The following is a 111,229-nucleotide window of genomic DNA, read 5'->3' on the forward strand; positions in this document are numbered from 1 at the left end:
TCCCAGATGCCGTGGTCCGGCTCGTCCCAGCGCCGGGTGACCGCCTCGGCCATCGCCCGCACCATCTGCCAGTCCTGGTCACGCAGCTCCCCGCGCGCCTCGGCCAGGGTGACCACCAGCTCCACCACCGGCCCGAACACGTCCAGCTGCACCTGGTGGTTCGCCAGGTTGCCGACGCGCACCGGCCGCGAACCCGCGAACCCGGGCAGCGACTCGATCACCGCTTCGGCGCCGATCACGCTGCCGGACAGCGTGTACAGCGGGTGCAGCCGTTCCGGACCGGCCAGCGTGGCCAGCACCCCGTGCAGCCAGCGCAGGTAGCCGTCGGCCTCGTCCAGCGAACCGAGGGTGACCAGCTCCCGCACGGTCATCGCGGCGTCGCGGATCCAGCAGTAGCGGTAGTCCCAGTTCCGGACGCCGCCGATCTCCTCCGGCAGCGAGGTGGTCGCCGCGGCGAGCACGCCGCCGGTGTCGGTGTTGCACAGCCCCCGCAGGGTCAGCGCCGAGCGCGACACCAGTTCCGGCTGCACGGTCGGCACCTTCAGCGTGGCGGCCCAGTCGCTCCAGTACGCCCCCGCCCGGGCCCGGCGGTCTATCTCGGACAGTTCGTGCGCGCCGAGATCCGTGGTGCCGCAACGGAGTTCCAGGACGACCGGGCGTTCCGGCTTCGGCTCCACCAACGCGACAGCGGTGTCGTGCATGCCGTCGGAGTTGATTTCCCAGCGAACACCCGGCGCGCGCAGCACGATCGGCTCCGAGGTGCCCAGCACCCGCAGGCCGTCCTCCTCGGTGACCAGCCGCACCGGCACACCGCCGAACTCCGGCCGCGGCGCGAAGACCACCTGGGCCGCGGCCTCGCCGGAGATGACCCGGACGATGTCGGTGCGGTGCGGCGGGCTGTCCGGCTCGAGGTAGTCGGTGACCAGCAGCCGCGACCAGCGCGTCTCCACGGTCATCGTGTTCGGCAGGTACCGCTGGCCCAGCGGCAGGCCGTTGCGGTGCGGCTTGATCGAGAAGTGCCCGGCACCCGGGCCGCCGAGCAGGTCGGCGAAGACCGCGGGCGCGTCCGGACCCGGGTGGCACAGCCAGGTCAGCTTGGCGTCCGGGGTCAGCAGCGCGACCGAGCGCTCACTGGCCAGCATGGAGATCCGCTCGATCGGCGGCGCCTGCTCGCCGTAGAGCCAGTGCCGCCGCTCCTCGAGCAGGAAGGCGAGCACGGTGGCCACGTCGACGGTGTCCGGAACCCGGTAGGCGGCAAGGCTTTCCCCGTCACCGACCTTGACCCCGAGGTCGGGGCCGGAAAGCCGGGCGAAGGCCTTCTCGTCGGTGACGTCGTCGCCGAGGAACACCGCGGCGGTGGCGTTGACCTGGTGACGCAGGGTGTCCAGTGCGCGGCCCTTGTCCGTCTGCACCACGGCCAGTTCGACCACCTCCTTGCCGTCGGTGGTGGTCACCCCCTGCCAGGTGCATGGTCCATTGTGGACAGCGGCGAGCACGCGGCGGCCGGCGTCGTACTCGGCGCGGCGCACGTGCACGGCGATGCTCGCGGGTTTCACCTCTAGGGAAACACCTGGAACATCGAGCACCAGCTTCTCGAGTTCGGCCTCGAGCTTGCGGTGCAGCTCGCGGGCCTTCGCGTCGAGCGCGTGCACGAAGCCGATGTCGAACTCGGAGCCGTGGCTGCCCACCAGGTGGACTTCGGCCGGGAGCCGGGAAAGCGTGGCGAGATCGCGCAGCGCGCGGCCGGAGATGACCGCGGTGGTGGTTTCGTGCAGGCCGGCAAGTGATCGCAGGGCACCGACCGATTCCGGAAGGGGGCGGGCCTCGTCCGGGTTGGACGTGATCGGAGCCAGCGTGCCGTCGTAGTCGCAGGCGACCAGCAAGCGCGGCGTCCGCGCGATCTGCACGATCGCACGCCGCAGCTCGGCGGGCAGGGCCTCGGCGGTCAACACTCCTCCTAGGAGCAGGTACGTGGGGTATGGGAGTTGGGCGAGTTCAGGCGGAGGGCTCGGACCCGAGTGCTTCCAGGAACGAGCGTGCCCAGCGGTCGACGTCGTGGGTGAGGACCTGACGTCGAAGCGCGCGCATCCTCCGTCTTCCCTCGGCCGGGTCGAGCGTAATGGCAGCCGCCAAAGCGCTCTTAACCCCGTCGAGATCGTGGGGGTTGACCAGGAAGGCACTGCTCAACTCGGCCGCCGCGCCGGCGAACTCGGAGAGCACCAGCGTGCCCCCGAGGTCGTGGCGGCAGGCCACGTACTCCTTGCAGACCAGGTTCATGCCGTCGCGCAACGGGGTCACCACCATCACGTCGGCGGCGGAGAAGAACGCCGCCAGCTCCGTCCGGTCGACGGACTGGTGCAGGTAGTGCACGACCGGGTGACCGACGCGGGCGAACTCGCCGTTGATCCGGCCGACCATCTGCTCGATCTCGCCGCGCATGCGCTGGTAGTGCTCGACCCGCTCGCGGCTCGGCGTGGCGAGCTGGATGAACGCCACGTCCTCCGGTTTGACGCGGTCTTCCTGCAGCAACTCGTGGAAGGCCTGCAGGCGCAGGTCGATGCCCTTGGTGTAGTCGAGGCGGTCGACGCCGAGCAGCACGGTCTTGGGGTTGCCGAGGTCGCGGCGGATCTCCGCGGCGCGGTCGGCCACCTTCTTCGTGCGCGCCAGGGTGTCCAGCCCGGCCGCGTCGATCGAGATCGGGAACGCGCCCACGCGCACGGTCCGGTCGCCGACCTGGACCACACCGGGCCGTGACCGCACGCCGACCGCACCACGGCTGGGCTCCAGGCCGATCAGCTGGCGGGCGAGCCACAGGAAGTTCTGCGCGCCACCCGGCCGGTGGAAGCCGACGAGGTCGGCGCCGATCAGGCCGCGCACGATCTCCGCGCGCCACGGCAACTGCATGAACAGCTCGACCGGCGGGAACGGGATGTGCAGGAAGAAGCCGATCCGCAGGTCGGGCCGCAGCTCGCGGAGCATGCTCGGCACCAGCTGGAGCTGGTAGTCCTGCACCCAGACCACGGCGCCTTCGCCCGCCACCTTCGCGCTGGCCTCGGCGAAGCGCCGGTTGACCTTGACGTAGCTGTCCCACCAGGCGCGGTCGAACACCGGCCGCTCCACCACGTCGTGGTAGAGCGGCCACAGGGTGGCGTTCGAGAAGCCCTCGTAGTAGTCGGTCACCTCTTCGGAACTGAGCGTGACCGGGTGGAGCACCAAGCCGTCGTCGGAGAACTCGTCGACTTCCACGTCCGGCACGCCGGGCCAGCCCACCCAGGCCCCCTTGCGGGAGCGGAGGAAGGGCTCGAGCGCGGACACGAGCCCACCGGGGCTCGCGGTCCAGCGCTGGGTCCCGTCGGCGGAGCGGTCGAGGTCCACCGGCAACCGGTTGGCCACCACGACGAATTCGGCGGCCGTGCTGACAGGCTCGGTCATGGGTCGCAGACTATCGCGCCCCGCCCGGGGGCAGCTGACCAAAGGAGGTGAGACTTGTCCCGGAGGATCACCCGGCTCGCGGTTCCGGCTACTCCACGCGGCCGGTCTTGGGCCGCAGCGGGCCCGCCATCCGGGGGCCTGCCAGCTTGCGTTCGAGCCTGCCGAGGCTGGTGCGCACCGGCTGCGCGAAGTACTCGCCGAGCACCACGCCCGCGGCCAGCGCCAGCCCGACCGCCACCGCGGTCATCAGCGTGCCCAGCTCACCGCCCGGTTCGACGCCCATCTCGTACAGCCCGCGGTAGGTCGACAGCCCCGGCAGCAGCGGGGTGATCCCGGAGACCGCGATGACCAGCGGCGTTTCCCGCAGGCGCCGCGCCAGCACGCCGCCGGAGAACCCGACCAGCGTGGCGGCGACCGCGGAGGCGGTGATCTGGTCCGCGCCGAGCAGGCCGAGCACGCCGTAGCCGACGCTGCCGACCGCGCCCGCCGCGGCGGCGATCAGCAGGGACCGCAGCCTGGCGTAGCTGGCCAGCGCGAAGCACAGGGCCGCGCCCGCGCCGGCGACCACCATGATCGGCAGGTCCAGCGCGGTGTTGCTGTAGACGGCAGGCGGGGGCGTCTTCTGCACGATCGCGAACAGCGGCGCGGTGTTCAGCGCCAGCACCACGCCGGTGATCAGCCCGGCGGACATCATCGCGACCTCGGTGGTGCGCCCGGCCGCGGTGACGTTGTAGCCGGTGATCGCGTCCTGCACCGCGGAGACCGTGCTCAGCCCGGACAACAGCACGGTGATCGCGGCGGCGACCACGATGGTCGGTCTCTCGATGGGCAGCAGGTTGGTGTTGACCACCAGCACCGCGGCCAGCGTCGCGATGAAGCCGCCGACCACCTGCTGGAAGAAGAACGGCAGCGCGTACCGGTTGAGCACGCGGCCGACGCGGTCGATCACCGCGCTGATCACGAAGGCGATCAGCGCGGTCGCCCAGTCGCCGCCGATCAGCAGCGAGATGAACGCGGCCATGGCACCCCAGGCCAGGGTGGACACCCAGCGGCGGTACGGGTGCGGCCTGCTGGTGATCAGCTGCAGCTCGGCGTAGGCGTCCTCGGCGCTGACGTGGCCGCGGGTGACCCGCTGGACCAGGCTCTCGGTGTCGGTGAGGCGGCTGTAGTCCAGGCCGCGGGCGCGCACCACGCGCAGCGCGGTCACCGGGGAGCGCTCGGAACCGCGGTGGCAGGTCACCGTGATCGAGGTGAAGATGACGTCGACCTCGCAGTGCGGCAGGCCGAGCGCCGAGGTCAGCGCCAGGATGGTCGCGGTGACGTCGGAGGCGCCGGCGCCGCTGGACATCTGCACCTCGCCGATGCGCAGGGCGAGGTCGATCACGAAGTTGACGGTGGAGTCGTCCGGCAGCGCGGGACCGATGGCGGTCTTCTGCGAGGCCGCGGGCTGCTCGCCGGTGTCGGCTTCGAGGATCTGCCAAGCGCGGCTGCGTGGTTCGGAACCGCTGTCGCGACGGCGGCGGCGGGTTCTCGGCGGCCGCTCGTTCGCCGGCGCTTCGAGGATCTGCCAACCGCGTTTGCGATCGGCTGCCCGGCCACGCTGGTTGATCTTCATCTACCCGTCCACCTCCCTGGTCATTCCCGGGGACCATCGACGCTCGGCCTCCGACCGTTGCATGATCGGAACCGTGGCGTCCACCACGTTCCGGCCCAGGGTTACCGATCACCCGGTCCGGGTAATCCAGAAAGATCAACGCGACCGGGTGAAGGAGTGGTGGATGGGTCTCCACGGCGAGGAACTGACGTTCGGCGTCGAGGAGGAGTTCTTCCTGGTCGACGCCTCGGGGCAGCTGGTACCGCGCGGGCCGGAGCTGGTCTTCGGAACCGAGGAGCGCGGGGGTGAACTGCAGCAGGAGCTGATCAGATCCCAGGTGGAGACGGCGACCGACGTGTGCCGCACCGCCGACGAGGTCCTCGGGCACCTCACCCGGATGCGAGCGGACCTCGCCGCGAGCGCCGCCGAGCGCGGCCTGCGACTGCTGCCGAGCGGCACGCCGCTGCTACCGGAGTCGTCGCACGAAATCACCCAGAAGGAGCGCTACCGGCGGATGGCCGACCGGTTCGGCGCGATCGCCCGCTCGAGCGCCACCTGCGGCTGCCACGTGCACGTCGAGGTGGCCGACCGGGAGACCGCGGTGCGGGTCAGCAACCACACCCGCGCCTGGCTGCCCGTGTTGCTGACGCTCACCGCGAACTCGCCGTTCTCCGGCGCCGAGGTCACCGGGTACCGGAGCTGGCGGCACGTGCTGTGGTCGCGCTGGCCGTCGGCCGGACCGCCGCCCATGTTCGTCTCGCTGGAGCACTACGAGAACAGCGTCGCCGCGATGCTGCGCAGCGGCGCGATGATGGACCGGGCGATGCTGTACTGGGACGTCCGGCTGTCCGACAACCAGCCCACGCTGGAGTTCCGGATCTGCGACGTGGCGGCGACGCCCGAGGAGGCGACGCTGGCCGCGGTGCTGATCCGCGGGCTGGTGAACGTGGCGCTGCGGGACGTCGCCGACGCCCGCACCCCGGTGAACGTGCCCGACGAGGTGCTGCGCGCGAACCTCTGGCGGGCGGCGCGGGACGGGCTGAGCGGTTCCTGCCTGCACCCGGAGAGCGGCGAGCTGGTGCCGGTGTGGGCCGTGCTGGACGAACTGATGGTCGGCCTGCGGGACGCGCTGCGGACGACCGGGGACCTGGAGTTCGCCGAAGAGATGCTCGCCCGCCTGCGCTCCACCGGCGGCGGAGCGGACCGGCAACTGGCCGCGTACCGCACCCGGAACCGCGTGACGGATGTCGTGGACGAGCTGTGCGTGTGACATCTATATACTGCCGAGCACAGGCCGACATAGCTCAGTTGGTAGAGCAGCTGTCTTGTAAACAGCAGGTCAGGGGTTCGAGTCCCCTTGTCGGCTCTGCATTGTCTGCCCCGCCTCCGGCGGGGCGGCGAGGTCGCTTTTGAGCCGTTCACTGGACTGGGGCGCGCCGTGCCGCTGGGGCGGCCCGACGCGCCCCAGTCCGGTGAACGGCGCGACCTCGCGGCGTGGATCGAGGCTCGGTTGGTGGGCCGGCGAGCCTCGATCCGGTGAACGGCGCGAACTTGCGGTGTGGGCGAGGCTCGGTTGGTGGGCCAGCGAGCCTCGATCCGGTGGACGGCGTGAACTTGCGGGTGGGTCAGGGGCGGTGGGTGAGCAGGCCGCGCAGGTCGTCCAGGTCGCCGAGGACGAGCGGGTGTTCGCCGGTGCGGATCAGGTCGCCGGGCAGGGTGCTCAGCGTGGTGCTGACCGAGGACGAGAGGGTCGCAGCGCCGTGCTCGACGTTGCCGTCGACGACCTCGGCGGTGGTCTGGGCGCCGTGCAGCACCCCCTCGCCGAGCGGGGTCAGCGGGGGCTCCTCGGCACCGGCGGGCAGGGTGGCGCCGAGTGCGGTACCGGCGATCACGAGCGGCAGCGCCAGGCGGGCGGCCAGCCGGAACTTGTTCACGAAGTTCTCCTTCAACGGTGACGCGATGTGCGGGGTGCGTCCACTGTGGTCGCCGGAGGTCGTCGCGGCCAGCGCTGCCACACGATGAGGGCGTTCTTTAGCCCAGCAGGGTGTTCAGGTCTGTGGTATTCAGCTCGACACCCAGTGAGCGCAGCACCCCGTCCAGGTCGGCCGGAGGCACCGGCTCCTTCGTGACCTCACCGTTCGCGTGCTCGGTGGTCAGCTCGTCCCCGACCAGCCGCTTGCTGAGGCGGTCGCCGCGCGTCATCACCACGAGCTGCCCGGTGAACGGCGACTTCGGGTGCGTGGAGACGTAGTGGTGGGCCACCTCGTAGTCGATCTGGTGCTGCGGCAGGTCGTCGGTGGCGTGCAGCGGCACCCACTCGCCGTGCTCGTGCCGCCACAAAGTCCATAGTGGACCTTCGCGGGTGATCCGGTGGAGCCAGCCGTTCTGCTCCCGCTCCAGGCCGTCGACCAGGGGCATCGCGGTGACCAGCCCGGTGCCGAAGCCGACGTCGACGAGGTGGTCGACGCCGGCGATCCGCACGATGACCACCATGTGCGTGCGCGCGCTCGGCTTTTCCGGGTTCACCCGCGCCATCCGGCGGCGCACGTCGAACCCGAGCGATTCCAGCGCGGCGGCGAACAGGAGGCTGTGCTCGAAGCAGTACCCCCCGCGACGGCGGTGCACCATCTTGTCGGCGATCACCTTCAGCTTCAGCCCCGGGTGCGGGCCGAGCAGCACGTCGATGTTCTCGAACGGGATCGACCGCACGTGCGCCTCGTGCAACGACCGCAGGGCCGCGGCCGACGGGCTCACCTTCTCGTGCCCGATCCGCGCCAGGTAGGCGTCGAGGTCCAGGTCCGCTATCTGCCACTCACTCATCGTCTCTCCATCCCCGGGGTGCGTTGCCGCCTCGATGCTGCAACCTCCACCCCACTGGAGGTCTAGGCGCTGTCCGGTGAGTCAAGGTCGCGCTCTCCGCGCCCAGGCGGCCCCTGGCGGCACGGGCGAGTACGGCCGAGTACGGCCAGTACGAGGCCGAATCGCCCGCACCGCCAGGAACCACCTGGATCACGAAGCCCATCGACCAGACCCACCGGACAGCGCCTAGAGCCGAACCGCCGTCCCGCTGACCGAGATGCCGCCGGTGGCCGGGATGTCGACCAGCAGGCGGCTGGGGCGGTCCATGTCCTCGCCCTGGTGAATGGTGAGACGGCCGGTCGTGCCCAGTTCGCGCAGGTAGGCGCCGAACGCGGCGGCCGCGGCGCCGGTCGCGGGGTCCTCGTGGACGCCGCCGGGCGGGAACGGGTTGCGCGAGTGGAAACCGTCCGGGCCTGCCCAGACCAGCTGCACGGTGGTCCAGTCCTCCCGGGCCATGAGGGCGCCGAGCGCGTCGAAGTCGTAGTCCAGCTCGGCCAGGCGTTCACGGGACCCCGCGGCGAGCACGAGGTGGTTCGCGCCGGCGAAGGCGACGCGCGGGGGCAGCGCCGGGTCGAGGTCGGCGGCGTCCCAGCGCAGCGCGGCGAGAGCCTCGTCGACCAGCGAAGGAGCCGCGTCACGCACGGAGGGCGCCACGCTGGTGAGCGTCGCGAGCAACTGACCGTCCTCGTGCCGAGTTCGCACGACGACCTCGCCCGCCTGCGTTCGCAGCGCCAGCGTGCCGACACCGGAGCGTTCGGCGTGCGCCACCGCCGTCGCGATGGTGGCGTGCCCGCAGAACGGGACCTCGGCCAGCGGGCTGAAGTAGCGGATGCGGTTGTCCGGCAACAGGAACGCGGTCTCCGAGTACCCCAGGTCGGCGGCGATCGCCAGCATCCGCGCCTCGTCCAGGCCGGTGGCGTCCAGCACCACACCGGCCGGGTTGCCGCCTTCCCCGTCGACGTCGAAGGCCGTGTACCGCTCGATGTTCGTCATGCGTCCAGCTTGCGGCCGCACCTGCCATCATGTCCAACGATCAGTTTCGATGCCGACGATCGGGGATGCCGATGGATACCCGCCTGCTGCGCAGCTACCTCGCCGTGGTCCGCACCGGCAACATCACCGCGGCTGCCGGCGAGCTGACCTTCGCCCAGTCCACGGTCACCGCCCACGTCCAGGCGCTGGAGCGGCTGGCGGGCACCCGGTTGCTCGACCGGCACACCGCCGGGGTCGCGCCCACGCACGCCGGTACCCGCCTCGCCGAGCACGCCCGGCAGTTGCTCGACCTCGAAGACCGGATGTTCGCCGAGGTCGCCGATCGGCGACCCGCCGGGCCGGTGCGGCTGTACGCACCCGAGTCCGTCTGCGCCTACCGGCTGCCGTCCGTGCTGCGTGAGATCACCCGGCGCCTGCCCGAGGTGCGGCTCACGCTGGTGCCCGCGCCCACCCGTGCGGCCGTGCGGGCGCTGGGGGAGCGGCAGGCCGATCTCGCGCTGGCGCTGGAGCCGTCCATCCGGTACTCCACAGTGGACAGCGTGGACCTGGGCAGGCAGCGCCTCTCACTGGTCGCACCACCGGACACGCCGTTGCCGCGGACCCGCGCGATCACCGCCGCCGAACTGACCGAAGCCGGCGTGCTCCTGCTCGAACGCGGTTGCGGCTACAACGACGAGCTGGCCGAGATGGTCGCCGACACCCCGCCGCGGTACGGCGGGGTCGAGGTGGTCAAGCGGTGCGTGGAAGCCGGGCTCGGGCTGGCGCTGCTGCCCACGGTCACGGTGGCACCGGAGCTGGAGGCCGGGCGGCTCGTCGAGCTGCGGTCGCCGCCGATCGCGCGCTACCACCTGTGGCTGCTCCGAGGGCGTGAGCAGTGGGCGTCCCCCGCGGTGGAGGCGGTGGCTGAGTTGCTCACCACACTATGCACCTAGTTGCACTGCACCTAGTTGCCTATTAGCCTCCGGAACCATGGCCCTCGAACACGCGATCCTGGTTTCGCTGACCGAGCGGGACGGCTCCGGCTACGAGCTGGCCCGCCGGTTCGACCGGTCCATCGGCTTCTTCTGGGGCGCCACCCACCAGCAGATCTACCGCGTGCTCAAGCGCATGACCGAGGCGGGCTGGCTGTCGAACGAACTGGTCGCGCAGGACGGGCGGCCGGACAAGAAGGTCTACCGCGTCAGCGAGGACGGCCACGCCGAGCTGCGGCGATGGCTGGGCGAGCCGAACGAGCCCGCGATCCTGCGCGACGAACTCGCGGTGAAGGTGCGTGGCGCGAGCCTGGGCGACGCCGCCGTCGTGCTGGCCGAGGTGCGCCGCCACCGGGATCGGCACGCCGAGCGCCTCGACGTCTACCGCGAGATCGAGAAGCGCGATTTCCCGGACCCGCGCGGGCTCAGCGGACAGGACCTCCACCAGTACCTCGTGCTGCGCGGGGGTGTGCGCGCCGAGCAGTCGTTCGTCGAATGGTGCGACGAGGTCGCGGAAGCACTGGAAAGGGATGGCCGATGACCGAGTACCCGAACCTGCTCGCTCCGCTCGACCTCGGGTTCACCACGCTGCGCAACCGCGTGGTGATGGGCTCGATGCACACCGGGCTCGAGGACCGCGCCCGTGACGTGGACAAGCTCGCCGAATACTTCGCCGAACGCGCCCGTGGTGGCGTCGGCCTGATGATCACCGGCGGTTACGCGCCCAACCGCGAAGGCTGGCTGCTGCCGTTCGCGTCCAAGCTGACCACGCGTGCCGAAGCGAAGCGGCACCGCCGCGTCACCGGCGCGGTGCACGAGGCGGGCGGCAAGATCGCCCTGCAGATCCTGCACGCGGGCCGGTACGCCTACCACCCGCTGAGCGTGTCGGCGTCCGCGATCAAGGCGCCGATCAACCCGTTCCGCCCGCGTGCCCTGTCCGATCGCGGGGTCCGGCGCCAGATCGACGACTTCGCCCGCTGTGCCGCGCTGGCCCGCGAAGCCGGGTACGACGGCGTCGAGATCATGGGCTCCGAGGGCTACTTCATCAACCAGTTCCTCGCCCCGCGCACCAACAAGCGCACCGATCGCTGGGGCGGCTCGACGGAGAACCGGCAGCGGCTCGCGGTGGAGATCGTGCGCCGCGTGCGGGCGGCCGTCGGGCCCGACTTCATCATCGTCTACCGGCTGTCCATGGCCGAATTCGTCGAGGACGGGCAGACCTGGGACGAGATCGTCGCGCTGGGCAAGGCCGTCGAGGCGGCCGGGGCGACCATCATCAACACCGGCATCGGCTGGCACGAGGCCCGCGTGCCGACCATCGTCACCTCGGTGCCGCGCGCCGCGTTCACCGAGGTCACGGCGAAGTTCAAGCCGCACGTGGACATCCCGGTGGTCACCTCGAACCGGATCAACATGCCGCAGGTGGCCGAAGAGGTGCTCGCCCGCGGTGGCGCGGACCTGGTGTCGATGGCTCGGCCGCTGCTGGCCGATCCGGAGTGGGTGCGCAAGGCCGAAGCCGGGCTGAGCGACGAGATCAACACGTGCATCGCCTGCAACCAGGCCTGCCTGGACCACGCCTTCGTGCACAAGAAGGTCTCGTGCATGGTCAACCCGCGTGCCGGGCGCGAGACCGAACTGGTGCTGCTGCCCGCGCGGCGGAGCAAGCACGTGGCGGTGGTCGGCGCCGGTCCCGCCGGGCTGTCCGCCGCGGTGAACCTGGGGCAGCGCGGGCACCAGGTGGAGCTGTTCGAAGCCGAGGCCGAGATCGGCGGGCAGTTCGGCATCGCCCGGCGCATCCCCGGCAAGGAGGAGTTCGCCGAGACGATCCGGTACTACCGGCGTCAGCTCGACCTGGCGGGGGTCAAGCTGCGGCTGAACACCCGGGCCACCGCCGCCGAGCTGACCGGGTTCGACGAGGTGGTGCTGGCCACCGGCGTGACCCCGCGCGTGCCGGCCATCCCCGGGATCGGCCACCCGAAGGTACTGTCCTATGTGGACGTCGTGCGGCACGGGAAGCCGGTGGGGGACAAGGTCGCGGTGATCGGGGCCGGGGGCATCGGCGTGGACGTCAGCGAGTTCCTGACGCACACCTCGTCACCGGCGCTGAACCTGGCGGAGTGGCAGGCGGAGTGGGGCGTGGCCGGCGGCGCGCTGGCCGAGGCGCGTCCGGAACCGTCGCCGCGCAAGGTGTACCTGTTGCAGCGCAAGGACGAGCGCATCGGCAAGGGGCTCGGCAAGACCAGCGGCTGGGTGCACCGCGCGGCGTTGAAGAACAAGGGCGTGGAGCAGCTGCCCGGGGTCAACTACGAGCGCATCGACGACGACGGCCTGCACATCAGCTTCGGGCCCCGGCACGAGCGACCGCGGGTGCTCGACGTGGACACCGTGGTCGTCTGCGCCGGGCAGGAGCCGGTGCGGGAGCTGGCCGGGCAGCTGGACGGCGTGCCCGTGCACCTGATCGGGGGAGCCGAGGTGGCCGCGGAACTGGACGCCAAACGGGCCATCGACCAGGGCACGCGCCTGGCCGCGGTGATCTGACCCGCGCGTCGGTACCGCTCGGACGGGTTCCGGCCGCATACTCCGTTCGTGATGAGGTCGCGGTGGGTGTTGCTGGTGTTGCTGGCGTTCGTCTCGGCGTGTGCTCCCCCGGTGGAGCCCGCGCCCGCCGGGCCGGGGGTGGACGCGGGACCACCGCGGCAGCTGCTCGGCCAGCTGGTGATCGGCGAACGCGGGAGCATGGACGGCTACGACCGCGAGCAGTACCCGCACTGGTCCGCGCACGACGGCAACTGCAACACCCGTGAGCTGGTGCTCAAACGCGACGGCGAGAACGTGCAGGCCGGTCCCGACTGCGCGCCCGACTCCGGCAAGTGGGTCAGCCCGTACGACGGCGAGACCTGGACCAAGGCGTCCGATGTGGACATCGACCACATGGTGCCGCTCGGGCACAGCTGGGTCAGCGGCGCGCGGTCGTGGACCGAACAGCGGCGGGAGGAGTTCGCCAACGACATGGACCGCCCGCAGCTGATCACCGTCACCGACAACGTCAACCAGCAGAAGAGCGACAAGGCGCCCGACGAGTGGAAGCCGCCGCTGGTCTCCTACTGGTGCACCTACGCCGGTGACTGGATCGAGGTCAAGCACCACTACGGGCTGACGGTCACCGAGCGGGAGAAGACGGCGCTGTCGGAGATGCTGAACCGGTGCTGAACTCCCGCGCGCGGTGGGCGAGCAGCGTGCCGCCCGCCATCGCCGCGGGCAGCACCACGATGCCCGCGAGCGGGATCAGGCACAGCAGGTAGGTGGGCGTCGCGAAACCGAGCGTCATCGCGCGCCTGCCGCCGAGCGTCCGGCGCCGCACCTTGAGGTTCAGCCCGCGGCGGGAGAACGGGATCGCGGTCAGCTCGAGCGCCAGCAGCCAGGCGCCGACCAGCGCGGCGACCACCGGCACCACGGTCTGCCCGAGCACCGGGATGAACCCGGCCACGAACAGCGGGATGCCGAACAGGATCGCGAGCAGCACCAGCAGCAGGGTGTCGCGCAGGCCGAGCCACGCGGACCGCGCCCAGCCGACCTGCTGCGTGCCGGGTACGCCGCCGAGTTCGTGGTCTTCGACGTGCTCGGCGATGGCCTCGTAGAACGGGCCGCCGAGGATCAGCGTCAGCCCGGAGAACAGCAGCAGCGAGATCGCCACCGCGGCGACCACGATGGACATCCCGGCGGCCACGCGGAGCACGGTCTGCCAGGTCTGCGACCAGTCGTCGGCGAACGGGGTGGCCCAGGTGATCAGGTCGTCCGCGTTCAGCGCGAGCGCGAGGATGCCGCCGAAGAGCAGCAGGCTGGTCAGCAACGCCGGGATCGCCCCCAGCAGGAACAGCTTGCCGTTGCTGAAGACGAGGCCGAACCCCCTGGCCAGCAGCCCGGCACCGGTACCGAAGTCACGCAGCGTTTTACCCACCGCGCGAGCTTAGTGGTCCACGCGCGGTGGCCGGGGGCGGCTGACCCCGGGGAGTGCCATGAGTGGGGCATTACTTGCATTGAACGCTAGTAATGCCCCACTCATAGCGTTTCCACCTCGTGGGCTCAGATGCCTGAGTGTGGGGTTCGAGTGTCTGAGTGTGGGGTTCGGGTGCCTGAACGTGGGGTTCGGGTGCGGGAGAGTGGGGCTCGCTGGGCGGCGGGCTTGGTTACTGGTGGGTGCGGCGGCGTCGGTATTCGCCGGGGGGTAGGCCGGTGGCGTCTCGGAACAGCCGGGTGAAGTGCGCCGCGTTGACGAAGCCGCAGCGGGCGGCGATCTGCGCGATCGACTCCCCGCGGTGCGCCGGGTCGTCGAGCAGTTCCCGCGCCCGCTCCATGCGCGAGTGCCGGATGAACTCGGCGATGCCGCCGCCCTCGCCGGTGTCCTCGAACAACTGGTAGAGCCGTCGCCGGGAGACCGCGTGCGCGCTGGCGACCGAGGTCACCGACAGCCCGGGGTCGGCCAGGTGCTGCCGGATGAACCGCTCGACCTCCTGCCGCCGAGTGGAGCCGGTCCTGGCGCTGCCGCCGCGCGGGCCGACCGAGCGCAGCAGCAACTCGGCGAGCCCGGCCAGGTAGTGGTCGAAGCCCGCCGCGTCGATCTCGCCGGACGGTTCGTCGGCCGGGTGCTCCGGCAGGGTGTTGACCACCAGCCGCGTGAGGAGCTCGCCGACCGGCAGCGGGCGGAACAGCAGTTCCTCCACCGCCCGGTGCGGCAGGTGCACCGCGGCCGCGTCCACCCGGACAGCCCACCACTCGTTGGGTCCGTTGTGGACGATGGAGTGGGCGACCGAGGAGGTGCTCACCATCAGCTGCCCGGCGGGCACGATCAGCCGCCGCCGGTTGACCAGCACGGTGCGCTCGGCGGTGGCGCACAGCGTGAACAGCAGCCACTCGCCGTCCTCGTCGTCCGGGTTGACGTGCCAGATGCAGCGGTCGAGGTCGTAGGCGCCCGACCCGATCGCCGCGCTCAGGCCGGCCCGCACCCTCATCCGGGCCGAACTGGGCTTGAGCCCCCACAGCACGCCCTCCACCCGGGCCCGGCCGATCAGCAGGGCGGCGACCTGTTCCACGTCGCCGTCCACCGGTCCCTTGGCGGAGTTGAACTCCAGTGCGTACACCGCGCTGAGCGGCGCGCCCTGCCCGGAAGAGGGGTGCGTCATCACCCACCTCCCTTCCCCACCGCCATTATGCGTCCACATGGGCCGGTACCGCCCGATGTGGACGGATGGACAAACATTCCGTACCGATGGACAAAGGGCTTCCGGTGGCTGCGCAGATCCGCAATAGCGGCGCACAACTGGGCAAAGGAATCCGGTAAGCGGGCTGTCTAGAGTGGCGGGAACTCGCCGGAGATTTTCTCCGCGCCGCCGCCGAGGAGGAACACCATGTCGTACGTCACCGAGGGGCAGCAGGTGGGCGGAAGCGTCGAAAGGTCGCTGCACCTGCGATCTTTCCCGGCTTTCGACGAACGTCCGGCGCCGCGGCCGGAGGTGCCCGCGGCCGTCGTGGTCAGTCCGGTCCCGTTGATCCGCGAAGGAATGGCCAGGGCGCTGGAACGAATTTTCGGGCGCGTGGTCGTGCATTCCGCTACCGATCTCGAAGTCGCCACCCGTTTGGCCCAGCGTATTGGTGACGGACTGTTCTGGGTGCACGAAAAGGCTTATCCGCACCTCGGTTTCGTGCAGGTCTTCGCCCGCCGCCGGTCCACCCGCGGCATCGTGGTGATGCTCGATCCGGGCGGCGACCGGCCGGTCCCGGTGCGGGTCAGCGAGGCCGTGCGAGCCGGTGCCACGGTGGTGCTGGACAGCGCGAGCCCGGCCGACGTGCTGGCCACCGGCCTCCGGCGGGCGGTGCACGGGCAGAACTACCTCTCGCCGCGCCTGCGTCCCGGCTTCACCGACGCCACGGCGACGCCGTCCGCCCAGCCGCACGTGAGCCCGCTCACCGTGCGCGAGTCACAACTGCTGCGGTTGATGGCCGAGGGCTTGGACAACCGGACCATCGGGGAGACGCTGAACATCTCCGTGGAAACCGTGCGGACCCACGTGAAGTCCATCCTGAAGAAGCTGGTGGCCCGCAACCGGTGCGACGCCGTCGGGCGCGCGTTCCGGCTCGGGATCGTGGAACCGGACGCACTGCCGCCGGTCCGGTTCAGCGCCTGACGGGGCCGCTCACCCGCCGCGGAATTCGCTCGGCCTGGCGCCGAAGGTCCGGGTGAAGACGCGGCTGAAATGGGCGTGGCTGGTGAATCCGGCCTGACGGGCGATCGCGCCGATGGTTTCGTTCGTCCGGCGGGGGTCCGCCAGCATTTCCTTCGCCCGGACGAGGCGGCGTCGCCGGACGTACCCGGCGACCCCGTCCTCGTCTTCGAAGATCTGGTACAGCGCGCTGCGCGAGATGTGGTGGGCGGCGGCGATCGAGTCGACGTCCAGGCTGGGGTCGTCGAGCCGCTGCTGGATGTACTCGCGGATCTGCTGCTTGCGGACCTGCTTCGGCTCGTGGCCGGTGGCCCGGCCGAGCTGGGAGCGCACCACCAGGTCGGCCAGTCCGGTCAGGTAGTTCTCCGCGCCGAGCACGTCCAGCTCGCCGGATTCGGCCAGGCTGTCGGCGGCGGTGGTCAGCAGCGTGCGCAGAGCGGGCGGCAGCGCGGTCGGCCGCCGGCGCAAGCGATCCAGGTCGCGACGGGACACGGTGAGCCGGTCGGCCGCCACCCAGAGGCCGGTGGCCAGGCCGCGGGCGCGGCTGAGCGCCCGCAGTGGCCCCGGCGCGGCGATCAGCAGCTCGCCGGGAGCGTGCATGATCTCCCGGCCGCCGGTGGTGACCCACCACGGCGAGTGCTCCAGCACGTAGAAGCCGACGAACTCCTCGGACTCCTCGACGGACACCCGCACCGGCGGCAGGTCGGCCTGGGTGATCTTGCCGGTCGGCGAGCTGACCAGGGTCAGCCGCGCCTCGCGGTCGGCCTGGTCGCGGGTGGCAGGCTCGATGGTGGCCAGGCCCGCGGTGGACAACCGCAGCGAGGCCTCGAACTCCGGCCAGGCCACACCCTCGGGCGCCGAGGACAGGCGGCACCGGTGCACCTTCGACATCCCGTACCACCTGTGCATCGGCACCTCCGCCCGCCGCTTCCCGGGAAACGATTCCCGAGCCAGGCGTGCCCCCGAGCGCGCCTGGTCCGGTACGTCTGTGACGTCCGGACCAGGCACTCATCACGCGGATTCGCTGTGATGCACGTCACATGTTCACGAGGAGCAGGTGTTCAGCATGGTCTGCAGCGCCGACTTCTCCGAAGACTGCGCCCGCAGGCCCCAGTAGTGCTTCGAGCGGATCCACATCTTGGCGTAGGTGCACCGGTACGACGACACCGACGGCTGCCAGGACGCCGGGTCCTGATCGCCCTTGGCCTGGTTGACGTTGTCGGTCACCGCGATCAGCTGCGGGCGGCTGAGGTCGTTGGCGAACTGCTGGCGCTTGCTGGTGGTCCACGAGTTCGCCCCGGAGCGCCACGCCTCGGCCAGCGGCACGATGTGGTCGATGTCCACATCGGCCGCGTTCGTCCAGGTCGCGCCGTCATAGGGGCTGTACCAGCTGCCGGAGACCGCCGCGCAGGCCGAGTCCTGCACCACGTTCTGACCGTCCCTCTTGAGCACCGTCTCGCGGGTGTTGCAGCTGCCGGACACGGTGGACCAGTGCGGGAACAGGTCGCGCGAATAACCGCTCAGGCTGCCTTCGGTGGCGACGGTGAGCGAGTTCAGCTCGGACTGCGCGGTGGCCTTGCTCGGGATGTTCGGCGGGGTGGCCGCGGCGGGCGTGGCGAGCGTCACGGTCATGGCGGTCGCGGCCAGTGCGGCGGCGACGGCCGAAGCGGTCCATCGGGTCACGGTTCCTCCAGGTGGGGACGGGGATGAACCCTGTGACCGTGGCTGAGCCGAGTTGCACCGCGGTCGCCGGTGCGTAACCGATTCGCGACGGTTGGTGGAAACTTTCCGCATGGATGAAGCCGGGCGATCGGAACGATCCGGGCAGGCGGCTCGTTCCCCGCGCATGTGTCGGGCGAAGGTGGAACTGCCGGTACCGGTCCACGGTCTGGTGGTGGTCGCCGGGATCCCGGGAGCGGGCAAGAGCACGCTGCTCGCCCGCGCGGACAACGAGGCCGGCGCCAAGCTGCTCGACTCCGACCAGGTGCGTGCCTGGTTCAGCCGCGTGCTGCCGCCATGGGTGCGCTATCGCTGGTACCGGCCGCTGGTGCACCTCGGGCACCGTTCGCGGATCCTGTTGTTCTCGCTGCGCCGCGGCCGGGCCGTGGTGGCCCACGAGCCCGCGACCAGGGCGAGCACCCGGCTGATGCTGATCGTGATGGCCCTGCTGGCCGGGCGGAGTCGCCACCTGCTGTGGGTGCACACCACGCCGGGTGAGGCCGCGGCGGGTCAGCGGGCGCGGGGGCGGGTGCTCGCGGAACGGTCGTTCACGCGGCACGTGCGACGCGCGGCGAAGGTCGAACGCGCACTCGCGGATGGGTGTCCCCCGCGTGGGTGGCACACGGTCGAAGTGCTGGAACGACCGCCACTGGACACGTCGATCGTGCTGCGTTCTCGCTGATCAGAAGAGTTGTCCACAGGTGTTGTCCACATGTGGGTGAAGAGGGGATCACCCCCGGTCACCAGCCGCTGGTGGCCGATCGGCGTCCGCCTTCGCCCTGCGCCAGCGCCTCGGTCAGCTCGTCCCTGGCGCGGAACACACGGGACCGGATGGTGCCGACCGCGCACTCGCAGATCTCCGCGGCTTCGGCGTAGGACAGGCCGGTGATCTGGGTGAGCACGAACGCCTCGCGCCGGTCGTCGTCGAGCTGGCCGATCAGCTGCTGGAGCACCACGAGCCTGCCGTGGTCCGGCGCCTTCGCCTGCTCGGCCTCGGCCATCCAGTCCTCGACCGGCGTGGTGCGCGGACGGCGGCGGTTGCCACGCAGGTGGTCGGCGGCGACGCGCTTGGCGATGGCCAGCAACCACATCCGGGCGGGGGAGCGCCCGGCGAACCGGGGCAGCGCGGCGAAGGCACGCAGGTAGGTCTCCTGCACCAGGTCCTCGGCGGCGCCGGGGTCGGACAGGTAGCTCAGCAGGCGGTGCAGCTGGTGCCGGGTGGCGGCGACGAACTGCTCCGCGGCGCGCCGATCGCCGCCGGCCGCGCGGAACGCGTGGCGGGTGATCTCGTCGTCATCCACAAGGGATCACCCTAAGCGGTGGTCCGACCACGACGCCATGACCGCCTCGGGATGCGGGAACTTTTGTCTCGGCGCCGACGACTGGACAACCATGGAGTGTTCGACCGTTCGCGAGGGGATTTCGGCGACGCTGGACGGTGAGGATCCGGGCGTGCCGATGGCCGAGCTGGAGGCGCACGTCGACGGCTGCGCCGACTGCGCCGCCTGGCGGGAGGCGGCGGCCGGGATCACCCGGCTGGCCCGGCTGGCGCCGGTGGGCGACCCGCCGGTGGTGCCGGACCGGGTGTACGCCAGGGTCAGCGCGAAACCGGGGGTCGACCGGCTGCGGTGGGCGCTGGTGCTGGTCGCGGTGTGCCAGTTTTCGGTGGTGGTCTCGCAGTTGCTGGGACCGATGCCGGGGCTGACCGGGGACGCGCACGGCGGGCACCTGCAGCACGAGACGGCGGCGTTCAACTTCGCCATCGCGATCGGGCTGCTGTTCGTGGCCGCGCGGCCGTACCGGGCGCGGACGCAGTTGCCGCTGCTGCTCAGCTTCGCCGGGGTGCTGCTGTTCCTGTCCACTGTGGACGTACTGGGTGGCGAGGTCGGCTGGTACCGGCTGAGCGGGCACGTGCCGCTGCTGATCGGCGTGCTGTGCACCGTCCTGCTCGGCTTCGGCCGGTGGCGGGCGCCGGAACCCGGCAGCCACGTGCGGGAGGACGCGGACACCTTCACCGCCACGGCCGACGCCGAGCCCTCGCGGGCGCGGCGCCGCACCCGGTCCGACCGCCACCAGCCGCCGGCGGCGAAGCGGGTCGCTTAGTTTTTGTGGGCGCCGGAGAGGGCGCGGACCACGGCGATGCACTGGTCCTCGACGTAGTCCAAGCCGCCTTCTTCGGCGATCCGGCGTGCTTCGGGGGAGAAGATGTCCTGCTGGAGCCACACCGCCTTGGCGCCGATGGCCACCGCCTGCCGCGCGATCCCCGGCGCTTCGGCGGCCGGGCGGAACACGTTGACGATGTCGATCGGTTCGGGGATGTCGCTCAATGAGCGGTAGGCGGGCTCGCCGAGCAGCCGATCGGCGCTCGGGTGCACGCCGATCACCCGGAATCCGGCCGCCTGCATCGCCGCGGGTACCGAATGCGCGGCCTTCATCGGATCGGTGCTCAGCCCGACCACGGCGATCGTCCGGTGCTCGGTGAGCAGGCGCTCGGCCAATTCGATCATGTTTCGCCTCCTGCGGGATTCAACGAATTCCGGTCACCCTTGATTCCGCGACGCGAAATCGATGCGCGCATTCGGCGGCGCCGGGCGTAAAATCGGCGCCGGCGAAGGAGGCGTCATGAAGACGGTCACCCGGAAGCACCAGGGGATGCGGTCATGACGGGCGGAGCCCGGCGGTTCGGCCGCCGGTGCCGGCATGACTACGAAGTCGCGGAATCGCACCACGCCCCGGAACAGCACGCGGTGCCGCGCCAGCAGCAGGGGGCGGAACAGCCAAGGCGAGCGGAAAACTCGGCAACGGGGGAACGGGGTTCGGACCGGCCACGGCGGTGATCGGCACGGAAGGGTGTGGCTTCAGGGGGTTCGCGGGACCGTGCGGCGGATCCACAGCAGGCCCAGTACCGGCAGCACCAAGGGGATGAACAGGTAGCCCTTCCCGTAGGCCGACCACACCGTGGCGTGCGGGAAGGCCTCCGGGTCCAGGAGGCTGAAGGTGCCGATGGCCAGCACACCCACCAGTTCGAACAGGCACGAGGCGGTGGCCAGGGTGCGCCCGCCGCGGCCACCGCCGGCCAGGCCGAAGGTGGCGAAGATGTACACCACGGCAGCCACCGCGGACAGGGAGTAGGCGAGCGGGGCCTCGTCGAAGCGGGTGAGGATCTGGACCACCGAGCGCGAGGTCGCGCCGATGGCGAAGATGGCGTACAGCGCCACCAGCACCCGGCCGGGGCCGCTGCGGGTGGTGGGTTTCGTTTCAGGCACCGCGCAACTCCCAGATCTGCTGCATCCGCACGATCATCACCGGCAACGCCAGGCAGGCCACGAGCAGCACCCCGGTACCCCACCGGGTGCGCTCGGCCATCGACCACAGCACCGCGATCGGCAGGATCACCAGGATGCCGATCAGGTAGGCGAGGAACTCCGGTCCGTCGACCGGCCGGTCGGTGTTCGCGAAGTTGACGATCCCGGCGACGGTCTGCACCAGCAGCGCCACCTCGATCACCGCGAGCGCGCCGTACAGCGGCCGGTTCGGCGGACGGTTCCGCAGGACGTGCACCAGTGCCCACACCGCACCCACCAGGGTCGCGATGATCAGGGCGGTCGCGAGGCCATCGATCATGATTTCACCGGGTCCAGCCTAGCTAGCCCAGATCCGCGTCGACGAAGCACCAGCGCCAGCTCTCGCCGGGCTCGAAGCTGCGCATCACCGGGTGCCGGGTGTCGTGGAAGTGCGCGCTCGCGTGCCGTTCCGGGGACGAGTCGCAGCAGCCGACGTGCCCGCAGGTCAGGCACAGGCGCAGGTGCACCCACGACGTGCCGTCGCGCAGGCACTCGGCGCAGCCGTCCGGGGTCTCCGGTTCGGTGTCGGCGGGGGCTTTGGCCAGGTGCTTGCAGCTGCCCGCGGTCGCGGCGGGGGTGCTCAGCTCGCGTTCGTCGTCCAAGTCGATTTCCTCGGGTTCGGTGAGCATGGACTCCTCGATGTCGAGGGCCTCCAGCACGCGGCGCAGCACCTCGTCGTCGATGCGGCCGGTCTTGCGCGTGTCGAGCAGGACGGTGCGTTCGGCCTCGAGCATTTCGCGGCGCAGTCGCGTGTAGACGTCGCTCGGGGTCTCGTTCAGCTCGCTCTGGCGGCCGAGCTGCTCCCACGCCGCGTCCGACCGGTGGTTCACCCGGTCGCGCAGCCGGTCGACAACTTCCTGGGGATCCTCCGGGCGGCGCACCCGCTCCAGTTCGTCCAGCGCGGCGCGGGTCATGTCGTGCAGCAGCGCCGCCTCCTGGAGCGCGTCCTCGGCGGGGTCGGGCGGCGGCAGGCCGAGCCGGCGGACCAGCCTCGGCAGCGTCATGCCCTGCAGCAGCAGCGTGCCCGCCACTACCACGAACGCCGCGAGCACCAGCACCGACCGGTGCGGGGTGTCGGCGGGCAGCACGAACGCGGCGGCCAGGGTGACCACCCCGCGCATGCCCGCCCAGGAGATCACCGCCGAGTACGACCACGGCCACGCTTTTCCCCGCAGGAGCCTGCGGATCGTGCCGATGCCGAACATCCAGGCGATCCGGGTGAGCACGGTGGCCGCCAGCACCGCCGCGCAGACGCCGATGAGCGAGCCGATGCCCAGCTCCGAGCGGCCCGCCTCCTCCAGGATCCGGCGCAGTTGCAGGCCGATCAGCAGGAAGACCAGGTTCTCCAGCAGGAACTGGATGGTGCGCCAGTTCAGCCGGTTGGCCAGCCGGGACGAGCCGGAGAGCATGCGCGGCTCGTGGTTGCCCAGCATCAGCCCGGCGATCACCACGGCCAGCACGCCGGAGCCGTGGATCTCCTCGGCGGCCAGGTACGCGGCGAACGGGACCACCAGCGAGGTCGCGGTGTCCAGCACGGGATCTTCCATCCGCGCGCGCAGCAGGTAGGCGATCTTCCCGCCGACCAGGCCGACCAGGATGCCGCCGCCCGCGGCGAGCAGGAAGTCCCCGCCGACCTCGAGCAGGGACACCGAACCGGCGATGGCCGCGATCGCGGTGCGCAGCGCGACCAGCGCCGACGCGTCGTTGAGCAGGCTCTCGCCTTCGAGGATGCGCACGATCCGGCGCGGCATGCCGACCCGGCGGGCGACGGCCGTGGCGGCCACCGCGTCCGGCGGCGCCACCACCGCGCCGAGCGCCAGCCCGGCGGCGAGCGGCAGGCCGGGGATGACCAGCCAGGTGACCAGGCCGACGCCGATCGTGGTGAACGCGACCAGGCCGACCGAGAGCAGGCCGATCGGCCCGCGGTTGCGGCGGATGTCGACCAGGGAGGTGCGGATCGCGGTGGCGTAGAGCAGGGGTGGCAGCAGGCCGAGGAGGACCACCTCGGGGTGCAGTTCGTAGTCGGGCACGCCGGGCACGAACGAGGCAGCGACCCCGGCGAGCACCAGGCACAGCGGCTCGGACCAGTCGAACCGGCGCGCGATCGCCGTGACCACCAGCACACCCACGACGAGCCCGACGATCTGAGCGGCAATCTCCACGAGCTACATCATCACCCCCGCCTCGACGGCCCGCCGACCGCCCTCGATTGCTATGAGTGGGGCATTACTTGCAATCAACGCAAGTAATGCCCCACTCATAGCAATCAACCGGGGGGTTAGGGCTGGCGTAGGCCGGTGAAGGCGATTTTGCAGAGGGCGTCCGCGAGTTCCTGGGCCGAGGCGCCGCCGCGCGGGCGGTACCACTCGATCAGGGAGTTGACCATGCCGAACAGCAATCGGCTGGTGACCGCCGGGTCCACGTCGGGCCGTACGTCGCCTTCCGCTTCGGCGGCCTTCACCAGGTCCGTCACGATCCGGTCGAACTCGCGCCGTCGAGCCAGCGCGGCCCGCTCCACCTTCGTGTTGCCACGCACCCGCAGCAGCAACGTGACGAACGGCAGCCGGTCCACCAGTACCTCGACGCTGCCGCGCACCAGCCGCTCCAGCCGGTCGATCGCCGGGCCGTCCGCGTCGGCGACCTCGTCGGCCACGGCGAACAGCCCGTCGAGCGCGCGGTCCACGGCGAGCCGGAGCATTTCCTCCTTGCTCGGCACGTGGTGGTAGATCGCCGACTTCGTGATGCCCAGCTTCTTGGACAGGTCCTCCATGCTGGTGCCGTCGTACCCGCGCTCGTTGAACAGCTTCACCGCGACGGTCAGCAGCGACTCCAGGTCGTACCCCGGCCTGCCCCGCCGCGCGGGTTTCGCCGCCGTCATGCCCGCTCTCGCCGGTCGAGCACGCGCCGCATCTTGCCCATCGAGCGTTCCAGGGTGTCCGGGTCGACCACCGACACGTCCACGGTCACGCCGACCCGGTCCTTCACCTCGCGCACCAGTTCCGCCGCCGCGGCGGCGCGCTGCGCGGCGGTCGCGTCCTCGCGGGCCTCGACGTGGACGGTCAGGTGGTCCATCCGCTCCGGCCGGGTCAGCACCAGCTGGAAGTGCGGTGCCAGTGCCTCGGTGCGCAGCACGATCTCCTCGATCTGGGTGGGGAACAGGTTGACCCCACGCAGGATGATCAGGTCATCGGTGCGCCCGGTGACCTTCTCCATCCGCCGGAACTCCGGCCGCGCGGTACCCGGCAGCAGCCGGGTCAGGTCACGCGTGCGGTACCGGATGATCGGCAGCGCCTCCTTGGTCAGCGAGGTGAACAGCAATTCGCCGATCTCGCCCTCGCCCAGCACCTGCTCGTCGATCGGGTCGATCACCTCGGGGTAGAAGTGGTCCTCCCAGATGTGCAGCCCGTCCTTGGTTTCCACGCACTCCTGGGCCACCCCGGGACCCATCACCTCGGACAGCCCGTAGATGTCGACCGCGTCGATGCCCATGCGGTCTTCGATCTCCGCGCGCATCTGCTCGGTCCACGGCTCGGCGCCGAAGATGCCCACCTTCAGCGAGGTGGACCGCGGGTCGATGCCCTGGCGGTCGAACTCGTCGAGCAGGGTGAGCAGGTAGGTCGGCGTGACCATGATGACGTCCGGCTCGAAGTCGACGATCAGCTGCACCTGGCGCGCGGTCATGCCGCCGGACGCCGGGATCACCGTGCAGCCCAGCTTCTCCGCGCCGTAGTGCGCGCCGAGGCCGCCGGTGAACAGGCCGTAGCCGTAGGCCACGTGCACCTTGTGCCCCGGCCGTCCGCCCGCCGCCTCGATCGAGCGCGCCATCACCGTGGCCCAGGTGTCGAGGTCGCGTTCGGTGTAGCCGACCACGGTGGGCTTGCCGGTGGTGCCGCTGGAGGCGTGGATCCGGCGGACCTGGTCCTGCGGCACGGCGAACATGCCGAACGGGTAGTTGTCGCGCAGGTCGTGCTTGGTGGTGAAGGGGAACTTCGCCAGGTCGGCCAGCGACCGGCAGTCCGACGGCTTCACCCCGGCCTCGTCGAACTTCCTGGTGTAGAGCGGCACGTTGCGGTAGGCGTGCTCGAGTGTCCACTGCAGACGTTCCAGTTGGACGGCCTGGAGCTCGGTTCTGTTCACGACTTGTCCTTCGGTCCGATCACGCGGCTGCGGCCGCGGAACTCCGCGATCACCGCGCCGTCCGCCCGGCGCACGGTCACGTCGTAGATCCCGTTGCGCCCGTAGCGGGTGCGCTCGGCCGCGGTCGCGGTGAGTTCGTCACCGAGCCGGGCCGGAGCCACGAAGTCGATCTCCGCGCCGGCCGCCACGGTCACCGGGCCATGGCTGTTGCAGGCGCAGGCGAAGGTGGTGTCGGCGAGCAGGAAGAGGTAGCCGCCGTGGGCGAGGTCGTGCCCGTTGACCATCGACGAGCTGACCTTCATCCGTGCGACGGCCCGCCCACCGGCGGCCTCGACGAGTTCGATGCCCAGCGCCCTGGACGCCTCGTCGGCCTCGAACATGCGCTGGGCGGCGTTGGTATCCATCGGCGCTCCACTCTTGCTAACTGACCGAATGGACGGTTAATAATGTTTCCGGTCGAATGCGGTGTCAAGTGTGGAGGTGCGCGTGGAAGCGATCGGGGTGATCGGCGGTGGCCGGATGGGGGCCGGGATCGCGCAGGTCTTCGCCGCGACGGGGGCGCGGGTGGTGGTCGTCGAAGGCGACGCCTCGGCCGCCGACGCCGCGCGGGAGCGCGTGCTGACCGGCCTGCGGCGGGCGGCCGAGCGCGGGAAGCTCGACGGCACCCCGGAAGAGGTCATCGAACGGGTGAGCGTGTGCACCGCGATCGACGAGCTGCCCTCTGACGCCGCGCTGGTCGTCGAGGCCGTGCCGGAGGTGGCCAAGCTGAAGGTCGACGTGCTGACCGCCGCGGAGCGGGCCGTCGGCGAAGGCACCGTGCTGGCCACCAACACGAGTTCGCTGTCGATCACCGAACTGGCCGCCGCGCTGGCGAAGCCGGACCGGTTCCTCGGCATGCACTTCTTCAACCCGGTGCCCGCCTCCAAGCTGGTCGAGGTGGTGCTCGGGCCGGAAACCGCGGCCTCGGTGCGCGACCAGGTGCTGAACTGGGTGGGCGTGCTCGGCAAGAGCGAGGTCGTGGTCCGGGATTCGCCGGGCTTCGCCACCAGCAGGCTCGGCGTGATGCTCGGCCTCGAAGCCATCCGCATGCTGGAGGAGGGCGTGGCCGACGCCGAGTCGATCGACCGCGCGATGGAACTGGGCTACCGCCACCCGATGGGTCCGCTGCGCTCCACCGACCTGGTCGGCCTCGACGTGCGCCTGGCCATCGCCGAGTACCTGGCGAGCACCCTCGGCGACCGCTTCGAGCCGCCGCGGCTGCTGCGGGAAAAAGTCGAAAAGGGCGAGCTGGGCCGCAAGACGGGCAAGGGTTTCCACGACTGGAGCTGAGCCATGCCGGATGTCTTCGATCCGACGGTCTTCGCCGGCGGCCTGCCGCACGAGGCCTTCCGGGAGCTGCGGGACACCGCGCCGGTCGCCTGGCAGGAGGAGCGGGAGGTGCTGGGCTGGCCCGCCGGGCCCGGCTACTGGGCGGTGACCCGGCACGCGGACGTCAAGCACGTGCTCCGCACGCCCGAGGACTTCTCGTCCTGGCTCGGTGCCACGCAGATCCGCGACCCCGAGCCGGACGACCTGGCGTTCATCCGCCGGGCGATCCTCAACATGGACGCGCCGGAGCACAACCGGCTGCGCAAGGTCGTCGCCGCGGTGTTCACCCGGAAGCGGCTCGAACGCTCGGCCGAGCGGATCGCCGAACGCGCGCGGCGGCTGATCGGCGCGGTGGCGGATCGTGGCGAATGCGACCTGCCGGTCGACGTGACCGACGACTTCCCGCTGCTCAACCTGGCCGACCTGCTCGGCGTGCCCGCCGAGGACCGCGAACTGCTGCTGCACTGGACCAACCGGGTGATCGGCTACCAGGATCCGGAGCACGCCGAGGTGATCCTCGGTGACGACGGCAAGCCGCTCAACCCGCGGTCTCCGGCGTTGCTCGCGGACATGTTCGCCTACGCGCGCCAACTCGCCGACCGCAAGCGCGCCGAACCGGGCGACGACCTGATGACCGCGCTCGTCCGCGCCGAACTCGATGGCGCCGAGCTGGACATGTTCTTCTTCCTCGTGGTGATCGCGGGCAACGACACCGTGCGCAGCGCGCTGCCCGGTGGCGTGCACGCCCTGGTCGAGCACCCCGAGCAGTACGCCCGCCTGCGCGAGCACCCGGAACTGCTGCCGTCCGCGATCGAGGAGATGCTGCGCTGGCACCCGCCCGTGCTCAGCTTCCGGCGCACCGCGACCAGGGACGTCGAACTCGCCGGTCAGCTCATCCGCGCCGGCGACAAGGTCGTCGTCTACCACGCGTCCGCGCACTTCGACGAGCGCGCGTTCCCGGACCCGTTCGAGTTCGACATCACCCGTGAGCCGAACGACCACCTGGCCTTCGGGCAGGGCCCGCACGTGTGCCTCGGCGCCCACTTCGGGCGATTGCAGATGCGGATCTTCTTCGCCGAGTTCCTGCGCGCGCTGCCGCAGGTCCGGCCGGCCGGGGAGGTCCGGTACCTGACGTCGAACTTCATCAACGGCGTGCTGCACCTGCCGCTCGCCTGGGGCGGATAGCTGGTGTTCACCAGCTCGCCCGGTTACAGTACTTACTGAACGTACGGTTGGTAATTCCGGGAGGTCGGACTCGATGGCAGTGCTCCGCAGCTACGTCTCGGGTGGGTGGCAGACACCGGACGCGGAAGGTGTCCCGCTGCACGACGCGGTCACCGGGGAAGAGGTCACCCGGATCTCCTCGGCCGGGATCGACATGGGCGCCGCGCTGGAGCACGGCCGCCGCGTCGGCGGCCCCGCCCTGCGTGAGCTGACCTTCCACCAGCGCGCGAACCTGCTCAAAGCGCTCGGCTTGCACCTGCGCGAGCACCGCGACGAGTTGTACGCGCTGTCGGCGCGCACCGGTGCCACGCTCGGCGACTCGAAGTTCGACATCGACGGCGGCATGGGCGTGCTGCTGAGCTACGCCAGCAAGGCCAAGCGCGAACTGCCCAACGACACCGTCTACGTCGACGGCGCGGTCGAGCCGCTGAGCAAGGGCGGCACCTTCGCCGGCCAGCACATCTGCACGCCGATGCGCGGTGTCGCGGTGCAGATCAACGCCTTCAACTTCCCGGTCTGGGGTCCGCTGGAGAAGTTCGCGCCCGCCTTCATCGCGGGAGTGCCGAGCCTGGTCAAGCCGGCCAGCCAGACCGCGTACCTGACCGCCCGCCTGGTCGAGCTGATCATCGAGTCCGGGCTGCTGCCCGAGGGCGCGCTGCAGTTCGTCGCGGGCAGCGCCGGTGACCTGCTCGACCACGTCGCCGGGCAGGACCTGGTCTCGTTCACCGGTTCCGCGTCGACCGCGCAGCACCTGCGCGCGCACCCGGCGGTGGTGCGGCACTCCGTGCGGTTCACCGCCGAGGCCGACTCGCTGAACCTGTCCGTGCTCGGCCCGGACGCCAAGCCCGGCACCACCGAGTTCGACCTGTACGTCAAGCAGCTGGTCACCGAGATGACGGTCAAGGCTGGCCAGAAGTGCACCGCGATCCGGCGCGCGTTCGTGCCGGCCGAGCTGATCGACGACGTCGCGCAGGCGGCGAGCGAGCGCCTGGCGAAGGTGACCGTCGGGAACCCGACCAGCGAAGGCGTCCGGATGGGTGCGCTGGCCAGCCTGGAGCAGCGCGAGGAAGTCCGCCGCTCGCTCAAGTCGCTGCTCGACGCCGGTCGCATCGTCTTCGGTGACCCGGAGCGCGTGGACGTGGTGGACGCCGACGCCGAGCGCGGCGCGTTCATCTCGCCGGTCCTCCTGCGTGCCGACGACGCCGACCGCGCCGAGCCGCACGAGGTCGAGGCGTTCGGGCCGGTGTCCACGCTGATCCCGTTCACCTCGGTCGACCAGCTCATCGACCTGGCCGCCCGTGGCCAGGGCAGCCTGGCCGGATCGGTGGTGACCGGCGACACGGCGTTCGCGCGGGAGGTCGTCCTCGGGGTCGCGCCGTGGCACGGCCGCGTGCTGGTGCTCGACGCCGACGACGCGAAGGAGTCCACCGGCCATGGCTCGCCGATGCCGCAGCTGGTGCACGGCGGCCCGGGTCGCGCGGGCGGCGGAGAGGAGATGGGCGGTATGCGCGGCGTGCTGCACCACATGCAGCGCACGGCCGTGCAGGGCAGCCCGAAGGTGCTGGCCGCGGTGACCAACCGGTGGGTGGAGGGTGCCGACCGGAGCGCCACCGAGACGCACCCGTTCCGGAAGTCGCTGGCGGAGCTGAAGATCGGCGACTCCGTGACGGCGGGCCCGCGCACGGTGACGCTGGAGGACATCGAGCACTTCGCCGAATTCACCGGGGACACCTTCTACGCGCACATGGACGAGGAGGCCGCGAAGGCGAACCCGTTCTTCGGCGGCCGGGTCGCCCACGGGTACCTGATCGTGTCGTTCGCCGCGGGGTTGTTCGTTTCCCCGGAGCCCGGTCCGGTGCTGGCGAACTACGGCCTGGAAAACCTCCGCTTCCTGACGCCGGTGTTCCCCGGTGACGAGCTGACCGTGACGCTGACGGCGAAGCAGATCACCCCGCGGGAGAACGCCGAGTACGGCGAAGTGCGGTGGGACGCCGACGTGACCAAACAGGACGGTGCGTCGGTGGCGAAGTACGACGTGCTCACGCTGGTGGAGAAGGAGGCGAAATGACCGCGGTCGCCGAACTGTCCGAAGAGGACCTGCAAGCGCACTTCGAGCGGACCATCGCGCGCGACCAGCGGATCGAGCCGCGCGACTGGATGCCCGAGGCGTACCGGAAGACGATGATCCGGCAGATCGCCCAGCACGCGCACTCCGAGATCATCGGCATGCAGCCGGAGGGCAACTGGATCACCCGGGCGCCGTCGCTGCGCCGCAAGGCGATCCTGCTGGCCAAGGTGCAGGACGAGGCCGGGCACGGGCTGTACCTGTACTCGGCGTCGACCACGCTCGGCGCCGACCGCGCGGACCTGACCGACAAGCTGATCAACGGCAGGCAGAAGTACTCCTCGATCTTCAACTACCCGACGCTGACCTTCGCCGACGTCGGCGTGATCGGCTGGCTGGTCGACGGCGCGGCGATCTGCAACCAGGTCCCGCTGTGCCGCAGTTCCTACGGGCCGTACGCGCGCGCGATGATCCGGATCTGCAAGGAGGAGTCGTTCCACCAGCGGCAGGGGTACGAGCTGCTGATGACGATGATGCGGGGTACCCACGCGCAGCGCGAGATGGTGCAGGACGCGGTGGACCGCTGGTGGTGGCCGTCGCTGATGATGTTCGGCCCGCCGGACGCCGAGTCGCCGAACACCGCGCAGTCGATGGCCTGGAAGATCAAGCGCCACACCAACGACGAGCTGCGCCAGCGGTTCGTGGACATGTCGGTGCCGCAGGCCGAGGCGCTCGGGGTCACCTTCCCCGACCCGGACCTGAAGTGGAACGCCGAGCGCGGGCACTACGACTTCGGCGAGATCGACTGGTCCGAGCTGAAGCGGGTGATTTCGGGTGACGGCCCGTGCAACGCCGAGCGGATCGAGCGGCGGCGCAAGGCGCAGGACGAAGGCGCGTGGGTGCGTGAGGCAGCCGCCGCACACGCGGCCAAGAAGGGGGCGTCGGCATGAAGCACGACTGGCCGTTGTACGAGGTTTTCGTGCGGGGCAAGCGCGGGCTGAACCACGTGCACGTGGGCTCGCTGCACGCCGCGGACGACGAGATGGCCGTGCGGCACGCGCGTGACCTGTACACCCGGCGCAACGAGGGTGTGAGCATCTGGGTGGTCAAGGCCGCCGCCATCACCGCGTCCAGCCCGGACGAGAAGGACCCGTTCTTCGCGCCCAGCGGCGACAAGGTGTACCGGCACCCGACCTTCTACGACATTCCCGACAACGTCCCCCACATGTGAGTGCTGTGACTCTGCTCGGGGGACGCCCCCGGACCCCCGCAAAGAGGTGAAGGATGTCCTTTGACAACGCGTACGAGGCCCTGAGCGAAGGCACCGACGACTCCCGCTGGGCGTTCGGCACCGGCTTCGACGACCCGCTGTCCGGTGTGGACACCACGGTGCCGTCCGGAGTGGACGCCGCCGAGCTGGCCGCCTACTGCCTGATGCTCGGTGACGACGCGCTGATCATGTCGCACCGGCTGCAGGAGTGGTGCACGAACGCACCCGAGCTGGAGGACGAGGTCGCGCTCGCGAACATCGGTCTCGACCTGCTCGGCCAGGCCCGGCTGCTGCTGGCCCGCGCGGGCAAGGCCGACGGCACCGGCCGCGGTGAGGACGAGCTGGCGTTCCTGCGCGACAGCGGCGAGTTCCGCAACGTGCGCCTGGTCGAACTGTCCAATGGGGACTTCGCCTTCTCCGTCGCCCGGCTGCTGGTGTTCAGCACCTGGCGGCTGGCGCGGTTCCAGCGGCTCACCTCGTCGGCGGACCAGGTGCTCGCGGCGATCGCGGCCAAGGGCGTCAAGGAACTGGTCTACCACCGCGACTACGCGGCACAGTGGACGGTCCGGCTCGGCGACGGGACCGAGCTGTCGCACGAAAAGATGCAGGCCGGGCTCGACGCGGTGTGGTCGTACACCGCGGAACTGTTCCAGGGTACGGATGCCGAGCTGCGCGCCGAATTCGACGACGTGCTCGCGCAGGTGCTTTCCGCGGCCACGCTGCGACTTCCGTCCGCTTCGCCGGTCGCCGGGAGCGGTGGCCGCCAAGGCAGGCACACCGATGAGCTGGACTCGCTGCTCGCCGAGATGCAGAGCGTGGCCCGCGCGCACCCCGGAGCGACGTGGTGAGCGCGCACGCCGTGGCCGAGACGGTCACCGATCCCGAGCTGCCGATGGTGACCCTGGCGGAGCTGGGCGTACTGCGTGAGGTGTCCGAAGAGGACGGACGGGTGACGGTGGCGATCACGCCCACCTACACCGGCTGCCCGGCCATGGACACCATGCGCGACGACCTGGAGCACGCGCTGCGGCACGCCGGGTACCGCGAGGTCGAGGTCCGCACGGTGCTGCACCCGGCGTGGACCACCGACTGGATCAGCGAATCCGGGCGCCGCAAGCTCGCGGAGGCCGGGATCGCCCCGCCGGGCACCGCGCCGAAGCGGCCGTCCGGCCCGATCCCGCTGACCCTGAGCGCCCCACCGTCGCGGACCACCTGCCCGCGCTGCGGTTCCGCGGACACCGAACGGCTGTCGGAGTTCAGCGGCACGGCCTGCAAGGCGCTGAACCGGTGCCGCGCCTGCGCCGAGCCCTTCGAGCACTTCAAGGAGATCTGAGTGACGACGACGAGGACCCGCCGGCGCTCGGAGTTCCACCCGCTGCGGGTGGCCGGGGTGGAGCGCCTGTGCGACGACGCCGTGGCCGTCACCTTCGACGTCCCCCCGGAACTGGCCGAGGAGTACGCGTTCCTCCCCGGTCAGTCGATGACCCTGCGACGGGTGGTCGGGGATCGGGAGGAGCGCCGGTCCTATTCGATCTGCGCGCCCGCCGGCGCGGGGCCGCGGATCGGGGTGCGCGAGGTGCCGGGCGGCATGTTCTCCAGTTGGCTGGTGCACGAGGTGGCCGCCGGGGACGTCGTCGAGGTGCTGCCGCCGACCGGCAACTTCACCCCGGATCTGGACCAGGCCGCGCACCACGTGCTGGTCGCGGCCGGTTCGGGCATCACCCCCATCCTGTCCATCGTGTCCTCGGTGCTGGCCGACCCGGGGTCCTCGGCGACGCTGCTCTACGGCAATCGCCGCACTGACACGGTGATGTTCGCCGACGAGCTGGCCGACCTGAAGGACCGCTACCGCGAACGCCTGGAACTGGTGCACGTGCTGTCCAGGGAACCGCGGGAGGCGGAGCTGTTCAGCGGGCGGCTGGACGGCGAGAAGCTCAGCGAGCTGATCGACCGGCTGATGATCGCCGAGCGGGTGGACCACTGGTGGCTGTGCGGGCCGTATGGCATGGTCACCGACGCGCAGGACGTGCTGGAGCGCCGCGGTGTGCCGCGGGAACGCGTGCACCAGGAACTGTTCTACGTGGACGACCTGCCGCCCGCGCCCGTCCGGCACCCGGACGCGCGCATCGAAGGCCCGAGCAGCGACGTGACCATCGTGCTGGACGGCCGGGCCACCACCGTGCCGCTGTCCCGCGAAGAGTCCATCCTGGACGGTGCGCAGCGGCTGCGGCCCGATCTGCCGTTCGCCTGCAAGGGCGGGGTGTGCGGCACCTGCCGGGCGAAGGTGACCGACGGGAAGGCCGACATGCGGCGCAACTTCGCCCTCGAGCAGTCCGAAGTGGACGCGGGCTTCGTGCTCACCTGCCAGAGCTTCCCGTCGGCCGACCGGCTAACCGTGGACTTCGACTCGTGACAGGCTGACCTGGCGCAGCAGCACCGCGACCAGCGCGGCGGCGACGAGCAGCACACCGGCCCCGATCAGCATGGTGACGTTCATGCCGTCGGTGAACGCTTCGTGGGCACCGCGCAGGAAGCCGGGAGCCACCTCGGGCGGCAGGTTCGCGGCGACCGCGACCGCGCCGCCGAGGGTGTCGCGCGCGGCTTCGGCGGCCTCGGCGGGCAGCCCGGCCGGCACGTCGACGGCCGACCGGTAGACCGCCGCGCCGATCGTGCCCAGCACCGCCATGCCCAGCGCACCACCGAATTCGGTGCTGGTCTCGGACAACGCCGAGGCCGCGCCCGCGCGCTCCGGCGGCGCGGTGGCCAGCACCACCTCGGTGGCCAGCACGGTTACGATCCCCATGCCCAGCGTCATCAGCCCGCCCCCGGCGAGCAGCAGGGCCAGCCCGCTGTCCGGCGTGGAGAAGCTGAAGACCACATACCCCGCCGCGCTGATCGCCAGGCCGCCGCCCATCAGGGAGGCCGGGCGGACCTTCGTCGCCAGCGTGCCGCCGAGCGCCAGCCCGGCGAACATGCCGATCATCGTCGGCAGTGTCCACAGTGCTGCCGCGAGCGGGCTGTACCCGAGCACCGACTGCAGGTACTGGGAGCTGAAGAAGGCCAGGCCCATCATCGCGAACTGGGTCACCGTGGTGGTGGCGATGGCCGTGCTGAACCGGCGGCCGGCGAACAGGTTCAGGTCGATCAGCGGGTCTTCCTGCGAGCGTTGCCGCTGGACGAACAGCACGCCGAGAGCGAGCCCGGCGATCAGCGCGGCGATCGCCCGCCAGTCGCTCGCCCCCGCGGCCAGTTCCTTGATCCCCCAGATGATCGGCAGCACCGCGGCGAGCGAGAGACCCGCGCTGAGCAGGTCGAACCGGCCCGGCCGCGGATCGGTGAACTCGGGCAGCAGCAGCGGCGCGAGCACCAGCATCACCACCATCACCGGCACGTTGATCAGGAACACCGAGCCCCACCAGAAGTGTTCGAGCAGCACCCCGCCGACGATCGGGCCGATCATCACGCCACCGCCGAACCCGCCGGTCCAGATGCCGATCGCGGTCCGGCGCTGGTCGGGATCGGTGAACATGTTCCGGATCAGCGCCAGGGTGGACGGCGCCAGCGTCGCCCCCGCGACACCGAGCAGCGCGCGGCTGGCGATCAGCAGTTCGGGGCTGGTGGAGTAGGCGGCGGCCACCGACGCCAGGCCGAACAGGGCCGCGCCGCCGAGCAGCAGCTTGCGGCGGCCGATCCGGTCGCCGAGCGAACCCATGGTGATCAGCATCCCGGCCAGCAGGAAACCGTAGATGTCGATGATCCACAGCAGCTGCGTGCTGCTGGGGGTGAGGTCCTCGCTGAGGAACGGGATCGCGTAGAGCAGCACGCTCATGTCCATCGACACGAGCAGGCAGGCCAGTACGAGCACGGCGAGGCCGAACCAGTCCTTGCGGCTGGCTTTGGCGGTCATGGTGATTCCCCTCGGAATACGGTGTACGCGGAGATCGTGCGTACAAGATACGCATGCCGTAATCGGGCGCACAAGCAGCATATATGCTGGTCAAATCGTCACGCGACCATTTCGTCACGGACGCCGTGGTAGCATTTCGTCACAAAAATGGGGCGTGTGGAAATGAGCTGTGTGGAATGCGGTGAGCCGCTCGAGGTGCCCGCGCGGGGCCGCCGGCCGCGGTACTGCTCGCGGTCCTGCCAGGCGAAGGCCTACCGCGCGCGGGTGGCCGCCGGGGCGACGGTGGCCCGGACGGCGGACCCGGACCGGGCGCTGACGATCGAGGCGATCGTCCAGGCGGCGATCGAGGTGGCCGACGCCGAAGGCGCGAGCGCGCTGTCGATGCGCCGGATCGCCGCCGAACTCGGCGCGGGCACGATGTCGCTCTACCGGTACGTGCCGGGCAAGGACGAACTGCTCTCGCTCATGGTCGAAGAGGTGATCGCCCGGCAGTCGCCGCGCTCGCCGGGGCTGACCGGCTGGCGGGAGCGGATGACCGCGGTCGCACGCTACGACTGGGAGCTGTACCAGCGGCACCCGTGGGTGCTGCCGTTCGTCACCACCCCGCGCACGGTGCTGCTGCCCAACATGACCGAAGAGGTGGAGTGGGCGCTCGCCTCGTTCGACGGGCTCGGCCTGTCCGCGGTGATGAAGTTCCAGCTGGTGCTGACGGTGAACCACTACACCAGCGGGATCGGCCTGCTGATGGCCAACGACTGGGAGGCCCGGCGGGCGTCCGGGGTGGACATCGAGCAGTGGTGGGAGACCACCGGCCGCGACCTCGCCGGCAACGTGGTGGCCGAGGACCACCCCAGGCTGAGCGAGCTGATGTCGGAGCAGTCCGAGGTGACCCTGTTCGACGAGACATTCGAATTCGGGCTGGCCAGGGTGCTCGACGGGATCGCGCTGCTGCTCGACCGGTGATGACGAACATCATCCGTGGTAGTCCACATCGTCACCTGGTGATCCTCTCCCATTCGCGAAATGCTCGACCCGTCAAACGGGAAAAGGAGCAAATCGGTGCGGAAACTCATTTCGGCTGCCGTTGTGTCCATCGCCGCGGCCGGTGGCCTCGGCCTCGCCGCGATGCCGGCTTCGGCCGGTGTCCTGGCGGGTAGCTGCAGCTCGGGCAACTTCTGTCTGTTCGAGAACAACGACTACAACAACGGCAACACGAACCACTGGCTCGACCTCAGAAGCGATGACTGGGACCTGCGCAACAACTACTGGGTCGGGTCCAACGACAGCATCGACAACGAGACCAGCTCGGTGAAGAACCGCCGTGGCTGCCAGGTGCGGTTGTGGCAGCACGTGGGCGGCACGGGCGCGCACACGCGGATCGAGAACAACCAGGACGACGGCTTCCTGTCGAACAACGCCGTCGGGGACAACCGGCTCAGCGCGGTCGACATCTGCGCGCCGGACCTGTAACCAGCCGATTCGTGGGTGCGCCGGGCCCCCGGTGCACCCACGACCGCTTCCGCGGAGGGAGTCGTTGTGCGTGCCCGGATCGCCCCTGTGCTGCTCGGCCTGCTGGCCCTCGCCGGTTGCGCCGGGGAGGAACCACCACCGCCGCTGCCCGCCGAGGCGTTGCCGGTGAGCGGTTTCGTGCTGCCCTTCGACGAATACCAGCTGGCCACGCCGGATCGGGTCACCGTGGAAAAAGCGCGATCGACGCTGGCTGAAACGTGCATGCGCGCGCGTGGGCACGAGGTGGACATTCCGGAGATCAGCGGTTCGAACGCGGCCGCCGGAACGGAAAACAGTCGCCGATACGGTTTGGTGGACGAATCGGTGGCGACGCGCTTCGGTTACCATTTTCCGAGTGACCAGGCGACCGAAAACCGGTCGCTGCGGCAGCAGGAATGGGAAGCCGGGCTGAGTAAGGAAATACGCACGCTGCTCGACGGGGAAAACGGTTGCTCGGACGAAGCCCAGCGTGAACTGCGCAAGGACGCCCCGGCCGCCGACACCGGCTGGCTGACCGATCAGGACTTCAGCGCGCTGGAGGCGTCCGCCGAGCTCGAACCCGTTGCCGCCGCACGGGAAGGCTGGCGCACCTGCATGGCAGGGCACGGCTTCGCCTACGCGACCCCGGAAGACGCGATCGCCGACGCGAAGTGGCAGCTGGATTCCCCGGCGCCCTCGCCGGAGGAGGTGCGGACCGCGCAGGCGGACGTGGGCTGCAAGCAGTCCACCGGGCTGGCGCGGATCTGGCACGAGGCCGAAACCGGGCTGCAACGGCAGGTGATCGAGCGGGAGCGGACGCGGTTCGACGAAATCAAAACGGCCAACCAGGCGAGGGTGGCCAACGCCCACCGCGTGCTCGGGAGCTGATCCGGGCTCCCAGCGAGATCGGTGAGGCGGCAGAATCAGCCCATGGATCCTGCGGTGGTGGCACTGGACATCGGCGGCACGGCGATCAAAGCCGCGTTGCTCGACCGTGACCTGACCGAGCTGGCGGTGCTGCGGCAGCCGACCGCGCGAGCGCTCGGCGGGCACACCACCGCGGCGGCGGTCGCCGAGCAGGTGGTGGCGATCACCGCGGAACTGACCGGCGGACGCGCGCCCGCAGGCGTCGGTGTGGTGGTGCCGGGCATCGTCGACGGCGGGGTGGCGCACTACTCGTCCAACCTCGGCTGGCGCGACGTGCCGTTCGAAGCGATCCTCGCCGAACGGCTCGGGGTGCCGGTGGCCTTCGACCACGACGTGCGCGCGGGCGGGCTCGCCGAAGCGACCGCCGGCGCCGCGCGTGGGGTGGTCAACTGCGCGTTCTTGCCGGTGGGCACCGGGATCGCGGTCGCGATCATGATCGACGGGAAGCCGTACGCGGCAGGCGGGTACGCGGGGGAGATCGGGCACGCCGACGTCGGCCACGGCCTGCCGTGCCCGTGCGGTGCGGTCGGGTGCCTGGAGGCGGTCGCGTCGGCCTCGGCGATCGGACGGCGGTACGCCGAGCGGACCGGGCGCCCGGACGAAGGCGCGCGGGTGGTGGTCGACGCGGCACGCGCCGGTGACCCCGACGCGAAGGCGATCTTCGACGAGGCCGTCGACGCGCTGGCCCGCGGGCTGCGCCTGCTCACCACGGTGGTCGCCCCGGAGGTGGTCGTGCTCGGGGGCGGGCTGTTCAGCGCGGGGGAGTTCCTGGTGGAGCCGGTGCGCCGCGCGCTGGCCGGGTACCTGACCTTCCAGCGGCCGCCCGAACTGCGGGTGGCCGAACTCGGGGATCGCGCCGGTTGCCTCGGCGCGGGGCTGCTCGCCTGGCAGGTGACCGATGCCGCTCGTCTCGGCGCGTGAAATCCTGCGGCCCGGCCGGGTCGCGTTCGACGTCATCCAGCTGGAGCAGCTGACCGCGGTGATCGACGGCGCGCAGGCGGTGCGCTCGCCGGTCCTGCTGCAGATCAGCCGGGCCGCGGTGCGCTACCACGGCGCGCTGGCGCCGATCGCCGCCGCCGCACTGGCCGCGGCGAAGTCGGCGACCGTCCCGGTGGCGCTGCACTTCGACCACGTGGACTCGCTCTCGCGCATGACCGAGGTGGTGGAACTGGGCTTCGGCTCGGTGTTGTTCCGGGTGTCCACTTCGGACTTGGCGGTGACGCGGGAGGTGGTGGAATACTGCCACCGCAACGGGGTCTGGGTGGAAGCGGGCCTGGGCGGCCGGGTCGACCCGGCGAACGCCGGCGAGTTCGCCGCGGCGACCGGGGTGGACACGCTGGCTGTGGGGGCGCGGGACGGCATGCCTGATCTGGATTTGATCTCGCGCTTGCGCCGGCGGACTGGTGTGCCGTTGGCGCTGGCGGACTGTCCGGTTGGTACTGATGGGGAGCTGGTTGCCGCTGTGCAGGCGGGGATCATGCGGTTGACTTGTGCCGATTTGGTGCGGCGGGTGTTCGCTGATGGGGTGATGGAATACCGGCACCGGAACCCGGCGGTGCATGATCCGTGTGCTTATCTGGCTGCGGGGCGGGATCGGTTGGCTGCTGAGGTCAGTCGGATACTGGAGTTGCATACGGGTTCTTGAGGGGTCTTCGCCGTGTTTTTGGCTGGGGACCGGGGCGGGATGGGGAGTGTGGGCGGTGCTGGCTCCCGTCGCCGGGTCACGTTTGGTGCCGGGGTTTGTGTGGTGCTGGGTCGTTTGTGGCCGGGGCGCGGGTGTGGTGTCGGGTGCCGTGTGTGGCCGGGGCGCGTTGGTGCCGGGTGGTGCCGTGAATGTGGCATTCACGGCGAAAAGTGCCGTGAATGTGGCATTCACGGCACCGGGAGGGCCTGGCGATGTCACGAATGTGGCTTTCGGGGCGGAATCGGCCCCCAAAGCCACATTCGTGACACTGGTCATGAGCAGACGGCGCCTTGGGCGGCTGAGCCCACTAGGCGTGCGTATTTCCCGAGAACCCCGGTTCGTCGGCTGGTGGGGGGCGTCCAGCCTTCTCGGCGTCGCGCGAGTTCTTCGGGGCTCACCCGCAGGTCCAGCGTTCGGGTGGTCAGGTCCAGCACGATCGGGTCCCCGTCGGCGACGAAAGCGATCGGGCCGCCGTGCGCGGCCTCCGGTGCCACGTGGCCGACGCACAATCCCGTGGTACCACCGGAAAAACGTCCATCGGTGAGCAGCAGGACGTCCTTGCCCAAGCCTGCGCCCTTGATCGCGCCGGTGACCGCCAGCATCTCGCGCATGCCCGGGCCCCCGCGCGGGCCTTCGTACCGGATCACCACCACGTCACCGGCTTGCAGCGTGGGCAGTGCGTCCATCGCTGCCTTCTCGCCGTCGAAAACCCTTGCGGTGCCTTCGAAGAGCGTCGAGTCGAAGCCTGCGCTCTTCACCACGGAACCTTCCGGCGCCAGGCTGCCGTGCAGGATGGTCAGGCCGCCGGTCGGGTGGATCGGGTTGGACAGCTTGCGCACCACCTCGCCGTCCAGTTCCGGCGGAGCCAATTCTTCCAGGTTCTCCGCGAGCGTCTTCCCGGTCACGGTGAGGCAGTCGCCGTGCAGGAGGCCCGCGTCCAGCAGTGCCTTCATCACCACGGGCACCCCGCCGACCCGGTCGACCGCGGTCATCACGTGCCGCCCGAACGGTTTCACGTCGGCCAGGTGCGGGACCCGGTCGCCGATGCGGGTGAAGTCGTCCAGCGTCAGCTCGACCTCCGCCTCGTGCGCGATGGCCAGCAGGTGCAGTACGGCGTTCGTCGACCCGCCGAGCGCCATCACCACGGCGATCGCGTTCTCGAACGCCTCGCGGGTGAGGATCTGCCGCGCGGTGATGCCCGCGGCGAGCAAGCCGACCACGGCCTCGCCGCTTTCGCGCGCGAACCGGTCGCGGCGGCGGTCCACCGACGGCGGGCTGGCCGAGCCCGGCAGCGACATGCCCAGCGCCTCGGCCGCGCAGGCCATCGTGTTCGCCGTGTACATCCCGCCGCACGCGCCCTCGCCCGGGCAGATGGCGCGCTCGATCTTGTCGACCTCTTCGCGGGTGATCAGCCCGCGCGCGCACGCGCCGACCGCCTCGAAGGCGTCGATGATGGTGACCTCCCGACCGTCCACCGTGCCCGGCAGGGTCGAGCCCGCGTAGAGGAAGACGGCGGCCACGTCGAGCCGCGCGGCGGCCATCAGCATGCCCGGCAGGCTCTTGTCGCACCCGGCCAGCAGAATCGCGCCGTCCAGCCGCTCGGCCTGCATCACCGTCTCCACCGAGTCCGCGATCACCTCACGGGACACCAGCGAGAAGTGCATTCCCTCGTGCCCCATGGAAATCCCGTCGGACACCGAGATGGTGCCGAACTCCATCGGGAAGCCGCCGCCGGCGTGCACGCCCTGCTTGCTCGCCTGCGCCAGCCGCTGCAGCGACAGGTTGCACGGGGTGATTTCGTTCCACGAGGACGCGATGCCGATCTGCGGTTTCGCGAAGTCGTCGTCCCCCATGCCGACGGCGCGGAGCATGCCGCGCGCCGCCGCTCGTTCCATTCCATCGGTGACGTCCCGGCTGCGTGGTTTCAGATCGGCCATCGGGCCATTCTGTCCGGCACACGAGCCCGGCGCGAGTCCGTGTGTGCGCTGGGCCGTTGCGGGTACCAAGGACAGCAGGTCGAGCCGGTGCCCGGGCGCTCGCTTGGCCGAGGCCCCGCAGGTTGTGCAGTCCAGCCTGCGGGGTCGCCGTTTGACAGGTTGTATGCCATGCGGGCTATATTCCTTGAGTGGCAACTACGTTCGAAGTGCTGGCCGAGCCCCGCCGCCGGGAGATCCTCGACCTGCTCCGCGCCGGGGAACGACCGGTCGGGGAACTGGTCGACCGGTTGACGCTCACCCAGCCCACGGTGTCGAAGCACCTGAAGGTGCTGCGCGAAGCCGGACTCGTCGAAGTCCGCCAGGACGCGCAGCGACGGTGGTACCGGCTGTGCCCCGAGCCGCTCGCCGAGATCGACGCGTGGCTCGCGCCGTACCGCGCGCTCTGGAATTCGCGCCTGGACGCGCTCGAACGCCACCTCGAAACCATGCCCGATGAGGAGGACCCGTCATGAATCCGGCCGTGTTGAGCGCGATCGGCGACAAGCCGGTACTGCGGTTCGAGCGCGAACTAGCGCACCCGCCGGCCAAGGTGTGGCGCGCGATCACCGAACCCGCCGAAATGGCGCGGTGGTTCCCGGCGTTGATCGCCGCCGAGCTGAAACCGGGCGCGAAGATGGAGTTCACCTTCCCCGGCGAGGACGAGCCGAGTTACGGCGAGATCCTCGAATACGACTCACCCAGGGTGTACGCCTTCCGCTGGAACGCCGACGTGCTGCGGTTCGAGATCCTGCCCGCGGAATCCGGCTGCGTGCTGGTGTTCACGCACACCATGGCCGAAGGCGCGCGGTTCACCGCGCACCGCACCGCGGCGGGCTGGGACACCTGCCTCGCGGCGCTCTCCGCGCAACTGGACGGGCGTACCGAGGAACCGCTCGACCACCGTCCGCTCATGGTGTCCTACCTGCGTGAATACGAGGTCGCGCGCGGCGAGGTCACCGAGGACGGAGTGGTGTTCCGGCTCGACGTGGTGTGGCGGGCGTTCGACACCGTGTGGGCCGCGCTCTCCGAGGGGAAACCGGTTGAGCTCGGGCAGGAGCCGCCGCTACCGTTCACCATCGGCCCGGTGCCGGCCGGTGAGGTGACCGCGGTGTGCGCGCCGCAGGACCTGACCTACCGGTGGCTCCACGACGGCGAGCCGGCCGGGCTGGTGCGCTGGCGCCTCGTCCACGATCCCGAACTCGCCACCCACGTGGAGCTGACCCAGACGATCCCGGCGAAATTGTCGGGGGTGCGCGCTACGGTACTCGCCGCCTGGCAGATCCGGCTCGAGCAGTTGTTCACCGAGCTGGTCCTCGGGGACCGGCCAGCTTGGCCCGAGCAGCGCTTCGCAGAACTAGTCCAGCGGTACCGGTGATCAAACTTTGGGGGTTTCATGGATTTGGCGATCGAGGCCAGTGGCCTGGTCAAGACGTTCGGCAAGACGAGAGCGGTGGACGGGGTCGACCTCGCCGTCCCGCAGGGGCGGGTTTACGGCTTCCTCGGGCCGAACGGCGCAGGCAAGACCACGACCATCCGCATGCTCGCCACCCTGCTGCGCCCGGACGGGGGATCGGCGCGCGTGTTCGGGCACGACCTGGCCACCGAGGCCGACGCGGTGCGCAAGCGGGTCAGCCTGACCGGCCAGTTCGCCTCGGTCGACGAGGACCTCAGCGGCATGGAGAACCTGGTGCTGCTGGCCCGGTTGCTCGGGTTCTCGCGGGCCGCTTCGAAGCGGCGGGCGACCGAACTGCTCGAGGCGTTCGGGCTCGATGAGGCCGCCGAGCGGCTGGTGAAGACGTACTCCGGCGGCATGCGTCGGCGGATCGACATCGCCGCCAGCATCGTCGTCGCGCCGGACCTGATGTTCCTCGACGAGCCGACCACCGGCCTCGATCCCCGCAGCCGCAACCAGGTCTGGGACATCGTGCGCGCGCTGGTCGCCGGCGGCACCACGGTTCTGCTGACCACGCAGTACCTGGAGGAGGCCGATCAACTGGCCGACCGGATCGCGGTGATCGACCGCGGGAAGATCATCGCCGAAGGCACTTCGGGGCAGCTCAAGGCTTCGGTCGGCACGGGTGCCCTGCACGTCCGGGTGGCCGAGCCGGAAATGCGCGAGGAGGCCGGTCGCGTGCTCTCGCGGGTGCTCGACGTGCCGATCGAGCACGATTCCGATCCGGTGGCGCTGACAGTGCGTGTACCCGAGCCGGACAAGGTGGCCGCGGCGCTGGCCGAACTGCCCGCCGCCGGGGTGAAGGTGGCCGCCTATTCGCTCGGGCAGCCGAGCCTGGACGAGGTCTTCCTGGCGCTCACCGGGCACACCGCCGAAAAGACCGAAGAAGAGCTCGAGGGGAGCGTGGCATGACCACCACATCAGCGCAGGCCACGTCCGCCCAGGTCGTCGACGACGGGCTGCTCAAGGCACTGGCCACCCGCGAACGGCCGCCGAAGCCGAGCGCGCTGTCCACCTCGTTCACCTTCGGCTGGCGCGCGCTGCTGAAGATCAAGCACGTGCCGGACCAATTGTTCGACGTGACCGCGTTCCCGATCATGATGACGTTGATGTTCACCTACCTGTTCGGGGGTGCGCTGGCCGGTTCCACCGAGAACTACCTGCAGTTCTTCCTGCCGGGCATCCTGGTGCAGAGCGTCGTGATGATCACCATGTACACCGGCGTCGGCATCAACGAGGACATCTCGAAGGGCATCTTCGACCGGTTCCGCTCGCTGCCGATCTGGCGGCCGTCGGTGATCGTGGGCGCGTTGTTCGGCGACGCCGTGCGGTACCTCCTCGGTGCGACGATCACCATCCTTTTGGGACTGTTGCTGGGTTTCCGGCCCGGCGGTGGGTTCGTCGGGGTGCTGGCCGGGGTGGCCATGCTGCTGGTGTTCTCGTTCAGCCTGTCCTGGGTGTGGACCATGTTCGGGCTGAAGTTGTCGACGTCGAAGTCGGTGATGGGCTGGAGCATGATGGTGCTGATGCCGCTGACCTTCGGCAGCAACATCTACGTCGACCCGGCCACCATGCCGTCGTGGCTGCGCACGGTGGTCGAGGTGAACCCGGTGACGCACCTGGTCAGCTCGGTGCGCGGACTGATGCACGGCACGGTCGTGGGTTCGGAACTGCTGTGGGTCTTCGGTTCGTGTGCCGTGTTGATCGCCGTGTTCGGCCCCATCACGATGCGTCTGTACGGTCGCCAACGCTGACATTTCCCGAGGCCCCCGCGACTCCTGTGCTCTTGTCCCTTGTCGCGGGGGCCTCTTCAGCCCTACCCTCGGCGCTAGAGCGATCTATCAAGTCCGGGAGGCGACGATGGATGATCGGGGATTGCGAATCCTGCGCTGGGTGCTGGCGGGGAGCCTGCTCACCACGGGCCTGCACTACGCGCACAACACGATCCGAGCGGAGGACTACCCGCCGGTCGAAGGCCTGAGCCTGCCCGCCACCCAATTCCTGGTCGGCGGCGGCTGGTTCGTCTTCGCCGCCTTCGCCGCCCTGGGCTACTCGGCCTACACCCGCCGCCGCTACTGGGCCGCGAACGCCTACCTGCTGGTCTTCTCGCTGTCGGGCGTGGCGAGCCTGGGCCACTTCCTCTTCGGGGTGCCGGACATCCCCGCCTTCTGGTTCGCCACCATCTTCACGGACCTGCTGTCCTCGCTGGTCCTATGGACTTTCATCACCTGGACCGCCATCCGCATCCGCACCACCCACGCCGAACCCCAACCCGCCTGACCCCCTGCGTGCAGATTTTGCCCACCCGAGCGCGGACCTCGACTACCCGAATGTCGAACTCGCCCGCCTGAATGCAGCACTCGCCTGCGGGAACGCGAAACTCGGCTGCTGGAGTGTCGAGTTCGGCTACCCGAGCGTGGAGTTCGCCTGTCTGAATGCAGGACTTGCCTGCCTGAGTGTGGAGTTCGCCTGCCTGAGTGCGGGACTCGGTTGCGTGAGCGCAGGTTTCGCCTGCGGGAACGTGAAACTCGGCTGCCTGAGTGTGGGGTTCGGTTGCTCGGGTGTGGAACTCACCTGTTCGAACGTGGGACTCGCCTGGTCGACCGCGAGCCCGCCCCGGTGCGGCGGCCCATCGTGGCGCGATCATCGGCTGCCCGAGGTCCGCCGGGTGCTGCCCGAGTGTGGAACTCGGGTACCTGAACGTGGGGTTCGGCTGCCCGAGCGTGGAGTTCGCCTGCCTGAGTGCGGGACTCGGTTGCGTGAGCGCAGGTTTCGCCTGCGGGAACGTGGAACTCGGCTGCCCGAGTGTGGGGTTCGGCTGCCCGAGCGTGGGACTTGCCCGGCCGTCCGCGAGCCCGTCCGTTGCGGCGGCCCATCGTGGCGTGATCATCGGCTGCCCGAGGCTCGCCGGGTGTTGCCCGAGTGTGGGACTCGGGTGTCTGAACGTGGGGTTCGGCTTCCTGAGTGTGGAGTTCAGCTTCCTGAATGTGGGTCTCGCTTGCCCGGCGGTCCGAATGTCGAACTCGGGTGCGGGGACGTGGGTTAGGTGTTGTGGGTTCGCAGGGTGCGCATGGCGTCGGCCAGGGAGGTGGAGGCGTCGGTGCCCAGCGGGGCCAGGACGATTTTGCGCAGGATTTCGGCGCATGCCCGCCGTGCTTCCAGTGCCACGGACAGGCCGTGGTCGGTGAGCACGGCGTAGGTGACCCGCCGGTCGTCCGGGGAGGGGACGCGGCAGATCAGGTCCGCGGCCACCAGGCGGTCCGCCACCTTCGTGAAGCCGCCGCTCGAGAGGGCGGCTTCGCCGGCCAGGCGGGTCATCGGCATGCGGTTGTCCGGCGAGCGCACCAGCCGCAGCAGGATGTCGAACGAGGCGGGCGCCAGGCCGAAGCGGTCGGCGATCTCGCCCATCAGTTTGTTCTGCGTGGCCAGGTAGCCCTCGATCACCAGGCCCCACCAGGTCACGATCTCGTCGTCGTCGGTACACGGATCCGGTCGCGTCACGAGCGCGAGTGTACCTCAAATCTCTCGCCGGAATATATCTTGCACGCGAGAGGTTATCGGGTTAGCTTGAGAACACCCCCGCTTCCCGAGGAGTAGCGATGTCCATCAAGACCAGCGGCCTCCACCACGTGACGGCCATCGGTGGCGACCCCCAGCGCAACGCCGACTTCTACCTCCGCACGCTCGGCCTGCGGCTGGTGAAGACGACGGTCAACTTCGACGACCCCGGCACCTACCACCTCTACTACGGCGACCAGTCCGGCAAGCCCGGCACGCTGATGACCTTCTTCCCGTGGAAGGACGCGCCCAGCGGGCGCCACGGCACCGGCCAGGCGACCACCACCTCCTTCTCCGTGCCGGAGAACTCGATCGGCTGGTGGAAGCAGCACCTCGAGGCCACCGGCCTGCGCACCAGCCGGGTGACCAACCGCGACAACGAGGACACGCTCTCCTTCGCCGACCCCGACGGGCTCAAGCTCGCGCTGGTCGCGCACCCGCAGGGCGACCCCCGCGACCCGTGGGACACCCCGCTCGTGCCCGCGCAGCACGCCATCCGCGGTCTGCACTCGGTCACCCTCTCGGTGTCCGAAGAGGACGCGACGGCGGGCATGCTGACCGACGGCATCGGCCTGAGCTTCGTCGAGCAGGACGGCAACCGGTTCCGCTTCGCCGCCGGTGAGGGCGGTCCCGGCGCGCTGGTCGACGTGCTGGTCACCCCGGACGCGCCGCGCGGCCTGGTCGCCTCCGGCGCCGTGCACCACGTGGCGTGGCGGGTGCCCGACGAGCAGACCCAGGTGGCCTGGCGCGAGGAACTGGTCGACCGCGGGGTGAACGTCACCTCCATCCTGGACCGCCAGTACTTCCGCTCGATCTACTTCCGCGAGCCCGGCGGCACGCTGCTGGAAATGGCCACCGACGAGCCCGGCTTCGCGATCGACGAGCCGCTGCTCGAACTGGGCCGCGCGCTGAAGCTGCCGCCGTGGCTGGAGCCGACCCGCGAGCAGATCGAGGCCTCGCTGCCGAAGCTGGAGCTGCCCGCCGAGAACGACATGGAGCGGAAATGACCGACCTCGCACTCGAGCACAAGTTCGTCGAAGGCGACCCGTCGGCGCCCGTGCTGCTCCTGCTGCACGGCACCGGCGGCGGCCCGGACGACCTGGTCGGCCTGGCCGGGGAGCTGAACCCGGGGGCGTCGCTGCTGGCGCCCGCCGGGCCGGTCTCCGAGCAGGGCGCCGCGAGGTGGTTCCGCCGCCTGAGTGAGGGCGTGTTCGACACCGAGGACGTCGTCTTCCGCGCGAACCAGCTGGCCGATTTCGTGCAGGAGGCGCGGGCGCTGTACGGCCTGCGGGACCGGCGGCTGGTCGCGGTCGGCTTCTCGAACGGTGCCAACATCGCGGCCGCGACCGTGCTGCTCCGCCCGGACGCGCTGACCGAGGCGATGCTGTTCGCCGCGATGTCACCGGTGCCGGACCCGCCCGCGCACGACCTGCGGCGCACCCGGGTCTTCCTGTCCAACGGCGAACGCGACCCGATGGCCCCGCTGGCTTCGACCGGGCAGTACGTGGAGTTCCTGCGCGAGCGGTCGGCCGAGATCACCGAGCACCGGCACGCCGGCGGGCACCAGATCACCCTCGACGGCTTGGCCGCCGCGAAGGCCTGGCTCGTGGTGTGATGGAAGCGACGGGCGTCCGTTCGGCCTACCGAACCTACTGACAAGTAGTATCCGGGGCGTCAGGAGGGGAGGGGCACCGTGGGTGCTCAGGAGAACTTCGCCGAGCGTGCGGGCAGGCTGGCGAGCATCGCCGCCCGCGCCGGCTACACGCTCGGCAAGCGCCTGCCCGGTGCCGACGCCGCCGAACGCGGCCTGCGCTCCCTCGAACGGCTCGCGCTGACCGAGCTGCGCAAGCGGCTGGAAGAGGTCGACGACCCGTACCTGGCCGCGCTGAGCGCCGCTTCGGCGATGAACGTCGGCAACGGACGGCACATCCGGCAACCGCTGACCGGTGAGATCCGCGGCACGGTGGTGGTGATGCCGTCCTCGGACACCGTCGAGCCCCTGCGCGCGGCGATGGCCGAGCTGCTGAACCGGTCCATCGGCTTCGGTCGCGAGCGCTCCCGCGAGTACCTGTACGCGATCATCCTGCGCCAGCTCACGCCGGACGAAGCACGGATCCTCTCGGCGCTGTCCGACGGCGCGCCGTTCCCGCTGATCGACGTCACCGAGCGCACGAGCCTCGGTGGCGCGGGGCGCGTCGTGCTGCGCAACGCCTCCACCGTGGGCAAGGCGGCCGGGGTGACCCTGCTCGACCACGTCCCCAGCTACGTCACCCGCTTGCTCGGCCTCGGCCTGGCGGAGCTGGACGAGGAAGTGCCGGAACTCGAGACCCAGTACGAAATCCTGATGACCGACGACCTGGTGCGAGCCGCGGAGAGCTCGGTCAAACGGGTGAAGTTCGTTCGCCGGACCGTGCACGTTTCGCGACTCGGCAAACAGTTCTGGGCTGCCTGCGATCCGGCCCGGAGCTGAGCATTGTCCCAGGTGGACGCCCGTGTGATCATGAGCCATGGGCGGCATCGTGGAGGACTTCGCACGCAACTGGCCGCTCTACTGCTCCATCCCGCTGATCGCCGCGCTGATCGGGTACACCACCAAGCTGGTGGCCATCCGGATGATGTTCCAGCCCCTGGAATTCGTTGGTGTCAAACCGTTCTTCGGCTGGCAGGGCGTGGTGCCCAAGCGCGCGGCCCGGATGGCGGGCATCGCCTGCGACACGATGACCCAGCAGCTGATCAAGCCGAGCGACGTGCTGAACCGGCTCGATCCCGGCCGCATCGCCAAGGAGATCGAAAAGCCGCTGCTGGCCGGCATCGAAGAGATCGTGCGCGTGGTGGCCGCCGAATACCAGCCGGGGCTGTGGGAATCGCTGCCGTCGCGGGTGCAGCGCCTGGTGATCAGCCGCGTGCAGGCGGAGTCCCCGCGCATGGTCGCCTCCCTGATGGACGGGGTCAAGCAGGACGTGGACAGCGTCTTCGACCTCAAGGACATGGTGGTCACCAGCCTGGTCAAGGACAAGCGGCTGCTCAACCGCATCTTCCAGGAGGCCGGTGACCAGGAGTTCAAGTTCATCGCCCGTTCCGGCATCTTCTTCGGCGGCGCCATCGGGGTGGTCCAGATGGTGGTCTGGATCCTGTTCAAGGTGCCGCTGATCATGCCGCTGTTCGGCCTGTTCACCGGCTGGTTCACCGACTGGCTGGCGCTGAAGATGATCTTCTACCCGAAGCAGCCGAAGCGGTACCTGGGCTTGTTCGAGTGGCAGGGCCTGTTCCTCAAGCGGCGTGCCGAGGTCTCGGAGTCCTACGGCGCGTTGATCGCCAAGGAGATCATCACCCCGCACAACGTGATCGAAGCGGTGCTGCGCGGACCCGCGTCGGACAAGGTGCTCGCGCTGGTCCAGCGGCAGGTGGACGCGGAACTGGCCAAGCACACCAGCCTGGCGCGGCCGCTGGTGGTGCTGGCCGTGGGCAGCAAGCGGTACCAGGCGATGAAGCTGCGGATCTCCGAGCTGATCATGGCGCGGCTGCCGGAAACGATGACCTACGTCGAGGACTACGCCGAAGACGCGATGGACATCCGGAACCTGCTGATCACGAAGATGAAGGAGCTGAGCCCGGAGGAGTTCGAGGGCCTGCTCCGCCCGGCGTTCCAGCAGGACGAATGGATCCTGATCGCCACCGGCGCGGTGCTCGGCTTCGCCGTCGGCGAAGCGCAGGTCCTGCTATTGGAGCACTTCTCCGCCTGATACCTTTTCCTGGTGTCGAACTCGAGTTCGAATGAAATGGCGGACGCGGTCGCGCGTTCGTGGCCGGAAACCCGCGCCGGCGACGAGCTGACCCTGCTCTGGGGCTTCCTCGACTTCCTGCGCGCGACGGCGGTCAACAAGGTCGCCGGGCTGAGCCGGGCCGAGGCCGTGGGGACGCCCTTCCCGGCGTCGCCGGAGATGAACGCGCTCGGCGTGCTGCGGCACCTCACCGCGGTCGAGCGGTGGTGGCTGACCATCGTCGGCGGCGGGAGCGACCTGCCGGACCTCTGGGGTGACACCGCCGACCACGACCACCTGTTCCGCCTCGGCAAGGAGCACTCGCCGGCCGAGGTGGTGGCCCTCTACCAGCGGGAATGGCGGATTTCGCGTGAGGCGCTGGCCGGGCTGGCAGCCGGTGACCCGGTCCGCCGCGCGGAGGAGGACAAGACCGTGCGGTGGGTCCTGACCCACCTGGTCCAGGAGACCGCCCGGCACGTCGGGCACCTCGATGTGCTGCGTGAATTCGCCGACGGCGAGGTCGGCGAGTAGGCCGCTCCCGCTGGGAAAAGTACCGGAGTACCCAGCGTATGCTTAGGCCAAACGTGCGCTTCGGGTCGCGTCTCGTGAGCGCTGCCACTACCGTGGCCAAAGTGAAACCGCTTCGTCACGAAGCGGTGTCGGCAGGCTGCGGCATTGTAGTCCAGCGAAACCGGCGATCCTACGTTACTGTTGCCATACTCACAGGGTTTTCTGCGTCTGCGCAGGTAGCGCGGGTGGACTAGTCCGTTCGGGCTGATGCCCCTTTGCGATTCTGTTAAGTTCGTTCGACATGTCCGGAAAGCACTTGATCGAATCCCCGACCAAGGCAGACGGTGCCGAACTCTGGCGAATCGCGCGCGATTCGCAGAAGCTTGATCTGAACTCGGCGTACGCCTATCTGCTGTGGTGCCGCGATTTCGCGGACACCTCCGTCGTCGCGCGCGACGACGGTGCCGCGGTGGGGTTCGTGATCGCCTACCGCAAGCCGTCCGATCCCGAGACGGCGCTGGTCTGGCAGGTCGCCGTCGACGCGTCCCAACGCGGAAAAGGGCTGGCCGGAGCGCTGCTCGACGCGTTGTTCGACCGGCTGGTCGGGCAGGGCGTGCGCTACCTCGAGACCACCATCACCCCGGACAACCAGGCGTCCATCAAGCTCTTCGAGTCCTTCGCGAAGCGCTGGGAAGCGGATCTGGAAAGCGCAGAACTGTTCGCTTCCGCCGATTTCCCGGACGACGACGGTGCGCACGAGCCAGAGGACCTTTATCGAATCGGGCCGCTGGCGCGCAAGTGATTCGCACATGGCCAATGGGGAAAATCCACAGGGACGGACGGAACTGCCGATGAACATGGAAATCTTCTCGAAACTCGAATCCGAGGTGCGCAGTTACAGCCGCGGCTGGCCGGTGGTCTTCGACCGGGCGCAGGGCAGCAAGCTCTTCGACGAGACCGGCAAGGAGTACCTCGACTTCTTCGCCGGCGCCGGCGCGCTGAACTACGGCCACAACAACCCGGCGCTCAAGCAGGCGCTGCTGGACTACATCGCGCGCGACGGCGTGACCCACGCGCTGGACATGTTCACCGTGGCCAAGCGCGACTTCCTGCAGACCCTGCAGGACAACATCCTGCTGCCGCGGGAGCTGGACTACAAGGTGGTCTTCCCCGGTCCCGGTGGCGCGAACGCCGTCGAAGCCGCGCTCAAGCTGGCCCGCAAGGTGACCGGCAAGGAGTCGGTCATCAACTTCACCAACGCCTTCCACGGCATGACCCTGGGCGCGCTGTCGGTGACCGGCAACTCGATGAAGCGCGGCGGTGCCGGTATCCCGCTGGTGCACGCCACCCCGATGCCGTACGACCGGTACTTCGACGGCGCCTACCCGGACTTCCTGTACTTCGAGCGGCTGCTCAAGGACTCCGGCAGCGGCCTGAACGAGCCCGCCGCGGTGATCGTCGAGGCGCTGCAGGGCGAGGGCGGCATCAACGCGGCCCGGCTGGAGTGGCTCAAGGGCCTGTCCGACCTGTGCGAACGGCACAACATCCTGCTCATCCTCGACGACGTGCAGATGGGCTGTGGCCGCACCGGCCCGTTCTTCAGCTTCGAGGACGCCGGCATCAAGCCGGACATCGTCTGCCTGTCGAAGTCGATCGGCGGCTACGGCCTGCCGCTCGCGCTGACGCTGATCAAGCCGGAACTCGACGTGTGGGAGCCCGGCGAGCACAACGGCACCTTCCGCGGCATCAACCCCGCGTTCGTCACCGCGGCCGAGGCGCTGCGCGTGTACTGGAGCGACGACAAGCTCGAGCGGTCGACCCGGGCCAAGGGTGAGCGCATCGCGTCGGTCTTCGACGAGATCGTGCAGACCTACCCCGAGGCCAAACTGGTCGCCAAGGGCCGTGGCCTGGCGCGTGGCCTGGAATTCCAAAGTGGAGAACTGGCCAACTCGGTGTGCGCGGAGGCCTTCGAGCGTGGTCTGCTGATGGAGACCTCCGGACCCGACGGCGAGGTGATGAAGCTGCTGCCGCCGCTGACCCTCAACGACGCCGAGCTGGAACAGGGACTGGAGCTCATCGGCGAGTCCATCCGCGCCGTGCTGACCAAGTAGGAAAGTGAAGGAGACACGACCTTGATCGTCCGCACCCTCGACGAGATCACCGACACCGACGCCGACATCAAGACGCCGAACTGGCGCAGCAAGCGCATCATCCTGGCGAAGGAGAAGGTCGGCTTCTCGGTGCACGAGACCACGCTCTACGCGGGCACGGTCAACGACTTCTGGTACGCCAACCACATCGAGGCCGTGTTCGTCTACGAGGGCGAAGGCGAAGTGGTCAACAAGGCCACCGGCGAGCGCCACGAGCTCAAGCCGGGGTCGCTGTACCTGCTCAACGACCACGACAAGCACCAGGTGCTGCCGAAGACCGACATGAAGACGGTGTGCGTGTTCAACCCGCCGGTCACCGGCCGCGAGGTCCACGACGAAAACGGTGTGTATCCGCTGGTGACCGAGGAATCCTGAGCGAAGAGCACTATTCGAGGAGGCGAGTAGCTTGACTCTGATGGACACCCGGATCGGGGACGCCTACCCGACCCGACTCCCGGCTGGGGAGTCCGGGGCGATCGACCGCCTGGACCCCACGGTGTGGGGCAGCGAAGCCGACGGTCCGATCGACGCCGCCACCTTGGCCTCGCACGACGCCAAGGGGTACTCGATGGTGGAGGGCCTGCTCTCCCCCGCCGAGGTGCAGACCTACTGGCAGGAACTCGTCCGGCTGTCCGGGGACGAGGTGCTGAAGGCCGACGATCGGGTGGTCACCGAGAAGTCCAGCGGCGAGGTCCGCTCGATCTTCGAGGTGCACAAGATCAGCGAGCTGATCGCCGAGCTGGTCCGGGATCCCCGCGTGCTCGACCGCGCGCGGCAGATCCTGGGGTCCGACGTGTACGTCCATCAGAGCCGGGTCAACTACATGCCCGGGTTCCGCGGGAACGGGTTCTACTGGCACTCCGACTTCGAGACCTGGCACGCCGAGGACGGCATGCCGGTGCCGAGGGCGGTCAGCTGTTCCATCGCGCTCACCGACAACTACCCGTTCAACGGCGGGCTGATGGTGATGCCGGGTTCGCAGCGCACGTTCGTGCAGTGCGCGGGCGAGACCCCGGAGGACAACTACAAGTCCTCGCTCAAGGAGCAGAAGGTCGGGGTTCCCTCGGAGCACGAGATCGCCAAGCTCGCCGCCGAGCACGGCATCGAGCAGTTCACCGGGCACGCGGGCTCGGCGCTGTGGTTCGACTCGAACATCATGCACGGGTCGGGGAACAACATCACCCCGTACCCGCGCTCGAACATCTTCCTGGTGTTCAACAGCGTGGACAACGCGGTGGTGGATCCGTTCGCGGCGGGAAAGCCGCGCCCGGAGTTCATCGCCGCCCGCGATTTCACGCCGGTCCGGCGCTGAATCGCGGCGGGCTGCGAGGGGTGGCTCTTCAGTAACCCTTCGCAGCCTGTTACGTTGTCTCCGTCACGGTTCGCCGGTGATGCGGCGGTTACTCCTCGCTCGGGGTGAGCCCACCCGCACCGGCACGTGGCAGTCGGCAACACCGCCCTGCACCATCAGATCGGGACTGATGGTGCAGGGCGATGTTGTTTTCCGCTCCGTTGTTCCAGCCCCGCCTTCCGCCGGGTTTGCGAGTAACGTCTTGTCCTGCTCGTCCACGACGCAGGGGAGGCGTAGTGAGCGAAGGGGATTTCGCGTCCCGGCAAGCCTGGTTCCAGCTGCTCGGACCGGTGCAACTGCTCGCCGGTTCGCGGCCGGTGCCCGTCGGCGGTCCGGGGGTGCGCGGGCTGCTGGCGCTACTGGCCTTGCGTGCCAACAAAGTCGTTCCACTGGACGACATCATCGACGCGCTCTGGGGTCATGATCCACCGGCGACCGCGCGGACCATCGTGCACGGCAACGTCTCGCACCTGCGCCGCGTGCTGCGGTCCATCCAGGGTGACGGCGGTGACGGCGCGCAGATCCACACCCGTCCGCCCGGCTACCAGTTGACCGTCGACCCGTCGCAGATCGACGTCCACCGCGCGCGGGCGCTGCTCGAATACGCCACCGCCGCCGGGGCGGAGCGCCGCGCGTCCGTGCTCGCCGAGGCGCTCGCGCTGTGGAAAGGTCCCGTGCTGTCCGGTGTGCCGGATTCGGTGCACGCGCCCGAATTGGAGGACCTGCGCCTCGCGGTCCACGGCGCCCGCGTCGACGCCGACCTCGAACTCGGGCGGCACGCCGAGCTGATCTCCGAGCTGACCACCATGGTGCGCGAGAACCCGTTGGCGGAGCGCACGATCGGCCAGCTGATGCGGGCGCTCTACCACGCCGGGCGCCGGGCCGACGCGCTCGCGGTGTACCGCCGCGCGGCCCGGCACGTGGTCGGCACGCTCGGCATCGACCCCGGCGCTGAGCTGCGCGAACTGCACGACCGCATCCTGCGCGACGACCTCACCGACCCGGCGACGTCGAAGGAACCACCGCCCCGGCTGGTCCGCGTCACCCCGGCCCAGCTGCCCGCCGCGATCCCCCGGTTCGCCGGCCGGGAAGGGGAACTGGCCTGGTTGGACGGTCTGACCGAGCAGGCGCGCCACGGCGTGAGCGTGGTCGGCGTGGTGACCGGGGCGCCCGGCGTCGGCAAGAGCACGCTGGCGATCTCGTGGGCGCACCGCAACGCGGAGAACTTCCCGGACGGCGTCCTGTTCGCGTCCCTGCGCGGGTTCGACCCGGCGCACCCGCCGCTCGAGCCGGGCGACGTGTCCACCCAGTTCCTGCTGGGCCTCGGCGTGCGGCCCGCCGAACTCCCGGAGAAGGCGCACGAACGGATCGCGCTGTACCGCTCGCTGCTGTCCGACGCGAGCGTGCTCGTGGTGCTCGACGACGCGCGCTCGGCCGAGCAGGTGCGCCCGCTGCTGCCGCCCGCGCCCGGCTCGGTGGCCGTGGTGACCAGCCGCGCCCGCCTGGACGGGCTGGTGATCGCCAACGCGGCCCGCATCCGGACGCTGGAGACCATGCCACCCGCCGACGCCGTGCGGTTGATCGAGGAGGTGGCGGGGCCGGGCGACTACGACAAGCTGGCCGAACTGTGCGGGTACCTGCCGCTGGCCCTGCGCGTGGCCGGCGCCCGGCTGGCCGCAAGTCCACAGTGGACTGTCGACGACCTGGTGGCGGAGCTGGCCGACGAGCGCACCCGGCTGACCGCGCTGGACGTCGCCGGGGCGGACGTGGCCCAGGCGAGCGTGCGGGTCGCGCTGGACGTGTCCCACCGCGGGCTGCCGGAGGCGGTCGGCGCGTTGTTCCGCCTGCTCGGCGCGTTCACCGGGGCGACGATCGGCCCGCACCTGGCCGCGGCGATCGGCGGCACGGCGGTGCCCGAGGCACGACGGCGGCTGCGCACGCTCGCGGCGTACCACCTGCTCACCGAGGTCGGCCGCGACGTGTTCGCGCCGCACGACCTGATCCGCCTCTACCTGCGTGATCTCGCCGAGGTGGAGCTGGCCGCCACCGAACGCGAGGCCGTGCTGCGGCGGTCGGTGCGGTACTACCAGGCGGCGGCCGACCGGGCGCGGCGGCGGCTGCTGCGGATCGTGGACCCGCTCGACTTCACCACCTCGCTGCCGGAAGAGGCGTCGCCCGCGCTGTCCGGTTTCGACGACGCGCTCGACTGGTTCGCGCTGGAATGGCCGAACCTGCTGGAGACCTGCGAAGCCGCCTACCGCGCCGGCCGGTTCGAGGACGCCTGGTGGCTCGCGCGCGTGGTCCACACCTACCGCGTGGTGCGGCCGTTGCGCGACGAGTGGACCGGCCTGGTCGAACTGGGGCTGGCGGCGGCGAAGGCGTCCGGGAATCCGCTCGCGCACTGCTGGATGCTGATCTCGCGGTGCGCCATCGCGCTCACCTTCGGCGTCGACGGCGGCGGGCTGGCCGACGCGGAACACGCGCTGGAACTGGCCGTCGAAGTCGGGGACAAGCGGCTGCTGGTCTCGGCGAACATCCACGTGGGCGCGGCGTTGAGCAGTTCGCGACGGTACGACGAGGCTATCGAGCGGCTGCGCCAGGCGATCGACGAGACCGAGCGCACCGGTGATCTCGCGCTGCGCGGGCAGGCGCTGAACAACTGCGCGGAGGCGGAAAAGCTGTCCGGCCGGTACGCCGAGGCGATCGAGCACCAGCTCGGTTCGCTGGCGATCGACCGCGAACTCGGCGACGACAGTTACGCAGTGGTATCGCTGAACAACCTGGCGGAGCTGTACCTGAGCACCGGCGAATTGGGCCAGGCGGAACGCTGTGCGCGTCAGGCAATCGACCTGACCACTAGTCGCGGATTCGTGTTGCAGGAAGGCGTTTCGCGAGCGGCATTGGGGCGCGTGCTGCGGGCTCGCGGTGACCGGTCCCAGGCCTTCGACCAGCTCAAACTCGCCGAAGAACGGTTCCGGGACGCGGGTGCGCCGTGGCCGGGCGAACTCGGTGACGAACTGGCAGCAGTGACGGAATAGCGGTAAGTCACCATCCCTGTCCGGTGAGCGGAAGATTCTCGCGGACAGGTGAAATATCTACTTAGTGAACTCTTAGCAGCGTGTCGACGCTCACGCGTAGTGTTCGAAACGCGGTGATCGTCCGGCGGCCGGGGAGGGCCGAGGGGCCGGCGATCACCGCGGCTTCCGCGGCGTGGTGGGACGCGCGGGAGCCATCGCGCCGGACCGGCCAGGGGGAGGGTCCGGCGTGCACCGGCCGGCCGGCGCGCCGAGGGGGAGCGCCGGCCGGCCGTCACGCGTGCAGCGTGGGCCGGTAGACCAACTCCTGGATGCGACCGTCGAGCGTGCGGCTCTCGAGCAGTTCGAGGTCGAAGTCCGCCGCGCCTCGGAAGATCGGGTCCGTCCCGGTTCGCCCGGTGAGCGCCGGGAAGATCGTCACCTGCACGCGGTCGACCAGCCCGGCGGCCATCAGCGCCCAGTTCAGCGACAGGCTGCCGTGCGAACGCAACGGCACCTCGGACTCCTCCTTGAGCCGGGTGACGATGTCGACGGCGTCGCCCCGCACGATGGTCGCGTCCGGCCAGCCGAAGGTGTCTTCCAAGGTGCTCGACACGACCGTGGCAGGCAGGTCCCGCATCCGGGCCACCCACGGGTCGCGGACGTCGTCACCTTCGGCGCTCGAGGCCACCATCCGCGCGTGCGCACGGAACGTGGTGGCCCCGAAGACCATCCGCTGCTCCTCGCGGTACAAGCCGAGGCGGTGTTCGAGCAGCTCGGGGCCCTGCTTGCCCCAGTAGCCGCCCCAGTCGCCGTTGCTGTCGCAGGAGCCGAAGCCGTCGAGGCTGGAGAAAATGTCGAAGGTGTAGGTCGCGGTCATGGTGCGCTCCTGGGGGTGCGGTCGGTGGGCCTCTCACCTTGGCTACGAACGGGAGCGCGCCCGTTCGACACCACACCGCACTCAGAAGAGGCTGGTTTCCGGGGTGATCTCGAGCAGCTCGTAGACCGGTCGGCCGCGGCGGCCGTCGATGGTCGTGGTGCGCACGACCCGCAGCCGCGCGGTGACCGGGCGGTCCAGGTTCAGCTTGATCTCGTCCAGCAGGTCCGGCGCCACCGCGCCCTGGACCGTGCCGCCGGATTCCCGCTCCAGGTAGAAGATCCGCCGCCGCGTGCGCACGCCGTCGAGCCTGCCGGAGACCGTCTCGTACCCGACCTCCTCGCGCGACTCCCGCAGGCTGCCGCGCAGCACGCGCGCCTGCTCGGTGGTCATGCTGCGCGCCACGTCCTCACCGGCCGTGGTGGTCAGCTGCATGCCGATGCCCGCGTTCTTGGTGACCGCCGCGACGATGTCGCTGACCGCGTTGCGCACGGTGTCGCGCTGCAGCAGCACCGCGTCCAGCGCGCCGTCGTCGGAACCGTTGGCGGGCAGGAAGTCGCACAGTTCCTTGACCGCGCGCTCGGACAGCGTCTCGATGCCGTCGTGGATCAGCGCGTCGGCGGGTTCCGGTTCGGGGAAGCCGAAGAACAGCGTGTTGCCCGCCTGCCCGCGCTGGATCAGCGGCGCCTTCTCGCGGTCGGCGGGCTGCACGTAGGTGATCTCGCTCTGCGGATCGCGGATGATCCGGCCGATCTTCGCCGTCGCGTCCTGCAGGGCGCGGCCGATGTCGGAAAAGGTGTAGGCGTCCTGCTGCGAGGACCCGAGCACCGACACGCGCAGCAGCGGTGACCGGGAGGTCCGCTCGAACTTCGCGTGCGCCGCCATCGCCGACGCACGGGCGAGGTCGTCGAGCCAGGTGCCGCCGGGGATGTCCTCGGCCAGCTCGCGGAACTTGTTCACCAGCGCACCTCCGCGTACCCCTTGACGAGACCCTCGATCGGGCCGTACGGGCCGCGCACCGAGGACCACGTCTGCGCCCAGACCTCTTCGTGGCCGGGGACGCAGAGGTAGCCGTCGAGCAGGCCGCCGACCGGTTGTACCTGATCGAGGTACATGGCGGGCTGGCCGATGATCGCGCCGCGCAGGGTGACCATCCCGTAGAGCGCGGCGCGGGCGGCGCCGTCGAGCTTCTTCAGGCTTCCCCACTCGTCCGGGATGAGCACCACGTCGACGGTGCCCGGCGGTTCGTTGGACCACAACGCGAGCCCGCCGTCGACCCAGGCGCGGCCGGACGGGATGACCCGGCAGACGACGCCGAGATAGCTGCTCAGCGCGCTGAACAGGATCTCGCGCTCGTTCTGGTAGGGCGCGTCGCAGACCAGGCGCTCGTAGATATCGGCCAGATCCGCCGGATGCGCGCCGGGTGGGAGCACCCCGTCCGCGGTCCAGTGCGGCAGCGGCATCGACCCTCCTCGAATGGACAGCCGAAATTACCAGTCGCGCCGACGCGGCTCCGCAGGCGGCCAGTCCTCGTCGGTCGGCCAGGCCGGTTGGGCGTTCTCCACCGGCCAGTCGACTTGGTGCCGGCTCTGACTTTGGCTCTGGGCTGGGCTCTGGCTTGGGCTTCGGTGGGCGCCGGGATAGCGGTGACCGTCCTCGTCATCGCCGGGGTAACCGTTGGCGGCGTGCTGCCCGCCGGGATAGGGCGCGTCGGCAGGTTCGTCGTCCGGGTAGCCGGTGTCGGCGGATTCTCCGCTGGGATAGCCGTTGGCGGCGGACGGCTCACCGGGGTAGCCGTGGTCGGCTGGGGTGCCGCCGGGATAGCTGTGGTCGGCTGGGGCTTCGCCGGGATAGCCGGTGTCGGCGGACGGCCCGCCGGGATAGCCGTTGCTGCCGGGTTCGCCGCTGGGATAGCCGGTGTCGGGGGACGGCTCACCGGGGTAGCCGTGGTCGGCTGGGGAGCCGCCGGGATAGCTGTTGCCGGTAGGGGCGCCGCCGGGATAGGGGGCGTGGGCGGGTTCGGCGTCCGGATAGCCGGATTCGTCACCGTGGTAGCCGGTGTCGGCGGGCTCGGTGTTGGAGTAGCCGTGGTCGGCTGGGGCTTGGCCGTTGACGGCGGGCGGCTCGCTGGGGTAGCCGGTGGCGGTGGAGTAGCGGTGGTTGGCCGGGGCGGCGGGGTGGTCCTCGGCCGGCTGGTCCGGGTAGTCCTCGTCGGGATAGCCGTCGTGGGCTGCGGGGTAGCCGTTGGCGGCGTACTGGCCGCCGGGGTAGGCCGCGTAGCTGTGCCCGCTCGAACCGGGGTAGGCCTCGTCGTCGCTGGGGTAGGTGTGGTCGTCGTTGAAGAGGCCCGTGCCGCGCCCGGGGGAGTGGGCGGTGCGGGGATAGACCTCGTCGTGGTCGTCCGCGGGGTAAGTCGCATCGGCATGGCCAACGGCGGGGTAGCCCTCATCGGCGGCTGCCGCGTAGGTCGTGCCGGGGTAGCCGTCGTCGGTGGTCGCCGGGTAGGTCGTGCCGAGTTGGCCACCGGTGGGATAGCCCGCATCGGCGGTCGCGGGGTAGGGCGCGTCGTAGTCGTCGCTGGGGTAGTCGTAGGAGGCCGGCTGGTCATCGGCCGGGTGGGTGAGCAGGACGGGCTCCTCCGGCGGCCCAGCGGGCTCCAGCGGCGGCGACCCGGCGGGCTCAAGCGGCCTGGCGGACTCGAGCGGTCCGGCGGGCTCCAGCGGCGGCAGGGCCGCGGCCTCCGCGGCAGCCAGCTGTTTCCGGTGCACCGCGCCCAGCACCAGCCAGGTCAGCAGCACACCCAGCCCGAAGGCGGCCAGCAGCCACAACCAGATCTGGCCGAACAACCACAACATCGCCCAACTCCCCCTACTTGACCGTGATCTCGACCCGGCGGTCGTCCCCACCGCCCGCCTTGGGTCGTGTGTCCCCGTACCCCTTCGCGCTGATGCGGTCGCCGAGGCCGAGCAGTGCGGCCACCGCCTCGGCGCGCTGCCGCGACAGCTCCAGTCCCGACTCCTCGTCCCCCGGCGTCTTCGCGACGTGCCCGCCCACCTCGAAGGTGGCCGAGGCGGGTGCCTTCGCCAGGAGGTCCCGGATCTGCCCGACGGTGTTTTCACCCTCCGGGGTGAGTTCCGCGGTGTCCGGGGTGAAGGTGATCGGGTGCGCGGCCAGCACGCCGTCGATCTCGGCCTGCAGCTCACCACCCGCCGCACCGGTCGCGGGCTGCCCGGCGGGTGACGCGGCCGGCGTGCTCGTGGCCTGCGTCATCTCGGCTTTCAGCCGGGCGCCGTCCGTCCAGGTGATCACCAGCGCCATCGCGGCGGTCACCACCAGCGCCAACGGGATCAGCAACAGGCGACCGGACATGCCCCGACCATAACCCGAGCGGTCTTCCTCAGTACGGCCGAAGCGCGGAATCCGCCGCGTGCAGGTGGCGTACCAGCGCCTCCGGACCGCCGGGGGCGCAGGTGACCTGGGGTTCGGCCCCTCTGCCCTCGGTGACGAACGTCATCACCCGGCCGCGCCCGGCGAGGTCCAGCACGGTCAGTGGCGCACTGCGCCGTCGCGAGCCGCCGCGGTCCGGGCGTGCGGCGTGCAGCTTGTGCACGCCGGTCCGCCGGGTCCTGGTCACCTCGGTCACCGCGTCCGCCTTCGACCGCGGCACGCGCAGCTCCGGCACCGCCGCGGGCGGCACCCGCGGCAGCGAGTCCACCAGGCTGCGCTCGGGGGCGTCGAACTCGGCCTGGTCGAGCCGCAGGTGCGCGTCGTCGCGGAACACCCGGACGGCGCTGCCGAACTCGTCGGTGGCCACCAGCACCCCGGCCGAACGGCCGGAGTCGACCAGCCCGACCCAGCCGTAGAACTCGCGGTCGGCCTCGGCCAGCACCTTCAGCACGTCCTTGAAGTGCCTGCTCAGCACGCCGTTGCGGGCCAGCCCCGCCCGGTTGAGCCCGTCGAGGATGCGGTTCTCCAGGTCCCGCTGGGTGTCGGTGTCGGCCCAGCGCTCCTCGATGCCGATCACCGGGTGCAGCGGCCCCAGCCCCTGCCACTTCCACGCCTGCCGGAACACCGCCAGCGGCAGCACGATCGGCCGCGGCACGCGCACGCTCACTGCCCGATCACCGGCGGCGCCGTCCGCTCGTCGGTGCCGAAGATCGCGTCCGGATCGGCTTCCTCGAGGTAGGAGGCACGGCGGTGCTCGCCGTCCTCACCACCCTGGCCGCGTCCGCCGCCGCCACCACCGCCACCGCCCATGCCGGAACCCGCGCCACCGCGAGCGGCAGGACCGCCCTGCGCGCCACCGGGCGCACCCGGACCGCCCGCGCCGCCCGGCAGGCCCGCGCCGACCCGGCCACCGGCACCGGGCGCCCCGGAAGCACCACCGCCGCCGCCCGAGCCACCACCGCCGACACCGGCCGACGGGATGCCGCCGCCCGGCCCGAAGGCACCCGCGCCGAAGTCACCACCGGCACCGCCACCCCGCGGGCCGAAGCCACCACCGCCCGGCCCCATGCCCGAGATGCCGGGCCACGAAGGCTTCGAGGGCTTGGGCGGTGAGGGCGGCTGGTAGCCGGACGGCGTGGTGCCGATCGGAATGTGCGGATTCGGCGGTGGCTGAACCGGTGGTTGCCCCGGCGGCTGGACGGGCGGGGGAATGTTCGGCTGCGGAATGCCGGTCTGGGGATGACCGGTGAATCCGCTGATCTGGGTGGAATCGTCGCTTTTCTTTTCCGGTACCCGGTATTTGCCGTCGTGTTCGGGTTCGTCCGGATCACCCGGTTTGCGGGGCTCGACCGCGAAATCATTTCCGCTGTACCCGGGCACGTGGCCGTAGTCGGCGACCATCGACGCTTTGTTGTCGTCACTGGTCTGCACGTAGGCCGAGTACTTCTCGCTGTTCTCCGAGACCTGCTGGTTGCGCTGGTTGATCTGGTCCTCGGTGTCGGTGTCCCACGGGGTCGCGCTGTCCCAGAACCCCTTCTCCGGCGCGTCGTCCGGCACCTGGTGCAGCGAGGACTTCAGGTTTTCGAAGCTGTGCACCTGGTTCTGCACGACCTCGGAGTTCGTCTTCAGCGTCTTCGCCGCGATCTCGGCGACCGTGGCCAGCGGCTGGATGTTCGCGCGCGCGGCGTCGGAAGCGCTGCCGGTCCACGCGGATTCGAGCTTCGCCACCAGCCGTCGCGCGCCGTCTTCCAGCTCGCGCTGCTCGTCGTGCTGTTCGAGACCCAGCTGGCGGGCTTCCTGCAGGCTGGCCGGGCCCGCGCCTTCGCGAACCATCCGCACCAGATCACCCGGCGGGATGAACGCGCCGTCCTCTTCCAGCTTCTTCAGGTACTCGTCGAGCCCGGCCCACGGGCCGCCGTCCCCCAGGAACCACCCCATCAGTGCTCGCCGGCCTTCCGCGCCGCGGCGGCCGAGTTCGCGTCGGTCTCCTCGACGTTGCCCAGCGCCTTGTTCAGCTTGCCGACCAGGTCGCCGAGGTACTTCGACTGCAACCGCAGGTGGTTGAGGTAGTTGAAGCCGGTGAGGTTCGCCGCGGCGACGTACCGCTCGCTCGCCGGATCACGCCCCGGCGGGGTGATCCGGCTGAGCGGCTGGGTGGTCATGATCTGCTTGTCGACCAGCACCCGCAGCTGCTTGGCCTCGGTCAGCACGGTGATCATCTCGCTGCGGCTCATCGCGAACCCGCCGGCGGGCGGACCGGCCGCCCCCAGCTGCGAGTCGGTGATCACCCACGGCACCGCGTCCAGCCACTGGCCGGCGTCGGTGGGCTGCTGCCAAGTGGACACGACGAAACCGCCTCCCCCAGTCATTCAGGTAGCGGACACTAGCCGACCCCCGGGGCCCGTGTCCGCCGAATGGCTCAGGGCAAGGGCTGGGACTCCACCAATCCACCATCCGTGGGACGCAACGGGTCGAGCCGGGGCCGCTTGGGCGTGAGCCCATCGCCGAGGGACTCACCGCGCAGCTGGCGGCGGATCCACGGCAGCAGGTGCACCCTGGTCCATTCCAGATCGGACCGCCGCAGCGAGATCCAGGTGTCCGGTTCGGTGGCGGCAGGCCACGGCTCGCGCCAGTCCTGGTCGAGCGGCACGCCGAGCACGTCGGCGGTGCACAGCGCGATCCGGCGGTGGCCCTCCGGGGTGAAGTGCAGCCGGTCGTCGCTCCACGCCCGCCGGTCGTGCAGCGCCTCCATGGACCACAGGTCGACCAGGTGCGCGCCGTGCCGCTCGGCGATCGCGCGCAGGTGGGCGTTGTAGATGGCCACCTTGCCGCGCAGCCGGTTCATCACCGACATCACCTTGGTGTCCGGTCCGGTGAACACCGCCACGGTGATCCCGGCCGAGCGCAGCGCGACCACGGCCTCCTCGAAGCGGGCGGCGACCGCGTCCACGTCCACCCCGGGCACCACGATGTCGTTGCCGCCGGCGCACAGCGTCACCAGATCCGGCTGGAACTCCAGTGCCACCGGGATCTGCTCGTCGACGATCTCGGCGATCATCTTGCCCCGCAGCGCCGTGTTGGCGTAACGGAAGTCACTCCGGCCCCCAGCCAGAATCTCGGCCAGCCGATCGGCGAAACCCCGGAAACTGCCGTCCGGAAGGTCGTCGTTCAGCCCTTCGGTGAAGCTGTCGCCGACGGCGACGTAGCTGTCAAAGCCATACAATCTGGGTCTCCCTCCACCCCGTGCCCTGCGAAAAACTCCTCCGTAGCCGGGTTCAACACTCGAAGATCGCCCCACAATCCCGATTGCCGCAACCTCTGTTTTGCTCGGACGTCACAGTGTCGTACGTGTGGAGACATCTTGGCACCCGCAATTAGACGCCCTCGCGCGGGCGCCCGGCATCATCCTCGGGAATGATCTAGGTGTACCCGGGGTGTCCGCCAAAGGTAAGGGTGCCCTTCCTCTGTGGTTTGAGGCAGGCTGTAGGGGTGACGGAGCCGCCTGTGACCGAACCGCGCGAGTCCCTGGCCGAACTGCTCGGCGGGCGCAAGGGCGCACTGGACGCGAGCGTGCCGCCGGCCGCCTTCGTGGTCGGCTGGCTGGCCGCGGATTCCTCGATCGCCTGGGGCGCCGGGGTGGCGATCGGGGTCGCCGTGCTGCTCGGCGCCTTCCGGCTGGTGACCGGGGACAAGGCGCGCGCGGTGGTGGTCAGCCTGGCCGCGGTGATCGCGGCGGCGCTGATCGCGCTGCACACCGGGCGCGCGGAGGACTTCTTCCTGATCCAGCTGCTGTCCAATGTGGCCAGTGCGCTGCTGTGGGCGGCGAGCATCGTGGTGCGGTGGCCGCTGCTGGGCGTGGTGGTCGGGTTCGCGCTCGGGCAGAAGACCCGCTGGCGCCGCGATCCCGAGCTGCTGCGCGCGTACTCGCGGGCCAGCTGGGTGTGGGTGTTCGGCCAGTACACCCTGCGCGTGCTCGTGTACGGCTCGCTGTGGTGGAGCGGTCAGGTGGTCGCGCTCGGCATCGCCAGGACGGTGCTTTCCTGGCCGCTGGTGGCGCTCACCCTCGCGGTCAGCGGCTGGGTGCTCCACCGCGCGCTGCCCGCCGAACACCCCGGCCTGCGGCACCCGCGGTCGCCGGAAGAGAAGTAGACGGCCCCCGGCGAGGGGGGAGGGTCCGGGGGCCGCCCTCCACCGTACTCGTAAACCACGTGCGTAGTCGACGCGCGCTACCGGATTTCCAGCACCGGTCGCGGAGCGTTCTCACCGAAGGCGTCCACTGCCGCCAGCCAGGCGGCGCCGAGTACGCCATCGGTGGCGGAACGGATGTCCAGGGCACTCAGCGTTTCCCGTACCCGCGCGCCGACCGGGCTGTCCCCGACGAGCACGCTGCCGACGATGACCACCGGCGTGTCCTCGCCCGCTTCACGGGCCGCGAGGGCGTTGGCCACCAGCAACTCCGCCGCGCGGTCGGTGATTTCCCGTGCTGTGGCGTCACCTCCGGCGGCGCTCGCGCTGACCAGCGGGGCGAACCGGGCGAGCCGGATCGGCGATTCGAAGTTGCACGTGGTGATGAGCCGGCGCGAGGTGAGCAACCGGTCGGTTTCGGTCTGCGCGCGCAAGGCGTCCAAATCGGACATGTGCAGCGCTTCGCGGAGCACCGCGGCGGGCAATCCCTCGAACGGCCCGCCCGCGGTGAGTGCGGCCAGTGTGGACCGCACGGCCTCGCGGCCGATCCAGAACGCCGAACCCTCGTCGCCGAGCAGCCAGCCGTACCCGCCCGCGGTGGAGACCAGGCGCCGCTTGCGGATGCGGGCCGCGATCGAGCCGGTGCCCGCGACCAGCACGGTGCCGTCCGGGGCGTCGGTGGCCGAGGCGAACGCGGCCTCGGCGTCGGTGACCATGCGCACCGCGGTGTGCAGCCCGAGCCCGGCCCACGCCTCGTCGAAGACCTTCGCCATCGCGGGATCGGTCAGCTTGCTCACCCCGGCCATGCCGACCACGCACGCTCTGACCGCGGCCGGATCGGCGTCGCGCAGGGCGTCGCCGATGGCGGCCGCGATGTTCGCCGCCGCCTGCGCGGGCGGGTGCGCGTTCGGATTGGCACCGGCCGCGCGGCCGCTGCCGAGCACGATGCCGTCGGCGTCGAGCGCGAGCGCGCGGGTGGACGTCCCGCCCGCGTCCACACCGACGACGCAGGGGCGGCTGGGGTCACTCACTCAGGGCCTCCTCGCAACACGAAGGTGAACTATGCCGTGAAACAGGTCACTAGTCACCCATCGTGGCGAGCGATCAGCGGGTTTTAGTGACCTTGTTGAGACCGCGGGGCCGGTCGGGGTCGCCGCCCCTGGCCAGTGAGAGGCCCAGCGCCAGGCTCTGCGCCGGGAGGACGTCGAGGATCGGGGCCAGTTCTTCGGCCACCGGCGGCACCTCGATCCGCAGGGCGGCGGGCACGTCGGCGGCGGCCGAACCGATGGCCAGCACGTCGGCGCCCCGGCCCGAAACCGCGTCGAGCACGTCGCGCATGGCTTCGCCGCCCTTGCCGCGGTTGGTCAGCGCGAGCACCGCGGTCTCGCCGTCGATCGCGGCGACCGGGCCGTGCAGGAGGTCGGCGCCGCTGTAGGCACGCGCGGCGAGGTAGCTGGTCTCGGCGAGCTTGAGCGAGGCTTCCAGCGCGGTCGCGTAGGAGTAACCGCGCCCGGCGGTGATCACCCGGTTGACGAAGCGGTACCGGTCGACCGCGCGCTGCACGCCGGCCGCCGAGCGGTCGAGGGTCTGCTGGGCCAGTTCGCCGAGCCCGTCGGCGTCCGCGCCCTTGCCGCCGCGCACGGCGTCGATGAGCAGGTACAGCGCGAGCAGCGTGGCCGAGTAGGTCTTGGTCGCGGCGACCGCCTGCTCCTGGCCCGCGCCGATGTCCACGGCCAGTTCCGCGGCGGCGCTCAGCGGTGACGACGGAGTGTTGCTGACCGCCACGGTGCGTGCGCCCTGCTTCCGCGCCGCCTCGGTGAATTCCACCAGATCAGGTGAACCTCCACTTTGGCTCACCGTGACCAGGAGCACGTCGCGCAGGTCCGGAGCGGCTCCGTAGAGCGTCACGGTGGACGGGGAGACCAGTCCGGCGGGCAAGCCCAGCAGCACCTCGATCAGGTACTTGGCGTAGAGCGCGGCGTGGTCGCTGGACCCCCGCGCGGCCAGCAAAGCGAAGCGTGGCGGGTGTTTCGCGATGGCTTCGGCCACCCCCGCGATCTCGGAGCGGCGCTCGCGCAGGGCCGCCAGCACGGCGGGCTGTTCGGCGATTTCGGCGGCCATGTGCGCGCCGGGCTGCTGACCCTCTACGGTCGTCATGCGTCTCCTCACATAGGTCTAGACCAATGCTAGCCGGTCGACCTGGTTCCGTCGAAGAGTACTTTTTCCCTGAGGAGTCGCGCGTGTTGTGAAGGAGCCGCTCATGTTGGAGACATCACCGCCCGGGGAACCCGGCTCGGCCACCGGGACCCGGGGGCAGCGCGAGCCGAAGTACTGGGCTCTGAAACAGCACCTGCTGGACCTGCTGGAGGCGCTGCCTGCCGGGTCGTCCATCCCCACCGAACGGGCGCTGGCCGGCGATTTCGGCGTCTCGCGGACCACGGTCCGCCAGGCGCTGGCCGACCTGACCGTGGAGGGCAGGCTGCACCGGGTGCAGGGCAAGGGCACGTTCGCCGCCGAGCCGAAGTTCGCCCAGCGCCTGCAGTTGTCGTCCTACACCGAGGACATGCGGGCGTCCGGGCGCGAGCCGTCGTCGAAGCTGCTGGAGATCGACGAACTGCCCGCCGAGGGCGAGCTGGCGAAGCTGCTCGGCATCCGGGCCGGGGCGAAGGTGCTGCGCATGCGCCGGCTGCGCCTGGCCGACGCCGAGCCGATGGCGCTGGAGACCACGCACCTGCCGCTGGGCCGGTTCCGCGGGCTGCGCAAGCACGTCAGCGCGGGCGGTTCGCTGTACGCGGTGCTGCGTGAGCAGTTCGGCGTGGAGATGGAGCGCGCGGAGGAGACCATCGAAACCGCGCTCGCCGGGCCGCAGGAGGCCGAACTGCTCGGCGCCGACGTCGGCATGCCGATGCTGTTGCTGTCACGGCACTCGTTCGCCGCCGACGGCAAGCCGGTCGAGTTCGTCCGTTCGATCTACCGCGGTGACCGGTACAAGTTCGTCACCACGCTGAATCGGCCGTGACATCGCACGGGGGGCGACCCCCCAACCCCCGGGAAAAGCCGTCGAGCTCCCCAGACCTCGTCCGCTGGGGAACACCGGCCGCGCGTGGCGTGCTCGCCACGACCATTCTCGGGTCGGGCATGGCCATGCTCGACGGCACCATCGTCAACGTCGCACTGCCGCGGATCGGCGGGGAGCTCGAGGCCTCGGTTTCCGGTCTGCAGTGGATCCTCGACGGCTACCTGCTGGCGCTGGCGTCGCTCATCCTGATCGCCGGCTCGCTCGGCGACCGGTACGGGCGGCGCCGGGTCTTCGTCATCGGCGTGGTCTGGTTCGGCGTGGCGTCCGTGCTGTGCGGGCTCGCCGTGTCCACCGAGATGCTCGTCGCCACCCGGATCCTGCAGGGAGCCGGGGGAGCGCTGCTCACACCCGGTTCGCTGGCGATCCTGCAGTCGGCGTTCCCGCGGGCCGAACGGGCCAGGGCGATCGGCGCCTGGTCCGGGCTCGGCGGGATCGCCGCCGCGGTCGGCCCGCTGGTCGGCGGCCTGCTGGTGCAGCTGTGGTCGTGGCGGCTGGCGTTCCTGATCAACCTGCCGATCGCGGTGGTCTGCGTGTGGCTGGCGCGCAAGTACGTGCCGGAGTCGCGCGACGAACAGCAGCACACCGGCAGGCCGAACGTGCTGGCCTCGGTGGTCGGCGCGCTCGGGCTGGCCGGGGTCACCGCGGCGCTGGTCGAACTGCCGGTGCGCGGGGCCGGGGACGTGCTGGTGGCCGGGTCCGGGGTGGTCGGGCTGGCCGGGCTGGTGGGGTTCGTGGTGATGCAGCGGCGGTCGGCCGATCCGCTGGTGCCGCCGCAGTTGTTCGCCAGCCGGACGTTCACCGTGGCCAACGCGCTCACGCTGGTCGTCTACGCCGCGCTCGGTGGCGTGATGATGTTGATGGTGCTGCAGCTGCAGGTGTCACTGGGGTACTCGCCGACCGCGGCGGGGGTGGCCGGGCTGCCGATCACCGTGGTGATGCTGGTGCTCTCGGGTTATTCGGGTCGGCTGGCGCAGAAGATCGGGCCTCGGTTGCAGCTGGTCGTGGGCCCGATGCTGGTCGCGGTGGGGATGCTGCTGTTGCTCCGGGTCGAGCCGGGCGCGTCGTACCTGGGGGCCGTGCTGCCCGCGGTGACCGTGTTCGGGCTGGGCCTGGCCACGGTCGTGGCGCCGGTGACGGCGACCGTGCTGGCCGCCGCGCCGGACCAGTACGCCGGGGTCGCGTCCGGGGTGAACAACGCCGTCGCGCGGACGGGCGGGCTGCTGGCCGTCGCCCTGCTGCCCGCGGTCGCGGGCCTGACCGGGGCGGCCTACGCCGATCCGGTGGCGCTCACCGCGAGCTGGCGGACGGCGTTGCTGGTGTGCGCCGGGCTGGCCGTGGCCGGTGGCCTGGTGGCGCTCGGCGTGCGCAACGACGTGCTCGGCGGGGAGTCCGAATCCGAGCACGACCACCCGGAACCGGGGGAGTGCCTGCACTGCGGGGTGGAGGCGCCGCCGGCCGCCTACGCGCGGTCACGCCCGGAGTAGCTCGGCGAACAGGTCGGCGTCGATGTTGCCGCCGGAGACGACGGCGACCGTGCGGCCTTCCGGCAGTTCAGCGCGCCGGAAGAGGTAGGCGGCGGTGGTCACCGCGCCGCTGGGTTCGGCGACCAGGTGCGCCTGGGTCGCCAGCACCCGCACGGCGGCGCGGATCTCATCCTCGCTGACCGTGACGATGCCGTCGACGACCCGCTTGAGGTGCGCGAAGGTCAGTTCGGACGGCTGGGCGCGCAGGCCGTCGGCGATGGTGCGCGCCCGCCAGTCGACCGGCCAGTCCACCCGGTTGCCCGACAGCAGGCCCTCCGCGGTGTCGGCGGCGAGCTCCGGCTCGACCGCGTACACCCTGGCCGTGGGTACCAGCGCTTTGATCGCGGTGCCGATGCCGGAGGCGAGCCCGCCGCCGCTGACCGGCACGAGGACCACCTGCACACTGGGCAGGTCCTCGGCGATCTCCAGGCCGACGGTGCCCTGCCCGGCGATCACCTCGGGGTGGTCGAAGGGCGGGATGAGGTTGAACCCGTGCTGGTCGGCGAGGGTTTGCGCGGCGAGTTCGCGCTGCGCGATCGGCACCTCGATGACCTTGGCGCCGTGCGCGGTGGTGGCCTCGACCTTGTTGCGCGGGGTGCTGTCCGGGACCACGATCACCGCGCGCACGCCGAACATCTTCGCCGCCGCGGCGACCGCCTGCGCGTGGTTGCCGCTCGAGTAGGCGACCACCCCGCGTTGCCGCTGCGGCTCGCTCAGCGCGGCGATGGCGTTGTAGGCGCCGCGGATCTTGAACGCGCCGATCCCCTGCAGGTTCTCGGCTTTCAGCCAGAGCGGCGCGCCGGTCGCCCAGTGCTGCGGCAGCAGGGGGGTGCGGATCGCGGCACCCGCGATGCGGCCGGCGGCGGTCCGGATGTGCTCGAGGGAGATCAGCTGCATGGCGGGAGTATGCCAAGGATCGGGCCGCCGTGGGTGGATAGTCCATTGTGGATAGTGAGGGTGGCGGGGCTCACCATCGGGCAACGCGGGGAGCATCCCGTGCGACTTATTCGTTGGGAGAAAGAGCGAAAACGCAGGGGCGGAGAAGAACGGATCCATGTCAGAGGAGAAAGAGACGAAGTCAGGTATCAGACCGATCCAGGTGGCCGCGGCCGCCTTGGCGGCGGTGACCGCCGCCTTGCTCGGCTCGACACTGGGCGTGGCGGGCACCGTGGTCGGCGCCGGGTTGGCCAGTGTGATCACCACCGTGGGTGGCGAACTGTACGTGCGTTCGCTCGAACGGACCAAGCTCGCCGCGTTGCGCGCGCGGACGCTGGGCTCGCGAACGCAGGTGGTGACCGTTGAGTCCCCTTCGGACTCGAAGACGGTTTCCTCGGAATCGCCGGAATCGCCCGTTTCGACGGTGTCACCGGAAACCGAGGAGCAGGCGGTCAGCCGTTTGCGCAAACTGCGCTGGCCACTGCTCATCGGCACCAGCGTGGTGGGCTTCGTGCTGGCGATCCTGGTGATCACCGGGTTCGAGTTCGCCACCGGCAGCAGCGTCTCCGGCGGTGGCGGCAGCACCATCGGCCACATCGTCGGCGGCGGCGGGACCCGGGGCGGTGAACCGGCCGAGCAGGCCCCGGCCTCGGAATCCCGGGAGGCCCCGGCGAGCACGCCGGCCGAGTCCGCGCCGAGCGAGTCCACCGAGCCGACCACCACGGCCCCGGCCGAGCCGTCGGACGAGCCGGCCAGCAGCGCCCCGGAACCGCCGGTCACCACGACCACCAAGCCGCAGCAACCGAGCGCCCAGCCCAGCACCCCGCAGGGCTGACCCTCCCACCCGAACCGCCCGGCGACCACCCGTCGCCGGGCGGTTCCGCGTACCCGGGCGCCGGGAATTCTCCCGAGCGGAATGCGGAAATGGATATGCGCAAATCCTCCCCGGACAGAAACTGGACACCTTACGCGGGTGCCGCAGGCCAGTGGGGACACTTGATCTCCCTGTTCGGGGGTACGGCAAACAGTCGGTCTACCTTTCCTGCCTGCTCTTGCGACGTTCGAGCTAACCTGCCGGGCAAACCCCCGTAACGTGCGGCCGATGCGGAAAAATACCCCGGCATGGCGCATCGCGAGGCGACGTCGGGGGGAAGAATGATCACAGCCGTGCCGTGCACCGGTGCGGATTTCTGCGAAGAGATTTCCGGTGCGGCCGACACCTCGTTCCGTCGTTTCTACGAAGGCGACCCGCCGTCGAGACGCGTCCATTCGACGCCGAACTTCGAACTGCTGGCGGACCTCTCGCCGTTGACCACCGGGCACCTGCTCCTGTTGCCGAAGCGGCACTACCTGTCGTTCGCCCAGGCGCTCGGCGAGCACCAACGGGAAGCCGTGGCACTGATCGAGCGGGTGCGCGGGCTGTACCGCGAGGTTTTCGGCGAGCCATTGTTCCTCGAACACGGTTCCAGTGCCGGTCAGGTGAGCCACGCCTGCATCACGCACGCGCACCTGCACCTGCTCCCCGTTTCCGGACCCGCGGTGGACCGGATCATGCTCGCCGACGGACTGCGCTACCACGACCTGGATTCGATCACCGACCTGGTGCGGCCACCGTGGCCGGATTCCGCCTATTTCCTGCGTTTGCACGAAGGGCACTGCCGCGTTTACCTGCCGACCACACAGCGGCGGCAGTACCTGCGCGCGGTCGCCGGTTCGATTCTTTCGATCGAAGACCCGGAATGGGATTACGCCGTGGTCATGCGCAAGGACGCGCTTCGCTCGACCATGCGGCGGGTCCGTGACTGGCCTGCCCGGCTCGCCATGGAGGAACCCCGTGCCCGATGACCGCGCCTTCTCGGATGAACCGACCAGACTGGCGGAGACCATCGTGCCGCTGTTCGGCCGTCAGCCCGACGCCTTCACGCCGGTGAACTGGCCCGACCGAAGCCGCGTGGACCTCGTGGCGGGGGTGGAAGCGCAGGACGACTGCGCGGTCTACCGCTTCCACGGCGACCACGAGCTGGTGGTCGGTTCGGACTACGTGCGCGGGCCGAAGTTCCGGCTGTACGAGATGGGGCACCTGGACGAGTACGACCTCGGCTACTACCTGGTCGCGGCGAACCTGAGCGACATCGCCGCGATGGGGGCCAAGCCGATCGGCGTGCTGTCGGTGGTGCGCTACCCGCCGGAGATGACCGACGCGGTGTTCCGGCGGGTGCTGGAGGGCATCCGCGACGCCTGCGACGCCTCCGGCTGCCTGAACGTCGGCGGCGACATCGGCGGGGCCGAGCGCCTCATCCTGTCCGCCTCCGCGCTCGGGGTCTGCCCGGCGGGCGGGGCGCTGTTCCGGACCGGCGCGAAGCCGGGGGACGCGATCTGCCTGACCGCGCCGACGGGGTTCGCCGGAGCCGCCATGGCCTACCTGCGTGCCGCCGACCCCGAGCCCGGGATCGAGGAGGACCACCTCGGCACCATGCTCGACTACTGGCGTCGGCCGGAGGCGCGGATCGACAGCGGAATGGCCCTCGGCGCCAGCGGGGTGGTGACCAGTTGCCAGGACACCTCGGACGGGCTCAAGGCCGCGCTGGAAGGCGTCGCGCAGGCGGGTTCCGTCGGGGTCGAGGTCCGCGAGGAGGCGCTGCCGATCCCCGGCGCGGTGTCCGCGGTCGCCGCGCACCTCGGCCTCGACCCGCTGGCCGTCGTGCTCGGTGATTCGGTCGACTTCGAGCTGGTGTTCACCGCGCCCGTCAACCAGCTGGCCGCGTTGTCCGGCCGCCTCGACTTCCACCGGGTCGGCGTGGTCACCGAGCGGCGGGAGGTCGTGCTGGTCCGGCCGGATGGCACGCGGGGCGCACTGCCCGGCAAGGCGTGGCGGCACGCACCGGCCGACGTCCGAGCGTGAAACGGTCGACAGCCAGGCTGCTGGACAAGACCGTGCTGTTGTCGGCGACGCTGGCCTTGGCGGGCAAGGCGTACAACGTCCCGTCGAAGCCGTTCTGGGACGCGCTGGTCGGCCCCCAGCCCGCCCCGATGCTGATCTTGCTGGGCATCGCCGGGATCTTCGGCGCGCTGACCCCGTTCGAGAGCTGGCAGATCCGCAGCCTGGCCGATCGCAACGTGGCCATGCGGCGCTACATCCTCTCCAGTTTCGGGAAGCTGCTGGAGCTCAGCAGGGACATCGAGCCACCGCTGGAGACCGGTGACCTGGCGTTGCACGTGTGGCGCAAGCGCCGCACGCTGCGCCACCCGGTGCGGGGCGTGCTCAAGCGGCTCGGCACCTACCGGATGTCGACCTATCCGAACACGCGGTCCTTCACCCCGGCGCGCGGGGTGGGGGTGGTGGGGCTGTGCTGGAAGGAGGACTGCGAGACCGCCTTCGACGTCGAGCCGCTGGCGCAGGAGCTGACCACCGAGGAGGAGTTCGACCGTTACGTCGAGGAACACAAGCACCGCTGGGTGATGAACCTGACCTGGGAGGAGTTCAAGCGGGTCAGGCACCGCGGGGCCGTGTTCGCCACGCCCATCCGGAACGGGCGCAGCCGGTTCATCGGCTGCGTCAGCCTGGACGCGAGCCACGGCTTCGACGTGCTCAACCGCACGGAGGTGTGGGAGGAGATGACCGCACTGAGCCTCTACATCGGCCGCGAGGAGTTCGAGTGCATCTGAACGAGGACACGACCGGCCGGATCACCCGCGCGACCAGGAAGCTCTACAACGAGCACGCGGACGAATACGCGGTGACGACCGCGACGCTCGACCTGTTCCCCGGGCTGGACCAGGACCTGGACCGCTTCGCCGGCGCGCTGCCCGCCGGTCCGGTGCTGGACCTGGGCTGCGGAGTCGGCCGGGACACCGAGTACCTGGGGTGCCGGGGCCTGGTCGTGGTCGCGGGGGACCTCAGCGAGCGCATGCTGGAGCTGACCCGGTCCCGGTGCGCCCCGGCCGGGGTGGTGCAGCTCGACCTGCTGGACCTGCCGTTTCCGGGTGCCGTGTTCGCCGGCGTGTGGGCGTGCGCGAGCGTGCTCCACGTGCCGCGTGGTGACCACCGCCGGAGTTTCACCGAGATGTACCGCGTGCTCCGGCCGGGAGGACGGGCCGCGATCAGCCTTCAGGCCGGTTCGTTCGAAGGCTGGAAGGACGGCAAGCGCCTGGCGTGTGCGCGGTGGTTCTCCCAGCGCACCCCGGAATCGGTGGAGGCGGAACTGCTGTCCGTCGGGTTCGCGTCGACCACCGTCCACCGCAGCTCGCGAGACACCTGGTTCATCGCGACCGGCTACAAGGGCTAGGCACCCCACTCGTCGGCATCGGTGCCCGGCAGCACGTGCCGGACCCCGCCGCGCGGATCGCGCACGTCGCCGTCGTGGCGGGGGATCAGGTGGATGTGCAGGTGGTCGATCGTGCGACCGGCGGCCCGCCCCTCGTTCACGCCGATCGTGTAACCGTCCGGCTGGTATTCCTTGTCCAGCAGGTCGCGCGCCTCTTTGATGATGGCGTGCGCGGCGGCGGCTTCTTCACCACTGAGGTCGAAATAGCTGGCCACGTGCCGCCAGGGCACGATTTCGACGTGGCCCTTCGCGGCGGGGTAGTTGTCCCAGCGGACGTAGAACAATTCTCGTTCGATCACCACGTTGTTCAACAGCGGGTCGCCGACTTCGCAGAACAGGCAGCCCAGCACGTCGTCACCGTCCGATCGCCGGGTGTTGGCCGGACACGTCGGGGTCAAAAACCCTGTGTCGTTGTCGATCATGGATTCGCTACACCCCGGTCCCGGCAGACGGAAACCATTCGTCCCACCACCTGCGCCACCGACAGTTCGGTGGTGTCGATCTCGACCGCGTCCTCGGCGGGCACCAGTGGCGCCACCGGCCGGGACATATCGGCCTGATCACGCCGGATGACGTCTTCCAGCACCTCTTCGTAGGAGCCGTGCCCTTCTTGGTGCACGCGGCGCCGGGCCCGTATTTCCGGTTTCGCGGTCAGGTAGAACTTCGCCGGCGCTGTGGGGAAGACCACAGTTCCGATGTCGCGGCCCTCGACCACGCAGCGGGTCTGCACGCGGGCCCACTGGTGGATCAGTTCGGTGACGCGGCCGCGCAGTTCGCCGATCCTGGCCACCGCGGAAACCGCCAGGTCGACCGGATTAGATCTCAGTTCCTGCGATCTGTACCGGCTGGAGGTGAACAGGTTGCCGGTCCGGCTTTCGTCGATCAGCCGGTCGCACAGTCCCACGACGGCGGAGCGGTCGTCCACCGGTATGCCGCGGCGGATCGCCTCGTAGGCCACGATGCGATACGTGCGCCCGCTTTCCAGGTACCGCAGGTCGAAGGTGTCGGCCAGGGCCAGGCAGGTGGTGGTCTTACCGGCGGCCGCCGGGCCGTCCACGGCGATGACCACTGTTTTCGCGCTGTCTCCGGACATGGTTGTTCCCCCTTGCAAGTAAAAGACGGCTTGTGGAGGGCCAGAGGTTACCAGGGAAATTCTCGGCGAATGACCAGTCGGAATCGCACTTTACGGTGTACCTGAATGCACTGTTGGTAGCAGGTGAATTCCCACCTTTTTGCGTGGCGGGAAGTACGTTCGTCCGGGCGTTCAGGTGACCCAGTGTCATGGCTGAACAGATCAAGGGCGGACCACCTCACTCAATAGAGGTGTGGCGCTCGCCGTGCTCCCTGGCGCCGGCCGATCACACGATGAGGTAGGCGGTGGTGCCGACGTGCCTCGCCGTCGCACTTGCGCTTCTCCTGTCGCGTGCGCAGAAACCGATGGCCCGATTATGGTGCTTTCACGCTACCGCGACGAGGGTTTCAAAGATTTTTGTGCTGCGGGGGCAACTGGCACAAGTCGGTGTGTTACGCCATCCGGACCTGCGCGCCGGGAGACAATGGGTACTCGCGGCGGCGCCACTGGCAGTGAGTTTCCGGCCATCACCTTTATCGGTCACGTGACGGCCGCGGACGCCCGGTCAGGTGAAAGATTTGGTGCCCAGCCGAAGTAACTTACGCGAGTGCGGATTTCAACGCGTGCGCCGCCGCTCGGGGGTCGTCGGCTTCGGTGATCGCGCGGACCACGACGACGCGGGAAGCGCCGGCTTCCAGCACTTCCGGCAACCGCGGCAGGTCGATGCCGCCGATGGCGAACCACGGGCGGGGCGTGCCCAGCGAAGCGGTTTCCCGCACCAGGTCCAAGCCCGGCGCTTCCCGGCCCGGTTTGGTCGGGGTGGGCCAGCAGGGGCCCGTGCAGAAGTAGTCGACGCCCGGTTCGGCGGCGGCCGCGCGGGCCTGCGCGCCGGAGTGGGTGGAGCGGCCGATGACGACCTCGTCGCCGAGGATGCGGCGGGCCAGCGGCACCGGGATGTCGTCCTGGCCCAGGTGCAGCACGTCCGCTCCGGCGGCCAGCGCGACGTCGGCCCGGTCGTTCACCGACAGCAGCGCGTCGTGCCGGGCGCACGCCTCGGCGAACACCTCCAGCGCCGCCAGTTCCTGCTTCGCCTCGAGCGGTGACCCGCTGGTCTTGTCCCGCAGCTGCACGATGTCGACCCCGCCGGCCAGTGCCGCGTCGAGGAACTCCGCGAGGTCCCCGTGCGCCGAACGCGCGTCCACGCACAGGTACAGCCGCGCCTCGTCGAGGCGCTTCCGGATCTCGTCACCATTCAGCCCAGGCATGGTCGCGACGGTACCCGGTGTGTACCGTGGAATCGTCCGCACGGGAGCCCGAGGCACGGGCTGAGAGGGAGCTGCCGCTCCGACCGTGGAACCTGATCCGGGTCATGCCGGCGCAGGGAGCGTGATTTCCATGAAGCGAAAACACCGCGTCACCGTGGTCGGCGGCGGCATCATCGGCCTCGCCGTGGCCTGGCGCGCGACCACCGCGGGCCACGAGGTCACCCTGGTCGACCCCCACCCCGGCCGGGGCGCGTCCTGGGTCGCGGGCGGCATGCTCGCGCCGGTCACCGAGGCGTGGCCCGGCGAAGAGGACGTGCTCACCCTCGGCGAGGAGTCGCTGCGCCGCTGGCCCGAGTTCGCCCGGCGCCTCGGCGGCTGTGGCCTGTCCGAGCGGGGCACCCTCGTCGCCGCGCTGGACAGCGCCGACCTGGGCGTGCTGGACCAGCTCTCGGCCTACCTCCAGCACGTGGGCCGGTCGGCCGAGAAGCTGACAAGCCGACAGCTGCGCAAGCTGGAACCGGGACTGGCGGGCTCGATCCGCGGTGGTCTCGCCGTGCCGGGCGACCTCTCCGTGGACAACCGGGCGCTGCTCGACGCCCTCAGCCGGGACCTCGATCCGATCCGGGAACAGGTCGTCGAACTCGGGCCCGAGACCGTCCGGACCACCGAACGCACGCTGGCCAGCGATTTCGTCGTGCTCGCCGCAGGCGCGTGGAGCGCCCGGCTGCACCCCGCGCTGGCGAACGCGGTCCGCCCGCTCAAGGGCGAGATCCTGCGCCTGCGCTCCCGGCGCACCACGCTCCCGCCGCCCGCGCACACCGTCCGCGCGTTCGCCGAGGGGCGGCCCATCTACCTCGTGCCGCGTGCCGGTGGCGAACTCGTGCTCGGCGCGACCCAGTACGAGGCCGGGTTCGACGAGGTGGTCACCGCCCGCGGCGTGCGTGAGCTGCTCGACGGCGCCGAGCGCGTCTTCCCGGCGATCGCCGAGTACGAGCTGGCCGAGACCGCCGCCGGGCTGCGGGCGGCCAGCGTGGACAACCTGCCCTTCATCGGCAGGCTGCCCGACGGGGTGTTCGCCGCGACCGGGCACCACCGCAACGGCCTGCTGATGGCGCCGATCACCGCCGACGCGGTGCTCGCCGCGCTCGACGGCACACCGCCGCCACCCGGGGTGGCCGCGGCCGACCCGGCCCGGCTTCGTGAGAAGGAGAGTGTCTGATGCGGATCGTGGTCAACGGCGACGAACGGCAGTTCCCCGACGGCACCACCGTGCGCGAGCTGCTCGAAGCGCTCGGGATCGGTGAGAAGGGCGTGGCCGTCGCGGTCGACGCCGACGTCATCGCCCGTCGCGACTGGGCCGAATTCGTCCCGGCGGACGGCAGCTCGCTCGACATCCTCACCGCGGTCCAAGGAGGCTGACATGACCGAAACCGGCGACCAGCTGCTCATCGGCGAGCACAAGCTGAACTCCCGGCTGATCATCGGCACCGGCGGCGCGAGCAGCCTCAGTTCGCTCGAGCGCGCACTGGTCGCGTCGGGCACCGAGCTGACCACCGTGGCGATGCGGCGGGCCGATGCCGAAGGCGGGTCCGGCGTGCTGGAGTTGTTGCGGCGCTTGGGGATCAAGCTGCTGCCGAACACCGCGGGCTGCCGCAGCTCGGCCGAGGCGGTGCTCACCGCGCGGCTGGCGCGCGAGGCGCTGGAGACGGATCTGATCAAGCTCGAGGTGCACGCCGACGACCGCACCCTGCTGCCCGACCCGCTGGAGACGCTGGACGCCGCCGAGCAGCTGGCCGCCGACGGCTTCACCGTGCTGGTGTACACGAACGACGACCCGGTGCTGGCGCTGCGGCTGGAGGAGGCCGGTTGCGCCGCGGTGATGCCGCTGGGTGCCCCGATCGGCACCGGGCTCGGCATCCGCAACCCGCACAACATCGAGCTGATCGTGTCCAGGGCCCGCGTGCCGGTGGTGCTGGACGCCGGCATCGGTACCGCATCGGATGCCACGCTCGCGATGGAGCTGGGCTGCGACGCCGTGCTGCTGTCCACCGCGGTCACCCGCGCGCAGGACCCGGAGCGCATGGCGCTGGCGATGCGCTCGGCGGTCAACGCCGGGCGGCTGGCGCGCGGGGCGGGCCGGATTCCGCAGCGGTTCTGGGCCCAGGCCTCCTCGCCACCCCGCTGAGCGGAAGGCCTCCATCACAATCGCGGTGGGTTCACGCGGAACCACGGGTGGCGGCACGTATGGTTGACGGCACTTTCGACCACTCGGGGCTGATCCGCGCCACACCTTGCGTGCGCGGTAAGGAGCGTGAGGTGACCACGTCACCGTCTCAGGACGTGTCCGGCCGGCTTTTCCTGGCCGTGGGCAGGCTTTCCCGCTCGTTGCGGCAAGCGGGTGCGCCCGGCCCCGGCCACGGCGCGATCTCCGCTTTGGCCACCCTGGTCAACTACGGGCAACTGCGCCTCGGCGACCTCGCCGCGAAGGAGGGTGTGGCCGCGGCGACCATGTCGCGGATAGTGGCCGCGCTGGTGGAGGCCGGGTACGTCCGCCGCGAGTCCGACCCGATCGACCGCCGCGCCTGGCTGGCCACCGCCACCGAAGAGGGTGAGCGCATGGTCTCCGGCGTCCGGTCGACCCGGGTGCAGGAGTTGAACCGGCGGATCGACCGGCTGCCGCCCGACCTGCGGGAACGGCTGATCGGTGCGCTACCGGCCCTGGAGGCGTTGCTGTCCGACGACGAAGAAGCCTAACGGTTCCGCAGTTCGGCGATTTCGGCACGCAGGGCACGTAGTTCGTCCAGGATTTCGCGGTTCGCCGCGGCCTGGGCCTGCGCCTGCTTGTCCTCTTCCTCGCGGAGCTCGTCGCGCAGTTCGTCCTCCATCGCGCTGACCACCACCGCGATGAACAGGTTCAGCACCGCGAAGCTCGAGATCAGGATGTAGACGACGAAGAAGATCCAGGCCGCGGGTGCCTGCGCCATCACGTCGTCGGCGATCTCCGGCCAGGCTTCGCCGGTCATCACCTGGAACAGGGTGAACAGCGAGGTGCCCAGGTCGCCGAAGTGCTCCGGGGTGATGCCGCCGAACAGCTTGGTGGCCATCACCCCGGCGACGAAGATGATCAACGCCAGCAGTGCGGCGATCGAGGCCATGCCGGGCACCGCGGCGAGCAGGCCGGTGACCACCTTGCGCATGGACGGCACCACGGAGATCAGCCGCAGCACGCGCAGCACCCGCAGGGCCCGCAGCACGGCGAACGGCCCGGTCGCCGGGACCAGCGCGATGCCGACCACGACCACGTCGAACAGGTTCCAGGCGTCCTTGAAGAAGGCCCCGCGGAAGGCCCACAGCTTCACGGCCAGCTCGGCCACGAAGATGCCCAGCGCCAGGTAGTCGAGGGTGTGCAGGAGGGTGCCGTACTCGGCGACCATCCGCGGCGAGGTCTCCAGGCCGAGGGTGATCGCGTTGCCGACGATCACCGCGATGATGAAGTTCTGGAACCGCCTGCTTTCGACGAACGCGCCCACCCGCTCACGGGTCACGCGCGGTCCTCCGGGGCGAGCCGCCAGAACGCCGAGACCGGGCCGACCTTCGCCCCCATCGGGTACGAGTGCGCCACCGCGTTGCTGACGAACCACTTGCCGAACTTCGCCGCCTCGACCACCGGCATGCCGCGCGCGAGGCCCGCGGTGAACGCCGAGGCCATCGCGTCGCCGGCGCCGTGCGTGTGCGGGGTCGAGAACCGCTGCCCCGGCAGCTCGACGAAGTCCTCGCCGTCGAAGAGCAGGTCGACGCACTCCGGATCGCTCACCAGGTGCCCGCTCTTGACCAGCACGTACCGCGGGCCGAGCGCGTGCAGGGCGACCGCGGCCTCGCGCATGCCGTGCCGGTCGGTCACCTCGAGCCCGGTGAGCAGGCGCACCTCGTCCAGGTTCGGCGTGAGCACGGTGGCGCGGGGGAGTAGCAGTTCTCGCAGCGCGCCGAGCCCGGCGTCGTCGAACAGCGGGTGCCCGTGCATGGACGCGGCCACCGGATCGACCACGAACGGGATGCGCCGGTCGCGGCCGATCTCGGCGGCGTCGCAGGCCGCGGCCACGGCCTCGATGATCTCGCCGGAAGCGAGCATGCCGGTCTTGGCCGCGCCCACGCGCATGTCCGCGGCGACCGCCTCGATCTGCCCGGCGACGATGTGCGGCGGGAGGTCGGTGCGGTCGTGCACGCCGAGCGTGTTCTGCACGGTGACCGCGGTGACCGCGACCAGCCCGTGCACCCCGCAGGTGAGGAAGGTACGCAGGTCGGCCTGCAGTCCGGCGGCCCCGCCGGAGTCGGAGCCGGCGATGGTCAGCGCGGCAGGCGGGCTGGTGGCTTCCGTCATGCCCCCAGTGTCCCGCCCTGGTCAGGACCCCGGCGAGCGGGTGAGCCGGAGGACCGGGATTTCGCGGTCGGTTTTGGCCTGGTACCCGGCGAACCCGGAGTGCTCGCCCACCACCTTCGCCCAGACCTCCGCCCGGCGCTCGCCCGTCAGCTGTTCCGCGACGACCGGGATCTTCTCACCACCCACTTCGATGGTGACCCGGTCCGGGTGCTTGGCGATGTTGTAGTACCAGGCCGGATTGCGTGCCGAGCCGCCGGCGGAGGCGATGACCAGCCAGCCGTCGCCGTCGCGGAAGTAGGCCAGCGCGGTGGTCCGCGGCTCACCCGACTTGGCGCCGATCGCGGTCAGGTACAGCACGTCCATCCCGCGGAACTTGTCGCCCTGCTTGCGGTGCTGGTCGATCAGCCGGCGCCGGAGCACCTTCATCGTCCACATCATCGCCTTGGCGCCGCGCGTGCCGCGGGAGCCGTTCTTCACCGGAACGATTTCCATGACAACCATCGTATCTACAATCGTTAGGGCGTCAACCGGCCGGAGTTACACTGGACCGGTGATCTCGGAGAGTGAAGCGACCCGGGCGTGGGGGAACCTGCACCAGCTCTACAGCGCCATCCGGCGGCTGCTCGACCAGGGCATCGAGGCCGAAGCGGGCTGCTCGCTGGCCGATCACGACCTGCTCACCGCCCTGCGCGGCAGCCCGGACGGGCAGTTGCAGATGCTCGAACTGGCCGACCGGCTCGGCGTCACCCGCGGCGGGCTGACCCGGATCGTCGACCGCCACGTCGACCGCGGCTGGGTCCGGCGGGACCGGCCCGAGCACAACCGCCGCGAGGTCTACGCCGTGCTCACCGAGGACGGCGACCGGACGCTCGTGCAGGCACGCGAGGTCTACGTGCGCGTGCTGTCCGAGACCCTGGGCGCCCACCTCGACCCGGACGAACTGGCCGATTTCCAGCAGTGCAGCCGAAAACTCGTGCACGAACTCTCGACGACCGGCTGCTGCCCGGGACTAGTCGCCAGCGAGCCGCCAGAACGGTGAGACCGGGCCGACGCCGGCGCCGAGGGGGTAGGCCTCGGCGACCGAGCGTTCGATGAACCGCTTGCCCGCCTCGACCGCGTCCGGCACGCCGAGCCCCTTCGCCAGCCCCGAGGTGATCGCCGAGGCCAGGGTGTCACCGCCGCCGTGGGTGTGCGGGGTGTCGTACCGCGGCCCGGTCAGTTCGATGCACTGGACGCCGTCGGAGAGCAGGTCGGTGCACTCCGGGTCCTCGTAGAGGTGCCCGCCCTTGACCAGCACCCACTGCGCCCCGAACTCGAGCAGGGCGCCGGCCGCCTCCCTCTGGCTTTCGCGGCCGGTCACCTCCACCCCGGTGAGCAGGCGCACCTCGTCCAGGTTCGGCGTGACGAGGCTGGCGCGCGGGAACAGCTCGGTGCGGATCGCCTCGAGCGCCTCCTCGCGCAGCAGCGCGTCACCGTGCATCGATGCCGCGACGGGGTCCACCACGAACGGGATCTCCGCGTTCCGTCCGATGTGGACCTCGTCGAGGGTCTTCGCCACCGCCTGGATGATCTCGGCGGTGGCCAGCATGCCGGTCTTCGCCGCGTCCACGCCCATGTCCGAGGCCACCGCCTTGATCTGCGCGGTGACCACGTCGGCCGGGATCTCGGTGAACCCCTGCACGCCCAGCGAGTTCTGCACGGTGACCGCGGTGATCGCGGTCATGCCGTGCACCCCGTTGGCGAAGAACGTGCGCAGGTCGGCCTGGATGCCCGCGCCACCACCGGAATCGGAGCCGGCGATGGTCAGCGCGGTGCGCGGCGTGGCGGTCACGGGCGCTCGACCACCGGCAGGTAGACCTTGCCACCCCGGGCGCCGAACTCCGCGGACTTCTCCTGCATCCCGGCCTCGATCGCCTCCACAGTGGACAGTCCGTGTTCCTCGGCGTACTTGCGCACGTCGTGGGTGATCCGCATGCTGCAGAACTTCGGCCCGCACATCGAGCAGAAGTGCGCGGTCTTGGCCGGTTCGGCGGGCAGCGTCTCGTCGTGGAACGAGCGCGCGGTGTCCGGGTCGAGCGCCAGGTTGAACTGGTCGTTCCAGCGGAAATCGAAGCGAGCCTTGGACAGCTCGTCGTCCCACTCCTGGGCGTACGGATGCCCCTTGGCCAGGTCGGCGGCGTGCGCGGCGATCTTGTAGGTGATCACCCCGGTCTTCACGTCGTCGCGGTTGGGCAGGCCCAGGTGCTCCTTCGGCGTGACGTAGCAGAGCATCGCCGTGCCGTACCAGCCGATCTGGGCCGCGCCGATGGCCGAGGTGATGTGGTCGTACCCGGGCGCGATGTCCGTCGTGAGTGGACCGAGGGTGTAGAACGGCGCCTCGCCGGTGAGCTGTTCCTCCAGCTCCACGTTCTCCTTGATCTTGTGCATCGGCACGTGGCCGGGGCCTTCGATCATCACCTGCACGTCGTGCTCGCGGGCGATGTGCGTGAGCTCGCCGAGGGTTTCCAGTTCGGCGAACTGCGCGCGGTCGTTGGCGTCGGCGATGGAACCGGGGCGCAGGCCGTCACCGAGGGAGAAGGTGACGTCGTACTGCTTCAGGATTTCGCACAGCTCGGCGAAATGCGTGTACAGGAAGGATTCCCGGTGGTGTGCCAGGCACCACGCGGCCATGATCGAACCACCGCGCGAGACGATGCCGGTGACCCGGCGGGCGGTCAGCGGCACGTACCGCAGCAGCACCCCGGCGTGCACGGTCATGTAGTCCACGCCCTGCTCGCACTGCTCGATCACGGTGTCCCGGTAGACCTCCCAGGACAGCTTTTCCGGTTCCCCGTCGACCTTTTCCAGTGCCTGGTAGATCGGCACGGTGCCGACCGGCACCGGCGAGTTGCGCAGGATCCACTCGCGGGTCTCGTGGATCCGCTTGCCGGTGGACAGGTCCATGATGGTGTCGGCACCCCAGCGGGTGGCCCAGACCATCTTGTCGACCTCTTCCTCGACCGAGGACCAGACCGCCGAGTTGCCCATGTTCGCGTTGATCTTCACCAGGAAGTTCTTGCCGATGATCATCGGCTCGCTCTCCGGGTGCCTGCGGTTGACCGGGATCACCGCGCGGCCGCGGGCGACCTCGTCGCGCACGAACTCGGGGGAGACGCGCTCGCGGGCGGCGATGAACTCCATCTCCCTGGTGATCACGCCCGCCTTCGCCCAGCCGAGCTGGGTGTTGTGCTCGCGTCCGTCGGCCCACCCGGCCCGCAGCCGGTGTAGTCCACTGTGGACATCGATGGTGACGTCGGGGTCGGTGTACGGGCCCGAGGTGTCGTAGACGTCGAAGTGGTCCCCTGTGGACAGATCGATCCGCCTCGCCGGGACGCGGAGGCCGGATTCGGTGCGGTGGTAGACCTTGTGCGAGCCGGTGATCGGCCCGGTGGTCACGGTCGGTGTGACGGTGGCGTCATTTTCCAGTGTCGTCAACGACATTCACTCCCTACGCCGGCATTACCCGGTCAGGTTCATGCGGTCGGCGGCACCGGGTCCCGTGGACAGGACACCAGCCACCCTCTCAGCCCGCCAAGGCGCGAGCTCCCGCGGTTGCGGTGTTCGGTTGTCCCCCGACCATGCCATGCCGACCGCCGCCTTGCCAAGTGACCCCGGCTGTGGGAGTTCTGCCAGAAACTCACCTGTATGGGGCATGCGCGGTTTTTCGGCACCGAGCAGAATGGGCCAGCTTCTGTAACGGTGCAGATTGGGGCGAGCATGCGAAGGCCGTTGATCCTCGCGTTGACCGGGATGCTGGCCGCGGGATTGTTACCCGCGGTGGCCGCGGCGGAAGCGGGGGGTGGTGCGGCCCCCGGAGGGCCCGGTGCCCACCCGCTTTGGCTTCCCGCCGGGAAAACCGGGTTCGGCGGGTCCCGCGACCAGGCCAGCAACGTCTGGTTCACCCTCCACAGTGGTCAACTTTCCGACGTCTACTACCCGGACCTGTCCACGCCGAGCATCCGCTCGCTCGGCTTCGTGGTGACGGACGGTAAGAGTTTCGCGGCCACCGACGCCGACGCGAAGTTCGAGCAGGTGCGCCGCACTTCGCCGGACGGGCTGACCTACGAGCAGACGATCACCGACGAGAAGAAGCGCTGGAAACTGCGCAAGACCTACGTCACCGACCCCGAACGCGCGAGCGTGCTGGTCGACGTCGACTTCACCTCGCTGACCGGCAAGCCGTACCAGCTCTACGCGGTGCTCGACCCGGACCTCGACAACAACGGCACCGACGATTCGGCCAAGACCGAGGGCGACACCCTCGTCGCCACCGACGGCCAGGTCACCTCGGCGCTGGCCGCGAACCCGGCGTTCACCAAGACCAGCAACGGTTTCTCCGGCACCTCCGACGGCGCGACGCAACTGCTCAAGTCGTTCCAGCTCAAGAGCTACGACACCGCGGGCAAGGGCAACGTGGTGCAGACCGGCCAGCTGGCCGCCGACGGGCTGAAGTCCCGGCGGGCCACGCTCTCGCTCGGCTTCGGCGAGCAGGCGGCCGCCACCGCGAAGGCCTCGCTGAAGACCGGGTTCGGCCCGGCCCGCAAGGCGAACGAAGCGGGCTGGCGGAACTACCTGCGCGACCTCAAGGACGTCCCGGCCTCGGTGGCCGGGAAGCGCGATCTGTACAAGGCGTCGATGCTGATGCTCGCCGCCAGCGAGGACAAGCTGAACCCGGGCGCGTTCATCGCCTCGCCGAGCATGCCGTGGCAGTTCGGCGACAACGGGCCGGGCTGGCTGCCCTCGGGCACCTACCACCTGGTCTGGCCGCGGGACCTCTACCAGATCGCGACCGGCATGCTGGCCGCCGGCGACGAGGGCGCGGCCCAGCGGTCGATCGAGTACATGTTCACCCGGCAGCAGCAGGCCGACGGGCACCTGGCGCAGAACACCGACGTCGACGGCACCCCGTACTGGACCTCCATCCAGCTCGACGAGACCGCGCTGCCGATCGTGCTCGCGCAGCAGGTCGGCATCGACGCGGAGCTGTGGCCGAACATCCGCAAGGCCGCCGACTTCCTGATCGACTACCGAGGCCCGAACGGCCAGGCGTCCCCGTGGTCGCAGCAGGAACGCTGGGAGGAGCAGGACGGGTACTCGCCGTCCACCATCGCTTCGGTGATCGCCGGGCTGGTGTGCGCGGCGGAACTGGCGAAGGAGCACGGCGACGCGGCGTCGGCCGAGCGGTACCTCGCCAAGGCCGACGAGTTCAAGGGCAAGCTCGCCGAGTGGACGGTGACCACGAACGGTCCGCTGTCGGACGACCCGTACTTCGTGCGGTTGACCAAGGACGGCAACGCGAACAACGGCACCGTCTACAACCTGGGCAACTCCAGCTACGACGCCGACCAGCGCGCGGTCGCCGACGCCGGCTTCCTCGAGCTGGTGCGCCTGGGCATCTACGCGCCGGACGACCCGGTCATCCGCAACAGCCTCGAGGTGGTCGACAACGAGATCTCCTACACCACGCCGACCGGCCAGTTCTGGCACCGCTACACCGGCGACGGCTACGGCGAGCGGGCGGACGGCTCGCAGTGGGAGATGGAGCTGCCGCCGGGTTCCCGGCAGACCTTCGGGCGGCTGTGGCCGCTGCTGGCCGGTGAGCGCGGCGAGTACGAACTGGCCAACGGCGAGCTGGGCGCGGCGAAGCGGCGGCTGCGCGACCTCGGCCGGGTGGCCGGGACCGGCGACACCATGCCCGAGCAGGTGTGGGACGAGAACGCGCCGTCGGGTCAGCCGGGCTTCCCGACCGGCAAGGGCAACCAGTCGGCCACCCCGCTGGCCTGGACGCACGCGCAGTTCGTCCGGCTCGCGTGGTCGGTGCAGGAGAAGAAGGTGATCGAGCAGCCCACCGCGGTGCGGTGCCGCTACCTGGGCTCCTGCTGACCGGCCTCGCCCAATGCTATGAGTGGGGCATTACTAGCGTTCATTGCAAGTAATGCCCCACTCATAGCATTCAGTCGTCCGGGTCGGCCTCGGGGTCGTGGTCCGGGTCCGGCAGCCAGGCGTTGCCCGGGACACCCCACTTGTTGCGCTTGAGCATGCGCCTTGCCTCGCGGGCGTACCGGCCGACCAGGCGGTCCAGGTAGATGTACCCGTCGAGGTGGTCGGTCTCGTGCTGCAGGCAGCGCGCGAAGTAGCCGGTGCCCTCCACCTCGAGCGGGTTGCCGTCGAGGTCCTGGCCGGTCACCTTCGCCCAGCTCGCGCGGCCGGTCGGGTACGACTCGCCGGGGGCCGACAGGCAGCCCTCCCAGTCGTCGTCCGGGTCCGGCATGGTTTCCGGGATCTCGGAGGTCTCGAGCTTCGGGTTGACCACCACGCCCTTGTGCCGCACGCCCTCGTCGTCGGGGCAGTCGTAGACGAAGATGCGCAGGTCCAGGCCGATCTGGTTGGCCGCGAGGCCGACCCCCTGCGCGGCGTACATGGTCTCGAACATATCGTCGGCCAGCGTGCGCAGCTCGTCGTCGAACTTGTCGATCTCACGCGTGGGCTGGTGCAGTACGGGCTCGCCGGCGATCACGATGGGGTGGACGGTCACGGTCCGGGAGCTTACCGAGGGTCTTGCCGTGACGCGCCGGGTGTGATGCCGGGCCGGGGAGCTACGCGCGTGATCTAATGGGCGCCGCGGAAACGACAACCGTGTGATTCGCGCACGCAAGCGAACTTGATTGCGAGGGCCCAGATGGACGCCGCGGAGTCGATGGCTCGCCGTCGCCGCCCGGCGGACGCCGGCCCGGCCGGGCTCTCGGCGCGCGAGCAGGAGATCCTGGCGTTCGAGCGGCAGTGGTGGAAGTACGCCGGCGCGAAGGAACAGGCCATCCGGGAGCTCTTCGCGATGTCGTCCACGCGGTACTACCAGGTGCTGAATCAGTTGATCGACAAACACGAGGCGATGCAGGCCGACCCGATGCTGGTCAAGCGCCTGCGCAAGACGCGTGCCGCCCGCCAGCGGACCCGCGCGGCACGACGGTTGGGGATAGATCTTCCATGAGCTGGTTCCAGGGGCGGCCGCTGCGGATGGCCGGCTTCGTACTGATCGCGCTGGCCCTGGTGGCCGCGGTGGCCGGCGGAGTCGTCTCGCTCAACGGCGGCAACGGTGGCGACACCGCCTCACCTTCGCCCACCTCCGAAACGCCACCGCCGGGCGACACCGGCAACCCGCAGGACCCGCCGCCGGCGTCACCGCCGCCCGGCTCGTCGGAGGTCCTGCCGCCGACGCAGCCCGGGCCGTCCACGCCGCCGCCGGGTGACCCGAACAACCCGCAGAATCCGCAGAACCCGCCGCCGGGTCAGCCGGTGCCGCCCGCGCCCGGTGGTGGTACGCCGGAGGAGCAGGCCGCGGCGAAGTGGGTCACCGTGCGGGTCTACAACAACAGCACCATCCACGGCCTCGCCGCCCGCGCCGGGGACGACTTCCGCTCGCAGGGGTGGGTCGTCGCCGAGACGAGCAACTACTCGGGCGGCATCATCCCGACGACCACCGCGTACTTCCGCCCGGGCGTAGCCGACGAGGAGACCGCGGCGCGGGCCCTGGGAGCTGCCTTCGGTATGCGGGTGGAGCCGCGGTTCGAAGGTATCGCGGGGTCGAGTGGCGGGGTGATCGTGATCGTGACGAACGACTACGGGTCCGCTGATACGAAGGGGAAGTAGGGCTCGTTCCGGCTCCCCGGTTTTCTAGTGTGACGACGGCGGGGGTTCTGTTGTCAAGGCGGGAAAGATGCCTTGACAACAGAACCCCCGCCGTGTTTTTGGCTGAGGACCGGGGAGGGAAGGGGGAGTGTGGGCGCTCTCCCCTTGAGCTTCCGGGTCGCGTTTGGCCGTCCCCCGGTTCGGCTCGCGAGGGGCGGTGTCACGAATGTGGCTTTGGGGGCGGATTCGGCCCCCAAAGCCACATTCGTGTCCGGTGGGGTGCGGCGAGTGTGGGGTTCGGCTGCGGGAGTGTGGGACTCGGGTGCCTGAGTGTGGGGTTCGGGTGTCTGAGTGTGGGACTCGCGGGATGGGCGAGTTCTACGTTCGTGCAGCCGAGTTCTACGTTCGGGTAGTTGAAGTCCACATTCGGGCGGCCGAGTTCCACATTCGTGACGTGGGCAAGGGGGCTAGTCGGCGCGGTTGGCGGCGTAGGCTTCCAGGGCGGCCAGTTGGCCCGGGTCCAGTGAGGGGCGGACGGCGGCTCGTGCTTTTTCCAGGTGGGCGGCGGTGACCTCGGTGGCGTCCAGTGACTCGCGCATGGCGGTGAGGGCGGCTTCCCGGATGAGGGCGGCGCAGTCCGCGGCCGAGTAGCGGTCCAAAGTGGACGCGACGCGGTCCAGGTCGACATCGGCGGCCAAGGGGGTGTTCTTCGAGTTGGCCCGCAGGATCGCGGCCCGTGCCTCGGCGTCCGGTGGCGGGACGTAGACCATGCGCTCCAGCCGACCCGGCCGCAGCAGCGCCGGGTCCACCAGTTCCGGGCGGTTGGTCGCGCCGAGCACCACGACCTCGCGCATCGGCTCCACGCCGTCCAGTTCCGTGAGCAGTGCGGCGACCACCCGGTCCGAGACGCCCGAGTCGCTCGACTGGCCACGCCGCGGGGCCAGTGCGTCGATTTCGTCCAGGAACACCAGTGAAGGCGCGGCTTCGGCGGCTCGGCGGAAGAGCTCCCGCACCGCTCGCTCCGACTCGCCGACCCACTTGTCCATCAGCTCGGCGCCCTTGACCGCGAACACGTTCAGCGCCCCGGTGCCCGCGAGCGCGCGCACCAGGAAGGTCTTGCCACCGCCGGGAGGGCCGTACAGGAGCACCCCGCGCGGCGGCGCGACGCCCAGGCGGGCGAAGGAATCCGGGTAGCGCAGCGGCCACAGGACGGCTTCGGTGAGCGACTGCTTCACCTCCACCATGTCCCCGACATCCTCCAGCGTCAGCCCGCCGGTGGCCAGGTTGTCCGAAGTGGACATCGAGATCGGCCGCACGCTGGACACCGCGTCGAGCAGGTCCTGGGCGCCGATCACCGGTTCATCGGTGTCCCGCTGCCGCAACGCCGCCCGCAGCGCGGCCTCCCGGCGCAGGGCGATCAGGTCCGCCGCGACGAAACCCGGGGTCCGCTCGGCGATCGCGCCGACCTCCACGTCGCCGTCGAGCGGCACGTCGCGCAGCAGGATGCGCAGCAATTCCGTGCGCACCTTGGCATCCGGCAGCGCGAGCGAGAGTTCGCGGTCGAGCAGGTCACCGCCGCGCAGGCGCGGGTCGACGGCCTCCGGGTGCGCGGTCGTCGCGATCAGCGCCACGTCCGTCCGGGTCAGCGCGCCGCGCAACTGCTCCAGCAGCACGGTCGCCACCGGCGGCGGGGACGACGCGGGCAGCAGTGTGTCGATGTCGGTGATCAGCAGGACCGCGGGGGTGGTGCCGTTCGCGGTCCGCTCGATCGCCTCGTTCAGCCGTGCGGCGGCCGCGTTCGGCTCCAGCACGGCGATGTTCGGCGCGGCCAGCGTCACCACGCGCACCTGCTCGGCCTGCCCGACCGAGCGCACCAAGGTCGTCTTGCCGACGCCTTCGGGCCCCGAGACCAGCACGCCGAGCCGTGCCGAGGTGCCCAGTTTGGCCAGCAGTTCGGGGCGGTGGAAGGCGAGTTCGAACCATTCGCCCAGGCGCCGCGCGCAGCTCGACGCACCGGCCAGGTCGGCGATCGGCGGCACCGGCTCGTCCTCGGCCTCTTCGACCACCTCGGCGTCGATGAAGTCGTCCACAGTGGACTGAGGTGCGGCCGCGGTGACGGTGACCGTGGTGCCGGGGCGGGCCGAGGGCTCGGGGGCGGGCACCGCGTCGCCGGTGCGGGCGCCGTCGCGCCAGGCGACCACAGTGGACGGTCCGACCGCGACCGGGCCGGACGGCTCGGCGGCGGTGATGGTCAGCAGCTCACTGGTCCACGTGCCACCGATGGCGTTCGAAAGCTTGCTGCGCACGGCGGAGACGTCCGCGCCGGGCGGCGGCGCGAGGTCCTGGGGGAGCAGGGAAACCGCGTCCCCGACGGTCAGCACCTTGCCGATCAGCGCGAGCCGCACGGTGGCGGGTGGCAGCGAGACGCTGGCCAGGCGCGAACCGGCGACGGTGACCGACTTCGCGGCGGAGACCTCCGCCGGGGCGAGGACCACCTCCGCGCCTTCGGTGACCCCGAGGTTCGACATCGTCACGTCGTCGAGCAGCACCACCCCGGGCGGGCCGTCGCCGTCGGAGGGGGCGGCCAGCGCGGCGCTCACGCGGGCACCGGTCAGGTGCACGGCGTCCCAGGCGTGCAGGCCCAGCGCGTCGAGCACCTCGGGGTGGAGGCGGACCACACCGCGGCGGGTGTCGGTCGCGGACGGGCTGTGGCGGACGGTCAGCGTGATCTGCGGCGAACTCACGCCGACGACCCTAGTCGGCCCGGCCCTGTCCGCGCCTCAAGCCGAGGCTGCGCCAGCTGCGCTTGCGGTCGTGGCGCCCGCGCGGGCCCTGGCTGACCTCGTGGGCCCCGTTGCGCCGGACGGCTCGCCGCGCGGCACCGGCCACCCGGCGCCGCAGTGGACGGCGCAGGCCGAGCCGGCGCGCGCTGCGGGCCCGGCGGATCGCCCGGCGTTCGCGGGCGGGCACGTCCCAGGCTTCGGGGTGCCGGGCGAGCCAGCGGAAACGGCGCACCGCGTAGGGCACGTGCACCAGGTAGAGCAGCAGCGCCGCGGCCAGCGCGATCAGCGGGTACAGGATGATCGTCGCGGCCAGCACGCCGACCAGCACCAGCAGCGGCCCGACCGCCTTCGGCGCCACCTTGACCGTCTTCAGCGACAGCGTGGGGATCCGGCTGATCGCCAGCGCGGCGATCGCCACCGTCCACACCAGCACCACCACCTGCGAGGACCACCAGCCCTCGCCGAACTGCAGGCTGAGGGTGAGCGGCAGCAGGACCAGCAGCCCGCCGGCCGGGGCGGGCACGCCGACGAAGAACTCGGCCGCGTACGGCGGCTGCTCGGTGTCGTCGAGCAGGGTGTTGAACCGCGCCAGGCGCAGGATCATGCAGACGGCGAAGAGCAGCGCGGCCACCCAGCCGATGCGCTCGCCGTCGGCGTGCCAGATGTAGAGCACCAGCGCCGGGGCCACGCCGAAGGAGATGCCGTCGGCCAGCGAGTCCAGCTCGGCGCCCATCTTGGAGGTCGCGTCGAGCATGCGGGCGATGCGGCCGTCGAGGCTGTCGAGCACCGCGGCGATGCCGATCGACGCGATCGCCATGGCGTAGTTCCCGGTGAGCGCGAACTGCACGGCGGACAGCCCGGCGCACAGCGCGAGCACGGTGATCGCGTTCGGCAGCAGCCGAACGCCCGGATTGGTCCGGACGGTCACGGCGGGCCCCCTACGACTGCGCTGCCGGGAGTTCGGCCAGCACGGTCTCGCCGCCGATCGTGCGCTGGCCCTTGCTCACCAGCACCTTGCTGCCGGGCGGCAGGTAGGTGTCCACCCGCGAGCCGAACCGGATGAGCCCGTAGGTGTCGCCAGCGGTGACCTTCTCGCCGTCGCCGACCTCGCACAGGATCCGGCGCGCGACCAGCCCGGCGATCTGGGTGACGACCAGTTCGTGGCCGTCCTCGGTGCGCAGCAGCAGGGAGTTGCGCTCGTTGTCGTCGCTGGCCTTGTCCAGGTCCGCGGAGAGGAACTTGCCCGGCCGGTAGGCGACCTTCTCCACCACGCCGGTGGCGGGCACGCGCTGGACGTGCACGTCGAACACCGACAGGAAGACGCTGACGCGCATCCGCGGCTCGGCGGGCAGGCCCAGCTCCGGCGGCGGGGTGGCCTCCTCGATCAGCGAGACCAGGCCGTCGGCGGCGGCCAGCGCGAGCCCGGAACGGGCCGGTGGCACGCGGGCGGGCTCGCGGAAGAAGGCGGCGGTGGCGACCGTGCCGAGCCCCGCGAGCAGGCCGAGCGGCTTGGAGAACCGGCGCAGCACCAGTGTCGCGGCGAGCCCGCCGAGCACGAAGGGCCGTCCGGCCCGGTGCATCGGTGGCACGGTCTCACGCGCGAGGGTCATCGCGTGCTTGATCGGGTTGGCTGGCGCGTTGGTTCCGGCGCTCATCTCTGCTGAATCCCCGGGGGTCGTGGTCGGCGGACGGCTTGCCCGCCGCGTGGTGTGGCCACGCTACCGCCCGACATCGGCTGCCGGGTTACCGACCGGGTACGTGCACCCCCCGACGAGTGCACGCGCCCGGTACGACGACTGAATACCCGCGGAAGCCGGATTGTATTCCACCCACCGGCAGCCTGACCACTGTTCGTGTGGAGGTGATGACCAAAAGTCATCAATTCAGAGCAGGAGGACGTTCACTTCGGAGCCCTTCGGCGCTTCCGTGACGTCCTCCGGCAGCACGATGAGGCAGTTCGCCTGGGCGAAGGCGGCCAGCAGGTGCGAGCCGGGACCGCCGCGCGGGCCGACCTCGCCGGTGACCTCGCCGTCGGAGTGCGAGTAGAAGCCCCGGCGGAACTGGGCTTTCCCAGCCGGTGACCGCAGTGCCTCGGTCAGCTTCGCGCGCACCCTCGGACGGTCCACAATGGAGTGTCCCATCGCGGCGAGCACCGCGGGCCGGACGAAGACCTCGAAGGAGACCAGGCTGCTCACCGGGTTGCCGGGCAGGGTGAACACCGGCACGCCGTTCCAGCGGCCGAGCCCCTGCGGGCCGCCCGGCTGCATGGCCACCTTCCGGAACTCCACGCCCGCGCCGGTCAGCGCGTCCTTGACCACCTCGTACGCCCCCGCGCTCACCCCGCCCGAGGTGATCAGCAGGTCCACCGACGCCAGCCGCGGCTCGATCACCGCGCGGAACTCGGTCACGTCGTCGACCACGCTGCGGATGGTCTCCACGTGGCAGCCGAGCGCCCGCAGCGCGGCCACCAGCATCACGCTGTTCGACTCGTAGATCTGCCCGTGCTTCAACGGGGCAGGCGCGGTGACCAGCTCCGAACCGGTGGACACCACCAGCACCCGCGGCGCGGTGAACACCGCGAGGGAGTCGAGGCCGACCGCGGCGGCCAGGCCGACCTGCGCCGGTCCGAGCAGGGTGCCGCGGGTCAGCGCCGTGGTGCCGCGCCGCACGTCTTCGCCGGTGCGCCGCAAGTGGTTCCCCGGTGGCACCGCGGCGAACACCCGCACGGTTTCCACGCCGCCGTCGGTCTTTTCCACCATCACCACGGTGTCGGCGCCGGGCGGCATGGGCGCGCCGGTCATGATCCGGTGCGCGGTCCCGGGCAGCAGCGGGGGCGAATCCACCCGCCCGGCCGGGATGTCCTCGGCGACCGGCAGCGTCACCGGCGTGCTTTCGCTCGCCTCGGCCACGTCGACCGCGCGCACCGCGTAGCCGTCCATCGCGGAGTTGTCGAACGGCGGCAGCGACACGTCCGCCGTCACGTCCTCGGCGAGGACGAGCCCCGCGCAGTCGGCCAGTGGCAGGCGCACGGGGGTCCGGCCGCCGAGCAGCGCGGTCACCTCGGCGCGGTGGTGTTCGACGGAGATCACGCGGACCATCCTCCCCGGCCGGGCCCGTCGTGCAAGACTCTCCCCGCCGCACGGCGATTCGACATGAGGTCACGGAGGGGTTCCATGCAGGTCAATGTCCGCCAGCAACCGTCGTTCGCGGTGGCCAGGCTGTCGCTCGCCCCCGGCGAGCCCGCCCAGGTCGAGGCCGGCGCGATGATGGCGACCAGCTATGGCGTGCAGGTCCAGTCCAAGGCGCAGGGCGGGATCATGAAGGGCCTCGGCCGGGCCTTTCTCTCCGGGGAGTCCTTCTTCATCTCCACCTTCACCGCCCCGCAGAACGGTGGCTGGGTGGACGTGGCGGCCAACCTGCCCGGCGACATCCAGGTGATCAACCTCGACGGCCGCACCGGCTGGTGCGTCACGAAGGGCTCCTGGCTCGCCTCCTCGCACGCGGTGACCACCGAAACCCGCTGGGGCGGCTTCGGCAACCTGGTCGGCGGCGAGGGCGGCTTCCTCACCCACGCGCACGGCCAGGGGCAGCTGGTCGTGGCCTGCTACGGCGCGCTCGAGACGGTCACGCTGCAGCCGGGCGAGGTGATCACCGTCGACTCCGGTCACGTGGTCGCCTACGCCGACACCGTGCAGACGCAGACCCGCAAGGTGGCCAGCGGCTTCATCCAGTCGATGAAGAGCGGCGAGGGGCTGGTGTTCGACTTCGCCGGTCCCGGCCAGGTGCTGACCCAGACCCGCAACCCGGCGGCGCTGGCGGCGTGGATCGTCGCACAGGTACCGCAGCGGTAGGGCGCGAAGATGCGGGTGCACACGCGGCACACGCCTGCCTTCGGCGTCGCCAGGGTCGTGCTCGGTCCTGGCGAAGCCGTGCAGGCGGCCGCGGAAGCGTTGCTGGCCAGCAGTTTCGGGGTGGCGCCCAGCGCGCCGTCGCGCAAGGGCGGCCCGGTGGTCTTCACCGCGCCCGCCGAGGGCGGCTGGGTCGACCTCGCGCCCAAGCGGGCCGGTGACGTCTACCCGCTGGAGTTCGACGGCACCCAGGGCTGGTGCGTGGCCAAGGACGCGGTCCTCGCCCGGCCCGCCGGGGTCCGCCGCGACCAGCACTGGCCCGCGCTGCAGTCGCTGTTCGGCGGCGACGGCGGGTTCCTCGACCACTACGCCGGCGTCGGGCCGCTGATCCTGAGCTGCACCGGGCCGGTCGAGGTGTTCAGCCTGGACCCCGGCGAGATCGTCACGGTGACGCCCGGCTTCCTGGTCGCCTACCCGGACAACGTCCAGGTGCGGTTGCGCGCGATCGATCCGTCCGGCCCGCAGTCGGTGCGCACCGGGGAGGGGCTCGCGCTCGATTTCGCCGGTCCCGGCCGGGTGCTCGTGCAGGCTCGGAGTGCCCGCTAGCGCAGGCGATTTTGCGCCGATTTGACCAATGCCGGGTCTGTTCGATCCGGTAGCGTGAATCCACCTCACCCTTGGCTTCGGCGTGCACTACAAGGAGGACGGGCGTGGCGAACGGCACGGTCAAGTGGTTCAACTCGGAAAAGGGCTACGGCTTCATCGAGTGCTCGGACGGCCCGGATGTGTTCGTCCACTACTCGGCGATCCAGGCCGACGGCTTCCGCACCCTGGACGAGGGGGACCGGGTCGAGTTCGAGGTCCAGTCGGGCCGGGACGGCCGCAGCCAGGCGGCCGACGTCCGCAAGGTTCCCTGAGCCCTTCCACCGGGTGAAAACCGCCGAGACGCCGAACCGGGAGCGGCTGCCGTGGACAGGGCATTAGGCTGCACGGCGTGACAGGCGATGTGTCGGGGGACCTCACCGGTCGCCGGCTGGGCAACTACCGCATCGACGGGGTGCTCGGCAAGGGCGGCATGAGCGTGATGTATCGGGCCACCGACGTGCGACTGGGTCGCAAGGTGGCGTTGAAGGTGATCGGCGAGCACCTGGGCGCCGACGCCGAGTTCCGCGAACGGTTCGTCGACGAGGCGCGCAGCACCTCGGCGATCGACCACGCCAACGTCGTCCCGCTCTACGACTTCGGCGAACTCGACGGCATGCTCTACATCGCCATGCGCCTGGTCGACGGCAAGGACCTCGCCGGGCTGATCAACGGCGCCCCGATGGCCCCGGACCGGACGCTGGGCCTGCTCGAACAGGTCGCCGACGCACTGGACACCCTGCACGGCCGCGGCCTCGTGCACCTCGACGTGAAACCGGCGAACGTGCTGGTCACCAGCCGGGAATCGGCCCGCGAGCACGTCTACGTCGCCGACTTCGGCCTGACCAGGCGAGGCGCCACCGGGCACCGCACCCGCGGCGGCGACTTCCTCGGCTCACCGACCTACGCCGCGCCGGAGCACCTGCGCGGGGAACCGCTCGACGGCCGCACCGACCAGTACGCGCTGGCCTGCGTGCTCTACGCCTGCCTGACCGGCAGCCCGCCGTTCAAGGGCGACGTGCCCGCGGTGATCAAGGGGCACCTGCAGGGAGAACCGCCGTCGGTCTCGCGGGTGGTCTCGCTGCCGCCCGCCATCGACGAGGTGATCCGCAAGGGCATGGCGAAGAGCGCGGGTGACCGCTACGCCAGCTGCGTTGAGCTGGTCGCCGCGGCCCGCCGGGCGCTGGAGTCCGCGCCGCCGGTCGCCGCCGGCCCGCCGTCGCACGTGGCCACCGGGCCGCCGTCGCAGCCGCAACCGGTTGCCGTCAGCTCGCCGGGCCAGCAGAGTGCACCCCAACCACGACCACCGCAGGGCGAGGGGGCCCGGATGCACCCGTACGGACAAGGCGGTCCTCAGCAACCGCAGCAGCAGCCACCGCCCGGGTACGGGCCGCCGCCCGGCATGCCCCCGCAGGGGATGCCGCCCCAGGGCATGCCGCCGCAAGGCATGCCGCCCCAGGGGTACGGCACTCCGCCGCCCGGGTACGGCCCGCCACCGGGCATGCCCCCGCAAGGGCCGCCGCCCGGGTACGGCCCGCCGCCCGGTGACCCGATGCGGTTGCGCCCGCCGTCCCCCGCGGGCATGTCTCCGTGGGAGGAGAAGAAGAGCAGCAAGGCCTGGCTGATCTGGCTGATCGTCGGGCTCGTCGTGGTGGCCGGTGGCATCGTGCTGGTCCTCTTCCTCACCCAGGGTGACGACAGCGCCGGGGACCCCCCGGCCAATCGCGGCACCAACCAGCCCGCGCCGTCCATCCCGGTCGGCGAGGGTCCCGCGACCGGGCAACCCGGTGAGACCGGCGGCAACAAGCCCCCGCCCACCTCCATCCCGATCAAGCCGGGCGGCTGACCAGCACTTCTTGCACTCGCCCCGGGGGAGTGCTAAACAGGCTTTAGCACTCGATACGTTAGAGTGCCAGACGGGCGGTACCGATCGCCCGCCTCATGGTCGGGACGGTGAGGCCGAGCCCCGGGAAACCGAGCCGGTCGTCCGTCGCGGGCACCGAACCTGGCCGAGGAAGTGTTCCTGCCGCCGCTGTGCCAGTGGCGGCGCCCAATATCGGAGGACCACACCGCAATGGCCAAACTGATCGCGTTCGACGAGGACGCCCGCCGCGGTCTTGAGCGCGGCCTCAACATCCTCGCCGAAGCCGTCAAGGTGACGCTCGGCCCGCGTGGCCGCAACGTCGTGCTCGAAAAGAAGTGGGGCGCGCCGACGATCACCAACGACGGTGTCTCCATCGCCAAGGAGATCGAGCTCGAGGACCCCTGGGAGAAGATCGGGGCCGAGCTCGTCAAGGAAGTTGCCAAGAAGACCGACGACGTCGCGGGTGACGGCACCACCACCGCCACCGTGCTCGCCCAGGCCCTCGTCCGCGAGGGGCTGCGCAACGTGGCCGCCGGCGCTGACCCGATCAGCCTCAAGCGTGGCATCGAGCAGGCCGTCGAAGCCATCATCGAGCAGCTGCACAAGGCCGCCGTGCCGGTCGAGACCAAGGAGCAGATCTCTGCCACGGCCTCGATCTCCGCTGCCGACCGCACCATCGGTGAGCTGATCGCCGAGGCGCTGGACAAGGTCGGCAAGGAAGGTGTCGTCACCGTCGAGGAGTCGAACACCTTCGGGCTCGAGCTCGAGCTGACCGAGGGCATGCGCTTCGACAAGGGCTACATCTCCGGTTACTTCGTGACCGACGCCGAGCGCCAGGAAGCCGAGCTGGAGGACCCCTACGTCCTGCTGTACGGCTCCAAGATCTCGAACGTCAAGGACGTGCTGCCGCTGCTGGAGAAGGTCATCCAGTCCGGCAAGCCGCTGCTGATCATCTCCGAGGACGTCGAGGGCGAGGCGCTGGCCACCCTGGTCGTCAACAAGATCCGCGGCACCTTCAAGTCCGTCGCCGTCAAGGCGCCCGGCTTCGGTGACCGCCGCAAGGCCATCCTGCAGGACATCGCGATCCTGACCGGTGGCCAGGTGATCTCGGAGGACGTCGGCCTCAAGCTGGAGAACGCGGACCTGTCGCTGCTGGGCCGCGCCCGCAAGGCGGTCATCACCAAGGACGAGACGACCATCGTCGAGGGTGCCGGTGACGCCGACCAGATCCAGGGTCGCGTCAACCAGATCCGCGCCGAGATCGAGAACTCGGACTCGGACTACGACCGCGAGAAGCTGCAGGAGCGGCTGGCCAAGCTGGCCGGCGGCGTGGCCGTGATCAAGGCCGGTGCCGCCACCGAGGTCGAGCTCAAGGAGCGCAAGCACCGCATCGAGGACGCGGTGCGCAACGCCAAGGCCGCCGTCGAAGAGGGCATCGTCGCCGGTGGTGGCGTCGCGCTGCTGCAGGCCGCCGAGGCCGCCTTCGCGGGCCTGAAGCTCGAGGGCGACGAGGCGACCGGCGCGAACATCGTCAAGGTCGCCGTCGAGGCTCCGCTGAAGCAGATCGCCATCAACGCCGGCCTCGAAGGCGGCGTCGTGGTGGAGAAGGTCAAGGGCCTGCCGCAGGGTCACGGCCTGAACGCCGCCACGGGTGTCTACGAGGACCTGCTCGCCGCCGGCGTGCCGGACCCCACCAAGGTCACCCGCTCCGCGCTGCAGAACGCCGCCTCCATCGCGGCGCTGTTCCTGACCACCGAAGCCGTTGTCGCGGACAAGCCGGAGAAGGCCTCGGCCGCCCCGGCCGACCCGTCGGGCGGCATGGGTGGCATGGACTTCTGAGTCCAGCCCTTCGCTAGTCACCAAGGCCCGGCCCACGTACACGTGGACCGGGCCTTCGGTCTTTCCAGGGGCGCCCGGCCGCGGCCCGGCCCCCGGGAGGGGACACAAATGTGGCTTTCGGAGCGGAATACGCCCCCAAAGCCACATTCGTGTCCATGCCCCCCGGCCGCGGCCCCCAGCCCCCGAAATCTCCGAGCCCCGCGCTCGATCACCCTCCGCTGCCCGCGCGAGTGTCGAACTCGGCTGCCTGAACGTGGGATTTGGCTGCCTGAGTGTGGAACTCGGGTGCGCGAACGTGGGGTTCGGGTGCGCGAACGTGGGGGTCAGGGGGTGGGGGTGGGGTCTTCGGGCATGAGGAGCCAGCAGGCGGCGTAGACGAGGACGGGCGTGCCGACGCCGAAGATGGTGGCGGCGACCAGCAGGATGCGCAGGATCGCGGCGTCCACGCCGAGCATGCGCGCCCAGCCGCCGCACACCCCCGCCAGCATCTTGTCGCTGCTGCTGCGGCGGAGCTTCTTGGTCTCTGGCTGGTACACGTTGTTCGTCATACGTCCATGGTGTGGCCGGGCCGGGCACGCGGACATCAGGGAACAGCCCTGGCCCGACCCGGAATCGGGGACCCCGAGGATGTGGTTGGCTGCGGGGTATGACGGTTCGGAAAACGGCGCTCTGGCTCGTCGCGCTGGCCCTGCTCGGCATGGGAACGGCGAGCGCCGCGGGCCCCGCGAAGCAACCCGGCAGCGAACTCGACCGCGTGCTCGCCCGCGGTGAGGTGAAGGTGTGCAGCACCGGCGACTACCGCCCGTTCACCTACCGCGACCCGGCGACCGGGCAGTGGAGCGGGATCGACATCGACATGGCCGGGGACTTCGCCCAGCGGCTCGGCGTGCGCCTGGAGATCGTCCCCACCACCTGGAAGACCCTCGTCGACGACCTCGGCCGCACCTGCGACCTGTCCATGGGCGGCATCTCGATCACCATCGAACGCGCCAAGCGCGCCTTCTACACCGAGGCCTACGTCAAGGACGGCAAGACCCCGATCACCCGCTGCGAGAACGCCGAGCGCTTCCAGACCCTCGAGCAGATCGACCAGCCGGGCGTGCGCGCCATCGTCAACCCCGGCGGCACGAACGAGCAGTTCGCCGACGTCTACCTCAAGCAGGCGACCATCGTCCGCCACCCGGACAACAACACCATCTTCACCGAGATCATCGAAGGCCGTGCGGACCTGATGATCACCGACGCGGTGGAGACCCGCTGGCAGGCCAAGGAGCACCCCGAGCTGTGCTCGGTCCACCCCGACCAGCCGTTCACCTTCGCCGAGAAGGCCTACCTGCTGCCGCGCGGGGACGTCGTGTTCCAGGAATGGGTCGACCAGTGGCTCAACCTCGCCCGCCACGACGGCACCTACGACCGGTTCGCCGCCGCCTGGATCGGCTGAACGCGCGCCAGCCGGTCGAGCCACCACGCCCGCCGGGCGTCGTCGGCCCGGACCGCCTCGAACCGGTCCGGCTCCGGCGCCCGGCGCGGCACCGGCAGGTAACCATCCACAGGGGACAGTGGAGTGGAGGTGACGTCGTCGGTCAGCAACGCGGCCGTCCCGAGCCCGCAGGCGAAGTCCAGCGACGGCAGCGCCCCGGCCAGCGCCAGCCCGGCGGCCAGCCCGACGCTGCTCTCCACCGCCGAGGACACCACGCACGGCAGCCCGCAGGCTTCGGCCACGCGCAACGCCCGCCGCACCCCGCCGAGCGGCGCCACCTTGATCACCGCGACGTCGGCGGCTCCGGCGACGGCCACCTTCAACGGGTCTTCGGCACGCCGGATCGACTCGTCGGCGGCGATCCGCACGTCGACCCGGCGCCGCACGGCGGCCAGTTCCTCGATGGACGCGCACGGCTGCTCGGCGTACTCCAGCCCGCCCGCCGCGCGATCCAGTTCGCGGATGGCGTGCACCGCTTCGTCGACCTCCCATGCCATGTTGGCGTCCACGCGGATCGCGCCGGCAGGGCCGAGCGCCGAGCGCACCGCGGCCACCCGGTCGCAGTCCTCGCTCAGCGTGGTGCCCGCGCCGGCCACCTTCACCTTCGCCGTCCGGCAGCCGGACGCGGCGACCAGTTCGTGCGCGCGGTCGGGATCCAGGACCGGCACCGTGGCGTTGACCGGGATGCGGTCCCGCACCGGCTCGGGCCAGCCCCGCTCACCGGCTTCCACGGCGGAGGCGAGCCATGGCACGCTCTCGGCGTCGGAGTACTCGGCGAACGGGCAGAACTCACCCCAACCCGCCTCGCCCCGCAGGAGCAGGCCTTCCCGGGTGGTGATGCCGCGGAAGCGGTGCCGCATCGGCGCCGCGTAGACCAGGACCGATGACGTGGACAGGGAGGGCATGGACCACATGGTGGCAAACCAGGGCCCGGCGCTCGAGTTCGGCGTGCTCGGCCCCGTCGAGGTGCGTGCGGGCGGGGCGCCGGTGCCGGTCGGCGGCAGCAAGCCGCTGATCGTGCTGGCCGGGTTGCTGCTGCGGGCGAACCGGGTGGTCACGGTCGAGGAGCTGTCGTGGTGGCTCTGGGACAGTGACGAGACGCGCTGGTCGAAGGGCGCGTTGCAGACCTACGTGCTGCGCGTGCGGCGTGCGCTCGGGGAGCACGCCAGCATCCGCACCGAACGCGGCGGTTACGTGCTGGAGGTGGCACCGGAGGCGATCGACCTCGGCCGGTTCCGGGCGAACGCCGAGCGCGGCAGGCAGGCGGCCGAGCGCGGTGAGCTGCGCGAAGCCGCGGTCGCGTTCACCGACGCGCTCGTCCAGTGGCGCGGGCCCGCCTTGTCCAATGTGGACTCCGACGCGCTGGTCCGCGACGAGGTCAGCCAGCTCGACGACGAACGGCTCGGCGTGCGCGAACAGTGGGCCGAGGTGATGCTCGGGCTCGGTGAGCACCACGCCGTCGTGCCCCAGCTGTTCGCACTGGCCAGGGAAAACCCGCTGCGGGAACGCCTGCACGAACAGCTCATGCTCGCCCTGCACCGGTCCGGGCGGCAGTCCGACGCGCTGGCGGTGTACCGGTCGATCAGCGCGGCGCTGACCGAGGAGCTGGGCCTGGATCCGGGACCGTCGCTGCGGCGCGCGCACCAGGCCGTGCTCGCCGGTGAGCACGGCACCTACACCCGGCAGCGCGGCGAAACGCTGGTGCCACGTCAATTGCCCGGCGACTTCGCCGGATTCATCGGCCGTCACCAGGCGCTTTCACGCCTGCGTGAACTCGTGCGCGCCGAATCGGCGCCGATCGCGTCGATCGAAGGCATGGGCGGCGTCGGCAAGACCACCCTGGCCGTCCACTTCGCGCACGAGGTCGCCGAGCGCTACCCCGGCGGCCAGCTCTACACCGACCTGCGCGGATACGGCCCCGGCGGTCCGCTCGAACCGCAGGCGGCACTCGAAATGATGCTGACCGCGATGGGCGTGCCCGCCGACGACATCCCCGCCGGGCTGGCGCAGCGCTCGGCGTTGTGGCGCACGCACACGGCCAGCCGACGCGTGCTGGTGGTGCTGGACAACGCGGGCAGCACCGAACAGGTGCGCCCGCTGCTGCCCGGCCCCGGTTCCTTGGTGCTGGTGACCAGCCGGTCGCGGTTGCGGTCGATGGCCGCGGTGCACGGTGCCCGCCGCATCCCACTGGACGAACTGCCGGTGACGGACGCCGTCGAATTGCTCGCGGGCATCGTCGGCCAGGACGCGGTGCGGGCCGATCCGATCGCCGCGCGCGAATTCGCCGCGCGCTGCGGCCGGTTGCCGCTGGCGATCCGGATCCTGGCCGTGCGGGCCTCACAGTTCCCCGAGGTGCCGCTGGCGGACTTCGTCGCCGACTTCGACCGCGAGCAGGACAAGCTCGACTCGTTCGACCTCAACGACGGCGACGAGACCGATCTGCGTGCCGTGTTCGCGCGCTCGTACCACGCGCTGGACGATTCGTGTGCCCGCTTGCTGCGGCTGCTCGGGTTGCCGGAAGAGGCGCGGGACTTCACCGCCGCGTCGGCCGCCGCGCTCGCCGGGATCGGCCTGCGGGAAGCGCGGATGAGCCTGGACCGGCTGGCGTCGGCGCACCTGATCGGCGAGCCGCGGCCAGGCCGGTACCAGTTCCACGACCTGATCCGCGAGTTCGCCGCCGACCTGTGCCGCCGCACGGAAACCGAGGACACCCGCACGGCCGCGCTGCACCGGTTGCTGAGCTGGGCGCTCGACAGCACGCGCGCCGCCGCGGTCCACCTGCGGCCGGGCCGCCGGTACGACCTCATCCCGTCGCGCGAACTGGTCCCGTACGAGACGTTCCCGGATCGCGCGGCCGCGTTGACCTGGCACGACGCCGAAGTGGGCAACCTCGCCGCGCTGGTCCGGCTGGCCAACCGGATCGGCGCGCACGACCAGGCGTGGCAACTGGCCTGGGTGCTGCAGTCGTACTTCGTGGTCCGGACTCCGTTGCACGCCTGGAAAGCCGTGTTCGACGTCGCGCTGTCGTCCGCGGTGGCCTGCGGCGACCGGCGCGGGCAGGCGGGCATCCTCAGCGGGCTCGGGGTGCTGCACGGCGTGGCGCGGGAGGAACCGGAAGCCATCCGCTACCTGCTGCGGGTGCTCGCCATCCAGCGCGAGATCGGGGACCGCGAGGGCGAGGCCAGGGTGCAGTACAACCTGTCGATGGCCTACCAGAACACCGAGGAGCCACACCGCTCGCTGGAGCACGGTGAGGAGGCCATCCGGCTGGCGCGCGAGCTGGGGGTGGCCTCGCTGGAGGCCAACAGCCTGCAGGCGATGGCCGACACCAGCACCTACCTCGGCAGGCACGCCACCGCGCTCGCACTGGTCGACGCGGCGCTGGACGTCTGGCAGCGGATCGACGAGGCCGACAGCCAGCCGTTCCTGGTGCACAGCCGGGGGCGGGCGCTGCTCGGGCTCGGGCGCACCGACGAGGGCATCGCGTGCGTGCGCCAGTCGATCGACATGTTCACCTCGCGTGGGGAGCTCTACGAGGCGGGCGATGTGCTCGCCCAGCTCGGCACCATCTACCTGCACCTCGGCGATCGAGAAGAGGCGCGCGCCCACTGGCTGCGCGCGGTGCACGTGCTGACCGAGAGCGGGCATCCGTTCGCCGAAGACGTACGGGCCAAGCTCGCCGGGCTGGTCGGCACGGACATGCCCACGCGCTGACCCCCAGTAGTGCAGCGCGTGGGCACTTCGCCCGTACGAGTACTCAACCGCACCCCGCTCACTGACGGCTGACTCCTCGCTGTCACCTGCTGATCATGGGCACCACCTGCGCTAACATCGCGTGTGCGCAGGGTGCACGGGAGGTGGGATGAGGGCCGTCGTGCTGACCGGTCCGAGCAGGCTCGAGGCGATCGAGCTGGATCCGCCGGAGTGCGGTCCCCATGAGGTGCTGCTGAGCATGAGCGCGCTCGGCGTCGGTGACCAGGACGTGGCGGCCTTCCGCGGGCGGCGGCCGGTCGGTTCGCTGCCGTGGGTGCTGGGGCGGCAGGGGGTCGGGGAGATCGCCGCGATCGGCGAACGGGTGACCCGGCCGTACCGGCTGGGGCAGCAGGTCGTGGTCGAGCCGGACTTCTGCTGCCGTGGTTGCCGTGCCTGTGCCGCCTGGTTTTCCTCCGCCTGCGCCGAACGCGAGTCGATCGGCCTGGACCGGACCGGGCTGCTCGCCGAATTCGTCGCGGTCCCGGCGCATTTCACCTGGCCCGCACCGCGGGCGGTGCCGCACGAGGACCTCGTCTGCGTCGAACCGCTGGCCGAGGCGGTGGCCGCCGCGCGACGGGCGGCCGTGCAACCACGGCAGCGCGCGCTGTTGCTCGGCGCGGACACCCGGGGCCTGTTCCTGTGCCTGGTGTTGCGGGCGCGCGGGCTCGAGGTGATCGTGCGCGACCCGGTCACCGAGCGACTGGACCTGGCGTGCTCGCTGGGCGCACTGCCGTGGACTGCGGGCGACGACGAGTTCGACGTGGTCTTCGACAACTCCGGCAAGCGCACGGCGCTGGCCGAGGGCATCGGCGGCCTGCTGCCCGGCGGCACGGTCATGATGCTGACCGGCGCCGCCGCGCCACTGGACAACGCGGAAGTGCTCAAGCGGCAGCTGACCGTGCGCGGTTCACGCGGTTACGACCACCCGACCGACTTCCCGGCCACCGTCGACGCGCTGGCCAGCGGGGAATTCGAGCCAGGCAAACTCGCGCGACGGCGATACCCCCTGCAGCGGGCGAACCGGGCCTTCGAGGAGGCGGCGGTCAACGTGGCGAAGCCGTGGCTGTCCTACGACTGGTGATCCTCGGCCAGTTTGACCTGGCCGGCCAGGTAGGCGCGCCCGACCTCCATGGTGCGCGGGGCGAGCCGGAAGACGCGGTTGTGGCGTGTGAGGTAGCCCAGCTCGGTCAACGTGAGCAACAACCGGCGGGCCGTCGCCCGATCCAGGCCGGTGGCCTTGGCCGCTTCGCTCAGGGTCAGCTCGGGTCTGTCCGCGCTGAACGCGTGCAGCACCGCCATGGCTCTGGCGACGGACCGGACGAAGTGTCGGCCGTGGGACATGAGTACGCCCTTTTCTGACCAGCTGTGCGTATCGCGAACATCCTACGGCTTATCGCCGATCTCCGCCGACGGCAATCCGAGGAAGAGGCGCGCGGGAGCCCGACGGTCAGTCGGTGGCTTTCGGGTGACCGGTGCCCGCGTGCTGCACCCAGACCGTGTGCGCGGCTGTGTCCACGAGGTACCAGATCCGGCCACCGCCGGTGACCTCGATCTGCCACATCGGCAGCACTCGGCCACAGTGCTTCCCGGTGGCCAGGGTGCCCTTCAGCTGGTGGTGCCTGCCCGTGGGCCTGCCTGGCCCGGGGCCTGGATCGTGCCGCATGGTCTCCCAGGCATCGCGGGTGTTGCCCGGCGCCTGCTGGCACAGGTCCTGCCAGCCTTTCACCGCTTCGCTGGTGCTGAACCGGACATCCCACTCGTCGCCCACCGGCGGGGGAGCCACGCGGTCGCCGCGTTTGGGGCTCACTCGGCCTCGCTGGGGGCGGGCACCGGGCCCAGGTCTTCGCCGTCGCGCTGGAGGATTTCGGCCAGGGCGGGGTCCGCGTGCACTTCGGCGGTGTGCCGCCACGCGGCCACCAGGTTCGCCACGGGAGCCGGGTTGCGCAGGGATTCGGCTGCGGCCAGGGTCTCCACGAGCTCGACGACGAACGCCTGCACGTCCTCCTTCGGCAGGAACCTGACCCACGGGAACGCCGCCGGGACGACCTCCGTGGCCAGCGCGCGGGCCACGTCGTCGTGCTCCATCAGCGCCAGGAACATCCTCGTGGTCGCCGTGACCACCTCGGTCACCTGCGCGGCCCGCTCCTCGGTGACCAGCACCAGGTCCTGCACGTCCTTGCCGCGGCGGCGGATTCGCACGGACCGCGTGGCCGAGCGCTCGACCTGCCCCACCACGGCCAGTGGCTTGTTGGACAGGTCCGAGAAGTTGACCTCCGGTGCGGACATAGTTTCAAACTACTTGCAAAGTCCGCGGTTGTCACCCTCGTTCAGGGGTGGTCAGGTCGAGGCCGAGCAGGTTGCCCAGTTGGGTGGCGTCGCCGGGGGCTTTGACCTTGATGTCGTTGTCGAAGTAGACGTAAACGTCCAGGTCCTTCCGGTGCCACGCGCGGATCTTCGTGGCCCACCGCTTGAGGACCTTCTCCGAGTAGCCGCTCGCGTAGAGCTCCTCGTCGCCGTGGAGGCGGACGTAGACGAAGTCGGCGGTGACGTCCTCCATGAGGGGCCAGTTGCCGGCGCTGTCCGCGACCACCAGGCCGATCTTGTGCTTCCGCAGCAGCTCGACCGCCTCATCGGACTCGAAGCTCGGGTGCCGCACCTCCAGTGCGTGCCGCAGCGAGCGGTTGCGGCCCGGGGAGGTGCAGGCCTCGCCTTTGAGCTTGTCGTCGTGCTCCTCGGCGAGGGCCGCGGCGGCGCGGGTGGTGCGCGGCAGCTGGTCGAAGAACGACGTGAGCCGCTCGGCGTCGAAGGCGAGGCGCGGCGGGAGCTGCCACAGGAACGGGCCGAGCTTGTGGCCCAGCGCCAGCACGCCGCTGGCGAAGAAGTTCGCCAGCGGCGTGCGGACGTCGCGCAGTTGCTTCATGTGCGTGATGAACCGGCCGCCCTTGACCGCGAACACGAAGTCGCCCGGGGTCTCGGCGAACCAGGTGCGGTACCGCTCCGGGCGCTGCAACGAGTAGAACGAGCCGTTCAGCTCGGCGGTGTTGAACCGGTGCGACAGGTACTCCAGCTCCCGCCGCTGGACCAGTCCCTTCGGGTAGAACTTTCCCCGCCACGGCCCGTACCGCCAGCCCGAAGTGCCGATCCTGATGTCCGCCGTCACAGCACGAGGGCTAACCCGCCGCGAAGCCGGTGAAACTCAGCGCAGGTCGTCGGCGTCCCGGATCGTGTACGCGTAGCCCTGCTCGGCCAGGAAACGCTGCCGGTGCGCGGCGTACTCCGTGTCGACGGTGTCCCGCGCGACGACCGAGTAGAAGTGCGCCTGGCGGCCGTCGGCTTTCGGCCGCAGGAGCCGCCCCAGCCGCTGCGCCTCCTCCTGCCGCGAGCCGAAGGTGCCCGAGATCTGGATGGCCACCGACGCCTCGGGCAGGTCGATCGAGAAGTTCGCCACCTTCGACACCACCAGCGTGGCGAGCTCGCCGCGGCGGAACTTGTCGAACAGCTCCTCCCGCTCCTTGTTCCTGGTCGACCCCTGGATCACCGGCGCGTCCAGCTCGGCGCCGAGCATCTCCAGCTGGTCCAGGTAGGCCCCGATGATCAGCGTCGGCTCGCCGCGGTGCTTGTCCACAATGGACTTGATCACCGGGGTCTTGGTGTTGGCGGTGGCCGCGAGCTTGTACCGCTCCTCGGGTTCCGCGGTGGCGTAGAGCAGGCGCTCGTTGTCGGTCAGCGTGACCCGCACCTCGACGCATTCGGCGGGCGCGATCCAGCCCTGCGCCTCGATGTCTCGCCACGGGACGTCGTAGCGCTTCGGGCCGATCAGCGAGAAGACGTCGCCTTCGCGGCCGTCCTCGCGCACCAGGGTCGCGGTCAGCCCGAGCCGTCGCCGCGACTGGAGGTCGGCGGTCATCCGGAAGACCGGCGCGGGCAGCAGGTGCACCTCGTCGTAGACCACCAGGCCCCAGTCACGCGTGTCGAACAGCTCCAGGTGCTTGTACTCGCCCTTCGACTTGCGGGTGATCACCTGGTAGGTCGCGATGGTGACCGGGCGGACCTCCTTCTTCTCCCCGGAGTACTCGCCGATCTCTTCCTCGGTCAGCGAGGTCCGCGCGATCAGCTCGCGCTTCCACTGCCGCCCGGCCACGGTGTTGGTCACCAGGATCAGCGTGGTCGCCTTGGCGTGCGCCATCGCGGCCGCGCCGACCAGGGTCTTGCCCGCGCCGCACGGCAGCACGACCACGCCGGACCCGCCCTTGAAGAAGGCCTGCGCGGCTTGGCGCTGGTACTCGCGGAGCTGCCAGCCGTCCTCGTCGAGGTCGATCTGGTGCGCCTCGCCGTCGACGTACCCGGCCAGGTCCTCGGCGGGCCAGCCCGCCTTGAGCAGCATCTGCTTGAGCCGCCCGCGCTCGGACGGGTGCACGGCCACCGTGTCCGGGTCCAGCCTGCTGCCCAGCATCGGGGCGATCTTCTTGCTGCGGGAGACCTCTTCGAGTACCGCGCGGTCGGTGGTGGTCATCACCAGGCCGTGCGCCGGGTGGTTGGTGATCTGGAGCCTGCCGAAGCGGGCCATCGTGTCGACCACGTCGATCAGCAGCGGCTGCGGCACCGGGAAGCGCGAGAAGGAGGTCAGCGCGTCGACCACCTGCTCGGCGTCGTGCCCGGCGGCGCGGGCGTTCCACAGCGCCAGCGGGGTCACCCGGTAGGTGTGCACGTGTTCGGGGGCGCGTTCGAGTTCGGCGAAGGGCGCGATGGCGATCCGGGCGTCCTCGGCACGCGGATGGTCGACCTCGAGGAGCACGGTCTTGTCGGACTGGACGATCAGCGGGCCATCGGTCACGCCCTCCTTTATACGTTCCCCGGGTTCCGCTGAGCCGAAGACTCGGCGAGACGGGCTTCGTTGGGAGGCGTCATCGGCGCCCGGGCTGGCTACGATGGACGGGTGGTGGAACAGCTGGGTCTCCGGGAGCGCAAGAAGCAGCTGACGCGACGCCTCATCTCCGACACCGCGATCGACCTGTTCCTCGCTTCGGGGTTCGACTCGGTCTCGGTGGCCGAAGTGGCCGACGCGGCGGAGGTCTCCAAGCGCACGCTGTTCGCCTACTTCCCCACCAAAGAGGATCTGGTGGTCCACCGGTTCGCCCACCACGAGGGCGAGAACGCGCAGGTGGTGCGCAGCCGCACGGCCCGGCAGACACCGCTGATCGCCCTGCGCGCGCACTTCCTGGACGGGCTGCTCCGGCGCGACCCGGTCACCGGCCTCAACGACGACCCGAACCAGATCGCGCTGTACGCCATGGT

The 111,229-nt window shown here is 70.5% G+C and carries 114 protein-coding genes, 1 tRNA gene and 1 riboswitch (2 of these 116 cut by a window edge); of the genes, 62 read left to right on the top strand and 53 right to left on the bottom strand.

Annotated features, from left to right (window positions below; translation table 11 throughout):
• The 3 genes from otsB to L3Q67_RS13760 all read right to left on the bottom strand — a co-directional run.
• Window positions 1–1,949 carry the 5' portion of a trehalose-phosphatase gene (gene otsB / locus L3Q67_RS13750; protein ID WP_499189865.1) on the bottom strand. 580 nt of this gene lie to the left of the window's left edge, so the window shows 1,949 of its 2,529 coding nt (coding positions 1–1,949); it begins with the start codon at window positions 1,947–1,949; its stop codon lies beyond the left edge, outside the window.
• A 46-nt stretch (window positions 1,950–1,995) separates the two neighbouring features.
• Window positions 1,996–3,432, bottom strand: coding sequence for an alpha,alpha-trehalose-phosphate synthase (UDP-forming) (locus tag L3Q67_RS13755; protein WP_499189866.1), 1,437 nt, complete (start codon window positions 3,430–3,432; stop codon window positions 1,996–1,998).
• An 88-nt stretch (window positions 3,433–3,520) separates the two neighbouring features.
• Window positions 3,521–5,047, bottom strand: a complete 1,527-nt coding sequence (locus L3Q67_RS13760) for a threonine/serine exporter family protein (RefSeq protein WP_499189867.1) — start codon at window positions 5,045–5,047, stop codon at window positions 3,521–3,523.
• 163 nt (window positions 5,048–5,210) lie between these two features.
• Between L3Q67_RS13760 and L3Q67_RS13765 the strand changes: the two genes are divergently transcribed.
• A complete protein-coding gene (locus tag L3Q67_RS13765) occupies window positions 5,211–6,296 on the top strand; it encodes a carboxylate-amine ligase (RefSeq protein WP_499189868.1) in 1,086 nt (361 codons plus the stop codon).
• Window positions 6,297–6,319: 23 nt separating this feature from the next.
• Window positions 6,320–6,392 (top strand) — tRNA-Thr (locus L3Q67_RS13770).
• A 259-nt stretch (window positions 6,393–6,651) separates the two neighbouring features.
• On the opposite strand, the gene L3Q67_RS13775 is transcribed toward L3Q67_RS13770, so the two are convergent.
• From L3Q67_RS13775 to L3Q67_RS13785, 3 genes are all read right to left on the bottom strand, one after another.
• Entirely contained in the window at window positions 6,652–6,960 is a 309-nt protein-coding gene (locus L3Q67_RS13775) for a hypothetical protein (RefSeq protein WP_499189869.1), read from the bottom strand.
• A gap of 97 nt (window positions 6,961–7,057) precedes the next feature.
• Window positions 7,058–7,846 (bottom strand): arylamine N-acetyltransferase family protein, encoded by a 789-nt coding sequence (locus L3Q67_RS13780; protein ID WP_499189870.1) that lies wholly within the window; start codon window positions 7,844–7,846, stop codon window positions 7,058–7,060.
• Between the two features lie 225 nt (window positions 7,847–8,071).
• Window positions 8,072–8,878 (bottom strand): PhzF family phenazine biosynthesis protein, encoded by an 807-nt coding sequence (locus tag L3Q67_RS13785; protein ID WP_499189871.1) that lies wholly within the window; start codon window positions 8,876–8,878, stop codon window positions 8,072–8,074.
• Between the two features lie 65 nt (window positions 8,879–8,943).
• On the opposite strand from L3Q67_RS13785, the gene L3Q67_RS13790 reads away from it, so the two are divergent.
• The 4 genes from L3Q67_RS13790 to L3Q67_RS13805 are packed head-to-tail and all read left to right on the top strand — an operon-like array spanning window position 8,944 to window position 13,059.
• The gene (locus L3Q67_RS13790) at window positions 8,944–9,810 is read left to right on the top strand and encodes a LysR family transcriptional regulator (protein ID WP_499189872.1); all 867 of its coding nucleotides are present in this window, start codon (window positions 8,944–8,946) and stop codon (window positions 9,808–9,810) included.
• Window positions 9,811–9,847: 37 nt separating this feature from the next.
• Complete coding sequence (locus tag L3Q67_RS13795) at window positions 9,848–10,390, top strand: PadR family transcriptional regulator (RefSeq protein ID WP_499189873.1); 543 nt, start codon at window positions 9,848–9,850, stop codon at window positions 10,388–10,390.
• Entirely contained in the window at window positions 10,387–12,387 is a 2,001-nt protein-coding gene (locus L3Q67_RS13800) for an NADPH-dependent 2,4-dienoyl-CoA reductase (RefSeq protein WP_499189874.1), read from the top strand. The genes L3Q67_RS13795 and L3Q67_RS13800 overlap by 4 nt, the downstream gene beginning before the upstream one ends.
• Window positions 12,388–12,438: 51 nt before the next feature.
• Window positions 12,439–13,059, top strand: coding sequence for an HNH endonuclease family protein (locus L3Q67_RS13805; protein WP_499191529.1), 621 nt, complete (start codon window positions 12,439–12,441; stop codon window positions 13,057–13,059).
• On the opposite strand, the gene L3Q67_RS13810 is transcribed toward L3Q67_RS13805, so the two are convergent.
• Complete coding sequence (locus L3Q67_RS13810; protein WP_499189875.1) at window positions 13,010–13,807, bottom strand: EI24 domain-containing protein; 798 nt, start codon at window positions 13,805–13,807, stop codon at window positions 13,010–13,012. The two genes, L3Q67_RS13805 and L3Q67_RS13810, sit on opposite strands and share 50 nt — an antisense overlap.
• 229 nt (window positions 13,808–14,036) lie before the next feature.
• Window positions 14,037–15,029, bottom strand: a complete 993-nt coding sequence (locus L3Q67_RS13815; protein ID WP_499189876.1) for an AraC family transcriptional regulator — start codon at window positions 15,027–15,029, stop codon at window positions 14,037–14,039.
• 225 nt (window positions 15,030–15,254) lie between these two features.
• Between L3Q67_RS13815 and L3Q67_RS13820 the strand changes: the two genes are divergently transcribed.
• The gene (locus tag L3Q67_RS13820; protein WP_499189877.1) at window positions 15,255–16,031 is read left to right on the top strand and encodes a response regulator transcription factor; all 777 of its coding nucleotides are present in this window, start codon (window positions 15,255–15,257) and stop codon (window positions 16,029–16,031) included.
• A gap of 9 nt (window positions 16,032–16,040) precedes the next feature.
• Here the strand turns inward: L3Q67_RS13820 and L3Q67_RS13825 are convergent, their stop codons facing one another.
• Together L3Q67_RS13825 and L3Q67_RS13830 are read right to left on the bottom strand one after the other, a co-directional pair.
• Window positions 16,041–16,976: a helix-turn-helix transcriptional regulator gene (locus L3Q67_RS13825; RefSeq protein ID WP_499189878.1), complete on the bottom strand. Its 936-nt coding sequence runs from the start codon at window positions 16,974–16,976 to the stop codon at window positions 16,041–16,043.
• A gap of 135 nt (window positions 16,977–17,111) precedes the next feature.
• Entirely contained in the window at window positions 17,112–17,699 is a 588-nt protein-coding gene (locus L3Q67_RS13830) for an HNH endonuclease family protein (RefSeq protein ID WP_499191530.1), read from the bottom strand.
• A 229-nt stretch (window positions 17,700–17,928) separates the two neighbouring features.
• On the opposite strand from L3Q67_RS13830, the gene L3Q67_RS13835 reads away from it, so the two are divergent.
• The gene (locus L3Q67_RS13835) at window positions 17,929–18,468 is read left to right on the top strand and encodes a P-loop nucleotide/nucleoside kinase family protein (protein ID WP_499189879.1); all 540 of its coding nucleotides are present in this window, start codon (window positions 17,929–17,931) and stop codon (window positions 18,466–18,468) included.
• A gap of 58 nt (window positions 18,469–18,526) precedes the next feature.
• Here L3Q67_RS13835 and L3Q67_RS13840 read toward each other — a convergent pair whose 3' ends face one another.
• Window positions 18,527–19,087, bottom strand: a complete 561-nt coding sequence (locus L3Q67_RS13840; protein ID WP_209662929.1) for a sigma-70 family RNA polymerase sigma factor — start codon at window positions 19,085–19,087, stop codon at window positions 18,527–18,529.
• 37 nt (window positions 19,088–19,124) lie between these two features.
• Here L3Q67_RS13840 and L3Q67_RS13845 point away from each other — a divergent pair, with 37 nt between their 5' ends.
• On the top strand, window positions 19,125–19,889 hold the full coding sequence (locus tag L3Q67_RS13845) for a zf-HC2 domain-containing protein (protein WP_499189880.1): 765 nt from the start codon (window positions 19,125–19,127) through the stop codon (window positions 19,887–19,889).
• Here the strand turns inward: L3Q67_RS13845 and L3Q67_RS13850 are convergent.
• The 7 genes from L3Q67_RS13850 to paaI all read right to left on the bottom strand — a co-directional run bounded on the left by L3Q67_RS13850 (window position 19,886) and on the right by paaI (window position 25,647).
• Complete coding sequence (locus L3Q67_RS13850) at window positions 19,886–20,293, bottom strand: CoA-binding protein (protein ID WP_499189881.1); 408 nt, start codon at window positions 20,291–20,293, stop codon at window positions 19,886–19,888. The genes L3Q67_RS13845 and L3Q67_RS13850 overlap by 4 nt on opposite strands.
• A gap of 351 nt (window positions 20,294–20,644) precedes the next feature.
• Complete coding sequence (locus tag L3Q67_RS13855) at window positions 20,645–21,052, bottom strand: hypothetical protein (RefSeq protein WP_499189882.1); 408 nt, start codon at window positions 21,050–21,052, stop codon at window positions 20,645–20,647.
• Entirely contained in the window at window positions 21,045–21,410 is a 366-nt protein-coding gene (locus L3Q67_RS13860) for a hypothetical protein (protein WP_499189883.1), read from the bottom strand. The genes L3Q67_RS13855 and L3Q67_RS13860 overlap by 8 nt, the downstream gene beginning before the upstream one ends.
• Before the next feature lie 22 nt (window positions 21,411–21,432).
• A complete protein-coding gene (locus L3Q67_RS13865; protein ID WP_499189884.1) occupies window positions 21,433–23,292 on the bottom strand; it encodes a Na+/H+ antiporter in 1,860 nt (619 codons plus the stop codon).
• A gap of 116 nt (window positions 23,293–23,408) precedes the next feature.
• Window positions 23,409–24,008 (bottom strand): TetR/AcrR family transcriptional regulator, encoded by a 600-nt coding sequence (locus tag L3Q67_RS13870; RefSeq protein WP_499189885.1) that lies wholly within the window; start codon window positions 24,006–24,008, stop codon window positions 23,409–23,411.
• Complete coding sequence (paaK, locus tag L3Q67_RS13875) at window positions 24,005–25,267, bottom strand: phenylacetate--CoA ligase (protein ID WP_499189886.1); 1,263 nt, start codon at window positions 25,265–25,267, stop codon at window positions 24,005–24,007. The genes L3Q67_RS13870 and paaK overlap by 4 nt, the downstream gene beginning before the upstream one ends.
• Window positions 25,264–25,647: a hotdog family protein gene (gene paaI / locus L3Q67_RS13880; RefSeq protein ID WP_499191531.1), complete on the bottom strand. Its 384-nt coding sequence runs from the start codon at window positions 25,645–25,647 to the stop codon at window positions 25,264–25,266. The genes paaK and paaI overlap by 4 nt, the downstream gene beginning before the upstream one ends.
• Window positions 25,648–25,786: 139 nt before the next feature.
• On the opposite strand from paaI, the gene L3Q67_RS13885 reads away from it, so the two are divergent.
• From L3Q67_RS13885 to paaE, 8 genes are all read left to right on the top strand, one after another.
• The gene (locus L3Q67_RS13885) at window positions 25,787–26,596 is read left to right on the top strand and encodes a 3-hydroxyacyl-CoA dehydrogenase family protein (protein WP_499191532.1); all 810 of its coding nucleotides are present in this window, start codon (window positions 25,787–25,789) and stop codon (window positions 26,594–26,596) included.
• Between the two features lie 3 nt (window positions 26,597–26,599).
• On the top strand, window positions 26,600–27,820 hold the full coding sequence (locus L3Q67_RS13890; protein WP_499189887.1) for a cytochrome P450: 1,221 nt from the start codon (window positions 26,600–26,602) through the stop codon (window positions 27,818–27,820).
• 73 nt (window positions 27,821–27,893) lie between these two features.
• Window positions 27,894–29,927 (top strand): aldehyde dehydrogenase family protein, encoded by a 2,034-nt coding sequence (gene paaZ, locus L3Q67_RS13895; protein ID WP_499189888.1) that lies wholly within the window; start codon window positions 27,894–27,896, stop codon window positions 29,925–29,927.
• On the top strand, window positions 29,924–30,874 hold the full coding sequence (gene paaA, locus L3Q67_RS13900; RefSeq protein WP_499189889.1) for a 1,2-phenylacetyl-CoA epoxidase subunit PaaA: 951 nt from the start codon (window positions 29,924–29,926) through the stop codon (window positions 30,872–30,874). The genes paaZ and paaA overlap by 4 nt, the downstream gene beginning before the upstream one ends.
• A complete protein-coding gene (gene paaB / locus L3Q67_RS13905; RefSeq protein ID WP_209662917.1) occupies window positions 30,871–31,155 on the top strand; it encodes a 1,2-phenylacetyl-CoA epoxidase subunit PaaB in 285 nt (94 codons plus the stop codon). Before paaA ends, paaB begins: the two co-directional genes overlap by 4 nt.
• 53 nt (window positions 31,156–31,208) lie before the next feature.
• Window positions 31,209–32,042, top strand: a complete 834-nt coding sequence (gene paaC / locus L3Q67_RS13910; RefSeq protein WP_499189890.1) for a 1,2-phenylacetyl-CoA epoxidase subunit PaaC — start codon at window positions 31,209–31,211, stop codon at window positions 32,040–32,042.
• Window positions 32,036–32,527: a PaaD family protein gene (gene paaD, locus L3Q67_RS13915; protein ID WP_499189891.1), complete on the top strand. Its 492-nt coding sequence runs from the start codon at window positions 32,036–32,038 to the stop codon at window positions 32,525–32,527. The genes paaC and paaD overlap by 7 nt, the downstream gene beginning before the upstream one ends.
• Window positions 32,528–33,607, top strand: a complete 1,080-nt coding sequence (gene paaE, locus L3Q67_RS13920) for a 1,2-phenylacetyl-CoA epoxidase subunit PaaE (protein ID WP_499189892.1) — start codon at window positions 32,528–32,530, stop codon at window positions 33,605–33,607.
• Here paaE and L3Q67_RS13925 read toward each other — a convergent pair.
• Window positions 33,584–35,101: an MFS transporter gene (locus L3Q67_RS13925; RefSeq protein WP_499189893.1), complete on the bottom strand. Its 1,518-nt coding sequence runs from the start codon at window positions 35,099–35,101 to the stop codon at window positions 33,584–33,586. The two genes, paaE and L3Q67_RS13925, sit on opposite strands and share 24 nt — an antisense overlap.
• 147 nt (window positions 35,102–35,248) lie before the next feature.
• Between L3Q67_RS13925 and L3Q67_RS13930 the strand changes: the two genes are divergently transcribed.
• The 5 genes from L3Q67_RS13930 (at window position 35,249) to L3Q67_RS13950 (ending at window position 39,161) form a co-directional block, all read left to right on the top strand.
• Window positions 35,249–36,064, top strand: coding sequence for a TetR/AcrR family transcriptional regulator (locus L3Q67_RS13930; RefSeq protein WP_499189894.1), 816 nt, complete (start codon window positions 35,249–35,251; stop codon window positions 36,062–36,064).
• 96 nt (window positions 36,065–36,160) lie between these two features.
• Window positions 36,161–36,571 (top strand): peptidase inhibitor family I36 protein, encoded by a 411-nt coding sequence (locus L3Q67_RS13935; RefSeq protein WP_499189895.1) that lies wholly within the window; start codon window positions 36,161–36,163, stop codon window positions 36,569–36,571.
• 66 nt (window positions 36,572–36,637) lie between these two features.
• Window positions 36,638–37,477, top strand: a complete 840-nt coding sequence (locus L3Q67_RS13940) for a hypothetical protein (protein ID WP_499189896.1) — start codon at window positions 36,638–36,640, stop codon at window positions 37,475–37,477.
• Window positions 37,478–37,519: 42 nt separating this feature from the next.
• Window positions 37,520–38,437, top strand: a complete 918-nt coding sequence (locus tag L3Q67_RS13945) for an ROK family protein (protein ID WP_499189897.1) — start codon at window positions 37,520–37,522, stop codon at window positions 38,435–38,437.
• Window positions 38,415–39,161: a class II fructose-bisphosphate aldolase gene (locus tag L3Q67_RS13950; RefSeq protein ID WP_499189898.1), complete on the top strand. Its 747-nt coding sequence runs from the start codon at window positions 38,415–38,417 to the stop codon at window positions 39,159–39,161. Before L3Q67_RS13945 ends, L3Q67_RS13950 begins: the two co-directional genes overlap by 23 nt.
• A 311-nt stretch (window positions 39,162–39,472) precedes the next feature.
• Here the strand turns inward: L3Q67_RS13950 and ilvD are convergent, their stop codons facing one another.
• On the bottom strand, window positions 39,473–41,137 hold the full coding sequence (gene ilvD, locus L3Q67_RS13955; protein ID WP_499189899.1) for a dihydroxy-acid dehydratase: 1,665 nt from the start codon (window positions 41,135–41,137) through the stop codon (window positions 39,473–39,475).
• A gap of 188 nt (window positions 41,138–41,325) precedes the next feature.
• On the opposite strand from ilvD, the gene L3Q67_RS13960 reads away from it, so the two are divergent.
• The 5 genes from L3Q67_RS13960 (at window position 41,326) to L3Q67_RS13980 (ending at window position 44,909) form a co-directional block, all read left to right on the top strand.
• Entirely contained in the window at window positions 41,326–41,649 is a 324-nt protein-coding gene (locus L3Q67_RS13960) for an ArsR/SmtB family transcription factor (protein WP_209662906.1), read from the top strand.
• Window positions 41,646–42,551 (top strand): SRPBCC family protein, encoded by a 906-nt coding sequence (locus tag L3Q67_RS13965; protein WP_499189900.1) that lies wholly within the window; start codon window positions 41,646–41,648, stop codon window positions 42,549–42,551. Before L3Q67_RS13960 ends, L3Q67_RS13965 begins: the two co-directional genes overlap by 4 nt.
• An 18-nt stretch (window positions 42,552–42,569) precedes the next feature.
• On the top strand, window positions 42,570–43,541 hold the full coding sequence (locus L3Q67_RS13970; RefSeq protein WP_499189901.1) for a DrrA family ABC transporter ATP-binding protein: 972 nt from the start codon (window positions 42,570–42,572) through the stop codon (window positions 43,539–43,541).
• The gene (locus L3Q67_RS13975; protein WP_499189902.1) at window positions 43,538–44,383 is read left to right on the top strand and encodes an ABC transporter permease; all 846 of its coding nucleotides are present in this window, start codon (window positions 43,538–43,540) and stop codon (window positions 44,381–44,383) included. Before L3Q67_RS13970 ends, L3Q67_RS13975 begins: the two co-directional genes overlap by 4 nt.
• 106 nt (window positions 44,384–44,489) lie before the next feature.
• Complete coding sequence (locus L3Q67_RS13980) at window positions 44,490–44,909, top strand: hypothetical protein (RefSeq protein ID WP_499189903.1); 420 nt, start codon at window positions 44,490–44,492, stop codon at window positions 44,907–44,909.
• 762 nt (window positions 44,910–45,671) lie between these two features.
• Here the strand turns inward: L3Q67_RS13980 and L3Q67_RS13985 are convergent.
• Complete coding sequence (locus L3Q67_RS13985) at window positions 45,672–46,130, bottom strand: MarR family winged helix-turn-helix transcriptional regulator (RefSeq protein ID WP_499189904.1); 459 nt, start codon at window positions 46,128–46,130, stop codon at window positions 45,672–45,674.
• A 98-nt stretch (window positions 46,131–46,228) separates the two neighbouring features.
• On the opposite strand from L3Q67_RS13985, the gene L3Q67_RS13990 reads away from it, so the two are divergent.
• The 10 genes from L3Q67_RS13990 to L3Q67_RS14035 all read left to right on the top strand — a co-directional run bounded on the left by L3Q67_RS13990 (window position 46,229) and on the right by L3Q67_RS14035 (window position 56,997).
• Entirely contained in the window at window positions 46,229–47,194 is a 966-nt protein-coding gene (locus L3Q67_RS13990; RefSeq protein WP_499189905.1) for a ring-cleaving dioxygenase, read from the top strand.
• Complete coding sequence (locus L3Q67_RS13995) at window positions 47,191–47,802, top strand: alpha/beta hydrolase (protein ID WP_499189906.1); 612 nt, start codon at window positions 47,191–47,193, stop codon at window positions 47,800–47,802. Before L3Q67_RS13990 ends, L3Q67_RS13995 begins: the two co-directional genes overlap by 4 nt.
• A gap of 78 nt (window positions 47,803–47,880) precedes the next feature.
• The gene (locus L3Q67_RS14000; RefSeq protein ID WP_499189907.1) at window positions 47,881–48,657 is read left to right on the top strand and encodes an Abi-alpha family protein; all 777 of its coding nucleotides are present in this window, start codon (window positions 47,881–47,883) and stop codon (window positions 48,655–48,657) included.
• Window positions 48,658–48,694: 37 nt separating this feature from the next.
• Complete coding sequence (locus L3Q67_RS14005; protein ID WP_499189908.1) at window positions 48,695–49,930, top strand: DUF445 domain-containing protein; 1,236 nt, start codon at window positions 48,695–48,697, stop codon at window positions 49,928–49,930.
• A gap of 12 nt (window positions 49,931–49,942) precedes the next feature.
• Window positions 49,943–50,479 carry a DinB family protein gene (locus L3Q67_RS14010; protein WP_499189909.1) on the top strand — a complete coding sequence of 179 codons (537 nt, stop codon included), beginning with the start codon at window positions 49,943–49,945 and terminating at the stop codon, window positions 50,477–50,479.
• Between the two features lie 280 nt (window positions 50,480–50,759).
• Window positions 50,760–51,260: a diaminobutyrate acetyltransferase gene (gene ectA, locus L3Q67_RS14015; protein ID WP_209662896.1), complete on the top strand. Its 501-nt coding sequence runs from the start codon at window positions 50,760–50,762 to the stop codon at window positions 51,258–51,260.
• Window positions 51,261–51,315: 55 nt separating this feature from the next.
• Window positions 51,316–52,569 (top strand): aspartate aminotransferase family protein, encoded by a 1,254-nt coding sequence (gene ectB, locus L3Q67_RS14020; protein WP_499191533.1) that lies wholly within the window; start codon window positions 51,316–51,318, stop codon window positions 52,567–52,569.
• Window positions 52,570–52,590: 21 nt separating this feature from the next.
• Window positions 52,591–52,983 (top strand): ectoine synthase, encoded by a 393-nt coding sequence (locus L3Q67_RS14025; RefSeq protein WP_209662895.1) that lies wholly within the window; start codon window positions 52,591–52,593, stop codon window positions 52,981–52,983.
• A 40-nt stretch (window positions 52,984–53,023) separates the two neighbouring features.
• Window positions 53,024–53,920, top strand: coding sequence for an ectoine hydroxylase (gene thpD, locus L3Q67_RS14030; protein ID WP_499189910.1), 897 nt, complete (start codon window positions 53,024–53,026; stop codon window positions 53,918–53,920).
• 275 nt (window positions 53,921–54,195) lie between these two features.
• On the top strand, window positions 54,196–56,997 hold the full coding sequence (locus L3Q67_RS14035) for an AfsR/SARP family transcriptional regulator (protein ID WP_499189911.1): 2,802 nt from the start codon (window positions 54,196–54,198) through the stop codon (window positions 56,995–56,997).
• A gap of 271 nt (window positions 56,998–57,268) precedes the next feature.
• On the opposite strand, the gene L3Q67_RS14040 is transcribed toward L3Q67_RS14035, so the two are convergent.
• The 9 genes from L3Q67_RS14040 to L3Q67_RS14080 form a co-directional block, all read right to left on the bottom strand.
• On the bottom strand, window positions 57,269–57,853 hold the full coding sequence (locus L3Q67_RS14040; protein ID WP_499189912.1) for a dihydrofolate reductase family protein: 585 nt from the start codon (window positions 57,851–57,853) through the stop codon (window positions 57,269–57,271).
• Window positions 57,854–57,934: 81 nt separating this feature from the next.
• The gene (locus L3Q67_RS14045; protein WP_209670733.1) at window positions 57,935–58,813 is read right to left on the bottom strand and encodes a hypothetical protein; all 879 of its coding nucleotides are present in this window, start codon (window positions 58,811–58,813) and stop codon (window positions 57,935–57,937) included.
• Window positions 58,807–59,313 carry a DUF6932 family protein gene (locus L3Q67_RS14050; RefSeq protein WP_209662889.1) on the bottom strand — a complete coding sequence of 169 codons (507 nt, stop codon included), beginning with the start codon at window positions 59,311–59,313 and terminating at the stop codon, window positions 58,807–58,809. The genes L3Q67_RS14045 and L3Q67_RS14050 overlap by 7 nt, the downstream gene beginning before the upstream one ends.
• Before the next feature lie 27 nt (window positions 59,314–59,340).
• Window positions 59,341–60,705 carry a chromosomal replication initiator protein DnaA gene (locus tag L3Q67_RS14055; RefSeq protein ID WP_499189913.1) on the bottom strand — a complete coding sequence of 455 codons (1,365 nt, stop codon included), beginning with the start codon at window positions 60,703–60,705 and terminating at the stop codon, window positions 59,341–59,343.
• A gap of 13 nt (window positions 60,706–60,718) precedes the next feature.
• On the bottom strand, window positions 60,719–61,219 hold the full coding sequence (locus L3Q67_RS14060; RefSeq protein ID WP_499189914.1) for an OmpA family protein: 501 nt from the start codon (window positions 61,217–61,219) through the stop codon (window positions 60,719–60,721).
• A gap of 28 nt (window positions 61,220–61,247) precedes the next feature.
• Window positions 61,248–61,958 carry an ESX secretion-associated protein EspG gene (locus L3Q67_RS14065; protein ID WP_499189915.1) on the bottom strand — a complete coding sequence of 237 codons (711 nt, stop codon included), beginning with the start codon at window positions 61,956–61,958 and terminating at the stop codon, window positions 61,248–61,250.
• A 2-nt stretch (window positions 61,959–61,960) separates the two neighbouring features.
• A complete protein-coding gene (locus tag L3Q67_RS14070; protein ID WP_499189916.1) occupies window positions 61,961–63,235 on the bottom strand; it encodes a hypothetical protein in 1,275 nt (424 codons plus the stop codon).
• Window positions 63,235–63,666: a hypothetical protein gene (locus tag L3Q67_RS14075; protein ID WP_499189917.1), complete on the bottom strand. Its 432-nt coding sequence runs from the start codon at window positions 63,664–63,666 to the stop codon at window positions 63,235–63,237. Before L3Q67_RS14075 ends, L3Q67_RS14070 begins: the two co-directional genes overlap by 1 nt.
• A 50-nt stretch (window positions 63,667–63,716) precedes the next feature.
• The gene (locus tag L3Q67_RS14080; RefSeq protein ID WP_499189918.1) at window positions 63,717–64,520 is read right to left on the bottom strand and encodes an SGNH/GDSL hydrolase family protein; all 804 of its coding nucleotides are present in this window, start codon (window positions 64,518–64,520) and stop codon (window positions 63,717–63,719) included.
• Window positions 64,521–64,801: 281 nt separating this feature from the next.
• Between L3Q67_RS14080 and L3Q67_RS14085 the strand changes: the two genes are divergently transcribed.
• Window positions 64,802–65,446 (top strand): DUF3159 domain-containing protein, encoded by a 645-nt coding sequence (locus L3Q67_RS14085; protein ID WP_499189919.1) that lies wholly within the window; start codon window positions 64,802–64,804, stop codon window positions 65,444–65,446.
• Between the two features lie 77 nt (window positions 65,447–65,523).
• On the opposite strand, the gene L3Q67_RS14090 is transcribed toward L3Q67_RS14085, so the two are convergent.
• Window positions 65,524–66,513: an N-acetylglucosamine kinase gene (locus L3Q67_RS14090; protein ID WP_499189920.1), complete on the bottom strand. Its 990-nt coding sequence runs from the start codon at window positions 66,511–66,513 to the stop codon at window positions 65,524–65,526.
• Between the two features lie 73 nt (window positions 66,514–66,586).
• The gene (locus L3Q67_RS14095) at window positions 66,587–67,639 is read right to left on the bottom strand and encodes an SIS domain-containing protein (protein WP_499189921.1); all 1,053 of its coding nucleotides are present in this window, start codon (window positions 67,637–67,639) and stop codon (window positions 66,587–66,589) included.
• Window positions 67,640–67,742: 103 nt separating this feature from the next.
• On the opposite strand from L3Q67_RS14095, the gene L3Q67_RS14100 reads away from it, so the two are divergent.
• Both L3Q67_RS14100 and L3Q67_RS14105 read left to right on the top strand, forming a co-directional pair.
• Complete coding sequence (locus L3Q67_RS14100) at window positions 67,743–68,501, top strand: GntR family transcriptional regulator (protein WP_499189922.1); 759 nt, start codon at window positions 67,743–67,745, stop codon at window positions 68,499–68,501.
• A 119-nt stretch (window positions 68,502–68,620) separates the two neighbouring features.
• On the top strand, window positions 68,621–70,045 hold the full coding sequence (locus L3Q67_RS14105) for an MFS transporter (protein WP_499189923.1): 1,425 nt from the start codon (window positions 68,621–68,623) through the stop codon (window positions 70,043–70,045).
• On the opposite strand, the gene L3Q67_RS14110 is transcribed toward L3Q67_RS14105, so the two are convergent.
• On the bottom strand, window positions 70,031–70,981 hold the full coding sequence (locus L3Q67_RS14110) for a threonine ammonia-lyase (protein ID WP_499189924.1): 951 nt from the start codon (window positions 70,979–70,981) through the stop codon (window positions 70,031–70,033). The two genes, L3Q67_RS14105 and L3Q67_RS14110, sit on opposite strands and share 15 nt — an antisense overlap.
• 157 nt (window positions 70,982–71,138) lie before the next feature.
• On the opposite strand from L3Q67_RS14110, the gene L3Q67_RS14115 reads away from it, so the two are divergent.
• The 5 genes from L3Q67_RS14115 to L3Q67_RS14135 all read left to right on the top strand — a co-directional run bounded on the left by L3Q67_RS14115 (window position 71,139) and on the right by L3Q67_RS14135 (window position 75,306).
• Window positions 71,139–71,855, top strand: a complete 717-nt coding sequence (locus L3Q67_RS14115) for a hypothetical protein (protein WP_499189925.1) — start codon at window positions 71,139–71,141, stop codon at window positions 71,853–71,855.
• A gap of 320 nt (window positions 71,856–72,175) precedes the next feature.
• Window positions 72,176–72,865, top strand: coding sequence for an HIT family protein (locus tag L3Q67_RS14120; RefSeq protein ID WP_499189926.1), 690 nt, complete (start codon window positions 72,176–72,178; stop codon window positions 72,863–72,865).
• On the top strand, window positions 72,855–73,922 hold the full coding sequence (thiL, locus tag L3Q67_RS14125) for a thiamine-phosphate kinase (protein WP_499189927.1): 1,068 nt from the start codon (window positions 72,855–72,857) through the stop codon (window positions 73,920–73,922). The genes L3Q67_RS14120 and thiL overlap by 11 nt, the downstream gene beginning before the upstream one ends.
• Window positions 73,919–74,686 (top strand): hypothetical protein, encoded by a 768-nt coding sequence (locus L3Q67_RS14130; protein ID WP_499189928.1) that lies wholly within the window; start codon window positions 73,919–73,921, stop codon window positions 74,684–74,686. Before thiL ends, L3Q67_RS14130 begins: the two co-directional genes overlap by 4 nt.
• A complete protein-coding gene (locus L3Q67_RS14135) occupies window positions 74,677–75,306 on the top strand; it encodes a class I SAM-dependent methyltransferase (RefSeq protein ID WP_499189929.1) in 630 nt (209 codons plus the stop codon). Before L3Q67_RS14130 ends, L3Q67_RS14135 begins: the two co-directional genes overlap by 10 nt.
• Here the strand turns inward: L3Q67_RS14135 and L3Q67_RS14140 are convergent.
• The 3 genes from L3Q67_RS14140 to thiE all read right to left on the bottom strand — a co-directional run bounded on the left by L3Q67_RS14140 (window position 75,303) and on the right by thiE (window position 77,682).
• Window positions 75,303–75,767 carry an HIT family protein gene (locus tag L3Q67_RS14140; RefSeq protein WP_499189930.1) on the bottom strand — a complete coding sequence of 155 codons (465 nt, stop codon included), beginning with the start codon at window positions 75,765–75,767 and terminating at the stop codon, window positions 75,303–75,305. The two genes, L3Q67_RS14135 and L3Q67_RS14140, sit on opposite strands and share 4 nt — an antisense overlap.
• Window positions 75,764–76,438 (bottom strand): (d)CMP kinase, encoded by a 675-nt coding sequence (cmk, locus tag L3Q67_RS14145; protein ID WP_499189931.1) that lies wholly within the window; start codon window positions 76,436–76,438, stop codon window positions 75,764–75,766. Before cmk ends, L3Q67_RS14140 begins: the two co-directional genes overlap by 4 nt.
• Before the next feature lie 578 nt (window positions 76,439–77,016).
• Window positions 77,017–77,682: a thiamine phosphate synthase gene (thiE, locus tag L3Q67_RS14150; RefSeq protein WP_209662870.1), complete on the bottom strand. Its 666-nt coding sequence runs from the start codon at window positions 77,680–77,682 to the stop codon at window positions 77,017–77,019.
• Window positions 77,683–77,712: 30 nt separating this feature from the next.
• Window positions 77,713–77,818: riboswitch (TPP riboswitch) on the top strand.
• Between thiE and thiO the strand changes: the two genes are divergently transcribed.
• The 4 genes from thiO to L3Q67_RS14170 all read left to right on the top strand — a co-directional run bounded on the left by thiO (window position 77,813) and on the right by L3Q67_RS14170 (window position 80,436).
• Window positions 77,813–78,901: a glycine oxidase ThiO gene (thiO, locus tag L3Q67_RS14155; RefSeq protein WP_499189932.1), complete on the top strand. Its 1,089-nt coding sequence runs from the start codon at window positions 77,813–77,815 to the stop codon at window positions 78,899–78,901. (Overlaps the previous riboswitch by 6 nt.)
• Entirely contained in the window at window positions 78,901–79,101 is a 201-nt protein-coding gene (thiS, locus tag L3Q67_RS14160) for a sulfur carrier protein ThiS (RefSeq protein WP_499189933.1), read from the top strand. Before thiO ends, thiS begins: the two co-directional genes overlap by 1 nt.
• A 1-nt stretch (window position 79,102) precedes the next feature.
• The gene (locus L3Q67_RS14165; RefSeq protein WP_499189934.1) at window positions 79,103–79,867 is read left to right on the top strand and encodes a thiazole synthase; all 765 of its coding nucleotides are present in this window, start codon (window positions 79,103–79,105) and stop codon (window positions 79,865–79,867) included.
• Between the two features lie 131 nt (window positions 79,868–79,998).
• The gene (locus tag L3Q67_RS14170) at window positions 79,999–80,436 is read left to right on the top strand and encodes a MarR family winged helix-turn-helix transcriptional regulator (protein ID WP_499189935.1); all 438 of its coding nucleotides are present in this window, start codon (window positions 79,999–80,001) and stop codon (window positions 80,434–80,436) included.
• On the opposite strand, the gene L3Q67_RS14175 is transcribed toward L3Q67_RS14170, so the two are convergent.
• Genes L3Q67_RS14175 through L3Q67_RS14185 form a run of 3 tightly spaced genes read right to left on the bottom strand, consistent with a single transcriptional unit; the run spans window position 80,433 to window position 82,552 of the window.
• A complete protein-coding gene (locus L3Q67_RS14175) occupies window positions 80,433–81,227 on the bottom strand; it encodes an ion transporter (RefSeq protein ID WP_499189936.1) in 795 nt (264 codons plus the stop codon). The genes L3Q67_RS14170 and L3Q67_RS14175 overlap by 4 nt on opposite strands.
• On the bottom strand, window positions 81,224–82,060 hold the full coding sequence (thiD, locus tag L3Q67_RS14180) for a hydroxymethylpyrimidine/phosphomethylpyrimidine kinase (protein WP_499189937.1): 837 nt from the start codon (window positions 82,058–82,060) through the stop codon (window positions 81,224–81,226). Before thiD (L3Q67_RS14180) ends, L3Q67_RS14175 begins: the two co-directional genes overlap by 4 nt.
• A 21-nt stretch (window positions 82,061–82,081) precedes the next feature.
• Complete coding sequence (locus tag L3Q67_RS14185; protein ID WP_499189938.1) at window positions 82,082–82,552, bottom strand: nitroreductase family deazaflavin-dependent oxidoreductase; 471 nt, start codon at window positions 82,550–82,552, stop codon at window positions 82,082–82,084.
• 58 nt (window positions 82,553–82,610) lie between these two features.
• On the opposite strand from L3Q67_RS14185, the gene L3Q67_RS14190 reads away from it, so the two are divergent.
• Window positions 82,611–83,099, top strand: a complete 489-nt coding sequence (locus L3Q67_RS14190) for a MarR family winged helix-turn-helix transcriptional regulator (protein WP_499189939.1) — start codon at window positions 82,611–82,613, stop codon at window positions 83,097–83,099.
• On the opposite strand, the gene thiD (L3Q67_RS14195) is transcribed toward L3Q67_RS14190, so the two are convergent.
• Both thiD (L3Q67_RS14195) and thiC read right to left on the bottom strand, forming a co-directional pair.
• Window positions 83,070–83,891 carry a hydroxymethylpyrimidine/phosphomethylpyrimidine kinase gene (gene thiD, locus L3Q67_RS14195; protein ID WP_499189940.1) on the bottom strand — a complete coding sequence of 274 codons (822 nt, stop codon included), beginning with the start codon at window positions 83,889–83,891 and terminating at the stop codon, window positions 83,070–83,072. The two genes, L3Q67_RS14190 and thiD (L3Q67_RS14195), sit on opposite strands and share 30 nt — an antisense overlap.
• On the bottom strand, window positions 83,888–85,534 hold the full coding sequence (gene thiC, locus L3Q67_RS14200) for a phosphomethylpyrimidine synthase ThiC (RefSeq protein ID WP_499191534.1): 1,647 nt from the start codon (window positions 85,532–85,534) through the stop codon (window positions 83,888–83,890). The genes thiD (L3Q67_RS14195) and thiC overlap by 4 nt, the downstream gene beginning before the upstream one ends.
• 282 nt (window positions 85,535–85,816) lie before the next feature.
• Here thiC and L3Q67_RS14205 point away from each other — a divergent pair, with 282 nt between their 5' ends.
• Window positions 85,817–87,982, top strand: coding sequence for a glycoside hydrolase family 15 protein (locus L3Q67_RS14205; RefSeq protein WP_499189941.1), 2,166 nt, complete (start codon window positions 85,817–85,819; stop codon window positions 87,980–87,982).
• A gap of 70 nt (window positions 87,983–88,052) precedes the next feature.
• Here the strand turns inward: L3Q67_RS14205 and L3Q67_RS14210 are convergent, their stop codons facing one another.
• Window positions 88,053–88,634: a peptide deformylase gene (locus tag L3Q67_RS14210; protein ID WP_499189942.1), complete on the bottom strand. Its 582-nt coding sequence runs from the start codon at window positions 88,632–88,634 to the stop codon at window positions 88,053–88,055.
• A gap of 144 nt (window positions 88,635–88,778) precedes the next feature.
• Between L3Q67_RS14210 and L3Q67_RS14215 the strand changes: the two genes are divergently transcribed.
• Both L3Q67_RS14215 and L3Q67_RS14220 read left to right on the top strand, forming a co-directional pair.
• On the top strand, window positions 88,779–89,087 hold the full coding sequence (locus L3Q67_RS14215; RefSeq protein ID WP_209662859.1) for a DUF3263 domain-containing protein: 309 nt from the start codon (window positions 88,779–88,781) through the stop codon (window positions 89,085–89,087).
• Window positions 89,084–89,746, top strand: a complete 663-nt coding sequence (locus L3Q67_RS14220) for a LytR C-terminal domain-containing protein (RefSeq protein ID WP_499189943.1) — start codon at window positions 89,084–89,086, stop codon at window positions 89,744–89,746. Before L3Q67_RS14215 ends, L3Q67_RS14220 begins: the two co-directional genes overlap by 4 nt.
• Window positions 89,747–90,192: 446 nt before the next feature.
• Here L3Q67_RS14220 and L3Q67_RS14225 read toward each other — a convergent pair whose 3' ends face one another.
• From L3Q67_RS14225 to moeA, 4 genes are all read right to left on the bottom strand, one after another.
• On the bottom strand, window positions 90,193–92,469 hold the full coding sequence (locus L3Q67_RS14225; RefSeq protein WP_499189944.1) for a CDC48 family AAA ATPase: 2,277 nt from the start codon (window positions 92,467–92,469) through the stop codon (window positions 90,193–90,195).
• A 10-nt stretch (window positions 92,470–92,479) separates the two neighbouring features.
• Window positions 92,480–93,436, bottom strand: a complete 957-nt coding sequence (gene pssA, locus L3Q67_RS14230; RefSeq protein WP_499189945.1) for a CDP-alcohol phosphatidyltransferase family protein — start codon at window positions 93,434–93,436, stop codon at window positions 92,480–92,482.
• Window positions 93,437–93,446: 10 nt separating this feature from the next.
• On the bottom strand, window positions 93,447–94,163 hold the full coding sequence (locus L3Q67_RS14235; protein ID WP_499189946.1) for a phosphatidylserine decarboxylase: 717 nt from the start codon (window positions 94,161–94,163) through the stop codon (window positions 93,447–93,449).
• A 228-nt stretch (window positions 94,164–94,391) separates the two neighbouring features.
• Window positions 94,392–95,606 carry a molybdopterin molybdotransferase MoeA gene (moeA, locus tag L3Q67_RS14240; RefSeq protein WP_499189947.1) on the bottom strand — a complete coding sequence of 405 codons (1,215 nt, stop codon included), beginning with the start codon at window positions 95,604–95,606 and terminating at the stop codon, window positions 94,392–94,394.
• A gap of 75 nt (window positions 95,607–95,681) precedes the next feature.
• Here moeA and L3Q67_RS14245 point away from each other — a divergent pair, with 75 nt between their 5' ends.
• The 5 genes from L3Q67_RS14245 to groL all read left to right on the top strand — a co-directional run bounded on the left by L3Q67_RS14245 (window position 95,682) and on the right by groL (window position 100,701).
• Window positions 95,682–96,359 (top strand): AIM24 family protein, encoded by a 678-nt coding sequence (locus tag L3Q67_RS14245; RefSeq protein WP_499189948.1) that lies wholly within the window; start codon window positions 95,682–95,684, stop codon window positions 96,357–96,359.
• Between the two features lie 9 nt (window positions 96,360–96,368).
• Window positions 96,369–96,962 carry an AIM24 family protein gene (locus L3Q67_RS14250; RefSeq protein ID WP_209662852.1) on the top strand — a complete coding sequence of 198 codons (594 nt, stop codon included), beginning with the start codon at window positions 96,369–96,371 and terminating at the stop codon, window positions 96,960–96,962.
• Window positions 96,963–97,066: 104 nt separating this feature from the next.
• On the top strand, window positions 97,067–97,273 hold the full coding sequence (locus tag L3Q67_RS14255; protein ID WP_209662851.1) for a cold-shock protein: 207 nt from the start codon (window positions 97,067–97,069) through the stop codon (window positions 97,271–97,273).
• Between the two features lie 77 nt (window positions 97,274–97,350).
• Window positions 97,351–98,844 (top strand): serine/threonine-protein kinase, encoded by a 1,494-nt coding sequence (locus L3Q67_RS14260; RefSeq protein WP_499189949.1) that lies wholly within the window; start codon window positions 97,351–97,353, stop codon window positions 98,842–98,844.
• A 228-nt stretch (window positions 98,845–99,072) separates the two neighbouring features.
• Entirely contained in the window at window positions 99,073–100,701 is a 1,629-nt protein-coding gene (gene groL, locus L3Q67_RS14265; protein WP_499189950.1) for a chaperonin GroEL, read from the top strand.
• 323 nt (window positions 100,702–101,024) lie between these two features.
• On the opposite strand, the gene L3Q67_RS14270 is transcribed toward groL, so the two are convergent.
• Window positions 101,025–101,249: a PspC domain-containing protein gene (locus L3Q67_RS14270; RefSeq protein WP_499189951.1), complete on the bottom strand. Its 225-nt coding sequence runs from the start codon at window positions 101,247–101,249 to the stop codon at window positions 101,025–101,027.
• Between the two features lie 98 nt (window positions 101,250–101,347).
• On the opposite strand from L3Q67_RS14270, the gene L3Q67_RS14275 reads away from it, so the two are divergent.
• The gene (locus L3Q67_RS14275; protein ID WP_499189952.1) at window positions 101,348–102,142 is read left to right on the top strand and encodes a transporter substrate-binding domain-containing protein; all 795 of its coding nucleotides are present in this window, start codon (window positions 101,348–101,350) and stop codon (window positions 102,140–102,142) included.
• On the opposite strand, the gene L3Q67_RS14280 is transcribed toward L3Q67_RS14275, so the two are convergent.
• On the bottom strand, window positions 102,109–103,086 hold the full coding sequence (locus L3Q67_RS14280; RefSeq protein ID WP_499189953.1) for an o-succinylbenzoate synthase: 978 nt from the start codon (window positions 103,084–103,086) through the stop codon (window positions 102,109–102,111). The two genes, L3Q67_RS14275 and L3Q67_RS14280, sit on opposite strands and share 34 nt — an antisense overlap.
• Between L3Q67_RS14280 and L3Q67_RS14285 the strand changes: the two genes are divergently transcribed.
• Window positions 103,085–105,895 (top strand): AfsR/SARP family transcriptional regulator, encoded by a 2,811-nt coding sequence (locus L3Q67_RS14285; protein ID WP_499189954.1) that lies wholly within the window; start codon window positions 103,085–103,087, stop codon window positions 105,893–105,895. The two genes, L3Q67_RS14280 and L3Q67_RS14285, sit on opposite strands and share 2 nt — an antisense overlap.
• Window positions 105,896–106,043: 148 nt before the next feature.
• A complete protein-coding gene (locus L3Q67_RS14290) occupies window positions 106,044–107,015 on the top strand; it encodes a zinc-dependent alcohol dehydrogenase (protein ID WP_499189955.1) in 972 nt (323 codons plus the stop codon).
• Here L3Q67_RS14290 and L3Q67_RS14295 read toward each other — a convergent pair.
• The 5 genes from L3Q67_RS14295 to L3Q67_RS14315 form a co-directional block, all read right to left on the bottom strand.
• On the bottom strand, window positions 107,003–107,275 hold the full coding sequence (locus L3Q67_RS14295) for an IclR family transcriptional regulator (protein ID WP_499189956.1): 273 nt from the start codon (window positions 107,273–107,275) through the stop codon (window positions 107,003–107,005). The genes L3Q67_RS14290 and L3Q67_RS14295 overlap by 13 nt on opposite strands.
• Window positions 107,276–107,381: 106 nt before the next feature.
• Entirely contained in the window at window positions 107,382–107,741 is a 360-nt protein-coding gene (locus L3Q67_RS14300; protein ID WP_499189957.1) for a hypothetical protein, read from the bottom strand.
• Entirely contained in the window at window positions 107,738–108,220 is a 483-nt protein-coding gene (locus L3Q67_RS14305) for a hypothetical protein (protein ID WP_499189958.1), read from the bottom strand. The genes L3Q67_RS14300 and L3Q67_RS14305 overlap by 4 nt, the downstream gene beginning before the upstream one ends.
• A 31-nt stretch (window positions 108,221–108,251) precedes the next feature.
• Window positions 108,252–109,094, bottom strand: coding sequence for a DUF72 domain-containing protein (locus L3Q67_RS14310; protein ID WP_499189959.1), 843 nt, complete (start codon window positions 109,092–109,094; stop codon window positions 108,252–108,254).
• 36 nt (window positions 109,095–109,130) lie between these two features.
• A complete protein-coding gene (locus L3Q67_RS14315; RefSeq protein ID WP_499189960.1) occupies window positions 109,131–110,768 on the bottom strand; it encodes a DEAD/DEAH box helicase in 1,638 nt (545 codons plus the stop codon).
• 102 nt (window positions 110,769–110,870) lie between these two features.
• Here L3Q67_RS14315 and L3Q67_RS14320 point away from each other — a divergent pair, with 102 nt between their 5' ends.
• On the top strand, window positions 110,871–111,229 hold the 5' portion of the coding sequence (locus L3Q67_RS14320; RefSeq protein WP_423580492.1) for a TetR/AcrR family transcriptional regulator. It continues 280 nt past the right edge of the window; the window shows 359 of its 639 coding nt (coding positions 1–359); it begins with the start codon at window positions 110,871–110,873; its stop codon lies off the right edge, out of view.

Source organism: Saccharothrix sp. AJ9571, from assembly GCF_021725495.1.
In the GTDB taxonomy this organism is placed as follows: Bacteria; Actinomycetota; Actinomycetes; order Mycobacteriales; family Pseudonocardiaceae; genus Amycolatopsis; species Amycolatopsis magusensis.

Bases quoted from the DNA above. Each gene is read 5' to 3' on its own strand.
- L3Q67_RS14110 (WP_499189924.1), bottom strand. From the start codon at position 70,981: ATGCAGCTGATCTCCCTCGAGCACATCCGGACCGCCGCCGGCCGCATC.
- L3Q67_RS13845 (WP_499189880.1), top strand. From the start codon at position 19,125: ATGACCGCCTCGGGATGCGGGAACTTTTGTCTCGGCGCCGACGACTGG.
- L3Q67_RS13950 (WP_499189898.1), top strand. From the start codon at position 38,415: ATGCCGCTCGTCTCGGCGCGTGAAATCCTGCGGCCCGGCCGGGTCGCG.
- L3Q67_RS13780 (WP_499189870.1), bottom strand. From the start codon at position 7,846: ATGAGTGAGTGGCAGATAGCGGACCTGGACCTCGACGCCTACCTGGCG.
- L3Q67_RS13755 (WP_499189866.1), bottom strand. From the start codon at position 3,432: ATGACCGAGCCTGTCAGCACGGCCGCCGAATTCGTCGTGGTGGCCAAC.
- L3Q67_RS14185 (WP_499189938.1), bottom strand. From the start codon at position 82,552: ATGGAAATCGTTCCGGTGAAGAACGGCTCCCGCGGCACGCGCGGCGCC.
- L3Q67_RS13760 (WP_499189867.1), bottom strand. From the start codon at position 5,047: ATGAAGATCAACCAGCGTGGCCGGGCAGCCGATCGCAAACGCGGTTGG.
- thiE (WP_209662870.1), bottom strand. From the start codon at position 77,682: ATGCCTGGGCTGAATGGTGACGAGATCCGGAAGCGCCTCGACGAGGCG.
- L3Q67_RS13825 (WP_499189878.1), bottom strand. From the start codon at position 16,976: ATGCACAGGTGGTACGGGATGTCGAAGGTGCACCGGTGCCGCCTGTCC.
- paaB (WP_209662917.1), top strand. From the start codon at position 30,871: ATGAAGCACGACTGGCCGTTGTACGAGGTTTTCGTGCGGGGCAAGCGC.
- L3Q67_RS14095 (WP_499189921.1), bottom strand. From the start codon at position 67,639: ATGACGACCGTAGAGGGTCAGCAGCCCGGCGCGCACATGGCCGCCGAA.
- L3Q67_RS13795 (WP_499189873.1), top strand. From the start codon at position 9,848: ATGGCCCTCGAACACGCGATCCTGGTTTCGCTGACCGAGCGGGACGGC.
- thiS (WP_499189933.1), top strand. From the start codon at position 78,901: ATGCGGATCGTGGTCAACGGCGACGAACGGCAGTTCCCCGACGGCACC.
- L3Q67_RS13975 (WP_499189902.1), top strand. From the start codon at position 43,538: ATGACCACCACATCAGCGCAGGCCACGTCCGCCCAGGTCGTCGACGAC.
- L3Q67_RS14220 (WP_499189943.1), top strand. From the start codon at position 89,084: ATGAGCTGGTTCCAGGGGCGGCCGCTGCGGATGGCCGGCTTCGTACTG.
- L3Q67_RS13870 (WP_499189885.1), bottom strand. From the start codon at position 24,008: ATGACGGCGGCGAAACCCGCGCGGCGGGGCAGGCCGGGGTACGACCTG.
- L3Q67_RS13815 (WP_499189876.1), bottom strand. From the start codon at position 15,029: ATGACGCACCCCTCTTCCGGGCAGGGCGCGCCGCTCAGCGCGGTGTAC.
- L3Q67_RS13830 (WP_499191530.1), bottom strand. From the start codon at position 17,699: ATGACCGTGACGCTCGCCACGCCCGCCGCGGCCACCCCGCCGAACATC.
- paaA (WP_499189889.1), top strand. From the start codon at position 29,924: ATGACCGCGGTCGCCGAACTGTCCGAAGAGGACCTGCAAGCGCACTTC.
- thpD (WP_499189910.1), top strand. From the start codon at position 53,024: ATGGACACCCGGATCGGGGACGCCTACCCGACCCGACTCCCGGCTGGG.
- L3Q67_RS13820 (WP_499189877.1), top strand. From the start codon at position 15,255: ATGTCGTACGTCACCGAGGGGCAGCAGGTGGGCGGAAGCGTCGAAAGG.
- L3Q67_RS14005 (WP_499189908.1), top strand. From the start codon at position 48,695: ATGGGCGGCATCGTGGAGGACTTCGCACGCAACTGGCCGCTCTACTGC.
- L3Q67_RS14305 (WP_499189958.1), bottom strand. From the start codon at position 108,220: ATGTCCGCACCGGAGGTCAACTTCTCGGACCTGTCCAACAAGCCACTG.
- L3Q67_RS13885 (WP_499191532.1), top strand. From the start codon at position 25,787: ATGGGGGCCGGGATCGCGCAGGTCTTCGCCGCGACGGGGGCGCGGGTG.
- paaC (WP_499189890.1), top strand. From the start codon at position 31,209: ATGTCCTTTGACAACGCGTACGAGGCCCTGAGCGAAGGCACCGACGAC.
- L3Q67_RS14245 (WP_499189948.1), top strand. From the start codon at position 95,682: ATGCAGGTCAATGTCCGCCAGCAACCGTCGTTCGCGGTGGCCAGGCTG.
- L3Q67_RS14050 (WP_209662889.1), bottom strand. From the start codon at position 59,313: ATGCCGCTGCCGCACTGGACCGCGGACGGGGTGCTCCCACCCGGCGCG.
- L3Q67_RS13785 (WP_499189871.1), bottom strand. From the start codon at position 8,878: ATGACGAACATCGAGCGGTACACGGCCTTCGACGTCGACGGGGAAGGC.
- groL (WP_499189950.1), top strand. From the start codon at position 99,073: ATGGCCAAACTGATCGCGTTCGACGAGGACGCCCGCCGCGGTCTTGAG.
- L3Q67_RS13800 (WP_499189874.1), top strand. From the start codon at position 10,387: ATGACCGAGTACCCGAACCTGCTCGCTCCGCTCGACCTCGGGTTCACC.
- L3Q67_RS14290 (WP_499189955.1), top strand. From the start codon at position 106,044: ATGAGGGCCGTCGTGCTGACCGGTCCGAGCAGGCTCGAGGCGATCGAG.
- L3Q67_RS13980 (WP_499189903.1), top strand. From the start codon at position 44,490: ATGGATGATCGGGGATTGCGAATCCTGCGCTGGGTGCTGGCGGGGAGC.
- L3Q67_RS13990 (WP_499189905.1), top strand. From the start codon at position 46,229: ATGTCCATCAAGACCAGCGGCCTCCACCACGTGACGGCCATCGGTGGC.
- L3Q67_RS14055 (WP_499189913.1), bottom strand. From the start codon at position 60,705: ATGTTGTGGTTGTTCGGCCAGATCTGGTTGTGGCTGCTGGCCGCCTTC.
- thiD (WP_499189937.1), bottom strand. From the start codon at position 82,060: ATGACGGAAGCCACCAGCCCGCCTGCCGCGCTGACCATCGCCGGCTCC.
- L3Q67_RS14215 (WP_209662859.1), top strand. From the start codon at position 88,779: ATGGACGCCGCGGAGTCGATGGCTCGCCGTCGCCGCCCGGCGGACGCC.
- L3Q67_RS14040 (WP_499189912.1), bottom strand. From the start codon at position 57,853: ATGACCGCGACCTACACCTTCGACATTTTCTCCAGCCTCGACGGCTTC.
- L3Q67_RS14120 (WP_499189926.1), top strand. From the start codon at position 72,176: ATGATCACAGCCGTGCCGTGCACCGGTGCGGATTTCTGCGAAGAGATT.
- L3Q67_RS14205 (WP_499189941.1), top strand. From the start codon at position 85,817: ATGCGAAGGCCGTTGATCCTCGCGTTGACCGGGATGCTGGCCGCGGGA.
- L3Q67_RS14115 (WP_499189925.1), top strand. From the start codon at position 71,139: ATGTCAGAGGAGAAAGAGACGAAGTCAGGTATCAGACCGATCCAGGTG.
- L3Q67_RS13805 (WP_499191529.1), top strand. From the start codon at position 12,439: ATGAGGTCGCGGTGGGTGTTGCTGGTGTTGCTGGCGTTCGTCTCGGCG.
- thiO (WP_499189932.1), top strand. From the start codon at position 77,813: ATGAAGCGAAAACACCGCGTCACCGTGGTCGGCGGCGGCATCATCGGC.
- L3Q67_RS14270 (WP_499189951.1), bottom strand. From the start codon at position 101,249: ATGACGAACAACGTGTACCAGCCAGAGACCAAGAAGCTCCGCCGCAGC.
- cmk (WP_499189931.1), bottom strand. From the start codon at position 76,438: ATGTCCGGAGACAGCGCGAAAACAGTGGTCATCGCCGTGGACGGCCCG.
- L3Q67_RS14100 (WP_499189922.1), top strand. From the start codon at position 67,743: ATGTTGGAGACATCACCGCCCGGGGAACCCGGCTCGGCCACCGGGACC.
- L3Q67_RS14105 (WP_499189923.1), top strand. From the start codon at position 68,621: ATGGCCATGCTCGACGGCACCATCGTCAACGTCGCACTGCCGCGGATC.
- ectA (WP_209662896.1), top strand. From the start codon at position 50,760: ATGTCCGGAAAGCACTTGATCGAATCCCCGACCAAGGCAGACGGTGCC.
- L3Q67_RS14280 (WP_499189953.1), bottom strand. From the start codon at position 103,086: ATGCCCTCCCTGTCCACGTCATCGGTCCTGGTCTACGCGGCGCCGATG.
- L3Q67_RS14285 (WP_499189954.1), top strand. From the start codon at position 103,085: ATGGACCACATGGTGGCAAACCAGGGCCCGGCGCTCGAGTTCGGCGTG.
- paaI (WP_499191531.1), bottom strand. From the start codon at position 25,647: ATGTTCGAGGCCGACGAGGCGTCCAGGGCGCTGGGCATCGAACTCGTC.
- L3Q67_RS13945 (WP_499189897.1), top strand. From the start codon at position 37,520: ATGGATCCTGCGGTGGTGGCACTGGACATCGGCGGCACGGCGATCAAA.
- moeA (WP_499189947.1), bottom strand. From the start codon at position 95,606: ATGGTCCGCGTGATCTCCGTCGAACACCACCGCGCCGAGGTGACCGCG.
- L3Q67_RS13890 (WP_499189887.1), top strand. From the start codon at position 26,600: ATGCCGGATGTCTTCGATCCGACGGTCTTCGCCGGCGGCCTGCCGCAC.
- paaZ (WP_499189888.1), top strand. From the start codon at position 27,894: ATGGCAGTGCTCCGCAGCTACGTCTCGGGTGGGTGGCAGACACCGGAC.
- L3Q67_RS13860 (WP_499189883.1), bottom strand. From the start codon at position 21,410: ATGATCGATGGCCTCGCGACCGCCCTGATCATCGCGACCCTGGTGGGT.
- L3Q67_RS13930 (WP_499189894.1), top strand. From the start codon at position 35,249: ATGGGGCGTGTGGAAATGAGCTGTGTGGAATGCGGTGAGCCGCTCGAG.
- L3Q67_RS14250 (WP_209662852.1), top strand. From the start codon at position 96,369: ATGCGGGTGCACACGCGGCACACGCCTGCCTTCGGCGTCGCCAGGGTC.
- L3Q67_RS13850 (WP_499189881.1), bottom strand. From the start codon at position 20,293: ATGATCGAATTGGCCGAGCGCCTGCTCACCGAGCACCGGACGATCGCC.
- L3Q67_RS13925 (WP_499189893.1), bottom strand. From the start codon at position 35,101: ATGACCGCCAAAGCCAGCCGCAAGGACTGGTTCGGCCTCGCCGTGCTC.
- L3Q67_RS13965 (WP_499189900.1), top strand. From the start codon at position 41,646: ATGAATCCGGCCGTGTTGAGCGCGATCGGCGACAAGCCGGTACTGCGG.
- L3Q67_RS14165 (WP_499189934.1), top strand. From the start codon at position 79,103: ATGACCGAAACCGGCGACCAGCTGCTCATCGGCGAGCACAAGCTGAAC.
- L3Q67_RS14295 (WP_499189956.1), bottom strand. From the start codon at position 107,275: ATGTCCCACGGCCGACACTTCGTCCGGTCCGTCGCCAGAGCCATGGCG.
- ectB (WP_499191533.1), top strand. From the start codon at position 51,316: ATGGAAATCTTCTCGAAACTCGAATCCGAGGTGCGCAGTTACAGCCGC.
- L3Q67_RS14060 (WP_499189914.1), bottom strand. From the start codon at position 61,219: ATGTCCGGTCGCCTGTTGCTGATCCCGTTGGCGCTGGTGGTGACCGCC.
- L3Q67_RS14075 (WP_499189917.1), bottom strand. From the start codon at position 63,666: ATGACTGGGGGAGGCGGTTTCGTCGTGTCCACTTGGCAGCAGCCCACC.
- L3Q67_RS14140 (WP_499189930.1), bottom strand. From the start codon at position 75,767: ATGATCGACAACGACACAGGGTTTTTGACCCCGACGTGTCCGGCCAAC.
- ilvD (WP_499189899.1), bottom strand. From the start codon at position 41,137: ATGGCCGATCTGAAACCACGCAGCCGGGACGTCACCGATGGAATGGAA.
- L3Q67_RS13765 (WP_499189868.1), top strand. From the start codon at position 5,211: ATGGGTCTCCACGGCGAGGAACTGACGTTCGGCGTCGAGGAGGAGTTC.
- L3Q67_RS13995 (WP_499189906.1), top strand. From the start codon at position 47,191: ATGACCGACCTCGCACTCGAGCACAAGTTCGTCGAAGGCGACCCGTCG.
- L3Q67_RS13970 (WP_499189901.1), top strand. From the start codon at position 42,570: ATGGATTTGGCGATCGAGGCCAGTGGCCTGGTCAAGACGTTCGGCAAG.
- L3Q67_RS13790 (WP_499189872.1), top strand. From the start codon at position 8,944: ATGCCGATGGATACCCGCCTGCTGCGCAGCTACCTCGCCGTGGTCCGC.
- L3Q67_RS14235 (WP_499189946.1), bottom strand. From the start codon at position 94,163: ATGAGCGCCGGAACCAACGCGCCAGCCAACCCGATCAAGCACGCGATG.
- L3Q67_RS14070 (WP_499189916.1), bottom strand. From the start codon at position 63,235: ATGGGGTGGTTCCTGGGGGACGGCGGCCCGTGGGCCGGGCTCGACGAG.
- L3Q67_RS14275 (WP_499189952.1), top strand. From the start codon at position 101,348: ATGACGGTTCGGAAAACGGCGCTCTGGCTCGTCGCGCTGGCCCTGCTC.